The organism is Corynebacterium frankenforstense (assembly GCF_030211955.1).
In the GTDB taxonomy this organism is placed as follows: domain Bacteria; phylum Actinomycetota; class Actinomycetes; order Mycobacteriales; family Mycobacteriaceae; genus Corynebacterium; species Corynebacterium frankenforstense_A.
Window position 1 is genome coordinate 1 of record NZ_JASODI010000004.1, and the last position, 115,343, is coordinate 115,343.

The 115,343-nt window shown below is 71.8% G+C and carries 92 protein-coding genes, 1 tRNA gene, 1 rRNA gene and 3 pseudogenes (1 of these 97 running past the window's edge); 58 read left to right on the top strand and 39 right to left on the bottom strand.

Annotation, left to right across the window (positions count from 1 at the left end; all coding sequences use genetic code 11):
* The first annotated feature begins 174 nt into the window (after positions 1 to 174).
* Positions 175 to 291 (top strand): 5S ribosomal RNA (gene rrf, locus QP119_RS03045).
* 150 nt (positions 292 to 441) lie between these two features.
* Here the strand turns inward: rrf and QP119_RS03050 are convergent.
* Positions 442 to 1,434 carry a pseudouridine synthase gene (locus QP119_RS03050; RefSeq protein WP_284773613.1) on the bottom strand — a complete coding sequence of 331 codons (993 nt, stop codon included), beginning with the start codon at positions 1,432 to 1,434 and terminating at the stop codon, positions 442 to 444.
* A 139-nt stretch (positions 1,435 to 1,573) separates the two neighbouring features.
* Between QP119_RS03050 and QP119_RS03055 the strand changes: the two genes are divergently transcribed.
* The 4 genes from QP119_RS03055 to QP119_RS03070 all read left to right on the top strand — a co-directional run bounded on the left by QP119_RS03055 (position 1,574) and on the right by QP119_RS03070 (position 4,146).
* Entirely contained in the window at positions 1,574 to 1,720 is a 147-nt protein-coding gene (locus QP119_RS03055; RefSeq protein ID WP_284773614.1) for a hypothetical protein, read from the top strand.
* Positions 1,721 to 1,901: 181 nt separating this feature from the next.
* Positions 1,902 to 2,798 carry a universal stress protein gene (locus QP119_RS03060; protein WP_284773615.1) on the top strand — a complete coding sequence of 299 codons (897 nt, stop codon included), beginning with the start codon at positions 1,902 to 1,904 and terminating at the stop codon, positions 2,796 to 2,798.
* Positions 2,799 to 2,948: 150 nt separating this feature from the next.
* Positions 2,949 to 3,209, top strand: a complete 261-nt coding sequence (locus tag QP119_RS03065) for a GlsB/YeaQ/YmgE family stress response membrane protein (RefSeq protein WP_284773616.1) — start codon at positions 2,949 to 2,951, stop codon at positions 3,207 to 3,209.
* Positions 3,210 to 3,492: 283 nt separating this feature from the next.
* A complete protein-coding gene (locus tag QP119_RS03070; protein WP_284773617.1) occupies positions 3,493 to 4,146 on the top strand; it encodes a TetR/AcrR family transcriptional regulator in 654 nt (217 codons plus the stop codon).
* A gap of 45 nt (positions 4,147 to 4,191) precedes the next feature.
* On the opposite strand, the gene yidC is transcribed toward QP119_RS03070, so the two are convergent.
* Positions 4,192 to 5,619 carry a membrane protein insertase YidC gene (yidC, locus tag QP119_RS03075; protein WP_284773618.1) on the bottom strand — a complete coding sequence of 476 codons (1,428 nt, stop codon included), beginning with the start codon at positions 5,617 to 5,619 and terminating at the stop codon, positions 4,192 to 4,194.
* A 70-nt stretch (positions 5,620 to 5,689) separates the two neighbouring features.
* On the opposite strand from yidC, the pseudogene QP119_RS03080 reads away from it, so the two are divergent.
* Together QP119_RS03080 and QP119_RS03085 are read left to right on the top strand one after the other, a co-directional pair.
* Positions 5,690 to 6,595, top strand: a pseudogene (locus QP119_RS03080) (class E sortase).
* 4 nt (positions 6,596 to 6,599) lie between these two features.
* Complete coding sequence (locus QP119_RS03085) at positions 6,600 to 6,755, top strand: hypothetical protein (protein WP_284773619.1); 156 nt, start codon at positions 6,600 to 6,602, stop codon at positions 6,753 to 6,755.
* Positions 6,756 to 6,765: 10 nt separating this feature from the next.
* Here the strand turns inward: QP119_RS03085 and QP119_RS03090 are convergent, their stop codons facing one another.
* Positions 6,766 to 7,404: a DUF2020 domain-containing protein gene (locus tag QP119_RS03090; RefSeq protein ID WP_284773620.1), complete on the bottom strand. Its 639-nt coding sequence runs from the start codon at positions 7,402 to 7,404 to the stop codon at positions 6,766 to 6,768.
* Between QP119_RS03090 and QP119_RS03095 the strand changes: the two genes are divergently transcribed.
* A complete protein-coding gene (locus tag QP119_RS03095) occupies positions 7,403 to 8,689 on the top strand; it encodes a sensor histidine kinase (RefSeq protein WP_284773621.1) in 1,287 nt (428 codons plus the stop codon). The two genes, QP119_RS03090 and QP119_RS03095, sit on opposite strands and share 2 nt — an antisense overlap.
* 158 nt (positions 8,690 to 8,847) lie before the next feature.
* Positions 8,848 to 9,486 (top strand): LuxR C-terminal-related transcriptional regulator, encoded by a 639-nt coding sequence (locus QP119_RS03100; RefSeq protein ID WP_075664690.1) that lies wholly within the window; start codon positions 8,848 to 8,850, stop codon positions 9,484 to 9,486.
* Between the two features lie 195 nt (positions 9,487 to 9,681).
* Here the strand turns inward: QP119_RS03100 and QP119_RS03105 are convergent, their stop codons facing one another.
* The 3 genes from QP119_RS03105 to QP119_RS03115 all read right to left on the bottom strand — a co-directional run bounded on the left by QP119_RS03105 (position 9,682) and on the right by QP119_RS03115 (position 12,365).
* A complete protein-coding gene (locus QP119_RS03105) occupies positions 9,682 to 10,032 on the bottom strand; it encodes an Lsr2 family protein (protein ID WP_336620400.1) in 351 nt (116 codons plus the stop codon).
* 239 nt (positions 10,033 to 10,271) lie between these two features.
* The gene (locus QP119_RS03110) at positions 10,272 to 10,901 is read right to left on the bottom strand and encodes a DUF6474 family protein (RefSeq protein ID WP_284773623.1); all 630 of its coding nucleotides are present in this window, start codon (positions 10,899 to 10,901) and stop codon (positions 10,272 to 10,274) included.
* 171 nt (positions 10,902 to 11,072) lie between these two features.
* On the bottom strand, positions 11,073 to 12,365 hold the full coding sequence (locus QP119_RS03115) for an MFS transporter (protein WP_284773624.1): 1,293 nt from the start codon (positions 12,363 to 12,365) through the stop codon (positions 11,073 to 11,075).
* 75 nt (positions 12,366 to 12,440) lie between these two features.
* Between QP119_RS03115 and QP119_RS03120 the strand changes: the two genes are divergently transcribed.
* The gene (locus QP119_RS03120; RefSeq protein WP_284773625.1) at positions 12,441 to 13,379 is read left to right on the top strand and encodes a LysR family transcriptional regulator; all 939 of its coding nucleotides are present in this window, start codon (positions 12,441 to 12,443) and stop codon (positions 13,377 to 13,379) included.
* Between the two features lie 8 nt (positions 13,380 to 13,387).
* Positions 13,388 to 14,164 carry an LURP-one-related/scramblase family protein gene (locus QP119_RS03125; protein ID WP_284773626.1) on the top strand — a complete coding sequence of 259 codons (777 nt, stop codon included), beginning with the start codon at positions 13,388 to 13,390 and terminating at the stop codon, positions 14,162 to 14,164.
* 46 nt (positions 14,165 to 14,210) lie between these two features.
* On the opposite strand, the gene QP119_RS03130 is transcribed toward QP119_RS03125, so the two are convergent.
* Positions 14,211 to 15,980, bottom strand: a complete 1,770-nt coding sequence (locus QP119_RS03130) for a cupredoxin domain-containing protein (protein ID WP_284773627.1) — start codon at positions 15,978 to 15,980, stop codon at positions 14,211 to 14,213.
* A gap of 193 nt (positions 15,981 to 16,173) precedes the next feature.
* Positions 16,174 to 16,776, bottom strand: a complete 603-nt coding sequence (locus QP119_RS03135; protein WP_284773628.1) for a superoxide dismutase — start codon at positions 16,774 to 16,776, stop codon at positions 16,174 to 16,176.
* A 195-nt stretch (positions 16,777 to 16,971) separates the two neighbouring features.
* Here QP119_RS03135 and msrA point away from each other — a divergent pair, with 195 nt between their 5' ends.
* Positions 16,972 to 17,643, top strand: a complete 672-nt coding sequence (gene msrA / locus QP119_RS03140; protein WP_284773629.1) for a peptide-methionine (S)-S-oxide reductase MsrA — start codon at positions 16,972 to 16,974, stop codon at positions 17,641 to 17,643.
* On the opposite strand, the gene QP119_RS03145 is transcribed toward msrA, so the two are convergent.
* Positions 17,640 to 18,365: an HAD family hydrolase gene (locus tag QP119_RS03145; RefSeq protein ID WP_284773630.1), complete on the bottom strand. Its 726-nt coding sequence runs from the start codon at positions 18,363 to 18,365 to the stop codon at positions 17,640 to 17,642. The genes msrA and QP119_RS03145 overlap by 4 nt on opposite strands.
* A gap of 11 nt (positions 18,366 to 18,376) precedes the next feature.
* Positions 18,377 to 20,320: an alpha/beta-hydrolase family protein gene (locus QP119_RS03150; protein ID WP_284773631.1), complete on the bottom strand. Its 1,944-nt coding sequence runs from the start codon at positions 20,318 to 20,320 to the stop codon at positions 18,377 to 18,379.
* Positions 20,321 to 20,641: 321 nt separating this feature from the next.
* Between QP119_RS03150 and QP119_RS03155 the strand changes: the two genes are divergently transcribed.
* The 4 genes from QP119_RS03155 (at position 20,642) to QP119_RS03170 (ending at position 25,555) form a co-directional block, all read left to right on the top strand.
* On the top strand, positions 20,642 to 21,598 hold the full coding sequence (locus QP119_RS03155) for an L-lactate dehydrogenase (RefSeq protein ID WP_284773632.1): 957 nt from the start codon (positions 20,642 to 20,644) through the stop codon (positions 21,596 to 21,598).
* Between the two features lie 178 nt (positions 21,599 to 21,776).
* Positions 21,777 to 23,714: a pyruvate kinase gene (locus tag QP119_RS03160; RefSeq protein ID WP_284773633.1), complete on the top strand. Its 1,938-nt coding sequence runs from the start codon at positions 21,777 to 21,779 to the stop codon at positions 23,712 to 23,714.
* Between the two features lie 116 nt (positions 23,715 to 23,830).
* Positions 23,831 to 24,568: a glycerophosphodiester phosphodiesterase family protein gene (locus QP119_RS03165; protein ID WP_284773634.1), complete on the top strand. Its 738-nt coding sequence runs from the start codon at positions 23,831 to 23,833 to the stop codon at positions 24,566 to 24,568.
* Between the two features lie 63 nt (positions 24,569 to 24,631).
* Positions 24,632 to 25,555: a DUF5926 family protein gene (locus QP119_RS03170; protein WP_284773635.1), complete on the top strand. Its 924-nt coding sequence runs from the start codon at positions 24,632 to 24,634 to the stop codon at positions 25,553 to 25,555.
* A 106-nt stretch (positions 25,556 to 25,661) separates the two neighbouring features.
* On the opposite strand, the gene QP119_RS03175 is transcribed toward QP119_RS03170, so the two are convergent.
* The 7 genes from QP119_RS03175 to QP119_RS03205 form a co-directional block, all read right to left on the bottom strand.
* Positions 25,662 to 26,750 (bottom strand): J domain-containing protein, encoded by a 1,089-nt coding sequence (locus QP119_RS03175; RefSeq protein ID WP_284773636.1) that lies wholly within the window; start codon positions 26,748 to 26,750, stop codon positions 25,662 to 25,664.
* A 159-nt stretch (positions 26,751 to 26,909) separates the two neighbouring features.
* Positions 26,910 to 28,391 carry an LCP family protein gene (locus QP119_RS03180; protein WP_284773637.1) on the bottom strand — a complete coding sequence of 494 codons (1,482 nt, stop codon included), beginning with the start codon at positions 28,389 to 28,391 and terminating at the stop codon, positions 26,910 to 26,912.
* Positions 28,392 to 28,503: 112 nt separating this feature from the next.
* Positions 28,504 to 29,316, bottom strand: coding sequence for a CPBP family intramembrane glutamic endopeptidase (locus QP119_RS03185; RefSeq protein WP_284773724.1), 813 nt, complete (start codon positions 29,314 to 29,316; stop codon positions 28,504 to 28,506).
* Between the two features lie 56 nt (positions 29,317 to 29,372).
* The gene (locus QP119_RS03190; RefSeq protein WP_284773638.1) at positions 29,373 to 30,653 is read right to left on the bottom strand and encodes an amidase; all 1,281 of its coding nucleotides are present in this window, start codon (positions 30,651 to 30,653) and stop codon (positions 29,373 to 29,375) included.
* Positions 30,654 to 30,737: 84 nt separating this feature from the next.
* Complete coding sequence (locus QP119_RS03195; protein WP_284773639.1) at positions 30,738 to 32,381, bottom strand: hypothetical protein; 1,644 nt, start codon at positions 32,379 to 32,381, stop codon at positions 30,738 to 30,740.
* 17 nt (positions 32,382 to 32,398) lie between these two features.
* A complete protein-coding gene (locus QP119_RS03200; protein WP_284773640.1) occupies positions 32,399 to 32,767 on the bottom strand; it encodes a DsrE family protein in 369 nt (122 codons plus the stop codon).
* Positions 32,768 to 32,770: 3 nt separating this feature from the next.
* Complete coding sequence (locus tag QP119_RS03205; protein ID WP_284773641.1) at positions 32,771 to 33,013, bottom strand: sulfurtransferase TusA family protein; 243 nt, start codon at positions 33,011 to 33,013, stop codon at positions 32,771 to 32,773.
* A gap of 116 nt (positions 33,014 to 33,129) precedes the next feature.
* On the opposite strand from QP119_RS03205, the gene pheA reads away from it, so the two are divergent.
* A complete protein-coding gene (gene pheA, locus QP119_RS03210; RefSeq protein ID WP_284773642.1) occupies positions 33,130 to 34,197 on the top strand; it encodes a prephenate dehydratase in 1,068 nt (355 codons plus the stop codon).
* Positions 34,194 to 34,862, top strand: a complete 669-nt coding sequence (locus tag QP119_RS03215; RefSeq protein WP_284773643.1) for a histidine phosphatase family protein — start codon at positions 34,194 to 34,196, stop codon at positions 34,860 to 34,862. Before pheA ends, QP119_RS03215 begins: the two co-directional genes overlap by 4 nt.
* A gap of 75 nt (positions 34,863 to 34,937) precedes the next feature.
* On the opposite strand, the gene QP119_RS03220 is transcribed toward QP119_RS03215, so the two are convergent.
* Together QP119_RS03220 and QP119_RS03225 are read right to left on the bottom strand one after the other, a co-directional pair.
* Entirely contained in the window at positions 34,938 to 35,285 is a 348-nt protein-coding gene (locus QP119_RS03220; RefSeq protein ID WP_284773644.1) for a metallopeptidase family protein, read from the bottom strand.
* Positions 35,282 to 36,337, bottom strand: coding sequence for a septum formation family protein (locus tag QP119_RS03225; RefSeq protein WP_284773645.1), 1,056 nt, complete (start codon positions 36,335 to 36,337; stop codon positions 35,282 to 35,284). The genes QP119_RS03220 and QP119_RS03225 overlap by 4 nt, the downstream gene beginning before the upstream one ends.
* A 115-nt stretch (positions 36,338 to 36,452) precedes the next feature.
* Between QP119_RS03225 and serS the strand changes: the two genes are divergently transcribed.
* The 4 genes from serS to QP119_RS03245 are packed head-to-tail and all read left to right on the top strand — an operon-like array spanning position 36,453 to position 41,004.
* Positions 36,453 to 37,712: a serine--tRNA ligase gene (gene serS, locus QP119_RS03230; protein WP_284773646.1), complete on the top strand. Its 1,260-nt coding sequence runs from the start codon at positions 36,453 to 36,455 to the stop codon at positions 37,710 to 37,712.
* Positions 37,709 to 38,578: a lysophospholipid acyltransferase family protein gene (locus QP119_RS03235; RefSeq protein WP_284773647.1), complete on the top strand. Its 870-nt coding sequence runs from the start codon at positions 37,709 to 37,711 to the stop codon at positions 38,576 to 38,578. Before serS ends, QP119_RS03235 begins: the two co-directional genes overlap by 4 nt.
* Positions 38,579 to 38,583: 5 nt before the next feature.
* Positions 38,584 to 40,113, top strand: a complete 1,530-nt coding sequence (gene glpK / locus QP119_RS03240) for a glycerol kinase GlpK (protein WP_284773648.1) — start codon at positions 38,584 to 38,586, stop codon at positions 40,111 to 40,113.
* Between the two features lie 33 nt (positions 40,114 to 40,146).
* A complete protein-coding gene (locus QP119_RS03245) occupies positions 40,147 to 41,004 on the top strand; it encodes an HAD family hydrolase (protein ID WP_284773649.1) in 858 nt (285 codons plus the stop codon).
* Between the two features lie 495 nt (positions 41,005 to 41,499).
* Here the strand turns inward: QP119_RS03245 and QP119_RS03250 are convergent, their stop codons facing one another.
* On the bottom strand, positions 41,500 to 43,605 hold the full coding sequence (locus tag QP119_RS03250) for an N-acetylmuramoyl-L-alanine amidase (protein ID WP_284773650.1): 2,106 nt from the start codon (positions 43,603 to 43,605) through the stop codon (positions 41,500 to 41,502).
* Positions 43,606 to 43,840: 235 nt separating this feature from the next.
* Here QP119_RS03250 and glf point away from each other — a divergent pair, with 235 nt between their 5' ends.
* The 13 genes from glf to QP119_RS03315 all read left to right on the top strand — a co-directional run bounded on the left by glf (position 43,841) and on the right by QP119_RS03315 (position 65,370).
* Entirely contained in the window at positions 43,841 to 45,037 is a 1,197-nt protein-coding gene (glf, locus tag QP119_RS03255; protein ID WP_284773651.1) for a UDP-galactopyranose mutase, read from the top strand.
* A 438-nt stretch (positions 45,038 to 45,475) separates the two neighbouring features.
* On the top strand, positions 45,476 to 45,721 hold the full coding sequence (locus QP119_RS03260) for a three-helix bundle dimerization domain-containing protein (RefSeq protein WP_075664660.1): 246 nt from the start codon (positions 45,476 to 45,478) through the stop codon (positions 45,719 to 45,721).
* Positions 45,722 to 46,018: 297 nt separating this feature from the next.
* The gene (locus tag QP119_RS03265) at positions 46,019 to 47,950 is read left to right on the top strand and encodes a glycosyltransferase (protein WP_284773725.1); all 1,932 of its coding nucleotides are present in this window, start codon (positions 46,019 to 46,021) and stop codon (positions 47,948 to 47,950) included.
* Positions 47,947 to 48,495, top strand: a complete 549-nt coding sequence (locus tag QP119_RS03270; protein WP_423777748.1) for a phosphatase PAP2 family protein — start codon at positions 47,947 to 47,949, stop codon at positions 48,493 to 48,495. The genes QP119_RS03265 and QP119_RS03270 overlap by 4 nt, the downstream gene beginning before the upstream one ends.
* The gene (locus tag QP119_RS03275; RefSeq protein WP_284773652.1) at positions 48,492 to 49,475 is read left to right on the top strand and encodes a decaprenyl-phosphate phosphoribosyltransferase; all 984 of its coding nucleotides are present in this window, start codon (positions 48,492 to 48,494) and stop codon (positions 49,473 to 49,475) included. Before QP119_RS03270 ends, QP119_RS03275 begins: the two co-directional genes overlap by 4 nt.
* Positions 49,472 to 51,478, top strand: a complete 2,007-nt coding sequence (gene zomB, locus QP119_RS03280) for a flagellar motor control protein ZomB (RefSeq protein ID WP_284773653.1) — start codon at positions 49,472 to 49,474, stop codon at positions 51,476 to 51,478. Before QP119_RS03275 ends, zomB begins: the two co-directional genes overlap by 4 nt.
* A gap of 299 nt (positions 51,479 to 51,777) precedes the next feature.
* Positions 51,778 to 52,806: an alpha/beta hydrolase gene (locus QP119_RS03285; protein WP_284773654.1), complete on the top strand. Its 1,029-nt coding sequence runs from the start codon at positions 51,778 to 51,780 to the stop codon at positions 52,804 to 52,806.
* A gap of 348 nt (positions 52,807 to 53,154) precedes the next feature.
* Positions 53,155 to 55,074: an alpha/beta hydrolase-fold protein gene (locus QP119_RS03290; protein ID WP_284773655.1), complete on the top strand. Its 1,920-nt coding sequence runs from the start codon at positions 53,155 to 53,157 to the stop codon at positions 55,072 to 55,074.
* Between the two features lie 3 nt (positions 55,075 to 55,077).
* Positions 55,078 to 55,599 (top strand): DUF732 domain-containing protein, encoded by a 522-nt coding sequence (locus QP119_RS03295; RefSeq protein WP_284773656.1) that lies wholly within the window; start codon positions 55,078 to 55,080, stop codon positions 55,597 to 55,599.
* A gap of 3 nt (positions 55,600 to 55,602) precedes the next feature.
* Positions 55,603 to 56,532 carry a cutinase family protein gene (locus QP119_RS03300; protein ID WP_284773657.1) on the top strand — a complete coding sequence of 310 codons (930 nt, stop codon included), beginning with the start codon at positions 55,603 to 55,605 and terminating at the stop codon, positions 56,530 to 56,532.
* 187 nt (positions 56,533 to 56,719) lie between these two features.
* Entirely contained in the window at positions 56,720 to 58,573 is a 1,854-nt protein-coding gene (locus tag QP119_RS03305; RefSeq protein WP_284773658.1) for a FadD32-like long-chain-fatty-acid--AMP ligase, read from the top strand.
* Positions 58,574 to 58,762: 189 nt separating this feature from the next.
* Complete coding sequence (pks13, locus tag QP119_RS03310) at positions 58,763 to 63,769, top strand: polyketide synthase Pks13 (RefSeq protein WP_423777749.1); 5,007 nt, start codon at positions 58,763 to 58,765, stop codon at positions 63,767 to 63,769.
* A gap of 56 nt (positions 63,770 to 63,825) precedes the next feature.
* Entirely contained in the window at positions 63,826 to 65,370 is a 1,545-nt protein-coding gene (locus QP119_RS03315) for an acyl-CoA carboxylase subunit beta (protein WP_284773727.1), read from the top strand.
* A gap of 328 nt (positions 65,371 to 65,698) precedes the next feature.
* Here the strand turns inward: QP119_RS03315 and QP119_RS03320 are convergent, their stop codons facing one another.
* From QP119_RS03320 to trmB, 5 genes are read right to left on the bottom strand one after another with little or no spacing between them, the layout of a single operon-like run.
* The gene (locus tag QP119_RS03320; RefSeq protein WP_284773660.1) at positions 65,699 to 66,076 is read right to left on the bottom strand and encodes a DUF3054 domain-containing protein; all 378 of its coding nucleotides are present in this window, start codon (positions 66,074 to 66,076) and stop codon (positions 65,699 to 65,701) included.
* Between the two features lie 46 nt (positions 66,077 to 66,122).
* On the bottom strand, positions 66,123 to 67,139 hold the full coding sequence (locus tag QP119_RS03325; RefSeq protein WP_284773661.1) for a lysylphosphatidylglycerol synthase transmembrane domain-containing protein: 1,017 nt from the start codon (positions 67,137 to 67,139) through the stop codon (positions 66,123 to 66,125).
* A gap of 3 nt (positions 67,140 to 67,142) precedes the next feature.
* Entirely contained in the window at positions 67,143 to 69,509 is a 2,367-nt protein-coding gene (locus QP119_RS03330) for an MMPL family transporter (protein WP_284773662.1), read from the bottom strand.
* A gap of 15 nt (positions 69,510 to 69,524) precedes the next feature.
* Complete coding sequence (locus QP119_RS03335) at positions 69,525 to 70,199, bottom strand: NYN domain-containing protein (protein ID WP_284773663.1); 675 nt, start codon at positions 70,197 to 70,199, stop codon at positions 69,525 to 69,527.
* A gap of 8 nt (positions 70,200 to 70,207) precedes the next feature.
* Positions 70,208 to 71,035, bottom strand: coding sequence for a tRNA (guanosine(46)-N7)-methyltransferase TrmB (gene trmB / locus QP119_RS03340; RefSeq protein WP_284773664.1), 828 nt, complete (start codon positions 71,033 to 71,035; stop codon positions 70,208 to 70,210).
* Positions 71,036 to 71,192: 157 nt separating this feature from the next.
* Between trmB and QP119_RS03345 the strand changes: the two genes are divergently transcribed.
* The 5 genes from QP119_RS03345 to QP119_RS03365 all read left to right on the top strand — a co-directional run bounded on the left by QP119_RS03345 (position 71,193) and on the right by QP119_RS03365 (position 78,748).
* The gene (locus tag QP119_RS03345; protein ID WP_284773665.1) at positions 71,193 to 72,497 is read left to right on the top strand and encodes a hypothetical protein; all 1,305 of its coding nucleotides are present in this window, start codon (positions 71,193 to 71,195) and stop codon (positions 72,495 to 72,497) included.
* Complete coding sequence (locus tag QP119_RS03350; RefSeq protein ID WP_284773666.1) at positions 72,494 to 72,847, top strand: hypothetical protein; 354 nt, start codon at positions 72,494 to 72,496, stop codon at positions 72,845 to 72,847. Before QP119_RS03345 ends, QP119_RS03350 begins: the two co-directional genes overlap by 4 nt.
* Positions 72,848 to 72,973: 126 nt before the next feature.
* Positions 72,974 to 74,797: a phosphoenolpyruvate carboxykinase (GTP) gene (locus QP119_RS03355; RefSeq protein WP_284773667.1), complete on the top strand. Its 1,824-nt coding sequence runs from the start codon at positions 72,974 to 72,976 to the stop codon at positions 74,795 to 74,797.
* Between the two features lie 87 nt (positions 74,798 to 74,884).
* Positions 74,885 to 77,437: an excinuclease ABC subunit UvrA gene (locus tag QP119_RS03360; protein ID WP_284773668.1), complete on the top strand. Its 2,553-nt coding sequence runs from the start codon at positions 74,885 to 74,887 to the stop codon at positions 77,435 to 77,437.
* 870 nt (positions 77,438 to 78,307) lie between these two features.
* Positions 78,308 to 78,748, top strand: coding sequence for a hypothetical protein (locus QP119_RS03365; RefSeq protein ID WP_284773669.1), 441 nt, complete (start codon positions 78,308 to 78,310; stop codon positions 78,746 to 78,748).
* Positions 78,749 to 78,778: 30 nt separating this feature from the next.
* Here the strand turns inward: QP119_RS03365 and QP119_RS03370 are convergent.
* The 4 genes and pseudogenes from QP119_RS03370 to QP119_RS03385 all read right to left on the bottom strand — a co-directional run bounded on the left by QP119_RS03370 (position 78,779) and on the right by QP119_RS03385 (position 82,107).
* A pseudogene (locus QP119_RS03370) lies at positions 78,779 to 79,763 on the bottom strand (IS481 family transposase).
* A gap of 121 nt (positions 79,764 to 79,884) precedes the next feature.
* Complete coding sequence (locus QP119_RS03375) at positions 79,885 to 80,778, bottom strand: YwiC-like family protein (RefSeq protein ID WP_284773670.1); 894 nt, start codon at positions 80,776 to 80,778, stop codon at positions 79,885 to 79,887.
* Between the two features lie 114 nt (positions 80,779 to 80,892).
* On the bottom strand, positions 80,893 to 81,171 hold the full coding sequence (locus tag QP119_RS03380; protein ID WP_284773671.1) for a hypothetical protein: 279 nt from the start codon (positions 81,169 to 81,171) through the stop codon (positions 80,893 to 80,895).
* 147 nt (positions 81,172 to 81,318) lie between these two features.
* Positions 81,319 to 82,107 (bottom strand): class I SAM-dependent methyltransferase, encoded by a 789-nt coding sequence (locus tag QP119_RS03385; RefSeq protein ID WP_284773672.1) that lies wholly within the window; start codon positions 82,105 to 82,107, stop codon positions 81,319 to 81,321.
* Between the two features lie 48 nt (positions 82,108 to 82,155).
* On the opposite strand from QP119_RS03385, the gene QP119_RS03390 reads away from it, so the two are divergent.
* Both QP119_RS03390 and QP119_RS03395 read left to right on the top strand, forming a co-directional pair.
* Positions 82,156 to 83,274: a glycosyltransferase family 4 protein gene (locus QP119_RS03390; protein WP_284773673.1), complete on the top strand. Its 1,119-nt coding sequence runs from the start codon at positions 82,156 to 82,158 to the stop codon at positions 83,272 to 83,274.
* A 157-nt stretch (positions 83,275 to 83,431) separates the two neighbouring features.
* Entirely contained in the window at positions 83,432 to 85,522 is a 2,091-nt protein-coding gene (locus QP119_RS03395; protein ID WP_284773674.1) for a bifunctional metallophosphatase/5'-nucleotidase, read from the top strand.
* On the opposite strand, the gene QP119_RS03400 is transcribed toward QP119_RS03395, so the two are convergent.
* Together QP119_RS03400 and QP119_RS03405 are read right to left on the bottom strand one after the other, a co-directional pair.
* Positions 85,506 to 87,056, bottom strand: a complete 1,551-nt coding sequence (locus QP119_RS03400) for a hypothetical protein (RefSeq protein ID WP_284773675.1) — start codon at positions 87,054 to 87,056, stop codon at positions 85,506 to 85,508. The two genes, QP119_RS03395 and QP119_RS03400, sit on opposite strands and share 17 nt — an antisense overlap.
* The gene (locus tag QP119_RS03405) at positions 87,053 to 88,288 is read right to left on the bottom strand and encodes a porin PorA family protein (RefSeq protein ID WP_284773676.1); all 1,236 of its coding nucleotides are present in this window, start codon (positions 88,286 to 88,288) and stop codon (positions 87,053 to 87,055) included. The genes QP119_RS03400 and QP119_RS03405 overlap by 4 nt, the downstream gene beginning before the upstream one ends.
* A 29-nt stretch (positions 88,289 to 88,317) precedes the next feature.
* Here QP119_RS03405 and QP119_RS03410 point away from each other — a divergent pair, with 29 nt between their 5' ends.
* Positions 88,318 to 89,535, top strand: coding sequence for an acyltransferase family protein (locus tag QP119_RS03410; RefSeq protein WP_284773677.1), 1,218 nt, complete (start codon positions 88,318 to 88,320; stop codon positions 89,533 to 89,535).
* A 1,209-nt stretch (positions 89,536 to 90,744) separates the two neighbouring features.
* Here QP119_RS03410 and QP119_RS11840 read toward each other — a convergent pair.
* The 3 genes and pseudogenes from QP119_RS11840 to QP119_RS03425 all read right to left on the bottom strand — a co-directional run.
* A pseudogene (locus tag QP119_RS11840) lies at positions 90,745 to 92,607 on the bottom strand (alpha-(1->3)-arabinofuranosyltransferase domain-containing protein); the annotation flags it as partial.
* 4 nt (positions 92,608 to 92,611) lie between these two features.
* Complete coding sequence (locus QP119_RS03420; protein ID WP_075664637.1) at positions 92,612 to 92,809, bottom strand: DUF2613 domain-containing protein; 198 nt, start codon at positions 92,807 to 92,809, stop codon at positions 92,612 to 92,614.
* A gap of 46 nt (positions 92,810 to 92,855) precedes the next feature.
* Complete coding sequence (locus QP119_RS03425) at positions 92,856 to 93,368, bottom strand: universal stress protein (RefSeq protein WP_284863508.1); 513 nt, start codon at positions 93,366 to 93,368, stop codon at positions 92,856 to 92,858.
* A gap of 134 nt (positions 93,369 to 93,502) precedes the next feature.
* Between QP119_RS03425 and QP119_RS03430 the strand changes: the two genes are divergently transcribed.
* The 4 genes from QP119_RS03430 to QP119_RS03445 all read left to right on the top strand — a co-directional run bounded on the left by QP119_RS03430 (position 93,503) and on the right by QP119_RS03445 (position 99,126).
* Positions 93,503 to 94,633 (top strand): glycoside hydrolase family 3 N-terminal domain-containing protein, encoded by a 1,131-nt coding sequence (locus tag QP119_RS03430; protein ID WP_284773678.1) that lies wholly within the window; start codon positions 93,503 to 93,505, stop codon positions 94,631 to 94,633.
* A 125-nt stretch (positions 94,634 to 94,758) separates the two neighbouring features.
* On the top strand, positions 94,759 to 96,411 hold the full coding sequence (locus QP119_RS03435) for a VanW family protein (RefSeq protein WP_284773729.1): 1,653 nt from the start codon (positions 94,759 to 94,761) through the stop codon (positions 96,409 to 96,411).
* Between the two features lie 211 nt (positions 96,412 to 96,622).
* Positions 96,623 to 98,143 (top strand): hypothetical protein, encoded by a 1,521-nt coding sequence (locus QP119_RS03440; RefSeq protein ID WP_284773679.1) that lies wholly within the window; start codon positions 96,623 to 96,625, stop codon positions 98,141 to 98,143.
* A 176-nt stretch (positions 98,144 to 98,319) separates the two neighbouring features.
* The gene (locus QP119_RS03445; RefSeq protein WP_284773680.1) at positions 98,320 to 99,126 is read left to right on the top strand and encodes a DUF6544 family protein; all 807 of its coding nucleotides are present in this window, start codon (positions 98,320 to 98,322) and stop codon (positions 99,124 to 99,126) included.
* 71 nt (positions 99,127 to 99,197) lie between these two features.
* On the opposite strand, the gene QP119_RS03450 is transcribed toward QP119_RS03445, so the two are convergent.
* Positions 99,198 to 99,271 (bottom strand) — tRNA-Gly (locus tag QP119_RS03450).
* 63 nt (positions 99,272 to 99,334) lie between these two features.
* Here QP119_RS03450 and dcd point away from each other — a divergent pair.
* The 3 genes from dcd (at position 99,335) to QP119_RS03465 (ending at position 101,806) form a co-directional block, all read left to right on the top strand.
* Positions 99,335 to 99,898 carry a dCTP deaminase gene (gene dcd, locus QP119_RS03455; protein WP_284773681.1) on the top strand — a complete coding sequence of 188 codons (564 nt, stop codon included), beginning with the start codon at positions 99,335 to 99,337 and terminating at the stop codon, positions 99,896 to 99,898.
* Positions 99,899 to 99,980: 82 nt separating this feature from the next.
* Entirely contained in the window at positions 99,981 to 101,312 is a 1,332-nt protein-coding gene (locus QP119_RS03460) for a UDP-glucose dehydrogenase family protein (protein ID WP_284773730.1), read from the top strand.
* A gap of 26 nt (positions 101,313 to 101,338) precedes the next feature.
* On the top strand, positions 101,339 to 101,806 hold the full coding sequence (locus QP119_RS03465; protein WP_284773682.1) for a DUF1992 domain-containing protein: 468 nt from the start codon (positions 101,339 to 101,341) through the stop codon (positions 101,804 to 101,806).
* A 16-nt stretch (positions 101,807 to 101,822) separates the two neighbouring features.
* Here QP119_RS03465 and QP119_RS03470 read toward each other — a convergent pair whose 3' ends face one another.
* The 3 genes from QP119_RS03470 to QP119_RS03480 form a co-directional block, all read right to left on the bottom strand.
* Entirely contained in the window at positions 101,823 to 102,908 is a 1,086-nt protein-coding gene (locus QP119_RS03470; protein ID WP_284773683.1) for a glycerophosphodiester phosphodiesterase family protein, read from the bottom strand.
* Between the two features lie 126 nt (positions 102,909 to 103,034).
* Entirely contained in the window at positions 103,035 to 104,336 is a 1,302-nt protein-coding gene (locus QP119_RS03475; protein ID WP_284773684.1) for a pyridoxal phosphate-dependent aminotransferase, read from the bottom strand.
* A gap of 94 nt (positions 104,337 to 104,430) precedes the next feature.
* On the bottom strand, positions 104,431 to 105,042 hold the full coding sequence (locus QP119_RS03480) for a DUF1707 SHOCT-like domain-containing protein (protein ID WP_284773685.1): 612 nt from the start codon (positions 105,040 to 105,042) through the stop codon (positions 104,431 to 104,433).
* Positions 105,043 to 105,251: 209 nt separating this feature from the next.
* Between QP119_RS03480 and QP119_RS03485 the strand changes: the two genes are divergently transcribed.
* A complete protein-coding gene (locus tag QP119_RS03485) occupies positions 105,252 to 108,209 on the top strand; it encodes an FAD-binding and (Fe-S)-binding domain-containing protein (protein WP_284773686.1) in 2,958 nt (985 codons plus the stop codon).
* Positions 108,210 to 108,216: 7 nt separating this feature from the next.
* Here QP119_RS03485 and QP119_RS03490 read toward each other — a convergent pair whose 3' ends face one another.
* Positions 108,217 to 108,678, bottom strand: coding sequence for an NAD(P)-binding protein (locus QP119_RS03490; RefSeq protein WP_284773687.1), 462 nt, complete (start codon positions 108,676 to 108,678; stop codon positions 108,217 to 108,219).
* Between the two features lie 245 nt (positions 108,679 to 108,923).
* On the opposite strand from QP119_RS03490, the gene QP119_RS03495 reads away from it, so the two are divergent.
* The 7 genes in view from QP119_RS03495 to QP119_RS03525 are tightly spaced (at most 51 nt apart) and all read left to right on the top strand, a layout consistent with a single transcriptional unit that may run on beyond the window.
* Positions 108,924 to 110,612, top strand: coding sequence for a nitrite/sulfite reductase (locus QP119_RS03495; RefSeq protein WP_284773688.1), 1,689 nt, complete (start codon positions 108,924 to 108,926; stop codon positions 110,610 to 110,612).
* Complete coding sequence (locus QP119_RS03500) at positions 110,609 to 110,881, top strand: hypothetical protein (protein WP_284773689.1); 273 nt, start codon at positions 110,609 to 110,611, stop codon at positions 110,879 to 110,881. Before QP119_RS03495 ends, QP119_RS03500 begins: the two co-directional genes overlap by 4 nt.
* 51 nt (positions 110,882 to 110,932) lie before the next feature.
* Entirely contained in the window at positions 110,933 to 111,721 is a 789-nt protein-coding gene (locus QP119_RS03505; protein ID WP_284773690.1) for a phosphoadenylyl-sulfate reductase, read from the top strand.
* Entirely contained in the window at positions 111,718 to 112,635 is a 918-nt protein-coding gene (gene cysD / locus QP119_RS03510; RefSeq protein ID WP_284773691.1) for a sulfate adenylyltransferase subunit CysD, read from the top strand. The genes QP119_RS03505 and cysD overlap by 4 nt, the downstream gene beginning before the upstream one ends.
* Entirely contained in the window at positions 112,635 to 113,942 is a 1,308-nt protein-coding gene (locus tag QP119_RS03515; RefSeq protein WP_284773692.1) for a sulfate adenylyltransferase subunit 1, read from the top strand. Before cysD ends, QP119_RS03515 begins: the two co-directional genes overlap by 1 nt.
* 4 nt (positions 113,943 to 113,946) lie before the next feature.
* Positions 113,947 to 114,657, top strand: a complete 711-nt coding sequence (locus QP119_RS03520; RefSeq protein WP_284773693.1) for a sirohydrochlorin chelatase — start codon at positions 113,947 to 113,949, stop codon at positions 114,655 to 114,657.
* Positions 114,658 to 114,678: 21 nt separating this feature from the next.
* On the top strand, positions 114,679 to 115,343 hold the 5' portion of the coding sequence (locus QP119_RS03525; protein WP_284773694.1) for a sulfite exporter TauE/SafE family protein. It continues 271 nt past the right edge of the window; the window shows 665 of its 936 coding nt (coding positions 1-665); it begins with the start codon at positions 114,679 to 114,681; its stop codon lies off the right edge, out of view.

Here is a 115,343-nt window from a genome sequence, read left to right on the forward strand (position 1 = left end):
GGGGTTGATAGGCCGGATCTGGAAGCATCGTGAGGTGTGTAAGGTGACCGGTACTAATCCGCCGAACAAACACAAACACAACAACTGAAGGATTCGTTGTTGTTCGCGTCCCACTCTCCGGTATCTGACACGCCACACGGGTCACTGTTATTTTGGCCCGCCGGTTTTGGTCGTGTCGGTGGTTATAGTGGTGGGGAAACGCCCGGTCCCATTCCGAACCCGGAAGCTAAGCCCGCCTACGCTGATGGTACTGCACTCGGGAGGGTGTGGGAGAGTAAGTCACCGCCGACACCACAACTCAAAAACATATAAGGAAAGCACCCGTTGCCGGTTATCACCGGTGACGGGTGCTTTTCCGTATGCGCATATTTTCTCCGATTGGATTTCAATGGTGAACCGGGGTATTGCGCGCTATTTCGCATTCGTTTTTTGAGGCGGATTTTAATTCCAGCCTGCGGTGCGGAAAACCCGCGGCTTGCCGCTCAGGGGATCGGTGAACGACAACTCCACCGACTTCAGCATCAGCGGGCGGTCGAACTCGCCCCAGCCGTCGGGGCGGATCTCGGGGTAGAGCGGGTCGTTGCAGATCGGCACGCCGGCGGAGTTCATGTGCACCCGCAGCTGGTGCGTCTTTCCGGTCCTCGGATGGAGGCGGTAGACGCCCCAAGGAGGTCGGGTGGAGGTTTCGGGACGACAGGATCCGTCGACGATCGAGTGGTCTCCCGCGAAGGGGACAACCGACTCCAGTTCGGTCACGGCGTTGACCTCCCCGGGCACCTCACGGGCCTGCAGCACCCCACGGGTCTTCTCGATGCGGCTGGACAACACGATTCCACCGTCGGGGCCCTCGCGCGCGGCCGGCAGGCCGGCGCCCAGTCGTGCCGCAAGCCCCGCGTCAAAGCGCGCCACGGCCTCATAGGTCTTGGACACCTGTCCGGACTCGAAGAGCCCCTGGTAGGCGCCCCTGATCTCGCGGTGGTTGGTGCACAGCACCAGACCCGAGGTCGCCCGGTCCAGGCGGTGCGCCGGCGTGATCTCCTCGTTGCCGGTCGCCCGGCGGAGCCGCACGACCAGCGTCTCGGTCACGTACGCGCCGCGCGGCATCGTCGCCAGAAACGGCGGTTTGTCCACCACCGTGACGTCATCGTCGGCGTAGATGACCTTCAGCTTGCCCGGTACGGGTACCTCGGGCGCGGGCATGCGGTAGAACCACACGTCCGTGCCCGCGGTGAGTTCCTTGTCTGGGGCGAGCGGCGCGGCGTCGGCAAGCACCACCTCGCCGCGAGTGAAACGCGCCCGCACGGCCGTCTCGTCGTCATGGGGGTGGCGGTGGCGCTGCCCGCGCACCGCGGCACTCACCAGCTCGAAGGCGGTCACCGTGCGGCCCTCGGGCACGCGCAGCCGGCTCGCCGTCAGCCCGTCGCGCGGCGGCAACGGCGCCGATCTCCTTCGGCGACGGGGGAGGGAGGCGGGCGTCGATCCGGGGGTCGCACGCCCGTCCTTCCCCGGCGTCGCCGGATCCCGGGCCGTTGAGCCCGGATAAGGTTCGTCGCTGTGTAGTACCATTGTCGGCATGGATCTTAACGCAATTCTGACCCCCATCGTCGAGTTCTTCTCCACCGACCTCGGCCAGGTCATCGGCCGGTTCCTGACCGCCGTCTACGAGTTCCTCTACCCGGCGAACTCCGAGGCCCCGCACGAGGTCGTCATCCCGGAGTAGGACTCCGGCCGCATCCCCCGTGGTGACGGGGTTCCTTCGGGCTACCCCGTGTGGGCAATGCCATCGACAACATCCGTCACCCCCGGAATGTAGACTGAAAGTGTGAGACGCGGTCGTCTCCGTCGGATGAGCGACCGGGACAACACCGAGAACCATTCGACTCACAGAAAGGTCGATCAAGATGCCTCAGGAAGACATCATCGTCGTAGCCGTCGACGGCTCGAAGGCCTCGCACGTTGCGGTCCGCTGGGCGGCGAACACCGCCATGAAGCGCGGTGTGCCGCTGCGCCTCGCCTCGAGCTACACGATGCCGCAGTACCTCTACGCCGAGGGCATGGTCCCGCCGCAGGAGCTCTTCGACGACCTCCAGGCCGAGACCATGGAGAAGATCGACGAGGCCCGCGAGATCGCCCACCAGGCGGCCCCGGACATCAAGATCGGCCACACCGTCGCCGAGGGCTCCCCGATCGACATGCTGCTCGAGATGTCGAAGTCCGTGACCATGATCGTCATGGGTTCCCGCGGTCTCGGCGGCCTGTCCGGCATGGTGATGGGTTCGGTCTCCGCCGCTGTCGTCTCCCACGCCTCCTGCCCGGTCGTGGTCGTCCGTGAGGACAACAACGTCGACGAGACAACCAAGTACGGCCCCGTCGTCGTCGGCGTGGACGGCTCCGAGGTCTCCCAGAAGGCCACCGAATTCGCCTTCGCCGAGGCCGAGGCCCGCGGCGCCGAGCTCGTGGCCGTCCACACCTGGATGGACATGCAGGTCCAGGCCTCCCTGGCCGGCCTCTCGGCCGCCCAGCAGCAGTGGGAGGAGATCGAGGGCGAGCAGCAGCAGCTCCTCGACGAGCGCCTCGCCGACCTCGTGGCCAAGTACCCGAAGGTCGACGTCAAGAAGCTGATCACCCGCGACCGCCCGATCCGCGCGCTGGTCGACGCCGCCGAGGGCGCCCAGCTGCTCGTCGTCGGCTCCCACGGCCGCGGCGGCTTCAAGGGTATGCTGCTCGGCTCCACCTCGCGCGCCCTGCTGCAGTCCGCGCCCTGCCCGATGATGGTGGTCCGCCCGGACACCCACTAGGCGCTCAGCGTGCCGGTATAACGGTTCGATGAATTAATCGCGCCAAACGCCGTCGATCCTGGAAACGGGGATCGGCGGCGTTTACCATTGGGGCGGGCGGTCAATGTATCGCACACGTAATAAAACAATTCAGAGCAAAGGATACTCATCATGCTGGGTCTCGGAATTATCGGTTGGATCGTCATCGGTGGCCTCGCCGGCTGGATCGCCTCCAAGATCAAGGGCACCGACGCTCAGCAGGGCCTCCTGCTGAACATCGTCGTCGGCGTCGTCGGCGGCCTCATCGGCGGCTGGCTGCTCGGCTTCTTCTTCGACGTCGAGTCGGCGGGCTGGTTCTTCAGCTTCCTGACCTGCCTCCTGGGCGCGGTCATCCTGCTGTCGATCGTCCAGTTCTTCACCAAGAAGAAGTAGCACCGTCGGCGGAATTACATTCCGCCTCGGGACAGAAACCCGTCGGGCACCAGCCCGGCGGGTTTTTCGTGGCGCGGGGTCGGTGCGGACTGCGCGACGCCCGGGTCGTGCGCCCCGCGCGACTTCCACCCCCGCCGCACGGACGCGCCGGGGCCGCAGCCCGCGACGTCGTCAATCTCACGGGTGTGGACCGCCCCCACCAAATGAAGTGAACGTACCGGTTTGTCTAGTATGGTGGTGCACGGATTCGACGGAAACCACACCCGAAAGGACGAGCAGCCAGGTGGCCACCTCGAGCACCACGAAAAAGAAGAAGGCGACGGGAACGGGCCGTAAGACCGGCCGGCGCCGCTCGCGGCCGAGCCCACGCGAGCGCCTGTTGGCCTCCGCGACCAACCTGTTCACCACCGAGGGCATCCGCGTCATCGGCATCGACCGCATCCTGCGCGAGGCCGACGTGGCCAAGGCGTCGCTGTACTCGCTCTACGGTTCCAAGGACGCGCTGGTGGTGGCGTACCTGGAGAACCTCGACAAGAACTGGCGCGAGGCGTGGGCCGAGCGCACCAAGGAGATGACGGACCCGGAGGACAAGATCCTCGCGTTCTTCGACCAGTGCATCGACGACTGCGAGAAGGAGAACTTCCGCGGCTCGCACTTCCAGAACGCCGCCAACGAGTACCCGCGGCCCGACACGGACTCCGAGAAGCTCATCGTCGCCACCGTCATGGCGCACCGCCGCTGGTGTCAGGAGACGCTGACCGCGCTTCTCGACGAGAAGAACGGCTACCCCTCGGCCTCCCAGGCCAACCAGCTGCTCATCTTCCTCGACGGCGGCCTGGCCGGCGCCCGCCTGCTGCGCGACGTAGCACCCCTGCGCACTGCGCGCGACCTGGCCCGCCAGCTGCTCTCCGCGCCCCCGGCCGACTACTCGATCTAGCCGGAGCTCAATTTCCGACGCCGTCCTGGTCGGCGTCGGCGCGCCCTAGCCGCGCCTGCGATGGCGCCCGCGCTGCGCGCGGTCGGTGCGCCGGGCGCTCTTCTTCACGCGGTGCCGGCCGCCCTTCTGCGCGGGTGCCGCGGGTTCGGCGGGCGCTTCCGTTTCTCCGGTGGTCTTTGCGCCCTCTGCCTCGGCCTTGTCGTTCTCGGCCTTGGCCTGGGCCTCCTTCTCCTCGCGCTTCTTGCGCGCCGCCTCGAGCGCGGCCGCGTGCATGGCGAGGAACTTCTCGCTGTCGTAGGGGATCAGCGTGGCGTCCTTCTCGGGACCGGCCCACTGGCGGGCGGCCGTCAGCCCCTTCTTGGCCTGCAGCTTCTGCGCGCGCATGAAGCTGCGCTCGCGGCCCTTGGCCTGGGCGCGCGCCTTGGCCGCGACCTTCTTGAGGGCCTTCTGCTCGGCCTTCTCCTTCTTGTGCGCCTTCTTCTCCGCGCGCAGCTCCCGGTGCAGCGCCGGGGCCTTCCACGGCGCGACGAACATCAGTGCGCGCTTGCCGCGGCGGCGCCACTTGGTCCGCCGGCGCTCCGCGCTGCGCTCCTTGTGCGCGCCGCGGCGTTCCCTGCGGAAGGCGCGGAACTCGTCGGTGATCGGGTAGCGCGTCTGCAGGAAGAAGTACATGATCGCCTGCTGGCTGAGCGTCCAGAGGTTGTTGGCGAACCAGTACAGCACGATCGCCACGGGCAGCGGCCCGTTCCAGCCGGCGTTGAAGAGCATCAGCGGCATCAGGATGAGCATGCCGATGAAGAAGCGGTTCATCACGATCGCCGAGCGCGAGTCCCAGTTGAACTGCTCGAAGTTGCGGAAGATCGATAGCCCCATGTTCAACGTCGTGAACGAGACGGCCAGCACCAGGATCGGCAGCACGAAGTGGGCGACCGCCGAGCTGGTGGTGCCGAGCTCGGAGAGCAGCGCCGGGTCCATCGTGCGGTAGGCCGGCAGCGGCACGTCGCGCACCGTGGTCTCCAGGAAGGAGGCGACGTCGTCGGAGTTGAGGAACCCGATGCCGGAGTGCTCGGCGTCGATGCCCTCCTCCGGGCGGGCCATGCGCACGATGACGCGGTACAGGCCGAGGAACGCCGGGATCTGGATCAGCGGCGGCACGCAGCCGGCCAGCGGCTTGTAGTTGTAGCGGTCGTAGAGCTCCCGGGTGCGCCGCTGGTGCTCGGCCGCGCCGCTGCGGTCGGTGCGCTCGCCGAGGTCCTCGTTGATCTGCCGCAGCTCCGGCATCATCAGCGCCATCGTGCGGCCCGACTTGTACTGGAACCAGAAGAACGGCGTGATCAGCCCGCGCACCGTGATGACCAGGCCGACCAGGGAGAGTACCCAGGCGATCGAGCCGTCGAGCCCGAGGACCGAGTGCAGCAGCAGATGCCACAGCTTCATGATCCCGGAGACCGGGTACGCGAACGCGTCGAGCACGCGGGGGACCTCCCTTCAGGCCCGAGAGTCGGGGCGGTTGCCCTGAGCGGCGGTGGAGTACAATTCACCTATGATACGTGGCCGCCACAACTCCCCGGAGGCGACACGGGAGCGCCCCAGGTTGAGCGTGCGGCAGGTCCGCGGCGAGCTGCTCGTCATCGTCGGTGCGCTGTGTCTGCTCTTCGCCTTCTACGAGTCCTTCTGGACCAACCTCGAGTCCGGCCGCCTGCAGGACGACAAGGGCACCCACCTCGACGACGCCTGGGTGGCCGCCCGCGACAACCCGCGGCGGGTGATCCAGCCCGAGGCCGGCGACGCCTTCGCCTGACTGACCGTGCCCGCCTTCGGCTCCGACTTCCGCTTCGCCGTGGTCGAGGGCACCGACGACGCCGCGCTCAAGGCCGGCCCCGGCCGCTACCCGAGCACCCAGATGCCGGGCGAGCCGGGCAACTTCGCCGTCGCCGGACACCGGGTGGGCAAGGGCGCGCCCTTCAACGACCTGGGCCGCCTGGAGATCAGCGACGAGCTCGTCGTCGAGACCCGCGAGGCCGTCTTCACCTACCGGGTGCTGCCCATGGACGCCGACCCCGAGGGGCGCCGGGCCGCGGCGGAGGCGTGCCTGGCGCCCGGGCAGGTTGACCGGGTCGCCGCCGGCGACTACGCGGGGATCTTCGGCCGCCAGATCACCACGCCCTCCGACACCTCGGTGCTCGAGCCGCTGCCCGGCGTCGCGGGCGCCGTCGAGCGCGACGGCCTGGAGTCGCTGATCACGCTGACGACGTGCCACCCGCAGTTCTCCAACGCCGAGCGCATGATCATCCACGGGATGCTCACCGGTGTGGAGACCAAGCCGGGCGCCCCGCAGCCCGCGGCGGCCGAGGGGGACTCGGGCGCGGCGGCCGAGCCCGCACCGGAGGAGCCCGTCGAGCTGGCACCCGACGAGGCCGCCGAGACCGCACCCGAGGGAGGTGAGTGAACCGATGATCCTCTACCTGTGGCAGCGCATCCCCGGCCCGAGGGCGATCAAGGCGCTGGTGGCCCTGGCGATCCTGGTCGGCCTGTTCTTCCTGCTCATGGAGGTCGTCTTCCCGTGGGGCTCCACGCTGATGCCCTACCAGGACGTCGCGGTCTCCTGAACCGCGGAGGCTAGAGCCCGAGGTTGGCGATGACCTCGCGGGCGACCGCCTCGGCCTTGACCGACTGCGCCTGGTCGCTGAAGACGACCACGGCCGTCGGCCCCTTGGTCACCGCGTAGAGCGCACCCCACGGCGCCTCGACGAGCTCACCGCCGGTGCGCCCGCCCGACCAGCCGTCGATCTCCTCGGCCGGGTTCGTCTTCTCGATCGGCGCGGCGCGGTCGACCACGGCCGTCGCCTCCTCCGGCGAGGCCATGTGCCGCACGCTGACCTGCAGCTGCGGGTCCTCTCCGTAGGACCAGAACACGCAGGCCGGGGTGGTGGACCGCTCGTCGATGCCCTGCCCGGTGCCCTTTTGGCCGTTGGTGCGCGCCACCCACTCGGAGTCGAGGTAGGGGCACGCGGCACCGTTGTCGCGCCCGTCGGGCACCTCGGGGTCCGCCGCCACTGGCAGCCCGTCCGGCGCCGCTGCGCCGGCGGCGTCCGCGCCGCCCTCGGAGCCCACGGCGACGTCGGTCGCGGCGGTGGTGGGCGCGGCGTCGTCAATCTCTTGCCCGCCCTGCGCGGAGCAGGCGGTGAGGGCGACGACGGCGCCGAGTGCGACGCACGCGGAAAGGCGCGGCAGGCGCCTGGGTAGGCTACGGAGCATGAGCACCAGCTTAGAGCGGCGCGCTCCCGAGGCTGCCGGGGGCGAGGGGCTGCGCAACGGCCAGTACATCCTCACCTCGGTGGTGCTGATCCTCTCGGTGGTCGCCAGCATCGAGATGCCGGTCAACCTCGCGCTGCTCAACCTGCTGCTGTGCGGAGCGTTCACCTTCGTCTACTTCTCCGGCACCGTCGACTGGCCGCGTTGGCCGGCGCTCGCCCAGTGGGCCTGGGTGACCGCGCTGAGCGTGGTGTGGCTGCTGATGCTGCCGGTCAACGACGTCTCGATCTATTTGATCCTGAGCCTCTTCTTCGTCTACCTGGCCGTCTTCAACGACTGGCGCGGCGTGGCCGCCGTGGTCGCCGCGACCCTGATGTCGATCCTGATCCAGATCCCCGACGGGCTGACCCTCGGCGGCGTGGTGGGCCCGGCCATCTCGGCGCTGGTGGTCGTGGCCATCCACGTCGCCTACCGGAAGCTGTGGCAGGTTTCGCGGGAGCGCAGCGAGCTGATCGAGGAGCTGATGGCCACCCGCAACGAGCTCGCCGAGACCCAGCACGCCGCCGGCATCGTCGCCGAGCGCGAGCGCATCGCCCACGAGATCCACGACACCGTCGCCCAGGGCCTGTCCAGCATCCAGATGCTGCTGCACGCCGCCGAGCGCGACCTGGCGGCCACCGGGCTCGACGAGGAGGCCCAGGCGCCGGTGCGCATGCGCATCGACCAGGCGCGCCAGAGCGCCCAGGACAACCTCGCCGAGGCGCGCGCGATGATCGCCGCGCTGCAGCCGGCCAGCCTCTCGGAGGGCTCGCTCGAGGACGCGCTGCGCCGGGTGGCGCGCAGCTTCGGCGCCAGCGGCGAGATCGACATCGACGTCGACGTCGAGGGCGATCCGGCCGTGCTGCCGATGAAGGCCGAGGCGATGCTGCTGCGCGTCGCCCAGGGCGCGGTGGGCAACGTGGTCAAGCACTCCGGGGCCACGCGCGCGCGCATCACACTGAGCTTCCTTCCCGACGCGACGCGTCTCGACGTCGTGGACAACGGCCACGGCTTCGACCCCGAGGCGCTCGCCGAGCGCCCGGCCGGACTGGGGCATGTGGGCCTCGACGCCATGCGCCGGCGCGCCGCCGAGGTCGGCGGGACGCTGACCGTCGAGTCCAGCCCGGGCAGCGGCACCGCCATCTCGGTGTCCGTGCCCGTCGCCGAGGGGGAGGAGCCGGGCGCCGGCGACGGTGCCGCCGGTGGTGCGGCGGGCGGCGCGCCGGGCGGCGCCGGGGCGCGCGGCTGACGCCGGCTTCCCCCGGTCGGGGGTTGGCCTACTGAAGGTGGGTGTCTAAACTCAACCAAAGAAGTACCCCCGTGCCCGGAATGATCCCGGGCGCGGGGTGCGGCCTGGCCGGCCGCCCCAGACGATCACACAGGTGAGGAGATGCCGTGGCGCGAAGCGTGATCCGAGTGCTGTTGGCCGATGACCACGAGATCGTCCGGATGGGCCTGCGCGCCATCCTGGACGGAGCGGAGGACATCGAGGTCATCGGGGAGGTCGCCACCGCCGACGCGGCCATCTCCGCCGCCCAGGCCGGCGGCATCGACGTGATCCTGATGGACCTGCGCTTCGGCGCCGGCGTGGAGGGCACCAAGCTGACCACCGGCGCCGAGGCCACCCGCGAGATCAAGGCCCGGATGAGCCACCCGCCGAAGGTGCTCGTGGTGACCAACTACGACACCGACGCCGACATCCTCGGCGCTATCGAGGCCGGTGCCGTGGGCTACCTGCTCAAGGACGCCCCGCCCGCCGAGCTGATCGCCGCGGTGCGCTCTGCGGCCGACGGCGACTCCGCGCTCTCGCCGGTGGTCGCCGACCGCCTGATGACGCGTGTGCGCACCCCGCGCTCCTCGCTGACCCCGCGCGAGCTCGAGGTGCTCAAGCTGGTGGCCGCCGGCTACTCCAACCGCGAGATCGGCCAGGAGCTCATGCTCTCCGAGGCGACCGTGAAATCGCACCTGGTGCACATCTACGACAAACTCGGCGTGCGCTCGCGCACCTCGGCGGTGGCCGAGGCCCGCGAACAGGGTGTCATTTAAGTCCTGTCTTCGGTTATGCACCGCTGAGTTGGTGGCCTGAGTTCGTGGCGTGAGGGCCTGAGTTAGTGGCCCGGGTCAGAGGCCGCGGAAGCCCCGGTGCCGTTCTCTATTTTCGGGGAACGGCACCGGGGCTTTCACGTGGTTGTGGCGCTGGCCGGGTGGCGCGGCGCCGGGGTCTAACTAATGCGCGCGGTTTTAGTGCGCGGCGTTGTAGGCCTCGATGATCTCGGAGGGGATCTTGCCGCGGTCGGCGACGTTCTTGCCCTGCTCCTGGGCCCACTTGCGGATCTCGCGGGCCTTCGAGCCGCGGGCCGCACCGCTGCGGCGGCGGCTCGAGCTGTTGGAGCCGGCGCGCACCGGGGTGGCCTTCTCGATGTAGGGCTCGAGGACCTTGTGGAACTCCTCCGCGTGCTCAGGGGAGAGGTCCAGGGTGTAGTGATTGCCGTTGACGCTGAAACGGATCACTTTCATCGTGTTCTCGTCCAACGGAGTGTCATCGAGATCGTCAAAGTACTGGACGACTTCCTTGCGTGCCAATTGGTTCACCTCAATAAATCCATTGTCTTCGTGGATGTTCCGGAATCGGCCACGGGTAAGGACCGGAACGCCAATTCCGCTATCGTTTTTTATTTTGCACGTTTGGTGGGCATTCGGCAATACACCGGAATTTGAAATAGGCGGTATTGCATCACAAAAAGGCCGGGGCGGAAAATCCCGCCCCGGCCGTCACAGGGGACATTCTGCGTAACAGAACGCGGGCGCCGTCTTCGCGGTGCGGGCGTGAATCAGGCCAGCTTCGCGTGCACCTGGTCGGTCAGCGACTCGAGGTCGCGGCCGATGGCGTCGTGGGCGCGGCGGCGCTGCTCCGGCGTCATGTACTCGGCGTTGTCCACGGCGGTGGCCAGCTCGTCGAGGCGGTTGTTGACGTCCTCGCGGAAGCCGGACTTCAGCGGGGCGTCCTTGACGGAGTTGCGCACGCCCTGGATGCGCGCCTTCAGCGAGGCGCCGTAGCCGGAGAACTGCGCCAGCTGCTCGGAGGTGACGCCGTAGCGACGCGCCCGGCGGGCCTCGAGCTGCTCGCGGCCGGCGGTGACGGCGCGGTAGACGACCGGGATGAGCAGCGGGGTCAGCAGGCGGGCGGCGCCGGCCCAGCGCTTGACCTTGTCCTTGCTGAAGCGGCCGGCCTTAATCTGGGCCAGCTGGTTCTCCGCCATCTTCTTCTCGTGCTTGCGCCGGGCCTTGAGCCCCTTCTGCTCGGCCTTGATCAGCTGCTTCTCCTGGCGGGCCAGGAGCTTCTCCCGGCGCTCGGCGGCCTTGTGCCGGGCCTTGACCTCACTGGCCGCGCGCTTCTTGGCGGCCTTGATCTCGGCGGTGGCGCGCACGCGGCTCTTGTGCAGGGAGGAGAGAATGCCCATGGTGAACGAAGTCCTTCGGGTAGTCGGCGTCAATTTCCCGGGGTCAAAAAGGGGCCGGGGCGGTGTTTCCGTCCCAACCTTACCCGCCGTCTCCGACCGCGACCCGGGGATCCACGCGGTCCGGGGCATGACTCGCACGCTGCCGCGACCGCGGCGGGTGGGGGAGTACCGTCAGGCCGCCTCGGCGGGGTGCCGCCGCTGCCAGAGCAGCAGCACCACGGCCACGGTGGTGACCAGCAGCGAGCCCAGGGTCAGCCAGGCGATCAGGCCGGACCAGCCGAAGCTCAGGAAGATGAAGCCGCTGACCCAGCCGATCACCGAGGAGCCGACGTAGTAGCAGAACAGGTACATGCTCGAGGCCTCGGCGCGGTTCTCGGTGGCGATCGCTCCGACCCAGCTCGAGGCGATCGAGTGCATGGCGAAGAACCCGGCGGTGAACACGAAGAGGCCCGCGATCGTCGCCGCCAGCCACGGCAGCGCGCTGAGCAGGACGCCCGCGACCATGGAGGCCGCGCTGACGGCCATGACGGGGCCCTTGCCGAAGCGTGAGGCGTAGTTGCCGGCGCGCGCCGAGGACCAGGTGCCCGACAAATACATCAGGAACACCGCGCCGACGAGCGCCTCGGAGAGCCCGAAGCGGTCGATCATGCGGAACCCCATGAAGTTGTACAGGGAGACGAACGTGCCCATGCCCGTGAAGGCGGTCAGGAACAGCAGCGCCAGACGCGGGTTGGACCAGTGGCCGACCATCGCGCGCAGCTCGGAGCGCGCGTGGATCTCCTTGGGCCGGAAGAACCGCTGCTTGGGCAGCAGCGCCCACAGTGCCGCGGCCATGACCACGGCCCACAGCGCGGCGGTGAGCATCGCCCAGCGCCACGTGGAGAACTCCAGCACCCCGGCCGGGATCAGACGCCCCGTCAGCCCGCCGACCGTGTTGCCGGCGATGTACAGGCCCATCGCCCGCGGCAGGTCGCGGCCGTCGATCTCCTCGCTCAGCCAGGTCATCGCCACCGCGGGCACGCCGGCGATGACCGCCCCCTGCAGGCCGCGCAGCGCGATGAGCACCGCGGGGTCCGTGAAGGCGGGGATGAGCAGGCCGAGCAGCGAGGCCAGTACCGCCGAGGTGATCAGCACCGGCCCGCGCCCGAGGCGCTCGGAGAGGATCGAGGCCGGCACGATGCACACGGCGAGCATGCCCGTGGCCGCCGAGACCAGCAGCGCGGCGGTGGAGGCATCGATGCCCAGCTCGCTGACGAAGGTCGGCAGGATCGCCTGCGTGGAGTACAGCGCGTTGAAGGTCGCCAGCCCCGCGCACAGCATCGCCAGCGTCGCGCGCCGGTAGCCCGTCGTGCCGTGGCGCAGGCCACCGTCGCCGACGTCCGCGCCCGCCTCGGGCGTGGCCGGGGACGCCGCGTCGCGCGCGGCGTCGGAAATCGGTGCGTGCTCGTCCCTGGATGCGGCCATGGCAGCATCATGCCCGGCACGCGCCCATGAGTAAAATGTCAGAAACAGCGCTAACCCATGCAGGAAGTGAATGACATGTCCGAGGTGACGCTCACCGACCTCTCCGGGTTCCTCGCGCTTGCCGACGCCGCGGTGGCCGAGCGTGCGTCGCTGACGGACGTCGCCGCCCAGTTGGGCGTGTCCCAGCCGACGCTGTCGCGTCGGATCAGGCGCGTCGAGGAGCACGTCGGCGCCGAACTCTTCGACCGCGACGGCCGGCGCATCGCGCTCAACGCGCGCGGGCAGGCCTTCCTCGACCACGCGCGCCGGGCCGGCCACGAGATCGAGCGCGGCACCGCCCTGGTGCGCCGCCTGATGGACCCCGAGCGCGGCACCGTGCGCCTGGACTTCATGCACTCCCTGGGCACCTGGCTGGTGCCGCGGCTGCTGCGCAGCTACCGCCTGGCGCACCCGAACGTCGAGATCGCGCTGCACCAGGGCGCGGCGCGCCACCTGGTCGACCGGGTGCTCAGCGGGGCGGCCGACGTCGCGCTCGTGGGACCCGCACCCGCCCCCGAGCTGCGCGACCGGCTGCGCTGGCACCCGCTGCGCGCCCAGCGCCTGGCCCTCGCGCTGCCGCAGGAGCACCGGCTGGCCGTCGGTGCCGCGGGCCGCCCGCTGGCCCTGGGCGAGGTCGCCGAGGAGCCGTTCATCGGCATGCTGCCCGGCTACGGCACCCGCATCCTGCTCGACCGGCTGGCAGCCCAGGCGGGCTTCCGGCCGCGCTTCGTCTTCGAGTCGATGGAGCTGACCACGGTGACCGGGCTGGTCTCGGCGGGGCTCGGAGTGGCCCTTCTGCCCATGGATGACCCCTACCTCGCGCCGACCGGGCTGGTGCTGCGCCCGCTGGACCCGCCCGCCTACCGCGATCTGGGCGTGGTGTGGCGCCGCGAGACCCGGCCCGCCCCGCCGGTGGACCAGTTCCGCAGATTCGTCGTCGGCACCGCTGGCGACGACGCCCCGGGTGCGGGATGATCGGACGCATGACACAGGGCACACCGAACGGATCCGACGGCAACCGCTGGGAGGAGGGCAACCGGTGGGAGCAGGCCGACCAGGGTGATCCGGGGCAGTACGGTCCGGGCCGGCCTGGGCCGCAGGACCAGTACGGGCAGGAGCGGCACGGTGACCCCGGTCAGCCGGGCCAGTACGGCCAGGGGCAGTACAGCCCGCACGACCAGCCCGGGCTGCAGGGTCAGCCCGGGCCCGGCGGCGGCCTGCTCGAGCAGAACGCGCTGATGTTCCAGCAGGTCACCGGGTTCATGAGCAACAACTTCGAGGTCACGGACCTCGTGGGAACCCCGGTGGGCCAGATCATCACCGGCGGCTCCGGGCTGTCGCGCGCCTTCCTCGGCTCGCGCAAGCTGACCGTCTCCGAGCTGGACGGCACCCCGGTCGTGCTCGTCGACGACGTCATCTCGTTCGGCTTCGACCGCTTCACCCTCGCCGACCCCAACGGCAACGAGCTCGCCCAGCTCAAGACCAAGCTGAGCTTCCTGCGCACGCGCGTCGGCATGGAGCTGGCCGGCGGGCACAGCATGGAGCTGACCGGCAACGTGCTCGGCTTCGAGTTCAACTTCGAGATCGACGGGCGCCAGGCCGCGCGCGTGACCCGGGAGTGGGCGGGCGTGGGCCGCGCCTTCCTGGGCCACTCGCGCTACCGGCTCGACATCGACCCGGCGCTGCCGGCCTGGTTGCGCGCCGCGGTCATCGGCGGGGTCGTCGTGCTCGACCTCATCCGCGCCAAGGCCGACAACTGAACCGGCTGCCGGGCCGGCGCGCACCGGCCCACGGCTGAACGCCGGCTCAAACGGCGCGCACCGTCAGCGTCATGCCGCGGGTGCGGTGCCCGGCGATGGTGCACCAGCCCTCGAGCGTGCCCTCCACGACGCCGAGGTCGACCTCCGTCGACTCGCCCGGGGTCAGCCTGCCCGAGCGCGCCCCGTTGGCCATGGCCAGGTCGTGGGCGGTGGAGTCCTCGTTGACCAGCTCGAGGATCACGTGGGAGCCTGCGGGGACCTCCACGATGTCGGGGGAGAAGACCATGTCGCCGGCCGTGACCTCCACCCGCACCGCGTCCGCGTCACCGGCGGGCGCCGACGCCCCTCCCGAGCCGCCCGAGCCGCCCGGACCGGCGGCGCCCGCAGCCCCGCTCAGCCCGCCGAAGCAGGCGATGAGCAGCGCGATGAGCGCCACCGCCAGCCCGGCCTGGCCCGCGGCCCCGGACGTCCCGGAGTCGCCGTCGGCACGGTCGCCGGAACCTCCGGCCCCGTCCCCCGCGCCCTCCCCGGCGAGCTGCACGCGCGCCGCGCGCACCAGCAGCACCGGCACCGCGACCAGCACGCCGACGCAGATGAAGGAGGCGAGCACCTTCAGCCAGGAGTTCTCGGCGAGCTGCCACACCGCGAACGAGAGGTTGAACAACACGACGCGGAAAACCGCGCCGCCCGAGGCCACGGCCGTGCCCGCCGGGGCGCGGTGGCGAAGCCCCACGGGGACCAGGTGGCTGAGCGTGCCGAAGAGCAGCTGCGCGCCGAAGGCCACCAGCAGCGCGGTGGTCGGCGCGGCGGGCCCGGCCGCATCCCCGGCCCGGACCACCGCGACGGTGTACCAGGCCACGATGACCACCAGCCAGACCACCGCACAGGTCGCCGAGAGCGAGGGGTAGCTCGCCTTTCCCGCGCGCAGGGCGACCGGCAGCCAGCCGGAGAGCCCCGCCAGCCAGCCGGCGGCGTAGAGCACCAGGCCCGCGCACGCCACCGGCGCGAGATCGGCCGCGAACCCGACCGCGGCCAGCAGCGAGCCGGCGGTCACCCCGCCGAGCAGCAGGTACGGGCGACGCAGCAGCCTGTTGACCCGCCACAGCGCCGGGAAGAGCACGATCAGACTGGCCGCGGCGGCCAGCCCCACGAAGCCGAGGACCATCAGGCACACGTGCGCCGGGCGCAGCCGGTTGACCAGGCCGTCGGGTCCGGCGGACATGAACGCGCCCACCGCGGCCCCGCAGGCCATCAGCAGCCAGGAGGTCACGTAGCCTGCCACCGCCGGGGCGGTGCGCGGGGACCTGCCGCAGCGGCGGGCCTGCCGCAGGCGCCCGGCGATGACCAGGGCCTGGACCACGGCGGCCACGGCGATCAGCCCCGCCCCGCAGACGGTCAGCGACCAGGATTCCGCCCAGGCCTCGGCGGCGAGGTCGGCGGCGAGCATGGCCGCTGCACCGAGGTTGAACAGCGCGGCACGCCGCCGCGGGGTCGCCTCCGTGCGTGCCCGGGGCGCGCCGGGCTCCCGCCCGCCGGTGCGCTCGCCGCGGCGGGGCCGGGGCAGGAAGCGCACCGAGAGCCGCTCGCTCCACAGCAGCAGCGAGTTGCCCAGCACGCCGAGGGTGAAGGCGTGAATGAGCACCCACCGGTAGCCGGGTAGGAAGGGGTGGCCCAGTCCCGCGACCACCAGCACCGCCAGCCAGACGGCCGCGGGCCTGCCGACCTGGTCGAGCACCGCCCGACGCAGGCCGGGGCGGTCGATTCCGGGGGTGGGGGAGGTCTCGGCGGCGGCCTTCGGCGGGTGCGTGCTGTGCATGGTGTCCAGCCTAGACGCGGTTTAACACGTTTCCAACAGTGCTAAATATTCCCGGCGCCCCGGCCGCCGGCTCCCCGCCACCCGGCCAACCTCGCCACAAAAAGCGAGACCCCGCCGGCGCACCCGGTGGTGCGCGGCGGGGTCGTGTCCCGTTTCCGGGGCGGCCTGAAGAATCAGGCCCTAAATGCCTGCCTTACTTGGTGGCCGCGGCGTAGCGCTCGGCGACGTCGTCCCAGTTGAAGACGTTCCAGACGGCCTTGACGTAGTCGGCCTTGACGTTCTTGTACTGCAGGTAGAAGGCGTGCTCCCACATGTCGAGGAGGAGCAGCGGGGTGAGGTTGATCGACAGGTTGCCCTGCTGGTCGGTCATCTGCTCGATGACGAGACGCTCACCGATGTGGTCGTAGCCCAGGACGGCCCAGCCGGAGCCCTGCAGGGACAGCGCGGCGTTGGAGAAGTGGTCCTTGAACTTCTCGAAGGAGCCGAAGTCGCGGTTGATGGCCTCGGCCAGCTCGCCGGTCGGCTCGCCGCCGCCGTTCGGGGACAGGTTCTTCCAGAAGATGGAGTGGTTGGTGTGGCCGCCCAGGTTGAAGGCCAGGTTCTTGGACAGGGCGCGCACGGTGTTCTGGTCCGTGCCGTCCTCGCGGGCCTTCTCCAGGGCCTCGAGCGCAGCGTTGGCACCGTCGACGTAGGTCTTGTGGTGCTTGTCGTGGTGCAGCTGCATGATTTCGCCGGAGATGTGCGGCTCGAGGGCGTCGTAGTCGTAGGGGAGATCGGGGAGCTCGTAGACAGCCATGGGTTAACCGGTCCTTTCGTGGTTGCTTTTGTCTGGGGCGCGGCCGTGACGTCGGTGACGTCCGCCGCGCGCCGTGAGCCCCATGATAGGACTTTCCGTGGGCGGTGCAAGGGTTCAATAACTTGGATTAATTACTTCAAATATCGCTAACTTCGCCGCCTCCGCGCGCCCGTCCGCAGTGCTAGCCTGGCGCGCATGTCGTGGCTGTTTCCCCGTACCCCTGAGCTCGTCGACCCCGCCGACGCCCTGCGCGGCGGCGACGCCCCCGTCCTGCCCGAGCCCGCCCCGCACGCCGTGCTGGGCACGCCGATCACCGGTGTGTGGGAGCCCGGCCAGCGCAGCGTGATCGTCGGGCTCGGCTGCTTCTGGGGCGCCGAGAAACTCTACTGGCGGACCCCGGGGGTCGTCTCGACGTCGGTCGGCTACGCCGGCGGGGTGACCCGCAACCCCACCTACCGCGAGGTCTGCACCGGGCGCACCAACCACGCCGAGGCCGTGCGCGTCGTCTTCGACCCCGAGCGCATCACCCTCGAGCAGGTGCTCGCCACCGGGCTCGAGGCCCACGACCCCACCCAGGGCTTCCGCCAGGGCAACGACGTGGGCACCCAGTACCGTTCCGTCATCTACACCGAGGGTGAGAGCGCGATTGACGACGCCGCGCTCGCCCGCCGTCTGGTGGCCTCCTACGGCGAGCGCCTGGCGGACGCCGGCTTCGGCGCGGTGACCACGGAGATCATGCCGCTGGCCGAGACGCCGGCCGGCGAGTTCTTCCTCGCCGAGGACGAGCACCAGCAGTACCTGGAGAAGAACCCCGGCGGCTACTGCCCGGTGCACGCCACCGGCGTGGCCTGCGGCCCCGCGAACTAGGCCTTAGCGAAGGTCAGCTCGTCGAGGTCGCCGATGACGAAGGCCTCGGCGGGCAGGTCGTCGTGGCCGGTCTCGGCCGCACGCCCCGTGCGCCGGGCCCGGTCGCGGCCCGCGCCCGCGCAGCTGCGGTCGAGCAGCACCGCGCTCAGCCCCGCGTCGACGGCGGCGCGCACGTCGGTGACCGGGTTGTCGCCGATCATCACGCCCTCCTCGGGTCCCAGGCGCTCGAGCGCCCCGGTGAAGGCGCGCGGGTCCGGCTTGGGCACCCCGGCGTCCACCGTGGCCAGCAGCACCAGCCCGGGAAGCGCCAGCCCCGTCGCCTCGAGCTTGGCGGCCTGCATCTCGGAGCGGCCGTTGGTGAGCACGCCGACGGGTCTGCCCGAGTTCAGCGCGCGCACCAGGCAGGAGTGCGCGTCGGGGAAGGCCGTCCAGTTCTCCTGGTAGAGCTCCAGGTAGCGGGCGTAGAGTCCGAGCGCCTCGTCGCGGGTGAGCCCGGGGCGGCCGAGGAAGCCGCGGGCGCGCTCGACGCGCTGACCGAGGTGGTCGGTCTCGCCGCGCTCGTAGGCGGCGAACCAGCGCCGCTCGAGCACCGACCACCGCGAGATGACCTGCTCGTCGGTGCCGTCGAGGTCGTTCTCCCGGGCCCAAGCCACGCAGGCGGCCGCCGCGGCGGCGTCGTGGTCGAGCAGCGTGCCGTCGAGGTCGAAGAGGATCGCTCGCATGCCCCCGGATTCTAGCCGCGCCGCTGGTGGGCGGCCGTCCAGCGCGCCGCCCGGTCCTTCAGGGGGGCGGTCAGCTCCACGGTGGCCGCGTCGTCGAGCACCGCGGCCCAGTAGTCGAGGAACTCGGCGTGGTAGTTGTGCCCGTGGCCGCCGGGGGCGCGCAGACAGGTCAGCATGTCGACGGCGACCTGCCAGCCGGTGATCAACGGCACCCAGCGGGTGTGCACGGGCACGTCGAGGCGCTGGGCGGCGGGGGCCTCCTGCCCGCGCGCGCCGGGCTCGGCCAGCCAGTCCGGTCGGCGCAGGAAGAGCGCCGGGCCCCACCAGGAGATCGGGTCGGAGGCGTGCTGGGCCACCACGACCCTGGGGTGGGCCCACGGCTTGGGGTAGTCGTCGCCGCGCCAGTCGTGGTGCAGGTGGCTCGGGTCGGCGACGAAGCGCACGTGCTCACCGTCGCCGACCACGGGCAGGCGCCAGGGGGTGTCCCGGCGCCGGGCCTCCGTGAGCCGGCGCGTCAGACGGGTGAATGTGGGCGCACCGGTGAGCACCGCGCCGTCGGCAAGCTCGAGCAGCTCGTTGAGGTCGCGGAAGGCGTCGGCGGTGCCGTAGGCGCCCAGCGACTCGCCGGTGACGAAGACGCGCGGACGGTCCTCGGGGGCGCGCCCGGCCAGCGCGCGGCGCACCTCGGTGAAGAGTGCCCCCGCGGCCGCGCGGGGCAGCGCGCCGTCGTTGAGGTAGCTGAGCAGGCTGGGCAGGAAAGTGTACTGCATGGAGGCCATCGCGCAGTCACCGGCGGTGAGGAACTCCACGGCGTCGACCGACCAGTCCGGGATCCAGCCCGTGCCCGTCGAGCAGTGCAGCACCAGCACCCGCCGGTCGAGGCCGCCGGTGCGCTCGAGCTCGGCGACGGCGCGCCGGGCGGCGGCCTGCACGCCGCCGGGCGGCGGGGCGAGCGCGCGGCGCAGCTTCTCCTTCGAACCGGGCCCGCCGACGCTGCGGGAGGCGTCGTCGACGGCGGCCAGGCCGACGAAGACGCGCACGGGTTCCTTGGCCTCGACGCCGGTCACGGCGGTGATGTCGGCGGCGCGCGGGCCGTTGGACGTGTTGGCCCGCCCGGCCGCGCCCAGCGACTCCCAGCTCTCGGCGGACACGGGCGAGCCAGAGCGCTCGGCGCGCCAGGGGCGGGTGACCCCGCTGAAGGTCTGGCGGTCGAGGAACTCGGCGTGCTCCGCCATGCGGATGAGCACGCGGCGGGCGACCACGCGGTCGCCGACGAGCACCCAGGCCCCGGCGACGGCGGCGAGCGCGCCCAGTCCCGCGGCCCAGCGCGGGGCGACGGGCACGGCGCGGTGCAGACCGGCGCGGGTGCGGTCGAAGCCCTGCTGGGTCAGCTCGCCGATCAGGAGCAGCGCGGCGTAGCCGGCGGTGCCGGCGACGGTGCCCGCGGTCAGTTGCGCGAGCCCGCGCGGGGTGGGCATGCCCACCAGGCCGGCCTGCCTGCGCCCGCGGCGCAGGGCGGCTCCCAGCGCCACGAGCGTCGTGGCCGTCAGTCCGGTGTGCGCGGCGGCCAGCACCGTGGGGCGCACCCGCGACCAGCCGCGCGGGCGGGGCAGGCGCGCGCCGCCGTGGCGCAGCGCCCACCACACCAGTGAGGCGGTCAGGTGCCCCAGGCCTTGGGCGGCGGTGAGGTTGGTGGCCGTGGCCCACCAGGGTCGCGGCAGGAGCGAGGGGCTCAGGGCCAGCCAGGTGGCCACCTCTGCGCCGACGATGCCGGCCTCGGTGGGCCGACCCTCGGAGTCGGGGTCCTGGCCGGGCATCGAGCGCACCCCGGGCAAGAGCCCCGCGCCGAAGCCGAGGGCGCTGCGGGCGGCGGAGGCGACCGCGCGGGTCGCGGCGCTCAGGCGCTGCGCGGCCTCGGCGCGGCGGGAACGGGACGCGGCGGGGCGGTGCACCATGCCGTGAATCTTGGCAGAAGGTCCGTGTGCGCGCCGGGCATGCGTCGTCAAGCGTGAAAATAGTCACAAATCGTGCCCGTGCGGGATTTTTCCGGGCTCCAAACGGGCGCGAAACCACATGTTCGGGCATAATGGGTCTCGGTTGCCGGGGCCGCCGACCACGGGATCGGCGCCCGGGCCAGATGGACCGTCAGGGCCACCAAGACCCGAGAACCCATACGCACAACGAGCGGCCGCGACGCGGCCGCCCGCCGGGAGTCACCGCACTCCACCGAAACCGCGGTCGTCCCGGCGATAACCAAGCAACAGGGAGATGCCGCCATGAACAAGACCGTCGGAAACAAAGTCGTCCTCATCGGCTGCGGCGACGTCGGAGTCGCCTACGCCTACGCGCTGGTCAACCAGGGCACCGTTGACCACCTCGCGATGATCGACATCGACGAGAAGAAGCTCGAGGGCAACGTCATGGACCTCAACCACGGCGCCGTCTGGTCCGCCTCGCACACCCGCGTGACCAAGGGCACCTACGAGGACTGCCGCGACGCCGCCATGGTCGTGCTGTGCGCCGGCGCCGCCCAGAAGCCGGGCGAGACCCGCCTGCAGCTGGTGGACAAGAACGTCAAGATCACCACCGGCATCGTCAAGGACGTCATGGCCAACGGCTTCGACGGCATCTTCCTGGTCGCCGCCAACCCGGTCGACATCCTGACCTACACCACCTGGAAGGTCTCCGGCCTGCCGTGGCAGCGCGTCGTCGGCTCCGGCACCGTCCTGGACTCGGCCCGCTTCCGCTACATGCTCGGCGACCTCTACGAGACCGCCCCGAGCTCGATCCACGCCTACATCATCGGCGAGCACGGCGACACCGAGCTGCCGGTCCTGTCCTCCGCCACCATCGCCGGCGTGTCCATGCGCCGCATGCTGGAGAAGGACGCCGACCTGGAGCCGCGCCTCGAGAAGATCTTCGAGGACACCCGCGACGCCGCGTACCACATCATCGACGCCAAGGGCTCGACCTCCTACGGCATCGGCATGGGCCTGGCCCGCATCACCCGCGCCATCATCCAGAACCAGGGTGTGGCCCTGCCGGTCTCCGCGCTGCTGCACGGCGAGTACGGCCAGGAGGACATCTACATCGGCACCCCGGCCATCATCGACCGCGGCGGCATCCGTCGCGTCGTCGAGCTGGAGCTCTCCGAGCACGAGATGGAGCGCTTCACCCACTCGGCCAAGGTCCTGCGTGAGGTCATGGACGAGACCTTCGGCGAGGACAAGTAACCCGCCCGCGTCGCTTGACGACGCCCCGTCGGCCCCACGTCGTGCATCCGCGCGGCGTGGGGCCTTCGCCGCTGCGCGACGAAGGCCAAAAGATGCCGGGTGCGCGGAACGCATGCACAATGAGCCACGTCAGACCCCACTATGCCGCCCGGACCGGGCGGGGAAGGACCGCAGTCACGTGGACGCCCCGGAGAACCAGGAGTACCTGCGCTCGCTGACCGACCGCATCGACGACCTCATCGCGGCCGTCGAGCACGTCGGCGAGGACCACGCCGAGGCGCTGGCGAAGGTCCATCCCACCCACCGCGACGGCGCGCTCAACGTGCTGCGCTACGCGGAGCTGCGCACCCACGACCTGCGCCCGCTGCAGGCCGGGCTCGCCGACTTCGGCGCCACCCGCCTGTCGACCACCGAGCCGGCGGTGCTGGGCCGGCTGCGCGCCGCCCGCCAGGCGCTCGGCGCCTTCAACGACGAGCCGCGCAAGTACCGCTACTCCGAGATCGCCGACGCCTTCGCCCGCGCCGACGAGATCCTCGACGAACACGCCGACCGCCTGCTCGGCCCGGCGCTCGACGAGACGCACTCGCGCATCATGGTCACCCTGCCGACCGAGGCGGCCGACGACCCGGAGATCGTCAGCGGTTTCATCGCCACCGGTGCAGAACTGGTGCGCATCAACGCCGCCCACGACGACGAGTCGGTGTGGCTGCGGATGGTCGACAACGTCCACCGCGCCGCCGAGGAGGCCGGCCGCGAGGTGCGTATCGCCGTGGACCTGGCGGGCCCGAAGCTGCGCACCGGCGCGATCGTGCCCGGCCCGCAGGTCGGCCGCGCCCGCGTCAAGCGCCTGCCCACCGGCACGGTCATCGCGCCCTCGCGCATCTGGCTGAGCCCGGTCAACCGCCCGGCGCCCGCCACCCCGGAGCTCGACGGGCGCCCGGTGCTGCCCGTGCAGGTCGACGCCGAGTGGCTGGGGCGCATGGCCGTCGGCGACCGCATCACCCTGCACGACAACCGCGGCTCCAAGCGTCACTTCACCGTCTCCGAGGTGCACGCCGACGCCGACGGCGAGGGCACCCCGGCGGTGCTCGCCGAGGGCCGCCAGAACGCCTACATCGCCGAGGGCACCCTCCTCGAGCACGACTGGGTCAAGGCCCGCGCCCACGGCATCCCGGCCACCGAGCAGCGCCTGCGCCTCGAGACCGGCGACACCCTGATCCTCACCGACAACCCCGCCCCGGTCGACCCGGCCGAGCAGGACGTCCCGCGCATCGGCTGCACCCTCCCGGAGGCGGTGCGCGCCATCCGGCCCGGCGACCGCGTGCTCTTCGACGACGGTGTGATCGCGGGCGTGGCCCGCGAGACCAACGCCGGCACTGAGGGCGGGGACGGGGAGGCCGGGGGCTTCACCGAGGTCCGCCTCGAGATCACCCGCACCAAGATCGGCGGGGCGAACCTGGCCGCCTACAAGGGCATCAACCTGCCGGACACGGACCTGCCCGTGACCAGCTTGACCGACGAGGACAAGGCGGCGCTGCGCTTCACCGCCGCCCACGCCGACATCGCCGATGTCTCCTTCATCCGCGACCGCGCGGACGTCGACACCGTGCTCGCCGAGCTGCACGCGATCGTGCGCGAGGCCGAGGAGGCCGGCGACGAGGCCGCCGCCGAGCGCGCCCGCGAGCTGGGCGTGGTGCTCAAGATCGAGACCGTGCCCGCCTACGAGGGCCTGCCGGACATCATGCTGGCCGGCATGCAGCACGCGAACTTCGGCGTGATGATCGCCCGCGGCGACCTGGCCGTCGAGCTCGGCTTCGAGCGCCTGGCCGAGGTGCCGGGGCTGATCATGGCCATCGCCGAGGCTGCGCACGTGCCCACGATCATGGCCACCCAGGTCCTCGAGCACCTGGCCAGGGACGGGCTGCCCTCGCGCGCCGAGATCACCGACGCGGCCTTCGCGCTGCGCGCCGAGGCCGTCATGCTCAACAAAGGCCCGCACATCAACCAGGCCATCGAGGTGCTCTCGCGGATGTCCACGAAGCTGGGCCGCTCCCAGCGCAAGAACCGCATGCTCATGCGCCGCATCAACAGCTGGGTGCCCGAGCCGGAGCACTGACGGGCGGCATGGCTCCGCCACGCTCCCGGGGCCCGCGCTCGGCGATGCGCACGCACGCGTCGGCAAGTGCGCGGTGGCGGTCGGCGAAACCGGCCGTACGGTGCCATGATGGGGGTGTGAAGATCATCGCGCACCGTGGCTACGCCGGGAAGTACCCTCCACTGACGCGGCTGGCCTACGAGAAAGCCCTTGAGCTGCCCATTCACGGCGTCGAGACCGACATCCGCCTCAGCCGCGACGGCCACGCCGTGTGCTTCCACGACCCGGTGGTCAACTTCGGCACCGACGGCTCCGGACGCACCTCCGGCAAGACGCTCGCCGAGCTGCGCGGGCTCAACATGGGCGACGAGACGAACCCGCAGCGGATCCTCACCCTCGGCGAGCTGATCGAGATGGTCAAGGAGTACGAGGCCAAGCACCTCTACATCGAGCTCAAGCACCCGGTGCGCTACGGGCGGATGGTCGAGGAGACCGTGGCCAACGTGCTGCGCTACCACGGCGTCTCGGAGGACCCGCGGATGCACGTCATCTCCTTCTCGCCGATCGCCATCGGGCGCATGGCCAGGCTGCTGCCGAAGATCGGGCGCGTGGTGCTGCGCCGGCCGGTGCTGCGCTATCTCTACCCGATCGACCCGAAGATCGGCCGACCCGACGTGATGGGGCTCTCGCTGATCCGCGCCCACCAGCACCCGAAGCTGATCGGCGCGAAGCTGCTGCCGACCTACCTGTGGACGGTCAACGACGTCACGCAGATGAACTGGGCCGCCAACCACGGCGTGGACCTGCTGGTCACCGACGAGCCCGAGATGGCGATGTGGATGCTCGCCGGGATGGGCAGCATCGGCCGCGACTGACCCGGCGGCACTGAGCGGGGCGTCCGCCCTGCCTGCGCGGTGGCACACGGTATCTTGGTGCCCATGTCGAAGAAGTTGAAGAAGAACCGCGAGAACCTGCCCGAGGGCATGAGCCGCCGCCAGGCCAAGCTGGCCAAGCGCGCCGCCGAGCGCGAGGCGCTGGCCCGCGACCCCCGCCCGTTCGGCGGGCTGGCCTGCGAGGCCGACCTCGTCGCCCTGCAGATGTTCGTGCCCTCCGCCGTCGCCACCGTGGCGGTCGACGGTGCCGAGCGCCCCGTGCGCATCGTCACCGTGCTGCCCGGCGCCGGCGCGGCCGTGGTCCGCGGCGAGGGTGACGCCGAGGAGGCCCTGGTGGCCCTCCAGGTCCAGTCGCGCACCGACAACGCCGGCCGCGACCTGGCCTACGCCCTGAACTGGGCGCGCACCGCCGCCAGCGGCGAGGCCCTCGGCTCGACCGCCGCCGACGGCTCCCAGCCGCAGCTGACCGACCTGATCGCGCCGGACGCCGAGCTGGACATCACCGTCCACGACGACTTCTCCTGGTGGGTGCCCGAGGGCGTCACCCCGGACATGGCCGTCAACCAGGCCATCCAGCAGGCCAACTCCACGATCATGCCGTCTGAGCGCATCGACGCCGACGTGCCCGGCGCGGTGTGGTGGGTCAACCCCGGCTCCGGCAAGGCCCACATCCGCTGGATGCGCCCCGAGAAGGAGGAGGACAAGGTCCTCACCGCGCTGGCGCGCATCGCCGCCCGCGGCGAGCTCAAGCTCGGGGAGGAGACCAAGTTCGCCGGTGTCTTCCGCACCCACGGCCTGGTCGTGCCCGTCTGGGACCTCGACCCCGAGCGCGCCACCGACTCCTACGGCGAGGACCTCGCCCGCGTCCAGACCGCGATCGAGGCGGAGTACGACAACGACGCCCGGCTGACCGCCGACGAGCGCAAGCAGCTGCAGAACATCAAGTCCCGTCAGGTCACCATCGGCTAAGCACCCGGTAGACCGACCGCCGGCCCGGTCCGCGCATCCTGCGCGGGGCCGGGCCGGCGGCGTCTTCCGGTCGAGGGGCGTCGCCGGCGCCGTGCCGGGGCGTGTGTCACGGGGTGCCGAGGATCAGGAAGTACCACGAACCGCCGTGCTCGGCGAACAGGATTCCGGGCACCTCGCCGCCGGTGCCCTCGAACTCGATCAGGTAGGCGTCGGTGATGTCGGCACCGAACTCCTTCCTTACCGCTTCGAGCTCGGCGTCGCTGAGGGCGTTCTCGGAGAGGCGGTATTCCGCGGCGATGGTCGGGGTGCCGCCGGCGCTGTCGGCCAGTGCGGTGTACTCGTCGGCCTGGATCGAGGCGTAGGACCGGGCGGACATCGCGTCGGCGGAGGGGTCGCCGGCGAATTCGTGCACCAGGTCCATGTTCGTGTGCTCTTCGATCCAGGCGGTGCGGTCGTCGCGGTTGTCGAGTGCCATGAACTCGTCGGCCATCGCGCGCGGGTCCGACCCGCCCGCGGGGGCCTCGTCCGGGCCGTCGGCGGATGCGCCCCCGGAGGCCTCCGCGGAGTCGCTCTCGGGACCGGCCGCGCCGGAGTCGGTGGGGCTCTCCGCCGGGGCGCTGACCGAGGTGTCGCCTTCGTCCGCCGCCTCGTCGGACGCGCGGCCGACGACCAACACGAGGAGCGCGATGACCAGGCCGGCGATGATCACGAACGCGCCGATCACGGCGGTGATGATGATCCCGGTCTTCGATGAGCCCTGCGTCTGCACGCCCTGGACCTGAGGGCCGGTGTACTGGTTGGTCCAGCCTCCCTGTGACGCGCTTTCGCCGGCCCAGCCGCCCGGGGCACCCTGCTGGTTGTACCGGCCCTGGGGCTGTGGCTCGCCACCCACCGGTCCGAACCCGCTCTGTGCTTCGAACCGGTCCTGCTGCGGTTCCGGGCGGTCCGGCATGGACGCCAGTTCGTTGATGTCCCGGCGGGTCAGCGGGGCCGCGTCCGGGTCGTCGAGCACGGCGTCGTACCTGGCCCGTCGGCCCGGTGAGCCCAGGACGGCCAGCGCGACGCGCAGCTCGTCGGCGCCGCCCGGGTTGGTGGCCCGCCCGGTCTGCAGGCGGCGGGTGATCTCCGCGGCGAGCTCGTCGCAGGAGGACCCGCGGCTCACTCCGAGCACGGCGTAGAGGTCGTAGTGGGCCATGGCCGGGGTTCCTTTACTGGGTGCTGCCTGGGGCTGACGGGGAGCCCGTCTGTGGCTTTCATGGAAAGAAGCTAGAGGCCCGCACGCCGCCCCGGCCAACGGGGTGGGGAACAGTTCCCGCGGACCCGGCCCGACGGTCCCGCGGGCACCCCCGCCCGCCTAGCTGATCGAGTCGAACAGCGCGTTGGCGCCCGCCTCGTCCCAGAGCACCACGTTGCCCACGTCGTAGTCGGCGAAGCCGCCCACGGGCACGGTCTCGGTCTCCACGCCGCGCATCGCCAGCGCCACGCGCGCGAGGTGCCAGACGTGGTCGCCCTCGCCGACGGTGAAGGAGCCGGTGACCCGGTTGAGCATCGGGATCGAGCGTAGCGGGTTGATCAGCGTGGCCGGCGAGGTGACCTTGTCCAGCAGCGCGGCGAAGAACTCGCGCTGGCGGGCCACGCGGTCCAGGTCGCCATTGGCCGTGGCGCGGGTGCGCACGTAGCCCAGAGCGGTGGCGCCGTCGACCCTCTGGCAGCCGGCGGCGATGTCGAGGTTGGCCAGCGGGTCCGTGATCGGTTCCTCGGGGCAGACGGTCACCCCGCCGACGGCGTCGACGGTGTTGGCCAGGCCACCCATGCCGATCTCGGCGTAGTGGTCGATGCGCAGGCCCGTGGCCTGCTCGACGGTCTCGGTCAGCAGCTGCGGGCCGCCGTAGGTGAACGAGGCGTTGAGCTTGTCCATTCCGTAGCCGGGCACGGAGACGTACGAGTCGCGCGGCAGCGAGATCAGCTTCGCCTTGCCCGTGGTGGGGATGTGCAGCAGCATCACCGTGTCGGTGCGGCCCACGCCGACGTCGCCGCCGGTGCCCAGGCGCGCGATGTCCTCCTCGGAGAGCCCCTGGCGCGAGTCCGATCCGACGAGCAGCCAGTTCGTGCCCGCCGTGTTGGCCACGCGCTGCTCGGGCTTGGCCTCGACGCGGTTGAGACGCGTGTCGGCCCACAGTGTGGTGACCACGGCGAGGACGAGCACCACGGCCAGGATGCGGCCCAGGCAGCCGCCGCAGCCGACGCGCGGCATGCGGGGCATCCGGAATTGACGACGTCGCTTCGGTTGCGCGTCTGCGTACCCGGGACGTCGGCGCCGGGGGCGCGGCCGGTCGGGGCCCGGCTCGACCTCGCGGTAGGCGGCGCGCTCCCGCGCGCGGTAGGCGTCGGCCTGGCGGCGGGCGTAGCGGTCCTCCCGCTCGCGGCGGGCCTGTTCCTCGGGGGTGGGGATGTACTGGCGCGGCCGGTCCGGGTCGCGCGGGGTGCGCTCGTCGGGGCGGCGGTAGCCGCGGCTGCGCAGATTGACGTCGTCGCGGCGGCCGAAGGCGCGGGGCTGCTCGTGGCGTGCCCGGGCCTCGCGCTCGCGCAGCTCCCGCTCGCGGTCCTTGCGGGTGTCGCGGGAGCGATCGGGGCGCTCGGGGCGGTCACGGCGTTCGGCGGCGGGGCGGCGGCGCACGGGTCGGCCGAAGCGGTCGCGCAGCACGCGCCCGTCCTGGCCGTAGACGACGTCGCCCAGGTCGGCGTCCGGGTCGCTGTTGCTGCGGTGACGCCCGCCGTGGCGGCTCGGCTCCTCGCCGCGCCGCCAGCCGGAATCTCCTGTACCCCGTTGATCCATGGGGACACAATATCGCCCGGGGGAGGGCCGGCCCGCCACAACCGCGTCGCGGGCAGCGCTTTTCCTGCTGCCCCGCAGGCCGCTCGCAGCCTCGGGGGCCCCGCGGGCGGGGCTATCCGAGGCCTGAGGGAATACCCAGGAAGCCCAGCCAGCCGGCCCGGGCGAGCAGCGCGTAGCCGACGAAGGCCACCGCGTCGATGAGGAAGTGGGCGATGACCAGCGGCCACCGCCGGCCGGTGCGGTGGAAGTACCAGGCGAAGAGCACACCCATGACCAGGTTGCCGAGGCCCGCCGAAACCCCCTGGTAGAGGTGGTAGAGCCCGCGCAGCACCGCGGAGGCCGCGATCGCCCCGCCGGGGCGCAGACCCAGGTGGCGCAGCCGGGTGACCAGCCAGACGACCACCACGGCCTCTTCCCCGAAGGCGTTGGCCGCCGACCAGACCAGGAGTACAGGGGCCTCCAGCCACGGCACGTCCATGGCGGTGGGCACGACGACCTTAGACAGGCCGAGGTGGACCGCCGCGACGTAGAAGACCAGCCCCGGCAGCCCGATCAGCGCGGCCAGGCCCGCCCCGTGCAGCAGGTCACCGCGGGCGACGCCGCGGCGCACCGGCCCGGCGTCCGGCGCAGGTCCCGGCCCCGCCGGCCTTGCCTCACCGCCCGCGCGCGCCGGGCCCGGCACCACGGCCAGCAGGTGGAGCGCGAGCGCGCCCCAGGCCAGCAGCACCGTCGCCGAGGTCAGCTGCAGGCCGAGATCCAGCCAGGGGATACGCGCCTGCGGGGAGTAGAGCGTGGTGGACTGCTCGTTGAGCGCCTCCGGCTTGAGCAGGGCGTCGACCAGGCGCAGCACCGCGCGCACCGCCGAGGCGCCGAAGGTCACCGTCAGCACGATGAGCAGCTCGCGCACCAGCACCCGGCGCCCCACGGCGCCGGCGGCGGAGCCCGCCGCGCCCGCAGGCGGGCCCACGCCGCCCGCCGCGCTCACGGCGTCACCTGTGCGGCGAGGGCGAGCACCGCGGCGTCGGAAAGCGTGAACGAGCCGATCTGCACCGAGGCGGGCAGCGGCCGGGCGGCGTCGACGGGCACGGAGACGGCCGCCCCGCCGGTGAGGTTGAACAGTGAGCCCCACGGCGTCCAGGCGGTCTGGGCGTCGAAGTCGTCGGCCGGGGCGAGCCGGGAGAAGGCGCCGAGCGCCGGCGGGTCGTAGGCCAGCGTCGGGGTGAGCAGGGCGTCGACGCCCCAGGCGTGCCGGTAGAGCCCGGCGATGCGCGCGCGCCGGGCCACCGCGCCGGTGACCTGCGCGTCGGTCAGCGCGAGTCCGCGGTGGTGCAGGTCGGCGACCACGGGGCTGGCCGGGCCCGTCGCCTGCGCGGCCCCGGAGAGCAGCAGCACGCGGAAGACACCGAAGACCTCGTCGGTGTCCTCGGGGCGGGAGACCTCGACGACCTCGTGGCCGGCGTCGGCCAGCCGCTCGGCGGCCAGGCGCGTGCCGCGCTCCCAGCGGGTGTCCACGTCGGCGTGCGGCGCGAACAGCGGCTCGGTCAAAAGCCCCACGCGCACCCGGCCGACGGCGGGCTCCAGCCCGTGCAGCCGGGCGGTCAGCGCGAGGTCGCGGGTGAGAAAGCCGGTGGCGGCCAGCCCGTCGCGGCGGTCGTGGGCGGGCTTGAAGCCGACGAGCCCGCAGGCGGCGGCGGGAACGCGCAGGGAGCCGCCGCCGTCGGAACCCTGGGCGGCCTCAACGATCCCGCGGGCCACGGCCACCGCGGCCCCTCCCGAGGAGCCGCCGGGCGTGCAGCCGGGCAGCCGCGGGTTGTGCGGCGCGACGCCGCCGACGGGCTCGCAGTAGGCGGTCAGCCCCAGCTCGGAGGTGGTGGTCTTGCCCGGGATCACCGCGCCGCGGCGGCGCAGCATGCGCACCACCGGGTCGTCGGCCTCGGGGAGGTGGACACGCAGCGTCGAGCCCAGCCCGGTGGGCATGCCGGCGACGTTGTTGAGGTCCTTGACCGGCACCACCAGCCCGGCCAGGTCGCCGTGGGCCGACTCCGCCTGCGCGCGGGCGGCCGCGGCGTCGAGGTGGGTGAAGCCGGCCGCCGCCGGGTCCACGCCCTCGAGCGCGGAGAGGAAATTGTCGACGCCGCGCAGCGCCCGCTCGGCGTCCGCCGCGGCGTCGGCGCCGGGCACGGCGGCGCCGACCCCCGGGACGGTGGTCCCGGAGGTGAACAGGCCGTGGAAGCCGGGGTCGGCGAAGGGGCGGGCGGTCATGGGGGCAAGCATAGGTGTCCGCCCCGGACCGCCTCAGCCCCGCGCCGGGTCAGGTCTGCGCGGACCCGGCCGGCGCCGGGCCGGTCACCCGCGCAGCACGTCGCGGGCCCGGGCCATGGCGGCCAGCTGACCCTCGGCGATCTTCGCGCTGACGATCGGGTTGTCGGCGAAGGTGGCGAAGCCGCAGTCGGTGGTCAGCAGCACCCGGTCGCGGCCGAGCTCGTCGATCGCGGCCCTCGCCCGGGAGACGATCTCGTCGACCTCGGGGATCTCCGGGATCTTCTGGTTGACCACGCCGACGCCGACGCGCTGGTCGTCGCGGATGCCGCGCAGCGCGCTGAGCTCACCGGCGCGCGACGTGCACAGCTCCAGGATCAGGTTGCCCACGTTGACCTCGGCGAACAGCGGCACCAGCGGGGCGAAGTCGCCCGAGAGCGCCGCCGACTCGTCCGGCGTCCAGTTGCCGCGGCACACGTGCAGCGACAGCCGATGCGGGTCGAAGCCGGCGGTGGCCTCGCGCAGCAGGCCGCGGGCGAACTCGAGCTCCGGTCCGGAGTCCTTGCGTTCGCCGAGCGCGCCGCACATGAAGGTCCGCCCGCCGCCCCCGGCGGTGCCGTAGAGCACCTCGGTGAGCACCGGCTCGTCGAGCTGCACCAGCGCGGTGCCGCGGGCCATCAGGTCCGCGATCTCCTCGCGCAGCACGCGCACCACGTCGCGGGCCAGGGACTCGCGGTCGTCGTAGGCGCGGTCGGAGATGCACTCCATCCACATCGTGCGCGTGAGCAGGTACGGCCCCGGCAGGCACGCCTTGACCGGGGTGTCGGTCACCGACTGCACGAACTCGACCTCGTGGGCGGCCAGCGGGCGGTCGCGCCCCAGCGGCCCGAAGACCGCCGGGTGGCGAACCTCGTCGGCCGGCACGTCGAGCGCGCGCAGCTCCCGGCCGAACTCCTCCGGGTCGTCGACGTAGGGCAGCAGGTCCGTCACCGGGATCAGCTGCGTGTTCTGCAGCAGCCCGGCGACGAAGCTGGAGTAGTTGTCGCGGCGCTGCTCGCCGTCGGTGACCACGTCCACGCCCGCGCGCTCCTGCGCGGCGAGCACCAGGCGCACCGCGTCGTCGGCGGTCTCGGCGAACTCCTCGTCGGTCAGCCTGCCCTCGAGGTGCTGGTGCAGCGCGGAGAGCAGCCACCGCGGCCGCGGCCAGGAACCCTGCGTGACCACCGACAACGGCTCGACGGCCGGCGCCGGTGCGGGCTCGGGAAGCGTCTCCGGGATGAAGGGCTCGACCACCGGCTGGGTGATCTCCATCTGCACCTTCTTGCGCTTGCGCTTTCGCTTTCCGACGCCCGCGGTGGCCGACGCGTCCGGGAACGAGAACCCGGCTGCGCCGTCGGGCGCCGACGGCGCGGCGCCCTCCGACGCCGCGGCAGGCGCGGCGTCGGCAGTCTCGGGCGGGGTGAACGCGCCCTTGCAGACGAGGAAGCTCCAGCGCCTGCGCCCCTCTGAGTCGACGTCGGAGTGGACGTTGACCAGGTCGTTGTGGGTCAGGTTGCACCAGGAGGGTAGGTCGACCTCGACGGTGGACTCATACGAGACGATCTCGAGCAGCTGACCGGGTTCGAGCGGGTCGATGTGCTGACGGATCATCAGCAGCAGCCCGTTGCCGCAGTCGAGGTCGCCGCCGTTGAATCCGGCGTCGGGGGTGTAGGGGTGGACGGACTCGGCCATGGCGCGCCGTCCGCGGACTAGTAGCTGACCGACGGGGTGCCGTCGGCCAGGAACTCGACCAGCTTGGCGCCGCCGACCACGGTGGCGCCCTCGATCAGGTCGTCCTGGGTGAAGCCGCGCTTCTTGATGCAGGGCGCGCAGACGTAGAGCTTGCCGCCGGCGGCGACGAAGTTGTCGATGAGCTCCTTGATCGGGGCGAAGCCCTCCTCGTGGATGTCGTCGGCGTAGCCGGCGACGGCCAGGCGGGCGCCCTCGGTGGACAGGAAGACCATCGTGTCCTGGTCGGAGCCGACGGCGGCGTTGGCGACGACGAAGCCGACGGTGGCCTTGTCGGTGTCGTCCTTGGCGTGGGTGATCGAGACGCAGAACTTGCCGGTGGCGGTCATGGTTTAGTCCTCTTTCTTCCGGATGATGAAGGTCGGCGGGTCGGAGTACACCAGCGTGTTCCCCGTCAGCCCGCACCAGGCGGTCACGTCGATGAAGATGCCCTCGCCGGTGGCGGTCAGGTGCAGCACCTCACCGGGGGCGAACTCGTCGCGGAAGGCGAGCTTCAGTTTGACCAGCAGTTGGCCGCAGGAGAGGTCGCCGACGTCCCAGTAGACGTCCGGTTTCACCTCGGCATCGGGTTGCACGTGTCCTCCTCGTGGACGCGTCGCGGCGTCCGGTCCCCAGGCTACGGGCGTTTCCGCGGTTTCGCCCGGCGTGCAGGCTCCTTAACGGGGTGGCCCCGGGCGATATGCTGGCGTACATGCAGTCCACCGTCGCCTACCTCGGCCCGGCCGGCACGTTCACCGAGGCCGCCGTGCTGAAGTTCGCCGCCCGCGGGGCCTTCCCCGGCACCGCCGGGGCCGCGGACACCGCCCCCGAGACCCTGCCGCTGGGCTCGCCGACCGAGGTCCTCGACGCCGTGCGCGCCGGGCGGGCCGCCTTCGGCGTGATCGCCATCGAGAACTCCGTCGACGGGCCGGTCACCCAGGCCTTCGACGCCCTGGCCGCCGGCGAGGTCCAGATCTACGACGAGCTCGACCTCGACATCGCCTTCACCGTCATGGCCCGGCCCGGCACCGCGCTGGCCGACGTGCGCCGCCTGGCCAGCCACCCGGTCGGCTACCAGCAGGTGCGCGGCTGGCTGGCCGCCCACGCCCCCGGCGTGGAGTTCGTGCCCGGCGCCTCCAACGGGGCGGCCGCGCGCATGGTCGCCGAGGGCGAGGTCGACGCCGCCGCCGCGCCCGCCCGCGCCGCCGACCTCTTCGGCCTGGACCGCCTGGCCGAGGGCATCGCCGACGTCAAGGGAGCCAGCACCCGCTTCGTGCTCGTCGGCCCGCCCGGCCGCCCGCCGGCGCGCACCGGGCGCGACCGCACCTCGGTGGCCTTCCGACTGCCCAACACCCCGGGCACGCTCGTCGGCGCGCTCGGCGAGTTCGCCCAGCGCGGCGTGAACCTGACCCGCATCGCCTCGCGGCCCACCCGCGAGCTGATGGGCACCTACGTCTTTTACGCCGACATGGCCGGCCACATCGACGACGCCCCGGTCGGCGAGGCCCTGCGCGCGCTGTGGCTGCGCGCCGAGCACATCGCCTTCCTGGGCTCCTGGCCCGACCGCACCGACCCCGGCCGCGAGGCCGCCGCCGGCGGGCCCGACCTGGGGCGCATCGCCGCGGCCACCCGCTGGGTCGACGCGCTGCGCGCCGGCGAGGCGGTCACCGACACCACCGCCGGCGGCGCGCCCTCCGACGCTGCGACCGACGACGCTGCGACCGACGACGCCGCGACCGACGACGCCGCGACCGACGCCACCGACGAGGAGAAGAAATGACCGGACGCATCATCCTGGTCCGCCACGGCCAGACCGCCTCGAACATCCACCGCGTGATCGACACCCGGCCCCCGGGAGCCGAGCTCAGCGAACTGGGCCGCACCCAGGCCGCCGCCGCGGGCCGCGAACTGGCCGCCTTCTGCGGTGCGCGCCTGGCCCGCATGTACTGCTCGGTCGCGCTGCGCGCCCAGCAGACCGCGGTGCTCGCCGGCGCCGCCTTCGAAGAGGCCCGCGGGCTCGAGCCCGGCACGCTGCGCCTCGACGTGCGCCAGGGGGTCCAGGAGATCTACGCCGGCGACATGGAGCGCATCGCAGGCTCTGAGAACATCGCCTCCTACCTGGCCGTGCTGCACCGCATGCTCGCCGACGACGCCGCGGCCGCCTTCCCCAACGGCGAGGACACCGCCGCGGTGCTGGGGCGCGCCCGCCCGGTGCTCGAGTCCATCGCCGTCGAGCTGGAGGGCGCCGAGCGCGACATCGCGATGGTCTCCCACGGCGGGGCCAGCCGGGTGATGGCCGCCCACGCCGCCGGCGTCGACGCCGACTGGGCCTTCGAGTCGCGGCTGCCCAACACCGGCTTCATCGTCCTCGAGCCGGACGGCCGCCCCTTCGGGCAGTGGGACATGGTGCGCTGGGACGTCGCCGAGCGCGACGTCGGCGCTTAAGCGCCCGGAAGCCCGCCCGCAGCGGCGTCCGCGCAGCGGGCGCCGACGGCGACCACCGGGGCGTCGGAAATCGACTCAGCCCCAGCCCAGCTCGTGCAGCTGGTGCTCGCTCATGCCGAAGTGGTGGCCGACCTCGTGCAGGACGGTCACGCGCACCTCGTCGGCGAGCTCCTCCTCGTCGGCGCAGAAGTCCTCGAGGGCCTCCTTGTAGACGAAGATCGCGTCCGGCAGGTAGCCGGTGTGGTCGAAGGTGCGCTCGGTCAGCGCCACGCCGACGTACTGGCCCAGAAGCGTGGGCTCCTCCTCGTTGCGGTCGCGCACGAGCACCACGACGTTGACCATGCGGCGGGCGAACTCCTCGGGGATGGTGTCGAGCGCGTCGTCGATCATCTCCTCGAAGCGCTCCTCGGAGACGCGGATCATGGCGCCGGGGCGGGGGCGCTCTCCGACGCGGCGGGCGAGGCGGTGGGCGTCGCCGATGCCGAGGCCGACTCGGACTCGCTGCGCAGCGGGCGGCGCTCCGGCGGCGGGGGCGGGACCTCGCCGTTGACGGTGAACTCGCCCTTGGCGGAACCGGCCAGCGTGTTGAAGCCCCGTTCACCGGCGCTGACCAGCGCGCAGTTGACCGAGCGGGAACCGCCCTCCCAGGACTGCGCCGACAGTGAGGGCCAGAACGGCTGCAGCGTCGAGCGGTAGAGCTGCTCCTCGCCGCCGAGGTAGTCCATCGCCGCCTGGGTGCACACCTCCTTGAGGTGCTCGTCCTGCTCCTCGACGCTCGGGGTGCCCTGCGGGAAAACCGGCGCGAGGTCGACGATCAGGGTGGTCTCCAGCTGGTGGTCCGCCCCGCAGTCGACCTTGTGCAGCGCGTTGACCTCGTCGACGGCCACGCACTCGCCCGGCTGGGTCACCCGGGCCTGGTCGACCTTGGCGACGTTGCCGTGGGTGGCCACCGGGGTGCCCGAGTCGTCGGTGGACTGCAGGCCGCACAAGAGAGTGCGGTCCCCGGCCTCCCAGTCGGCTGCCGGCGGCAGGATCGAGGCCACCGAGTAGCGGCCCGAGGGGTCGAGGCGGCCGTCGAGGTAGCGCAGCGTGACCGCGCGGCACAGCTCCTCGCGCAGCTGCGCCTGGCGGGTGACGTCAGGGCGCTCGGCCTCGTCGCCGAACTCGGAGGACGGGTAGGTGCCCAGGTCCTCGCGCGCCGAGACCTCGAAGCGGTGCTCCTGGTCGCAGTCCGTCTGCTCGAAGCCGGTGGGCGTGCCGTCCGCCGCCGTCGACCAGTTCAGGCAGGACCCGGCGTCCGCGGTGGTGAAGGAGACCGCGTCCGTCGAGCCGCCGTGCGACTGCGCCGGGCCGGCCTGCGGGTCGGCGTCCTGGGACACCAGCGTGTAGGCGCCGACGAAGACCGTCGAGGCCAGAGCGGCCAGCAGGGCCGTGCGCACGGAGGTCGCCGAGCGCCACCTTGATCTCGAATTCATAACGCCCCCAGTGTGCCACCTGCGGCGGGGGAAGAACAGTCCACGCGCCGGGGCGCCGGCGGCCCGCGCGCCGGTCCCGGCCCTGCGCGCGGGCCCGCCCGGTAAGATCAGCGCCATGATTGATCTCAAGCTCCTCCGCGACAACCCCGACGTCGTGCGCGCCTCCCAGGTCACGCGCGGCGAGGACCCCCAGCTCGTCGACGCGCTTTTCGAGGCCGACGAGGCCCGCCGAGCGGCCATCCGCTCCGCCGACGAGCTGCGCCAGGAGCAGAAGGCCTTCGGCCGGAAGATCGGCCAGGCCGACCCGGCCGATCGCCCGAAGCTCCTCGAGGGCGCCGAAGACCTCAAGGCCCGCGTGCGCGCGGCCGAGGAGGAGCAGAAGACCGCCGAGGCACGCGTGGTCGAGCTGCAGATGAAGATCTCCAACGTCGTCGAGGGCGCGCCCGCCGGCGGCGAGGAGGACTTCGTGGTCCTCGAGCACGTGGGCACCCCCACCGAGTTCGACTTCGAGCCGAAGGACCACCTGGACCTCGGCGAGGGCCTGGGCATCATCGACATGAAGCGCGGCACCAAGGTCTCCGGCTCGCGCTTCTACTACCTCGTCGGCGACGGCGCCTTCCTCGAGCTGGGCCTGATGATGCTGGCCGCCGAGAAGGCCCGCGCCCGCGGCTTCGAGCTGGTCATCCCGCCGGTGCTGGTCAACCCCGAGATCATGAGCGGCACCGGCTTCCTCGGCGAGCACTCCGACGAGATCTACTACCTCGAGCGCGACGAGCAGTACCTGGTGGGCACCTCCGAGGTCGCCCTGGCCGGCTACCACTCCGACGAGATCATCGACCTCTCCGACGGCCCGCGCCGCTACGCCGGCTGGTCGACCTGCTTCCGCCGCGAGGCCGGCTCCTACGGCAAGGACACCCGCGGCATCCTGCGCGTGCACCAGTTCAACAAGCTGGAGATGTTCGTCTACTGCCGCCCGGAGGAGGCCGTCGAGCAGCACCAGGCGCTCTTGGACATGGAGCGCGAGATGCTCGCCGAGATCGAGGTGCCCTACCGCATCATCGACACCGCCGGCGGGGATCTGGGCCAGTCCGCGGCCCGCAAGTTCGACACCGAGGCCTGGGTGCCCACCCAGCAGACCTACCGCGAGCTGACCTCGACCTCGAACTGCACGACCTTCCAGGCCCGCCGCCTCGACATCCGCTACCGCGACGAGAACGGCAAGCCGCAGACCGCCGCCACCCTCAACGGCACCCTGGCCACCACCCGCTGGCTGGTCGCCCTGCTGGAGAACCACCAGTGCGCCGACGGTTCCGTGGTCGTGCCCGAGGCCCTGCGCCGCTTCGTGGGCAAGGACGTCCTGGAGCCGAAGGCATGAGCGCGCGCCGGGAGGGATTCGAGAACCGCGGGCCGTTCCTCGTGCCCGTGGGCACCGAGAAGGTGCCCGCGCACCCCGAGTCGCGCGAGCTGGTCTACAACCGGATCATCATCCGGATCATCAAGACGGTGCTGCGCGCGCAGGGCCTGCAGATCAGCGTGACCGGCTCGGAGAACGTGCCCGCCGAAGGCGGCGCCCTCCTGGCGTCCAACCACACCAACTACTACGACTTCATCCTCGGCCAGGTCCCGGCGCACCTGCGCGGCAAGCGCCTGACGCGCTTCATGGCCAAGAAGGAGATTTTCGACGTCCCGGTGGTCGGCGCGCTGATGCGCGCCATGCACCACGTCAGCGTCGACCGCTCCGCCGGCCACGGCTCCATCGAGGCAGCCGTCGAGCACCTCAAGGCCGGCGAGCTGGTGGGCATCTACCCGGAGGCGACGATCTCGCGCTCCTTCGAGCTCAAGGAGTTCAAGACCGGCGCGGTGCGCATCGCCGCCGCCGCCGGGGTGCCCGTGGTGCCGATGGTGACCTGGGGCGGCCAGCGCATCTGGACCAAGGACCTGCCGAAGAACCTGGGCCGCAGCCGCATCCCCGTGGTCATCCGCGTCGGCGAACCGATGGACCCCACCGGCGACCCCGAGGAGGCCACCGCCCGGCTGCGGCAGAAGATGAGTGAGCTTCTCGACGCCGCGCGCGCCGACTACGAGGCGGACTACGGCCCCTTCGAGGACGGCGCGCCGTGGCTGCCGGTCTCCCTCGGCGGCTCGGCGCCCACGCCGGAGCAGGCCCTCGAGATCGACCGGCGCGAGCGCGCCGAGCGCAAGGCCCGCAAGGAGGCCAAGGCGAAGAAGAAGGGGAACTAGCCGCCATGACCGGCCGCCGGCGCTACGTCGCCGCCCTCGACCAGGGCACCACCTCCACCCGCGCGGTGATCGTCGACGAGTCCGGCCGGGAGGTCGGCGTCGGCCAGTACGAGCACCGCCAGATCCTGCCGCGCCAGGGCTGGGTCGAGCACGACCCGATGGAGCTGTGGCGAAACACCCGCCGCGCGATGGCCAAGGCCCTGGCCGAGGCCGACGTCGCTCGCGAGGACGTCGTCGCCCTGGGCATCTCCAACCAGCGCGAGACCACCGTGGTCTGGGACCGGCGCACCGGCCGCCCCGTCTACAACGCGATCGTCTGGCAGGACACCCGCACCACCGACATCTGCCGCGAGCTGGCCGGCGAGGTCGGCCACGACCGCTGGCAGTCGCGCACCGGCCTGTTGATCAACTCCTACCCGGCCGGGCCCAAGATCGCCTGGATACTTGACCACGTCGAGGGCGCCCGCGAGCGCGCCATGCGCGGCGAGCTGGCCTTCGGCACGGTGGACACCTGGCTGCTGTGGAACATCACCGGCGGCGCGCGCGGCGACCAGGGCCGCCCCGCGGTGCACGCCACCGACGTGACCAACGCCTCGCGCACCCTGCTGATGGACATCCGGACCCTGAAGTGGGACGAGGAGCTGTGCGACGCCGTCGGCGTGCCGCCGGCGATGCTGCCGGAGATCCGTCCCTCGGTCGGCGACTTCGGCACCGTGCGCGCCCGCGGCTCGCTGGGCGGGGTGCCGCTGACCGCGATCCTGGGCGACCAGCAGTCCGCGATGGTCGGCCAGGGCTGCCTGGGCCCCGGCGAGGCGAAGACGACCTACGGCACCGGCCTGTTCCTGCTGCAGAACACCGGCGAGCGCCCCGAGTTCAGCGAACACGGGCTTCTGACCACCGTCGCCTACCAGGTCGACGGCCAGGCGCCGCACTACGCGCTCGAGGGCTCCGTGGCCGTCGGCGGCTCGCTGGTGCAGTGGCTGCGTGACCAGCTCGGCATGATCCGCACCGCCCCGCAGGTCGAGGAGCTCGCCCGCGGCTGCGAGGACAACGGCGGCGTCTACGTGGTGCCGGCCTTCTCCGGGCTCTTCGCCCCGCGCTGGCGTGCCGACGCCCGTGGGGTCATCGTCGGGCTGACCCGCTTCGCCGACCGCCACCACATCGCCCGCGCCGTGCTCGAGGCCACCGCCTACCAGGTCCGGGAGGTCATCGACGCGATGGCCGCCGACGGCGGGCGCGGCCTCGACGAGCTGCGCGTCGACGGCGGCATGACCGACAACGACCTGCTCATGCAGTTCCAGGCCGACCTCCTCGGCGTCGACGTGGTGCGCCCGCGCTTCACCGAGACCACGGCGGCCGGCGCCTGCTTCGCCGCGGGCCTGGGGGCGGGCCTGTGGTCCGACACCGAGGAGATCCGAAAGCTCGCCGGCGAGGGTCGCCGGTGGTCGCCCGCGACCGACCGGGGGCGCATGGAATCGCTCTACCGCGACTGGAACCGCGCGGTCGAGCGCTCCTACGGGTGGGTCGCCGACTAAGGGGCCCGCGGTCCACTAAGCTGAACTATTGACATGAACGATCCGATCCAGCTCAACCGCCCCGCCACGGCCCCCGAGAAGCGGCCGCGGCTCATCGCCTGCGACGTCGACGGCACCCTGTTGACCTCGGCAGAGCGGGTCTCCGCGCGCCTGCGCGCGGTGCTCACCCGGGCGCTGGAGACCGGCGCGGAGGTCGCGCTGGCCACCGGGCGCCCGCACCGGTGGATCTACCCTGTCCTCGAGCAGCTGCCGGTGATGCCGGTGTGCGTGACCGCCAACGGCGCGGTGCTCTACGACTCCGCCAGCGACACCATCCTGCGCCGGCACGAGCTCGCCCCGGAGGCGATGTCCGAGGTCGTCGGCATCGCCCGCCGCGAGCTCGGCGAGGTCGCCGTGGCGTGCGAGCGCTCCGGCGAGTCCGCCTTCGACCCCGAGGAGAGTCTCTTCGTGGTTGCGCCGAACTACATGCACACCTGGGAGGCCCAGGGCTACGCGGTGCTCTCCGAGGGCACCGTGCTCGCCGAGCCGGCCGTCAAGCTGCTGCTGCGCAACGAGTCGATGACCGCCCCGGAGATGTACGCCAGGCTGGCCGACAAGATCGACCCGCGCCTGGCGCAGCTGACCTTCTCGATGGAGGAGGGGCTCATCGAGGTCGGCGCGCCCGGGGTCACCAAGGCCCTCGGCGTGGCGGACCTCTCCGAGATGCACGGCGTGGCCCAGGAGCGCTGCATCGCCTTCGGCGACATGGCCAACGACGTCGAGATGCTGCGCTGGTGCGGCTTCGGCGTCGCGATGGGCAACGCCCGCCCGGAGGTCAAGGACGCCGGCGACTTCACCACCGTGACCAACGACGAGGACGGCGTCGCCCGCGTCCTCGAGTGGTGGTACTGAGCCGCTGAGCCGGTTATGCGCGCGGCCCCGCGCGCAGGCCACCTCCGGCACGCGTACCGGTTCCGGCGCGCCCCGGCTCCCGCCTCTGACCGGGAAATTAGCATCGGGCGAGAAAATTATTAGTGGGGGCGTAACAGTCTGGGGTTCCAGAACGTTATTGAGGGTGAACCTACCCGCGGGGTCGCGCGGGGAAAAGTCCCCACCGCGGCCCCACAGACTCCGAAGGAGCCTTCCCATGTTCGATTCCCTGCTCACCTTCTTCAACACCCTCGTCGACCTCTTCCAGGGCGGCGTCAACGGCATCTTCAACGCCGTGTCCACCCTGCTCAGCAGCTAGTCCCCGCCGCGACGGGACTGACGTCCCCGTCAGGGGACGACGACGGGACCCGCACCCTCCACCTGCCGGAGGATGCGGGGCCCGCTCGTATCTGGGCTCCGCCCGGAGCCGTGCGAGTCGCCACGCGCGAGCCGGCCGTGTGGCCAGCGTGGGTCGGCCTACCTGCCGCCCAGGTTGATGTCGACCGCGCCGGTGGCCGGGTCGTAGGTGATCAGGCCGTTCTGGAAGTCGACCTTCTGCACGTTGCCCTCGGTGCGCTGCTCACCGGTCGGCAGGCCCAGGGGACCGGAGTCGAAGCCCTGCTTGGCCCAGGCGTCGGCGATGACACCCCACAGCGCGTGGGTGCCGGCCTCCGAGGAGGAGGTGATGATGCCGTTGTCGAAGAGCGCGTAGCTGGTCTCGCCGCCGGTGGCCGAGGGCGTGGTGGTCACGCCCGAGCGCGCGGAGCCGAGCACCGGGCCGAAGACGGAGTTGATCTCGCGCCACTTGGCCTCGATCTCGGAGTTGCCGCTGAGGGAGACCATCTTGTCGATGATCGGCGGCACGTCGCGCAGCGTGATGTCGTTGAGGACCTTCACGTCGCCCAGCTGGCCGATCTCGGCGCGCACGTTCGGGTTGGCCAGCACGGCTGCGATGCCCAGGGCGGCCAGACCGCCCACGGCGGCGACCTGCTCGGCGCGGCTCTCGCTGGACAGACCCTTGAGGATCTCGGTGACCTCGCGGTCACCGCCGGCCAGCGGGCCGCGCTGGCCGCCCGTGTTCGACGCCTGGTTGTTGGTCGTCGTGGCCGGGGTGCTCGGCTGCGTGGTCGTCGACGTCGTGGTCGTCCCGTTCGACTGCGTCGAGGTCGACGGCGTGGAGGTCGACTCCGAGGTGCTCGGCGAGGTCGTCGCGGTGGACTGCTCCGAGCCGGTCACCCCGCCCTTGATGGCGTTGTACTGCGCCTTGGCCAGCTGACGGATGCGGTCCATCTGAGCGTAGCCGGCGTCGCCCGGGCAGGTGGTCCGGCCGACGTCGCGGTGGGCGAAGATGTTCGGCAGCGTGACCTGGGCGCCGTAGGGGTACTTCGTGTAGCTGGTGCCCTCGGAGTAGTGCGTGGAGCGGCCCATGGGGTCGAAGCCGGCCACGGCGGCGCGCCAGCCGGCCAGCTTGCCGACGGCCTGGAGGGTCGCCTCCGGCGGCGTGGTCGAGGTGTAGTCGCCGATCATCGAGATGCCCCAGGTGTTCTGGTTGAACCCGCCGGCGTGGGCGCCCTGGACGGCCTTGGTCAGTCCGCCGTAGCGGCCCTCGTAGATGGTGCCGTACTTGTCCACCAGCGCGTTGTATCCGATGTCGCACCAGCCCAGGGTGACCGCGTGGTAGTTGTAGATGCCGCGCACCTGGGCGGCGGCCTGGGCGCGCGAGTAGTTGTTGGAGCCCGCGGTGTGGTGGATGGTCAGCGCGGAGACGTGGTCGTCGATCTGCGGGCTCATGCAGCGCTTGCCCTCGTTGGCGCCCCAGCCGGCGCGCGAGACGATGCTCGGCATGCCGTCGGTCTCCGCGGTCGGGGCGATGCCCGCCTGCGCGTTGCCGTCGATGAAGACGGCCGAGAGGTCCTCGGCGTCGGTGGCCGAGGTGTCCTCGGTCTCGGCGACGGGGCGGATGCTGTCGTAGTTCACCGGCATCGGCGCCGCGCCGCCGGTGCTGTGGTTGCCCTCGTTGCTTTCCGACGTCGCGTCGTCCGGCGCGGGTGCGGCCGGCTCGGCGTCCTGCGCGGGCGCGGTCTGCTCCGGCTCAGCGTTCTCCTCACCCTCGGGAGCGGCGTCAGCCGCTCCGTCAGCCGCGCCGCCGAGGAGGTCGACGCCGGCGGTGGAGACCTGCACCTTGTGGGTCGGCTCGACGTAGATCAGCTCGGTGCCGTGCTTGTCGCCGGCGGTCTCTCCGATCGGCTCGAGGTTGTGCCAGGGGCCCCACTGACCGTCGACCTCGGCGCGCACGTAGGCGGCGACGTCGCGCGGACCCTCCCAGGTCAGCGCGAACATACTGAATTCCTCGTCGCGGGTGAACTCCTTGACGGTGCGCTCGCCCTCGCCGCCCTGGGCGGTGATGGCGGCGTCGTCGACGGTGACGTTGTCGCCGTCGGCGAAGGACTCGGAGACGTTGAGCACGTCGACGGGTCCGGAGCCGTCGGACTGGGTGTTGAGGACCTGGTTGCCGCCGAAGACGGCGGCGGCGAGCAGGGCGGCGGAAGAGACGACCGCGAGTGTCGGGCGGTGCCTCGTCATGGTGAGTCGGCGACGTTGATGCACGGAAGCTCCTGGTAGAGGGTCGGGTCTGGTGCTCCGGGCCCGCGCGGCGCCGCGGCCCGGTACAGCTGTGAAAGCTGAGGCTATATGAAACCGCTGACGATAGTAGTTGATAAGAGTGGTAATTGATACTCCTGTGAATGAATTTCCGTGAGAGGTCACGGAAACGTCGCCCCCGCGCGGTACGCGCGCGGCGTCGATAAGCTTGGGTGCCATGAGCAACTATGACCTGATCGTCGTGGGCTCCGGCCTCTTCGGACTCACCGTCGCCGAGCGCGCGGCCAGCCAGCTGGGCAAGCGCGTGCTCATCGTCGAGCGCAGGCCGCACCTCGGCGGCAACGCCTACTCCGAGGCGGAGCCCGAGACCGGCATCGAGATCCACCGGTACGGCGCGCACCTCTTCCACACCAGCAACGAGCGGGTCTGGGAGTACGTCAACCAGTTCACCGACTTCACCGGCTACCAGCACCGCGTCTTCGCGATGCACGACGGCACCGCCTACCAGTTCCCGATGGGCCTGGGGCTGATCAACCAGTTCTTCGGCCGCTACTACTCGCCGACCGAGGCCCGCGAGCTGATCAAGGAGCAGACCGAGGGGTTCGACCCCGAGGCCGCGAGGAACCTCGAGGAGCGTGGCATCGCCTTGATCGGCAAGCCGCTCTACGAGGCCTTCGTCAAGCACTACACCGCCAAGCAGTGGCAGACCGACCCGACCGAGCTGCCGGCCTCGATCATCTCGCGGCTGCCCGTGCGCTACACCTTCGACAACCGCTACTTCACGGACACCCACGAGGGCCTGCCCGTCGACGGCTACACCGCGTGGCTGGAGAAGATGGCCGACCACGAGCTCATCGAGGTCCGCCTCGACACCGACTTCTTCGAGATCGCGGAGAACCTGCGCGCGGAGAACCCGGACGCGCCGGTGGTCTACACCGGCCCGCTGGACCGCTACTTCGACTACGCGCACGGCCGGCTGGGCTGGCGCACCCTCGACTTCGAGACCTCGGTCGAGCCGGTGGGCGACTACCAGGGCACCCCGGTGATGAACTACAACGACGCCGACGTGCCCTTCACGCGCATCCACGAGTTCCGCCACTTCCACCCGGAGCGGGCGCGCAGCTACCCGAAGGACAAGACCGTCATCATGCGCGAGTACTCGCGCTTCGCGGAGGAGGGCGACGAGCCCTACTACCCGATCAACACGCCCGAGGACCGCGAGAAGCTCGAGGCCTACCGCGCCGACGCCGCGCGCGAGTCTGAGGAGAACAAGGTGCTCTTCGGCGGCCGCCTGGGCACCTACCAGTACCTCGACATGCACATGGCCATCGGCAGCGCGCTGACCATGTTCGACAACCTGCTGGTGCCCTTCTTCGAGGAGGGCAAGCCGCTCGCCCAGCCGCGCGGGCACTAGGGGAGGCCGCCTCCGGCGACCTCCCGGGGGACGGGGCGCCGTCGGCGCTGTCCCGGGGGACAAGGAAGGGGCGTGGGCCGCGGGCCCGCGCCCCTTTCGGCGTGTCAGGACGGCGCCGGGGGGCTGTCGGCGACCGCCATCGGGCGAAATCCGGGGTGCGCAGGGCCTATGTGACGCGAGCCATATGTCGCGGAAACGGGCGAACGCGCCTCGCCAGCGAAGTTAACCTTGCGTTAACCTAGCGCCCTGGGCTAAAGTGAACACCAGGTTAACGGAGAGGAAACGAAAAGTTCCCACCGGGTGACCGGCCGGGAGCGAAAGTTTTCCGGAGAAGTTCGACGGAAACGCTTGAACGGCTGGACTTCACCCGCTAGGTTAACGGTAAGTTAACAAAGCAACACCGCAGAATTAACCAAAACGAAAGGAGCGGTGACCAACATGTCCAACACTCTCATCAACAGCCTCCGAGAGGACCTGCACGCCCGCTTCGACGACGACCTCGGCGCGCAGCTCGTGGACCGCGTGCTGGATGAAACCGTCGAGGCCAAGAAGGACGCGGTGACGATGTTCCGGACCGTGCTCATCGAGCGCGAGGCCGTCGCCCGCCTGGCTGACCGTGCCGGCATGGCCGACGTCCACGTCCTGCACTCCGTCGAGAACGACTGCGCGGCCCTCGCGGCCTGATCCGCAGCACCCCGGCACCCGTCGGACAAGAGTCGAAGCCTTCGACCCCGACCCCCGGGCCGCTCACCGCGGCACCGGGGGTCGCGGCGTGTTTGATGACGGTCCGCGCCGCGCCAACGGCTACCCTTTAACGAGGTACACCGCGCGGAAGGGCCGCCCGTCCCGCCCGCGCCCGCCGATCCCCCGACCCGAAAGGCGAGACTGAGCACCGTGAGCGAATCCGCGTCCAGCACCCCGCAGCCGGCCGACCGCGCCACCGAGGCCGCGGCCCAGGCCGCCGGCCGCGCCGTCGAGAAGCTGCAGCGTCTCCTGCTGCCGCGCCTCGGCGAGCCCGGCGACGTGCGCACCCTCTACCTGATGGAGACCGACTCCTCGGGCGGACGCGTGCGCTTCCCCGACCGCCTCTCCGTGACCGTCCCGGCCGGCGACGAGCTCAGCTTCGAGACCTACTTCAACGCCTTCCCGGCCTCCTACTGGCGCCGCTACTCCCAGCTCGACAGTGTCATCCTCAAGGTCGAGGTCGCCGGCACCGCGCGCATCGACGTCTACCGCTCGCGTCCCGACGGCGGGCGCATCGCCGTCGACGCCGCCGTGGTCACCGACGGCACCGCCGCCTTCGAGCTCTCGCTCGCCCCCTTCGAGGACGGCGGCTGGTACTGGTTCGACGTCACCGCCGAGACGGAGGTCACCCTCTCCGACGGCGGCTGGTACGCCCCGGCCGCCCCCGGCCCGCAGACCATGCCCGACGGCACCCAGGTCGGCCCCTTCGAGTGCCGCGTGACCGTCGGCATCCCGACCTTCAACCGCCCGACCGACGCGGTGGCCGCCCTCGAGGCCCTGGCCGCCGACCCCGAGGTCGACGAGATCATCGACGCGGTGCTCATGCCCGACCAGGGCGACCGCCACCCGGCCGACGAGCCCGGCTACGCCGAGATCACCGCCCGCTTCGGCGAGCGCTTCCACGAGTTCCGCCAGGGCAACCTCGGCGGCTCCGGCGGCTACTCGCGCATCATGTTCGAGGCCCTCGGCGGCGTCGACGGTGAGGGCGAGGCTGACCATGGCAGCCCCTACATCCTCTACATGGACGACGACATCGCCATCGAGCCGGACTCGATCCTGCGCGCCGTCCAGGTCGCCCGCTACTCCGCGCGCCCGACCATCATCGGCGGGCAGATGCTCAACCTGCTCAACCGCGCCGAGCTGCGCACCATGGGCGAGGTGGTCAACCGCGGCGACTTCATGTGGGGCCCGGCCCCGCACGTCCACTACGACCACGACTTCTCGCGCAACCCGATGAACGACCTCGGTGAGCCGGGCGACCGCCCCGAGGTGCCCAACTCGCGCGACCTGCACCGCCGCATCGAGGTCGACTACAACGGCTGGTGGATGTGCCTGTTCCCGCGCGTCGTCGCGGAGACCACCGGCCAGCCGCTGCCGCTGTTCATCAAGTGGGACGACACCGAGTACTCCCTGCGCGCCGCCCAGCGCGGCTTCGAGACCGCCACCTGGCCCGGCGTGGCCATCTGGCACATGTCCTGGGCCGACAAGGACGACGCGATCGACTGGCAGGCCTACTTCCACCTGCGCAACCGCCTGATCGTCGCCGCCCTGCACCACGACGGTCCTGTCGACGGCATCATCCGCTCGCTGCGCAAGACCACCTTCAAGCACGCGATGTGCCTGGAGTACTCGACGCTGGCCGTCCAGCTGGAGGCCATGCGCGACTTCCTCGCCGGCCCGGACCGGCTCTTCGACATCCTCGAGTCCTCCCTGCCGCGGATCAACAAGATCCGCTCGGAGTACCCGGACGCCCAGAAGCTGCCCGGTGCGGCGGCCCTGCCGCGCGCCACCGGCGCGCCCGGCGTGCCCACGCAGAACATCGGCGGGCGCCTGGCCAAGATCAAGAAGATCCCGTGGCTGATCAAGGGCGTGGCCCACTCGCTCAAGCGGGCCGACCCGGCCGCCCACGAGGTGCCCCAGCTCAACCTCGCCAAGGACGAGGCCCGCTGGTTCTCCCTCTCGCGCATCGACGGCGCCACCGTGACCACCGCCGACGGTAAGAACGTCGTCTTTCGCAAGCGCGACCGCGACCTGGCCAAGAAGCTGGTCAAGGAGACCTTCGCGCTGCACAAGGAGCTGCGCGAGAACTTCGACCGCCTGCGCGCCGAGTACCGCGCCGCCGCGCCCGAGCTGACCAGCCGCACCGCCTGGGGGAGGATCTTCCGGTGAGCCTGATCGACCTGAAGAAGCTGCGCGCCCGCGAGAGCGACGTCCTGGTCGCCCTCCAGGGCGCCGTGGCCGACGTCCCCGGTGTGCTGCCCGCCGCCCGCGGGCTCTCCCACTTCGGCGAGCACGCCCTGGGCTGGATGGGGCTGTCCGCCGCTGGCGCCGCCCTGGACGGGCTGCGCCGCCGCGCCTGGGTGCGCGTCGGGGTCTCGGCCTTCCTCGCGCACGCCGCCAGCGTGGTGCTCAAGCGCGTCGTGCGCCGGCCGCGTCCGGACGACCCGCGGATTTCCGTTGGCGTGGGCACCCCCTCTAAACTGTCGTTCCCCTCCTCGCACGCCACCTCGACCACCGCGGCACTCGTCTCCGTGGCCGAGCTGACCGGCAACCGGTTGCCGCTTCTCGGCGTGCCCGTGATGATGGTCTCGCGCATGGTGCTCGGCGTGCACTTCCTCGTCGACACGGCCGTCGGGGCCGCGATCGGGGCGGCGACCGCCAAGGCGGTCAGCGCCGTCGACGCACAAGCCGACAGGAAGGCACGGACAAGGTGACACATCAGCCAGAGCAGCGGATCTTCGACTCCGAGCCCCACACCGAGGGCGTCGACACCAAGAAGAAGCGCCGGCCCCCGCGCAACCTCGCCGAGGGCATGGTCAAGGCGCTGCGCCCGAAGCAGTGGGTCAAGAACGTCCTCGTCGTCGCCGCCCCCGCGGCCGCCGGCGCGGACGCCCTGACCGACCCGCGCACCATCGCGGACGTCGCCCTGGCCTTCGTCGTCTTCTGCCTGGCGGCCTCGTCCATCTACCTGATCAACGACGCCCGCGACGTCGAGGCTGACCGGGCGCACCCGACCAAGCGCTTCCGCCCGATCGCCGCCGGCGTGCTGCCGGTCGGCTTGGCCTACGCCATGGCCGTCACGCTGATCGTCGGCGCGGTGGGCTTGTCCTTCCTCGCCACCGCGGGCGCGCAGCTGGCACTGGTCGTGGCCGTCTACATCGGCCTGCAGCTGGGCTACTGCTTCGGCTGGAAGCACCAGCCCGTCATCGACATCGCACTGGTCTCCTCCGGGTTCATGCTGCGCGCGATGGCCGGTGGCGTGGCCGCCGGGATCTCGCTGTCGCAGTGGTTCCTGCTGGTCATGGCTTTCGGTTCGCTGTTCATGGCCTCGGGCAAGCGCTACTCCGAGCTTCTGCTCTCCGAGCACACCGGCGCCAAGATTCGCAAGGCCCTGCAGGGCTACACCCCAACCTACCTGCGTTTCGTGTGGACGCTGGCCGCCACCGCGGTGGTCATCGCCTACTCGCTGTGGGGCTTCGAGATGGCCGAGCAGGCCTCCGGGGCCGCCGCCATCTGGTACCAGGTCTCGATGGTGCCGTTCACCATCGCGATCCTGCGTTACGCCGCGGACGTCGACCGCGGCGACGGCGGCGCGCCCGACGAGCTGGCGCTGACCGACCGCGTGCTGCAGATCCTGGCCCTGGCCTGGATCGCGTGCATGGCCGTTGCCGTCTACCTCGTGCCGGCGCTGTGACGCACCGCCAGGCCCGGAACACCGCGGTCTCCCTGACCGCCGCGACGGCGACCGCCTCCGGCGTGCTCGCCGCCGTGCTGATGTTCTGGGGCGGGTACGCCCGGCGCTGGATGAGCGACGACGGCCTCATCGTCCTGCGCACCGTGCGCAACCTCATGGCCGGCAACGGCCCGGTCTTCAACGCCGGCGAGCGGGTGGAGACCAACACCTCGGCGCTGTGGCAGTACCTCATCTGGGCCGGCGCCGAGCTCACCGACTGGCGCCTCGAGCGCGTCGCCACCGTCCTCGCGCTGGCGCTGACGGTCCTCGGCGTCCTCGCCGCCGCCCTGGGCGCCGCCCGGATGCACCGCGGCCCCGGCACGGGCCGGGTGAACCTCGTGCTTGTGCCCGCGGGTCTGGTGGTCTACCTCGCGCTGCCGCCGGCGCGTGACTTCGCCACCTCCGGGCTCGAGTGGGGCCTCTCGCTGGCCTGGCTCGGCGTGCTGTGGTGGCTGCTGGCGCGCTGGGCCACCCGCGCGACCGCCTCGGCGGGCCTGGTCGGGGTCCTCGCCTGCTGGGCGGGGCTGAGCTGGCTGGTGCGCCCCGAGCTCGCCCTCTACGGCGGCGTGGTCGGCCTGATGCTCCTGGTCACCGCCGGCACCTGGCGCCGCGCGCTGCCCGTGCTGGCCTGCGGGCTGCCGCTGCCGGCGGCCTACCAGATCTTCCGCATGGGCTACTACGGCCTGCTCACCCCGCACACGGCCGTGGCAAAGAGCGCCTCGGGCTCCGACTGGGCCTCCGGTCTCAACTACGCCCGCGACTTCATCGCCGCCTACCAGACGTGGCTGCCGACGCTGGTGCTCGTCGCCCTCGGTGCCTGGCTCGCGGTGCGTGCGCGCAGCCGGCGTGAGATTGACGACGCCGCGTCGGTCCCCGTGCGCGGCATCCGCGCGGCGTGGGCGCGGCGCGCGGGGGCGCGCCGCCCGGCTGTGGCCGTCGGCGTGGTGCTGGCGTGTGCGGCGCTGCACAGTGTCTACGTGTTGCGCGTCGGCGGCGACTTCATGCACGGCAGGATGTGGCTGCTGCCGCTCTTCGCCGCGCTGCTGCCCGTGGCCGTCGTGCCCGTCTTCGACCGCGACCGCCCGGACCGCACCGGTGCGCTGGTGGCCGGGCTGGCCTGCGCGGCTCTCGCCGTCTGGGCGCTGGTCGTCGTGCTCGTCGGCCACCGCTGGGAGGCCCCGGGCGACCACGAGGACCTGGGCATCGTCGACGAGCGCGCCTTTTGGGCCGTCGTCGTCGGCGGCGAGCCGGGCGACCCGCCGCGCAAGGCCGAGGACTTCCTGGCCATCGGCTCGCTGCGCAACTTCCCGGAGGCCGTCGAGGAGGCCCGTCGCGACCGGGACGCGCAGGCCATGCAGATCTCGCTGGAGAAGACCACCGGCGGCTACTCCTGGATCACCGTCCCGCGCACCGACGGCTCCGACGGCACGCCGGCCGACCTGGCGGGCACCCCGCCCACCGTCTACCTGATCAACCTGGGCATGACGAGCATGAACGCGCCGCTGGACGTGCGCGTGCTCGACACGGTGGGCCTGGCCACCCCGCTGGCCGCGCGCCAGCCCGAGATCCCCGACGGGCGCGTCGGCCACGACAAGAACCTCCCGCTGGAGTGGCAGCTGGCCGAGGGCGCGGCGGACCTGGACCGCCTACCCGAGTTCGTCGACGCCGACGAGATCCGCGCCGCCCGCGCCGCCCGCGGCGCGCTGCGCGACCCGCGGATCGCCGAGCTGCTGGCCTCCTACCGCGAGCCGATGAGCTGGCAGCGCTTCCGGGCCAACATCCGCTTTGCGCTCACCGACGGGCGCACGCTGCAGCTCGACTCCGACCCGCGGGCCTACCTCGACGGCTCCGGTTCCGACGCCGACTCCGCTGACGCCGACGCCGCGGGGGAGCGGCCGCAGGTCGCCTGGCCGGTCGAGGCGCACACCGACGGTGACCCCATGGCCGCGCGCTGGGGGCGCTGAAGCGCACCCCGCGCGGCGTCGGAAAGCGTCATCCGGCGACGGATAAGCGCCTGGTTACGTCACGAAAAGGTCACGGGAAGATAAAATTCAACTTTTCTCGTGCTGGGAGCTGTCCTATACTGCCAACCAAACAATCCCCCGGCCGTCGCCGGCTCTCCGGCACGCCCGACTGTCGGGGGGGGCTTCACGCCACGTGTAACACCGCACCGAGTTCCGCCGATGGAGCGGGGGACGCCCGACACCCGTCGGGTCCCCGCCGCCGACCGAGGGCGGATCGCCGAACCAAGGAGAATCCCAGAATGTCTGTACTGAGCACTCTGCGCCACGCCGGTCGCAAGACCGTCGCCGGCGTCGCCGCGCTCGCCACGGCGGCCGGTCTCATGGTCGCCGGGGGCGGCGTCGCCCAGGCCCAGGGCAACCGCGACTGGCTGCGCCCGGACGCCACCGGCACCTGCGAGTGGGACGGCGTGGGCTACTGGGTCCAGCGCTGCGACGTCTGGTCGCCGGCCATGGGCCGCAACATCACCGTCCAGATCCAGCCCTCCGGCCGCGGCGGCAACGCCGGCCTCTACATGCTCGACGGCCTGCGTGCCACCGACGTCTCCAACGCCTGGCTGGTGGACACCAACGCCGCCGCCACCTACACGGACAGCAACATCACCCTCGTGATGCCGGTCGGCGGCGCGGCCTCCTTCTACGCGGACTGGAACGGCCCGGCCACCTACGACCTGGAGAACCCGGTCAACTACCAGTGGGAGACCTTCCTGACCTCCGAGCTGCCGGCCTACCTCGAGGGCAACTTCGGCGTGGCCCGCGACAACAACTCGGTCCTGGGTCTGTCGATGGGCGGCACCGCCGCGCTGACCACCGCCGCCAAGCACCCGCAGCAGTTCCGTCAGGCCATGTCCTTCTCCGGCTACCTGACCACCACGATGCCGGGCTGGCAGACCATGATGCGCGCCGCGCTGCTCGACGCCGGCCTGTACAACCTGAACAACATGTACGGCTCCGTGCTCAGCCCCCGCCGCTTCGAGAACGACCCGTTCCTGAACATGGAGGGCCTGCGCGGCAAGGACGTCTACATCTCCGCCGCTAGCGGCGTCGCCGGCCCGCAGGACGCCGGCTACCTGCCGGAGCACCAGGCCGCCGGTGCCGCCCTCGAGGGTGCCTCCCGCGTGTCCACCCAGGCGTGGGACGCCAAGGCCCGCGCCCAGGGCATCAACTTCACCGCGGACTACCCGGCGACCGGCCTGCACAACTGGACCAACTTCGCCGACCAGATGCACAAGACGAAGGGCCGCGTGCTCGACGTCATGAACGCGCACTGATTGACTCTCTGATGTGAGGGCCGACGGAGTCGGTCCCCGCCGGAGCATCACGGCGCCGTCGCCCCTCGGGGCGGCGGCGCCTTTCGTATGCCTGCCCTTCTTGTCTTTCGTGCGCGGAAGTTCTTAGCGTCTACTCCGCGTGTCACTTTCCAAACTCTCAAGTTGTACTTAAACTTGATGGCGACCTAGCGGACCGGGCGTTCCCGGATCCGGGCAGGCGACGTCCCGGAGGAGGGGAACCTCCGGGGCCGCACCGCCAACACGGGTCGCGAGTCGACGTGCGCGCACGCCGTGCACGGGGCAGACCATCCAAGCGGACACCAGCGAAAGACACTTTAAGGACAGCTCATGCGTGACATGCTCCACCGCGCCTCCCGGCGACGTTCCCTCTTCCTCGCCGCCACCGCCATCCCGGTGAGCCTGGCTACCGCGGCCGCTCTCGCCCCCGCGGCGGGCGCCCAGTCGGCGCTGCCCGGCTCCAGCGGCAGCAGCCTGACCGACTCCATCGCCCCGAGCGGCGGCGAGCCGGAGCGCTCGCCCGTGCGCACGGAGTACCCGCAGATCGACGGCCTGCCCGAGGGCGTCTCCATCGACCACGTCGACTGGCTGACCAACCGCCGCATCGCGATCTACATCAAGTCCGCCGCCATGCCGGACAAGCCGATCCAGGTCCAGATGCTGCTGGCCCGCGACTGGCACACCGACCCCGAGGCCACCTTCCCGGAGGTCTGGGCCCTGGACGGGCTGCGCGCCCGCGAGGACCACAGCGGCTGGACCATCGACACCAACATCGAGCAGTTCTACGCGGACAAGAACGTCAACGTCATCCTGCCCGTCGGCGGCGAGTCCTCCTTCTACTCCGACTGGCTGGAGCCGGACAACGGCAAGCACTACATGTGGGAGACCTTCCTCATGGACGAGCTGATCCCGGTGTTGCGCAACGGCTACCGCTCCAACGGCGAGCGCGCCGTGGTCGGCATCTCCATGGGCGGCACCGCGGCGGTCAACCTCGCCGAGCGCAACCCGGAGATGTTCAAGTTCGTCGGCTCCTTCTCCGGCTACCTGGACACCACCAGCCCGGGCATGCCCACGGCCATCCGCGCGGCCCAGACCGACGCCGGCGGCTACAACACCACCGCCATGTGGGGCCCGGACGGCTCCCAGGCCTGGATCGACCACGACCCGAAGCTGGGCGTCGAGGCCCTGAAGGGCAAGACCGTCTACGTCTCCGCCGGCAGCGGCAAGGAGGACCAGCTCGGCCGCGCCCAGGGCAACCTGGCCGGCATGGGCCTCGAGGTCATCTCGCGCATGACCAGCGAGACCTTCGTCAACCGCGTCAAGGCCGCCGGCGTGGAGCCGGTCGTGCACTTCCGCCCCTCGGGCGTGCACTCCTGGGAGTACTGGCAGTTCGAGATGACCCAGGCCTGGCCCTACATCGCCGAGACTCTCGGCGTGCCGAAGGAGGGCCGCGGCGCGGACTGCGCCCCCATCGGCGCCATCGCCGCGGCCACCAGCAACGGCGTCATCGGCTCCTGCGTCAACAACGAGTACGACACCGGTGGGAACGGCAAGGCCCAGGACTTCCGCGGCGGCACCGCCTACTGGTCCCCGGACACCGGCGCCCACGCCCTCTTCGGCGCGATCAACGCCCGCTACGCCGAGCTCGGCGGCGCGAACTCCTGGCTGGGCTTCCCCAAGACCGGCGAGCTCAAGACCCCGGACGGGGTCGGCCGCTTCGTCCACTTCGAGCACGGCTCGATCTACTGGACCCCGGAGACCGGCGCCCACGCCATCCCGGGCGACATGTTCCGCCACTGGGGCTCCACCGGCTACGAGAAGGGCGACCTGCGCTACCCGACCGGCGAGCCGCTCGAGCGCGACGGCGGCATCATCCAGGCCTTCCAGGGCGGCTGGCTCGTGCGCGACAAGGCCGGCGAGAACCACTGGGTGCGCGGCGCGATCGCCGAGAAGTACGGCGAGATGGACGGCCCGGGCAGCGAGCTGGGCTTCCCCACCAGCGACGAGAAGCTCATCCAGGGCGGCGCCTTCCAGGAGTTCGAGAACGGCAACATCTACTGGTCGCCGAACACCGGCGCCCACTTCATCCGCTACGGCGGCATCTTCGACGCCTGGGGCAAGCACCGCTGGGAGCAGGGCAAGTACGGCTACCCGACCGAGGACCACCAGAACCTGCCGGGCGGCGGCGAGTCCGTCACCTTCGAGCACGGCCGGATCTCGCAGTCCAACGGCGTGGTCAAGGAGGACTGACCCGTGTCCCTTCGATTGACGACGCCCGCGCGGCGCACGTTTGCGGCACTGTGCGCCGTCGGCTGCCTGACGCTCGCCGCCTGCGGCGGCGAGGCCACCGTCGAGCACTCCGACGCCACCGGTGCCCCGGAGGCCTCGACCTCCGCGGCCGACAAGCATGACAAGGACAAGGAGAGCACGTCGGAGACGACGTCGCAGAAGGCCGACTCCCACCGCACCGCCGACGAGTCCGAGGGTGACCTCGGCGCCCGCGAGGTCGACGAGGTGCCCAGCGGGGCACCGGCCGCCGACCCCGCCGAGGCCGACTACCTGAAGGTCCTCGACGAGAAGGGCATCCGCACCGCCGACGACGCCGACCAGCTCGTCGGGCTGGCGCGCACCGTCTGCGCCGAGGACAACGAGGACGGCGGCCGGGTGACGGCCGAGGCCGTGGCCGGCCAGCTCGTCGAGCAGCGCAAGACCGCTCTGAGCCAGCAGGACGCCGCTCAGTTACTGGTTGACACCGCGCGTGCGGAATACTGCTGACCCATGAGAAAGACTCTGACGGTCATCGCCGTCATCGCCGTGGTGCTGCTCATCGGCGCCGGGGTGGTGCGGTGGCAGAACACCCGTGAGACAGAGGGGCCGGGACCCGGCCCCCAGCCCACGGACACGCTCGGCGGCGGCGAGACGACCCCCGGCCAGCCCGACTGGTGCCCGGAGGTGGAGTTCATCTCCGCGCCCGGCACCTGGGAGTCGGCCGCGGACGACGACCCGATCCACCCGCAGGCCAACCCGGAGTCCTTCATGCTCAAGGTCTCCGCGCCCCTGCAGGAGCGCTACCCCGAGGACCAGGTCAAGGTGTGGACGCTGCCGTACACCGCGCAGTTCCGCAACATCAACGCCGACCACGAGATGAGCTACGACCAGTCCCGTCAGGAGGGCACGGCCAAGCTCAAGGGCGAGCTCAAGCTCACCCACGACCAGTGCCCGCAGACCGACTTCGTGCTCGCCGGCTTCTCACAGGGCGCGGTGATCGTCGGCGACGTCATCGCCGAGATCGGCACCGGCCAGGGCATCATCCCCGCCGAGCGGGTGCGCGGCGCGGCCGTCGTCGCCGACGGCCGGCGCGTGCCCGGCGTGGGCGTGGTCCCCGGAACCCAGGTCTCCGGCGTGGGTGCCGAGGTGGCGCTCGCGCCGCTGAGCAAGCTGGTCCAGCCGATCGTGCCGGGGGCGACGATGCGCGGCGAGCGTGTCGGCGGCTTCGGCGAGCTCAACGACCGCACCATGGACATCTGCGCGCCGGACGACAGCATCTGCGACGCCCCGCGCGACGTCGGCAACGCCCTCGGGCGCGCCCGCGAGCTCGTGGAGGCCAACGGTGTGCACGCGCTCTACGCCTACAACGAGCACGTGGTGCCCGGCACCACCACCGACCAGTGGCTCATCGGTTGGGCGCAGGGCCTCATCGACCAGTGACCCGGCCCCGCTGAAGCACTGACCCGGGCCCGGCGCGGAACGTGCCGGGTGTCCCGGTTCCCGGACGCGGTGGTGGGCCTCATGCTATTTTCTTCGTCAAAGTAATAAATCGGCCGAGGGGCACGATGTGCCCCGTGGACCCCGACAACGACCGAGGGGCTCGGCGACGCGCCCAAAAGGAGAAGCGATGGATCTGACCGCGGCCATGGGCCGGTTCTTCAACGAGAAGGGCGAGATCACCCTCGTCCCCCAGCTGACGCTGGCCGGGCTCGGCGAGCTGCTCTACCAGGCCGACGTCGCGGCCGGGGGAGGGGACCGCGTGGTCCTGCGCGCCTGGGACTTCTCCGAGAGCCTCGAGGGCACCGCCACCGAATACACCCGCACCCACGTCAACACCCGCATCAAGGCCGTGGCCGGGCGCCTCCAGCAGGTCGGCCGCCCCGGCGAACGCGTGGCCATCCTGGCCGGCAACTCCCCGGAGTACATCTTCTCCTTCATGGGCGCCCTCTACGCGGGCCTGATCCCCGTGCCGCTCTACGACCCCAACGAGCCGGGCCACGCCGAGCACCTGCGCGCCGTCTTCGACGACTCGAAGCCCTCGGTCGTGCTGACCAACTCGGCCTCCGCGCGCGCCGTGCGCGCCTACTTCGCCGACCGCCCCGGCCCCGAGCGCCCGCGCATCATCGCCGTCGACGCCCTGCCGGACTCGCTCGCCGAGGCCTGGAAGAACCCCGCTGAGCTCGTCGCCGCGGCGGGCATCGAGCCGCCGGCCGCCCCGGTCGACCTGCCCGCCTTCCTGCAGTACACCTCCGGCTCGACGCGCACCCCGGCCGGCGTGCAGCTGACCAACCGCTCGATCTTGACCAACGTGCTGCAGATCTTCCGCGCCGCCCAGCTGAAGACCCCGCTGCGCCTGGTCGCCTGGATCCCGCTGCACCACGACATGGGCATCATCCTGGCCGCGTTCGTGACCATCCTCGGTCTGCAGAACGAGATCATGGCCCCGCGCGACTTCATCCAGCGCCCCGCCCGCTGGATCCGCCAGCTCGACCGCACCGAGGGCGAGGACGGCGACGTCAACGTCTACACCGTGGTCCCGAACTTCGCCCTGGAGCTGGCCGTGCGCTACGGCATGCCCGCCGAGGGCGAGTCGCTCGATCTGAGCGCGCTCGACGGCATCATCGTCGGCTCCGAGCCGGTCACCGAGCGCTCCATCGAGTCCTTCATCGAGGCCTTCACCCCCTACGGCCTGGAGCGCAGCGTGCTGCGTCCCTCCTACGGCCTGGCCGAGGCCTCGCTGCTGGTGACCACCCCGCAGAACCCGGAGCGCCCCGTGATCTCCCGCTTCGACCGCGACGCCCTGGGCGAGGGCCGCGTCGAGTTCGTCGACCGTGACGCGGAGAACGGTGTGACCTTCATCTCCAACGGCCAGGTCGTCGAGCCGCAGCGCCTGGTCATCGTGGACCCGGAGACGCGCACCGAGGTCGTCGACGGCACCATCGGCGAGCTGTGGACCCACGGCGAGAACGCCGCCGCCGGTTACCTCGACCGCCCCGAGGACACCGCCGCGACCTTCAACAACACCCTGGCCGGCCGCATCGACGAGGGCGGCCACGCCGCCGACGCCCCCGACGAGGGCTGGATGGCCACCGGCGACCTCGGCGCCATCGTCGACGGCGAGGTCTACATCACCGGCCGCCTGAAGGACCTCATCGTCGTCGCCGGCCGCAACCACTACCCGCAGGACATCGAGTACACCGTCGGCGCGGCCACCGACCAGGTCAACTCCGACGCCGTGGCGGCCTTCTCGGTGCCCGGCGACGACGTCGAGGAGCTCATCGTGCTCGCCGAGCGCGCCGACGACGCCGACCCGGCCGGTGACGCCGCCGCCGTCGACGCCATCCGCGCCGCGGTCAGCCACACCCACGGCGTGGCCCCCACCGAGGTGCGCGTCCAGGACCCGGGCACCATCGCCCGCAGCTCCTCGGCCAAGATCGCCCGCCGCGTGGCGGCCAAGCGCTATCTCGCGGAGCGCGGCTGAGCAGATTCCCCACCGCGACCGCACCGGCGCCCGGCCCCGTGACCTCCAAAATGTCACGGCCGCCGGGCGCCCGCGCGATAACGGGGGTTAGTACCATCAACATCAGGACGTGGCCCACGGGCCACCCCGCAACACACGACGGACACGGAGGACACCCGCTCAATGGATGACGCCCGAGGCGGAGCCGCAATGACGGTCGAGGAGATGCAGGACTGGCTGCGCGGCTGGGTCGCCGATCAGACCGGCCTGGCACCCGAGGAGATCGGCGACGACAAGCCCCTGGAGAACCTCGGGCTGTCCTCCCGAGACGTCGTCGTCCTGTCCGGACAGCTGGAGAAACTCACCGGCACCCGGCTGGACGCGACCGTCGCCTACGAGTTCCCCACCATCGCGGCCCTGACCCGCCACGTCGTCAACGGCGGCTCCGCCGCCCCGCGCCCCACGGTGCCGGGCGCGCCCGCGCCGGGCACCACGGCGTCGGCAAGCTCCCTTCCGGAGCACCACGACATCGCCGTCGTCGGCATGGCCGCCCGATTCCCGGGCGCCAACGACACAGACGAGATGTGGGACCTGCTGGTCTCCGGGCGCTCCGGCACCTCCACCGAGCCGCCCGCCGGGCGCTGGTCGGAGTACGCCGGCGACGAGACCGTCAGCCGCAAGCTCGCCGAGCTGAACATGGCCGGCGGCTACTTCGACGACATCGCGTCCTTCGACGCCGAGTTCTTCGGCCTCTCCCCGCTCGAGGCGACGAACATGGACCCGCAGCAGCGCATCATGCTCGAGCTGACGTGGCGCGCCCTCGAGGACGCCCACCTGCCGGCCAACGAGCTGCGCGGCAAGCCCGTCGGCGTCTTCTACGGCTCGTCGAACAACGACTACGGCATGCTCATCACCGCCGACCCGGCCGAGGCCCACCCCTACGCGCTCACGGGCACCTCCAGCTCCGTGATCCCGAACCGCGTCTCCTACGCCTTCGACTTCCGCGGGCCCTCGGTCAGCGTCGACACCGCCTGCTCGTCCTCCCTGGTCGCCGTGCACGACGCCGTCAAGGCGCTGCGCTCCGGCGAGGCCGACGTGGCACTGGGCGGCGGCGTGAACATCATGGCCGCCCCGTTCGTGTCCACCGCCTTCGCCGAGCTCGGCGTGATCAGCCCGACCGGCGGCATCCACGCCTTCTCCGACGACGCCGACGGCTTCGTGCGCGGCGACGGCGCCGGCGTGCTCGTGCTCAAGCGCGTGGCCGACGCCGTGGCCGACGGCGACGAGATCCTCGCCGTGATCAAGGGCTCGGCCGTCAACTCCGACGGCCACTCCAACGGGCTGACCGCCCCGAACCCGGACGCGCAGGTCGACGTGCTGCGCCGCGCCTACGCCGACGCCGGGGTGGACCCGGCCACCGTCGACTACGTCGAGGCCCACGGCACCGGCACCATCCTCGGAGACCCGATCGAGGCCACCGCCCTGGGTGCGGTCCTCGGCGCCGGCCGTGAGCCCTTCGACCCGCTGCTGCTCGGCTCGGCGAAGACCAACTTCGGCCACACCGAGTCCGCCGCGGGCTCGGCCGGGCTGATCAAGGTCGTGCTGGCCATGCAGAACCGCACCCTGCCACCCTCGCTGAACTTCTCCGCGCCGAACCACTTCATCGACTTCGACGCCGAGCACCTCGAGGTCGTCGAGGACCCGCGCGAGTGGCCCGCCTACTCCGGGCACATGCTCGCCGGCGTCTCCGGCTTCGGCTTCGGCGGCACCAACGCCCACGTCGTCGTCGCCGAGTGGGACCCGGCCGACTACCCGAGCCTTCAGGCCGGCGGGCACACCGCCCAGTTGGCGGACCCGGAGGACCCCACCGTCCTGCTGCCGGTCTCCGGCCTGGTGCCCTCGCGCCGCAAGGCCGCCGCGGCCGCCCTGGCCGACCACCTCGAGGCGAACCCGGGCACCGACCTGGTCGCCCTCGAGCGCGCCCTGGCCGGCCACAACCACGGCCGCTCGCGCGCGATCGTGGCCGCCGATGACGTCGAGACCGCCGTCAACCGCCTGCGCAAGGTCGCCGACGGCGTGGTCTCCGTGGGCATCCGCGCCGCCGACGCCCCGGCGAGCACCGGCCCCGTCTTCGTCTATTCCGGCTTCGGTTCCCAGCACCGCAAGATGGCCAAGGAACTGTGCGCCCTCTCGCCGCTGTTCGCCGACCGCATCGACGAGCTCGACGAGACCGTGCGCTTCGAGTCCGGCTGGTCCATGTGCGAGATCATCGAGGACGACGGGCGGACCTACGACCTCGAGACCGCCCAGGTGACCATCACCGCCATCCAGATCGCGCTGACCGACCTGCTCGTCGAGCTCGGCGTGCGCCCGGCCGCCGTGATGGGCATGTCGATGGGCGAGTTCGCCGCGGCTTACGCCTGCGGCGGCGTCGACGCCCACGACGCGATGCTCATGGCCTGCCACCGCGCCCGCCTGATGGGCGAGGGCGAGCGCACGCTCAGCGAGGACCAGCTGGGCGCGATGGCCGTCGTGGAGCTGTCCGCCGAGCAGCTTGAGGAGCGCCAGGCCGCCGACGAGCGCCTCGCCGGCGTGGAGCCGGCCGTCTACACCGCCCCGGGCATGCTCACCGTCGGCGGGCCGCGCCAGGCCGTGCTCGACCTGGTCGCCGTCCTCGAGGAGGAGGGCAAGTTCGCCCGCGCGCTGAAGGTCAAGGGTGCGGGCCACACCAGCATGCTCGAGCCGATCATGGGCGAGCTCGAGGCCGAGATCCTGGGCGTCACCGGCCGCCCGATCACCGTGCCGCTGTTCTCCTCGGTGGACCGCGGCCGCGTCTACGAGCCCGGCGAGGCCCCGCACGACGCCGAGTACTTCCTGCGCTGCACCCGCCACTCCGTCTGGTTCGAGGACGCCACCCGCCTCGCCTTCGAGCGCGGCCACTCCACCATGGTGGAGATCGCCCCGAACCCGGTGGCGATCATGGGCCTGATGAAGACGGCCTTCTCCGTGGGCCGCGGCGACGCCAAGCTGCTCTTCGCGCTCAAGCGCAAGGTGCCCACCGCCCATTCGATGCGCGACCTGCTCGCCGAGATGTACGTCGCCGGCGCCCCGGTCGACCTGCTGGGCCTGCACGGCTCCGGCGAGATCGCCGCGGCACCGGGCACCCCCTTCAAGCCGCAGCACTTCTGGACGGCCGCGCGCCCCTCGGCCGGCTCGCGCGCCGGACTGCCCGGCAACCGCGTGACCCTGCCCGGTGGCACGGTGGCCTTCGCCGCCGACGCCGCCGAGGTGCCCAGCACCGTCGCGCTGCTGGAGTCCGCGGCTGCCGCCGTCGACCCCGAGGCGCGCCTGGTCGCCAGCGAGGAGCCCGGCTCCCTGCCCGCGGCCGGCGAGGTGACCACCGTGGTCACCCGATCGCTCGGCGGGCTCAACGTCGAGGTGCACGCCGTCTCCGAGGCGGGTGTCACGCACCGTGTGGCGGAGGGCTTCGCCCTGGCTGCCGGGCTGGGCGGGATTTCCGACGTCGCGCAGTCCAACCTGGGCGTCGCACCCGTCGCCGCCCCGGCCGCCGACGAGCCCGTCGTGGACCCGACCGCGGCACCGGCGGCCGCGCGCTGGGACCCCGAGAGCGGCGAGACCGTCGAGCAGCGCCTGCGCGCCATCGTCTCCGAGTCGATGGGCTACGACGTCGACGACCTGCCCGTCGAGCTGCCGCTGATCGACCTCGGCCTCGACTCCCTGATGGGCATGCGCATCAAGAATCGCGTGGAGAACGACTTCCAGATCCCGCCGCTGCAGGTCCAGGCGCTGCGCGACGCCTCCGTCGCCGACGTGATCACGATGGTCGAGGACCTCGTCGCGCAGGGCACAGCGGCTGGCGCCGCTGCGCCTGAGGACGGGAACGCCGCCGAACCGGAGGCAGCTGCGTCCGACGCCGACGCTGAATCGCAGGACTCCGAGGGCTCTGACGCCGAGGAGACCGCCGACGCCGCGGCCGCCGACGCGGACACCGCCGGGGCCGGCACCAAGGCCGAGGCGATCGCCGCCGTCGCCCCGCGCGACGCTGCCGAGCGCATGGCCTTCGGCACCTGGGCCGGCATGACCGGCGCCGCCGTTGCCGGCGTGACCCACCCGCTGCCCGCGATCGACGCGGACACCGCGGCCAAGATCGCCGAGCGACTCACCGAGCGCTCCGGCATCGAGGTCTCGGCGGCGGACGTCACCGCCGCCGAGAGCGTGGCCGGGTTGGCCGACCTCGTGCGCGCCGGGCTGGAGAGCCCGGTCGACGGCAACGTCCGCGTGCTGCGCGAGCGCCCTGAGGGCTCCGAGGCACCCGCGGTGGTCATGTTCCACCCGGCCGGCGGCAACTCGGCGGTCTACCAGCCGCTGACCCGCCGCCTGCCCGAGGACGTGCCCGTCTACGGCATCGAGCGCCTCGAGGGCCCGCTCGCCGAGCGCGCGACGGCCTACCTCGACGACATCCGCCGCATCGCCGACGGCCGCCCGATCGTCCTCGGCGGCTGGTCCTTCGGCGGGGCGCTGGCCTACGAGGTCGCCCACCAGCTCAAGGACTCCGACGTCGAGGTCGCGCTCATTGCGCTGCTCGACACCGTGCAGCCCGCCGAGCCGGCCCCGGACACCCTCGAGGAGACCAAGGCCCGCTGGGGCCGCTACGCCGCCTTCGCCAAGAAGACCTACGGCCTGGACTTCCCGGTGCCCACCGAGCTGCTCGAGACCGCCGGCGAGGACGCCGTGTTGGGCATGCTCGGCCAGTACCTCGCCCAGGCCGACCCGGCCGAGCACAGCCTGGCCGCCGGTGTGCTCGAGCACCAGCGCGCCAGCTTCGCGGACAACCGCATCCTCGACCGCCTCGACCTGAGCGTGTGGGCGGACGTCACGGTGCCCGTGGTGCTCTACCGCGCCGAGCGCATGCACGACGGCGCCATCGAGCTCGAGCCGGCCTACGCCCGCATCAACCCGGACGGCGGCTGGGCCGCCATCGTCGACGACCTCGCGATCGTCCAGCTGCACGGCGACCACCTCGGCGTGGTCGACGAGCCGGAGATCGCCACCGTGGGTGCCGACCTGACCGGGCGCGTGCGCCGCGTCGAGCAGGGCGCGGCCCCGAACCTGCCGACGGAGGCGGAGGCCGCGAAGGCCGCCGCGGCCGCCGCGAAGAACGACAACGACACGACGGAATCGAGTGATCGCGCGTGACAGAGTCCGCAGAGTCCACCGCGAAGGCGGGGGCCGCCGAGGCCCCGGAACCCGACCTGAGCACCACGGCCGGCAAGATCGCCGACCTGGAGGCCCGCCTGGCCCGGGCGCAGGACCCGGGCAGCGAGCGTTCCCGCAAGAAGCGTGACGACGCCGGGCGCACCACCCCGCGCCAGCGCATCGCCGCGCTCGTCGACGAGGGCTCCTTCACCGAGATCGGTGCCCTGGCCAAGACCCCGGGCGTGGCGGACGCCTACTACTCCGACGGCGTGGTCACCGGCTTCGCCCGCGTCGACGGGCGCCCCGTGGTCGTCTACGCCCACGACAAGACCGTCTACGGCGGCTCGGTGGGTGTGACCTTCGGCCGCAAGGTCGTCGAGGTCATGGACATGGCCATCAAGATCGGCTGCCCGGTCATCGGCATCCAGGACTCCGGCGGCGCGCGCATCCAGGACGCGGTGACCTCGCTGGCGATGTACTCGGAGATCGCGCGGCGTCAGCTGCCGCTGTCCGGGCGCAGCCCGCAGATCTCCGTGATGCTGGGCAAGTGCGCCGGCGGCGCCGTCTACGCCCCGGTGACCACCGACTTCGTCATCGCCGTCGACGGCGAGACCGAGATGTACGTCACCGGCCCGGCCGTCATCAAGGAGGTCACCGGCGAGTCGATCTCCTCGGCCGAGCTCGGCGGCGCGCGGCGCCAGGAGCAGAACGGCAACGTCTCGCTCGTCGCCGAGAGCGAGGAGGACGCCCTCGAGATGGTCCGCGACCTGCTCGCGCACCTGCCCTCGACCTGCTTCGACGACCCGCCCGTGCTGCCGGCGTCCTCCGACGAGGAGATCGCCGACGCCGTGGAGCTCGACTCGTTCATGCCGGACGACACGAACGCCGGCTACGACATGATGGAGCTGCTCGCCCAGCTCGGCGACGACGACGAGCTGATCGAGATCCAGGAGGGCTACGCCCAGAACCTGATCTGCGCGCTGGGGCGCGTCGACGGCCGCACCGTCGGCTTCGTTGCCAACCAGCCGCTGCAGTACGCCGGCTGCATCGACGCCGACGCCGCGGACAAGGGCGCGCGCTTCATCCGCATCTGCGACGCCTACAACATCCCGCTGATCTTCGTCGTGGACACCCCCGGCTACCTGCCGGGCGTGGCCCAGGAGGAAGCCGGCCTGATCCACCGCGGCGCGAAGCTCGCCTTCGCCGTCGTCGAGGCGACCGTGCCCAAGGTCGCGCTGATCGTGCGCAAGGCCTACGGCGGCGCGTACGCGGTGATGGGCTCGAAGAACCTCACCGGCGACATCAACCTGGCCTGGCCGACCGCGCAGATCGCCGTGATGGGCTCGGCGGCCGCCGCCGTGATGATCCAGGGCAAGCGCATCGCCGCGGCCCCGCCGGAGCAGCGCGAGGCGATGAAGAAGATGTTCATGGACTTCTACGACCAGAACATGACCAGCCCCTACGTCGCCGCCGAGCGCGGCTTCCTCGACGCGATGATCCAGCCGCACGAGACCCGCATCGCCCTGCGCCGGGCGCTGCGCCAGCTCGCGGACAAGGACACCCGCGACCTGCCGAAGAAGCACACGATCTCGCCGCTGTGACCGTCCGGCGGCCCAGGCGGTCACCCCGGCGGCCGCCCGCCGCGCCGCTTGGGTAACGCCGCACGTAACGGATACGATTGACCATCTGTGGCGCGGGTCCGCGCCGCTCCGGAGGGCGGGGCTCGCGAGAGCCCGGCCCGGTCCCGCCAACCAAGCAACACCCCGTTTACCCGAGGAGGCTCCCCGTGATCAGCAGCGCCATCGACATCGTCGGCGATCTCGTCAACTACGTCGTCATGATCTTCAACCAGCTCATCCACCTGGTCAGCTGAGCTTGAACCCCCGATGACCCGGTCCGCGCCCCCGCGCGGGCCGGGTTTTTCCGTGCCTAGCGGCGCGACTCGACCACGGAGGCGACCCCGCGCCAGCCGAGCATGAGCAGCGCGGACATGGTGCCCGCGACGATCATGAAGGACCAGTGCGGCACCGCGCCGTGCTTCACACCCCAGATGGTCAGGCCGCACACCACGGTGATCAGCCAGACCATCAGGCCGCCGGAGCGCACGCGCCGGCCGTCGCGGCCGGTCAGGGCGGCCACGCCCCAGCCGAGCACGACGCCGAGGGCGAAGGGCCACAGGGTGGACAGCCAGCCGGCGAAGTTCAGCGGCATGTCCTCTGACTGGTGGGCGATGCGCGCCAGGAGCGCGAAGACCCCGATCGCGACGATGTCCCCGGCCATGGCGGGGAGGTTCAGCTTCTTCTGCATGCCTTCCATTGTGGCCCACCGCGGCGCGCGCGGGAAGTCCGGGAGCTCAGTCGCGGCGGCCCAGCAGCCACTGGACGAAGAAGACGAGCCAGCCCACGGCGGCCAGGCCGACGAAGCTGACCGCGCGGAAGACGAAGACACCGCCGACCGCCGCGGCCGAGGGGATCTGGGCCAGCGGGACGAGCAGCGAGACCATCGCCACGTCGACCGGCCCCAGCCCGCCCGGGGTGATCTGCGCCTGGCCGACGAGCTTGGCCAACAGGAAGGCCAGCACCGTGCCGGAGAGCGTCGGCTCGACGCCCACCGAGATCAGGCAGGCGTAGAGGCAGGCGATCTCGAGGCACCAGTTCGCGATCGCCCAGAACAGCGCCAGCCCCAGCGTGCGCGGCGGCACGTCGACCGCACCGAGCTCGTCGACGAGCTCGCGGAACTTGTCCACCCAGCGGTCCTCGGGCGCGCGGGTGAGCCGGTTGAAGCGGCGCAGCACCGCCTCGACCCAGCGCTGCACGGTCTGCGGGTTGCGGCCGAGCCACCGGAAGGCGGCGACCAGCGCCACGAGCACCAGAATCGAGCTGATCAGCGTCAGCGGGTTGATCGAGGCGTCGAGGAAGAGCACCGCGCACAGGCCGAGCACGGCCATGCCCGCACCGGCGAGCACCCCGGAGATGACCAGGTACCAGGCGGCGACCACGGAACCGGCACCCCAGGCCTTCTGACGCAGGAAGATCATCGTCGCCGAGACGGCCGGCCCGCCCGGCAGGGAGGCCGACCACGCGTTGGCCGCCAGGCCCAGCATGTTCGCCGCCCACCGGCCCACGCGCACCCCGGCGCCGCGCAGCAGGACGACCATCATCTCCGCCTGCGCGAACATGGCGCCGGCCAGGGCGAGCACGCCGAGGGCGATCCAGCGACCGTCGGCCTCGCGCACGTGGTGCACGCCCTTGTCGATCACGTCGGTGTTCTCGTGCAGCACCCACGCCAGGGCGGCCAGCAGCACCGCGACGACGCCCACGCGCACCCACGGGTTGCGCCACAGCCGCAGCGGATTGCGCTCCGAGGTCACGCCCTAGTCCCGGTCCTCTTTGCCGAGGCGGCGCATCAGCTCGTCGAAGGGCACCAGGCTCGAGTCCTGGTCGGTCGTGCGCCCGCCGCGGGCGGCCTCGTGGGAGTCGCGCGGCACGGCAGCGGAGACGGCGAGCTCACCGCCGGCGGCGACGGGCGCGGCGTCGTCAAGCACCGCGGCGTCGTCAATCTCACCGTCACTGTCACGCGCCACGTCAGTCTCACGCGCGACGGCGCGCTCGGAGGCGACGGCCTCGCCGTGGCCCATGCGGCGGTAGACGGCGCGCACCCACCCGGGCGCCCACCAGTTGTCCTCGCGCAGCAGGTGCATCACGGCGGGCACGAGCATCATGCGGATGACGGTGGCGTCGAGCAGCAGCGCGGCGATCATGCCGAAGGCGATGTACTTCATCATCACGATCTCGGAGAAGCCGAAGGCGCCGGCGACGACAATCATGATCAGCGCGGCGGCGGTGATGATGGAGCCGGTGTGGGCGGTGCCGAACTTGATCGAGGTGTCGGTCGTCTCGCCGCGGTGTCTGGCCTCGACCATGCGGGAGACGAGGAAGACCTCGTAGTCGGTGGACAGGCCGTAGACGATGGCGATGATCAGCACCAGTACCGGGCTCATCAGCGGGCCCGGGGTGAAGTTGAACAGCCCGCCGCCGAGGCCGTCAACGAACATCAGCGTCAGCACGCCGAGGGTCGCGCCCAGGCCCAGCAGAGTCATGATCACGGCCTTCGCCGGCAGGATCAGCGAGCCGAAGACCAGCGCCATGAGCAGGAAGGTCGCCGCGACGATGTAGAGCGCCATCCAGGGCAGTTTGTCGAAGAGCGCCTCGATGGACTCGATCTCCATCGCCGGGGTGCCGGCGACGTAGACGTCCACGCCCTCGGGCGCCTCGATGGCGCGCAGGTCGTCGACCACCTGCTCGTTGTGGGCGCGGTCGGTCACGCCGGCGGAGAGCACGGTGGTGCCGTCCTCGGTCGGCGAGGCGGAGAAGCGCCCGGTCAGGTTCGGCACGGCCGCCGCCTGGCGGTAGACCTCGGCGAGCTGCCGGTTGTCCGCGCCGGTGACCACGAGCTTGACCGGCTCGGTGCGGAACTGCGGGAACTCCTCGTCGAAGGCGGCCTGCGCGGTGCGCGTGTCGTTGTCCGGCGGCAGGTAGGTCTCGTTGATGCCGCCGAAGGTGATGCCCACGACCGGGATCGCCAGCGCGACGAGCACGCCCGCGACGCCGACGGTGACGGCCTTGGCGTGGCGCATCGCCCAGGCGGGCAGGCGCCACCAGATCGTGTCCTCGAGGCGGCGGGCCGTGCGCGCGGTGCGCCGCACCGACCAGCGGTCGATGTTGGTGCCGATCATGCCGAAGATCGCCGGCAGCACGGTCACCGAGAGCAGGGCGGCCAGGCCGACCGCGGAGATCGCGCCGTAGGCCACGGACTTCAGGAACGCCTGCGGGAAGACCATCAGGCCGGACAGGGCCACGGCGACCATGCCCGCGGAGAAGACCACGGTCTGCCCGGCGGTGGCGGTGGTGGTGGCCACCGCCTGCGGCACCGGCCGGCCCTTGTCCAGCTCCTCGCGGAAGCGGGAGACCATGAACAGCCCGTAGTCGATGGCGAGTCCCAGGCCCAGCAGGGTGACCACGGACTGGGCGAAGACGTTGACCTGGGCGACCCCGGCGAGCGCGGAGAGCACGCCGAGCGAGCCGAGGATGGAGAGCACGCCGACGATCAGCGGCATCGCGGCGGCGACCACGGAGCCGAAGACGAGGATGAGCAGGATGCCCACCACCGGCAGGGCGACCAGCTCGGCGCGCTGGACGTCGGCGGCCATGCCCTCGTCCAGCGAGTCGGCCACGGCGGTGGCACCCGCGACCTGCAGCTCGACGCCCTCAGGCAGGTCCTGGCCGCGCAGGTCGTCCTCGACCGCGCGGAAGTCCTTGAGCGTCTGCTCGCCGTCGCCGCGCAGCGAGACCGCGGCGAAGGCGGCGGTGCCGTCCTCGTCGATCAGCTGCCGGTTGTGGCCGTCGAAGTAGCTGGTCACCGACTCGATCTGGTCAGGGTGCTCGGACTTGAGCCGCTCGATCTGCCCCGCGATCTCGGAGCTGGTGTCCTCGCGGGAGAGCACGCCCGGGTCCGCCGAGTAGAGCAGGATGACGTCGCCGCTGTTGTCGCGGCCGAAGGTCTCCTGCTCGATCTGCGCGCCGACGGTCGAGTCGGCGCCCGGGTCCTCCCAGCCCTCCTGGCTGAGCCGGTCGTCCAGGCGCATGCCGAAGGTCAGGTAGAGCAGCGCGATGAGCGCGACGACGACCACCGGGACGAGGCGACGGTGGCGGTAGGCGAAACGCCCCCAGGTGTGGAACATGGTGTCCTCCCGGGTCTAGTCGGTGAGAGCGGTGAGCGGACGGAACGGCTGCAGCCAGGCGCCGCCCTCGGGCAGGTTGTCCAGGTTGACGCGTGGCAGCGGCTCGCGGAAGACGCCGTCGATGTCCTCGAGGTCGACGAAGTCGAAGTTCTCCGCGTGCACGGCCCAGGAGGCGTGCTCGTGGAAGCCGAGGACGGTGACGGGCAGGCCCTCGTCGGTCAGCTCGTCGATGAGCCCGCGGAAGTTCTGCCCGTCGGCGGAGGCGACGACGAGCCCGCGCAGCGTGCCCTCGGCGTGGCGGCGCCGAATGTGGGCGAGCATGTCGGGGTCGACGTCGGAGTCGTCGGTGGTCTTCGGCTTGGCGAAGACGGCGAAGCCGATGTTGCGCAGCGCCTCGACCCAGGGGCGGACGTTCTCCGCCGCGCCCGGGGTGACGTTGGTGAACACGGTGGCCTCCGGCAGGACCTGCCCGCCGGTCTCCTCGCCGAGGCGCGCCGCACGCGCGACGAGCCAGCGGCCGACGGCGTCGAAGCGCGGCCGGTGCACCGAGGTGGGCCGCCCGCCCAGGATCGCGCCGAGGCCCATGTCGAGGTTCGGCGCGTCCCAGACCAGCAGCAGCCCGTCCGGTCCGGGCTCGGCGCCCTCACGGTAGGGGTGGACGGTGGCGTGCTCGTGGGTGCCTGCGTTCATGTGCGTCATTATCGCGCATCGCCGCCTTCGCGGTCGCTTGCCGACGCCGCGTCGGTCGCCGCGGGCGCGTCCGTGCGGCGCCACAGGAACTCGGTGATCTCGTGCTCGAGACGGTGGCCGCGGCCCTCGAACTTGGTGATGACCTGCCGGTCGGTCAGGATCGGGCACTCCGGCCAGGGCCAGCCCTTGTACTCCAGCAGCGGCTCGACGTCGACGAGCTCGGAGATCCACTCCGCGTAGTCGGCGTGGTCGGTGGCCACGTGCAGCACGCCGCCGGGCTTCAGCCGGGTGGCGATCAGGTGCAGCGGGCCGGACTGGATGATGCGGCGTTTGTGGTGGCGGGCCTTGGGCCAGGGGTCCGGGAAGAAGACGCGCACGCCGGAAAGGGACGCCGGCGGGATCATGCGGGCGAGCACCTCGATGCCGTCGCCGCGGACCATGCGGATGTTCTCCACGCCGTTACGCGTCAGGTTGCCGAGCATCTTGGCCAGACCGGGCTTGTAGAGCTCGGCGGCGATGACGTTGGTGCCCGGCTCCTTGAGCGCCATGGCGATAGTCGAGGTGCCGGTGCCGGAACCGATCTCGAGGACGGTCGGCGCGCCGGTGCAGCCGAACCAGGCGTCGAAGTCGATGGGACCGGAGTCCTCGGTGAGCACGGTGCCCAGCTCGGGGAAGCGCTCCTGCCAGAGGGCCTGCTGGTTGTCGGTCAGCGTGCCGCGGCGGAAGGAGACGGTGCCCAGGCGCGGGTAGTCCAGACCGTCGTGGAACTCGGTCTGCGGGGGCCGCCCGGCGGGCAGCTCGCCGACGCCGCGGCCGGTCGTGTCGGGGGTGGTCATTGGCCTCATTGTTCCCGTAGGTCCCGTGAACTTCAATTCATCTCTCCCGTGAAGTCGGTCGCGTGACGTCGGTGGCGGCGCCCGCAGCGGTTGCGCGCCGGGCGGGCACGGGGGACGATGCGGGCAACACACGGGGTGTGAGGGGAGGGGGAGCGCCGTGGCCGAGACGCCGCCGATCTTCGCGGCGGTCGCCGACTGGGTGGCCGCCCGCCCGCTGGGCTGCCCGGCCGCCGCGGCGCTGACCGACGTGCTCCACGCGCTGACCGGCCCGCCGCGCACGGCGCTCACGACGCTCGCGGCGCCCGACCCCGCCGACCCGGACGAACTGGCCGCGGTGGCCGCCGAGTTCGGCTGCGCCCGCCCCGCCTGGCCCGTCGTCGGCGCGGGCGTCGACGCCGTCGTGCTCGTCCACCCAGGTCCGCTGCCGCCCGGGCCCGCCGCGCGCCTGGCCTGCGGGCCGCAGCTCTTCTGCGTGGTCGACTGCGCGGCCGAGGCCCGCGCCGCGCTCACCGCCGGCGTCGACCCCGCCGCGCTGCTGGCCACCCGGGCGCGCATCCTCGCCGGCGAGCTACGGGCCCTGGCTCACCGCCTGCCCCGCCTGGCCACCCCGCTGCGCGAGTTGGCCGCGCTGTCTCTGGGAGAGATTGACGACGCCCCGGGCCCCGACGTCGCCGGTTCCCTCCCCGCCGGCGCGGCGGTCGCCGTGGCCGGACCCGACGCGCAGGCCTGCCGCCGGGTCGCCGCCCGCCTGCGGGAGGCGGGCGTGACGGTCACGGGTCCCGACGCCGCGGTGCTCGTCGCCGTCGCCCCGCCCGGCGGGTGGACGCCGGCCGACCACGCGGGGCTTGCCGCGGCGGGAGAGGGTCGCGCGGTCTTCTCCACCGCGCAGCTTCCGGCGGGGATCGGCGGCGAGCACGTCGCCGAGGCCGATCTTCCCGCCCGCCTGGCCGCTCCTCTTCCTCCCGCACCCGACGGGCGGGCCTGGCGAGCCGCGGCCGGGGTGGTCACCCGGCGCCGTCTGGCCGGGTTCGACCGGGAGCTCGCCCGCGCGCTGGCCGCCGGCGACCCGGAGTCCGGTCACCGCATCCTCGCCGGCGTCACTCCCGATGCGCGGCCAGGCGCCCCGGCGCGGCGCGAGGCCGAGCTGCGCGGGGCCCTCGGCGAGGCACTGCTGGTCGCCCTGCCCGCCGCTCTCGGGGCGGGCCTGGCCGTCGGGCGCACGCTCGGGGTGGGCGCGGGCGTGCTGGCCGCCGTGCTCGCAGGGCTTCTCATCGGCGCCGTACGCGGGCTGACGTCCCACCGCCGCCGCGGCCGGGCCGGGCTGGTGCGCGCCGTTGAGGACCTGCGCACCCGCGCCCGCGGCGGGGGAGGAGTGCCCGCCGGGCCCGGCGGCCCAGCCGGCGCCGGGGTGCGCTGGCTGCGCCGCCGCGGCACCGGGGTCACGGGCGGAGGTGCCAGGTGACGCAGTGGTGGGAGTTCCTCCTCGGTGGGCCGGGCGAGGCGGAGCCCGCCGGCGAGCCGGGCGGCTCGGTGGTCGCCGGGCTGCCCGGGGCGGAGGACGCACTCGCCGTCGTCTCCGACCTCGACGGAGACGGCGTGGCCGACCACGCCACCGTCGTCGATGTGCAGGGCCGGCCCTTCGTCTTCGTCGCCGGGCCCGCCGACGGCGCGGTGCCCGCCGACGGTGAGTGGCAGGACGTCGGAAATCTCATGTCCGACGAAGTGGGACCACCGGATACCCCCGAAAGTGGTACGCCGCCGGTTTCGGGTCCCGTACGAAACCGCCGTTGGTTCTGGGTTTCCGGGCCATGACAGACGTCCAATAGTGATATTTGTCGTGGCCGCGGCCGCCGGGCGGCGCGATCACACACGGATCATTACTCTTGTGTATGTACGTGCAGATCCGAAAAGACGTGACCCTGAACCAGGAGTTTAAGTATGGCCACTGAGATCAAGGGCCTGGTCGGCCCGGCTCCCACCGAGAACGAGAAGCTGCTCGAATGGATCGCTGACGCGGTCGAGCTCTTCGAGCCGGAGAAGGTCGTCTTCGCCGACGGTTCCCGTGAGGAATGGGATCGACTGACCACCGAGCTCGTCGAGGCCGGCACCCTCATCCGGCTGAACGAGGAGAAGCGCCCCAACAGCTTCCTCGCCCGCTCGAACCCGTCCGACGTCGCCCGCGTCGAGTCTCGCACCTTCATCTGCACCGAGACCGAGGACCAGGCCGGCCCGACCAACAACTGGGCCCCGCCGCAGGCGATGAAGGAGGAGATGCTCGACAAGTACAAGGGCTCCATGCACGGACGCACCATGTACGTCGTGCCCTTCTGCATGGGCCCGATCAGCGACCCGGAGCCCAAGCTCGGCGTCCAGCTGACCGACTCCGCCTACGTCGTGCTCTCGATGTCCATCATGACCCGCATGGGTTCTGAGGCCCTGGACAAGATCGGCAAGGACGGCGAGTTCGTCCCCTGCTACCACTCCGTGGGCGCCCCGCTCGAGCCCGGCGAGGAGGACGTCGCCTGGCCGTGCAACGACACCAAGTACATCACCCAGTTCCCCGAGACCAAGGAGATCTGGTCCTACGGCTCCGGCTACGGCGGCAACGCCATCCTGGCCAAGAAGTGCTACGCGCTGCGTATCGCCTCCGTGATGGCCAAGGAGGAAGGCTGGATGGCCGAGCACATGCTCATCCTGAAGCTCACCAGCCCGGAGGGCAAGGTCTACCACGTCACCGGCGCCTTCCCGTCGGCCTGCGGCAAGACCAACCTGGCCATGATCACCCCGACCATCGAGGGCTGGAGCGCCGAGGTCGTCGGCGACGACATCGCCTGGCTGCACCTGCGTGAGGACGGCCTCTACGCCGTCAACCCGGAGAACGGCTTCTTCGGCGTCGCCCCGGGCACCGACTACAACTCCAACCCGATCGCCATGAAGACCATGGAGCCGGGCAACACCCTGTTCACCAACGTCGCGCTCACCGACGAAGGCGACGTCTGGTGGGAGGGCATGGGCGAGGCCCCCGACCACCTCATCGACTGGAAGGGCAACGACTGGACCCCGGACTCCAGCGAGAAGGCCGCCCACCCGAACTCCCGCTACTGCGTGCCGATCAAGCAGTGCCCGACGGCCGCCCCGGAGTACGACGACTGGAAGGGCGTCAAGATCGACGCCATCCTCTTCGGCGGCCGTCGCCCCGACACCGTCCCGCTGGTCACCCAGGCCCACAGCTGGCAGCACGGCACCATGATCGGTGCGCTGCTGTCCTCCGGCCAGACCGCCGCCGCCGAGGGTGCGGTGGGCACCCTGCGCCACGACCCGATGGCCATGCTGCCGTTCATGGGCTACAACGCTGGTGAGTACCTGCAGAACTGGATCGACATGGGTAAGCGCGGCGGCGACAGGCTGCCGGCGATCTTCCTGGTCAACTGGTTCCGCAAGGACGACGACGGCAAGATCATCTGGCCCGGCTTCGGCGACAACTCCCGCGTGCTCAAGTGGATCGTCGACCGCATCGAGGGTCGCGTCGGCGCCGACGAGACCGTGGTGGGCCACACCGCCCGCGCCGAGGACCTCGACCTCGAGGGCCTGGACACCACCGTCGAGGAGGTCAAGTCCTGCCTGACCGCCCCGGCCGAGAAGTGGGAGGCCGACCTCGAGGACAACCAGGAGTACCTGAACTTCCTGGGCACGCACGTCCCGCAGGAGGTCTGGGACGAGTTCGACAAGCTCAAGGAGCGCATCTCGGCCGCCCAGAAGTAGGCCGCGCACCCACCCGTAGCGCCTGACCCCGCCCGGCCGCACCGGTTTCGCACCGGCGTGGCCGGGTTTTCGGGTAGACCGGGGGACATGGGCGCAACGGACACGACGGACGACGGGGCGGGCCGGGGGAAGGGCCCGGAGAACACGGGCCGGGCCATCGAGGTCCGCGGCGCGCGGGTGCACAACCTGCGCGGCATCGACGTCGACGTGCCGCTGGATCAGTGGGTCGCCGTCGCCGGGGTCTCCGGCTCCGGGAAGTCCTCGCTGGCGATGGGGGTGCTCTACGCGGAAGGCTCGCGGCGCTACCTGGAGGCGCTCACGACCTACACCCGCCGGCGCATGGGCCAGGCGGCCTGCGCGGAGGTCGACTCGGTGCGCCACGTGCCGGCCGCGCTCGCGCTGCGCCAGCGCCCCGGGGTACCCGGGGTGCGCTCGACCTTCGGCACGGCCACCGAGCTGCTCAACGTGCTGCGCCTGATCTTCTCCCGGCTGGGCGCGCACGTGTGCCCGAAGGGCCACCGGCTGAAGCCCACGCTGGCGGTGGCCGCCGAGGAGGAGATCGCCTGCCCGGTCTGCGGGGCGCAGGTGCACGCGCCGGGGGCGGAGGAGCTGGCCTTCAACTCGGCGGGTGCCTGCCCGACCTGCGAGGGCACCGGCACCGTGCGCGAGGTCGACGACGCGGCACTCATCCGCGACCCGGACGCCTCCATCGACGCCGGCACGGTCATTCCCTGGCAGACCTTCGGCTTCAACGTCCAGCCGCAGATCGCCCGCGAGTTCGGCGTGCGCACCGACGTGCCGTGGCGGGAGCTGAGCGACCGGGAGCGCGAGATCGTGCTCGACGGGCCCGAGGAGAAGAAGCACATCGTGGTCACCACCAAGAAGGGCGTGCACGACCTCGACTTCACCTTCCGCAACGCCCGCCTGACCGTGACCTATGAGCTCCAGCGCGCCGACAGCGAGAAGCGCCTGGCGCGGGTCTCCCGCTTCCTCACCGAGCGTCGCTGCCCGGACTGCGCCGGCACCCGGCTCTCGCAGGCGGCGCGCACCCCGCTGGTCGCGGGGCTGAACCTCGCCGAGGCCACCGCCATGACCCTCGAGGACGTCGACGCGTGGGTCGCCGCGCTGCCGGGAAAGGCCCCGGAGCCGCTGCGCCCGATGGCCGCGGCACTCGCGGAGACCTTCGCCCACATGACCCGCCGACTGCTCGACCTGGGCCTGGGCTACCTGACGCTCGATCGGGCGGCGGCCAGCCTGTCGACCGGCGAGCGCCAGCGCGTGCAGCTGGCCCGCGCGGTGCGCAACGAGACCACCGGGGTGCTCTACGTCCTCGACGAGCCCTCGATCGGCCTGCACCCGGACAACGTGCGCGGGCTGGTCGGCGTGATCCGGGATCTCATCGCCGAGGGCAACTCGGTGGTCATGGTCGATCACGACCCGCAGGTGCTGCGCGAGGCCGACCACGTCATCGAGATCGGCCCCGGCGCCGGCGCGGCCGGGGGCGAGGTCGTCGCCGCCGGTACACCCCTCTCGCTTGCCGACGCCGCGGGCTCGCGCATCGGCGCGTACCTGACCGGTGCGCGCCGGGTCGCCGTGCGGGAGGCGGCCGACGACGTCTTCGCCCGCGGCGCGATTGAGCTGGCCACCGGCGCGGTGCACACCGTGCATCCGCTGGAGGTTTCGGTGCCGCGGGGGCGGCTGAGCGTGGTCACCGGCGTCTCCGGCTCGGGCAAGTCCACCCTGGTGCTCGACAGCCTGGTGCCCGCGCTCGAGGCGCAGTTGGACGGTTCCGCGCCGCCGGAGCACGTGCGCCGCCTTGCCGCCGAGGGTATCGGGCGGGTCAACGTCGTCGACGCCACGCCGATCGGGGTCAACGTGCGCTCGACGGTGGCGACCTACTCCGGGGTGTTCGACGAGGTCCGCCGCGCCTTCGCCCGGCTCCCCGAGGCTCGCCAGGCCGGGCTGAAGGCCGGCGACTTCTCCTACAACACCGGCTCGCTGCGCTGCCCGCGCTGCGAGGGCACCGGCCGGATCACCCTGGACGTGCAGTTCCTGCCGGACGTGGAGATCGCCTGCCCGCAGTGTTCCGGGGGGCGCTTTGCGGCGCGCGCCGGCGAGTTCACGCGGGCGTCGGCACGCGGTGAGGGGGCGGTGAGCCTGCCGAAGCTGATGGCGATGAGCGTCGATGAGGCGCGCGGGCACCTGGCGGACATGCCGAAGGTCTCCCGCCGGCTCGACGCGCTGGCCGAGGTGGGGCTGGGGTACCTGACCCTCGGCGAGGCCACACCCGGGCTTTCCGGCGGGGAGGCGCAGCGGCTCAAGCTCGCCGGCGAGCTGGGCAAATCACAGAAGAGGTCGCTCTTTATCTTCGACGAGCCGACGGTGGGCCTGCACCCGGACGACGTCGCTGTGTTGATCGGGGTGCTCGACCGGCTGCTCGAGAAGGGTGCGACGGTGCTGGTCATCGAGCACGACCTGGACATGATCGCCAACGCGGACTTCCTGGTGGACATGGGCCCGGGCGGCGGCGCCTCCGGCGGGCGCATCGTGGCGTGCGGCACCCCGCGCCAGCTCGCCGCGCGCCACGGCGAGACCGGCTCGGTGACGGGGCGCTACCTGGCCGAGCACCTGGGGGTCTAGCGGCTTTCCGGCCGGGCCTCTCGTGTGGCGCCATCCCCAGTCCCGGTTACGCACTGCGTGGAGCGAGGAGCCGTGTTATGTACAAGATGGACCGAGACGACGGGTTGATCAACCCAACGTACGGCAAGGAGAAAGGTATATGAGGAAAGCTGTAACGGTCTTAGCTGCGAGTGCTGTACTGCTCGCTGGAAACTTCCTGGCGCCGGTTGCTTCGGCGACCCCAGTTGAAGATGCAGAGCGCGTTGAATTACTTCACCAGGGCGAGTCTATCAGGGTGTCTGACCAAGATTGGCTGTCTGTGTCTGCTGAGGATGCGAGCGTTAGTCCCGAAAGTACTACGTGGCGGGCGCTGGCAACGCGGGCCACGAGGCAAGCAACTCCCGCGCCACCGTGTGTAAATGCGGTGGGCGAAAAGGGATTTATTCAAGTCTATAATAACTGCGGGTTTGATGTCCGTGTCAAGGTGGTAATGGCATTTGGTCCAGATTCGGCGTGTCATGTCGTCATGGATGGGACAAGGCATAATATTGCACCCGGCGTCGGGCGAATCGATCGCGTCGAGCTCTGCTAATCTAACTTCTAGAGTGATGGTGAATGCATCTCGTACAACTGATTCTGAGGTGGGTAAATTTTGCGTAAGTTGACGGTCAAACTAATTTCCGCGGTTGTTCTCTGCGGATTGGCTGCGACCCCTGTTCCCGCAGGTGCGGTACAGAGGTATTTATTTGAAGATAAAGGGAATTGTGAAAGAACTTTGGGCGAATATCGGCTTGAACCAAAGTTGAAGGTATGGGCCGACAATGTTAGGTGCAACTGGCACCCAGAATTGGGTGATCACGGCCTATGGTATATTCACTAGAGGTGTTTTAAGTGGTTCCTGATAATGGAATAGGTGACTATACGGCCAGGCTGCAGGAAATAGAGGCGCGGGCCCGCGCGTGCATCGGGCGGTACCAGGAGGGTCCGGAACCGCTGGTCGATCCGGAGTTGACGGTTTCAAACCTGCGGGGAGCCGGCTTTCCGCGCGCGTCCGTAGAGCGGCTCCGGGATGCTGATCTGCCGGCTGAAGAGCGGGCTCAGGCAATCGCCTATCTGGTGGCGACGTGGTACCGGGACAGTTCCGGGGGCCAGTGGGTGTACGTCCCCATGGAAGTCGACGCACCTTACCTGTTTCTCAAATTCGGCGTCGGAATCGCCGCAAGCGGCATACTGTGGAACGCGGCGGATTCCGCGCGGGAAATCCTCGCCGGCGAGGATCTGGACATGGTCGAAGCTGCGTTGAATGTCAACATCAGGCTGGCGCGGTCGTAGCTCGGCCTGACGTCGCTTCGTCTGTTTTGCCTAGATGTACTGATCGGGGAGGTTGGTTAACCGACTCACCGGCGGCAGGCCTCCACATGCGGAATGGGGTCGGTGGTGATTGTAATCGTGCAACCACCGCCCCAGCTTGCCCCGACGCTCCTCTTCCGATAGGTAGCACTCTGCGTAGGCCCACCCATTTGCCATCGTGGGGTGAAACCGCTCTATCTTCCCGTTTGTCTGCGGCCGGTACGGCCGGGTCCGCTTCGGTGTAATCCCCAGCTGGGCACACGTGACAGCCCACAAGCGCGAGCGGTAGGCAGACCCGTTGTCGCTCAAGACCCGCCTGGTGACAACCCCACGGGCGTCGAACCAGTCAACGGCACGGCGCAGCACGCCGGCAGCCGTGACGGCCTTCTCGTCGTCGTGGATCTCCGCGTAAGCGACCCGGGAGTGATCGTCAATGACGGTGTGCACGTAGCAGTAGCGTCGTTTGCCCTGGCCGTGCGTCTTCTTCGACTCGTTGATCTGCCGGGCGCGGTTGCGGTCGCCTTGCGACCTGCCCACGAAGCGCCACCCGCCGTCGGGGATCTCGCCGAACTTGGTGACATCGACATGCAGCAGGTCACCGGGGTTGTCGTGCTCATAACGGCGCACCGGCTCGCCGGTGGCCCGGTCGGTGTAGGCCAAGCGGTTCAGCCCACAGGAGACAAGGATTCTTATGGACTGTGGAGGCGGCGATACCGCATAACGCGGCCAGCTGCAGCGGGCCGAGGCGCTTTCGTCTGCGCAGGGAGATCACCCAGGCAGCGACTTTGGCAGGAGTCTTTTTCGGGCTGGTGTGCGGGCGTGAGGAGCGGTCTGTCATCGGTTCGCCGGCGCGGTAGCGCTTCGCCCACCGGTTAGCGGTGGCCCAGGAACACTGGAATCGGGCGGCGACTTCGGAGACCGGGTGGCCTTCGTCGACGATGCGTTGGGCGACGCGTAGACGAGCTTTCGGGGTCAGTGCTGCGTTAGCATGACACATCAGAGGGCCTCCTGTTGGTGGTGGTAGTTTCGACGCTTCCTATTCCACACCAGGAGGCTCTCGCCGTGTCAGATCACACGCTCGGGTCGCACAGGCTCGACCAGGTCTCCGGTCAGTACACCTAGATGGCGGCGAAGAGCGCGCCGAAGCAGGCCAGAAGCAGCGGCGGGTTCTCCTTCATGCCGACCTGCTTGGGCGTGAACTTCTCGCCGGCGGCCGCCCGGTGCGGGTAGTACCAGGAGCGCACCAGCGCCCAGGCCATCGCGGCGACCAGCAGCACGCCGCCGAGCCAGCCGGCGCGAGCTGCAGCGACGAGGATGACGGTCGCGATGAGCGCGACGGCGTGGTAGGCCACGGAACCTGCCAGGTAGCGGCGGTTGCCCTTCTGACGGATCATCGACTTCACGTAGGTCACGGCCCCGGAGAAGAACATCGCGAGCACGGCGACGGCTACCCAGGCGGCGGCCGGGATCTGGGCGATCCGGCCGTGCTCGCCGACCTGGACGAGCACGGCGACCAGCAGCGCGGAGGCAATCGTGGTGGAAACCCCAGAGAGCGTGGAGCGGGCGCGCCCGCGCAGCGTCTCGACGCAGGCGACGGCGATCAGGGGGCCGAAGAAGACCGCCCACCAGGCCAGCTGCGGGTGCAGCGCGAGGGCGAGCACCGCGGCGACGGCCGCGACGGCGCCGTAGACGTAGACCGGGGTGACGTACTGGCGGCGGCGCTCGGGTGTGCGTGCCTTGGCGACCATGCCGAAGGCGAAGAAGGCGCCGTAGCCGAAGAACCAGGCGACAAGCACAGCGAGCAGTACTAGCAGGCTGCGCGCCGGGGCCGCGGAGCCGGCGAAGCGCATGACCGCCACGATCGTGCCCACCACGGCCGGGGCGATGAGCATCGCCCACGCGCCGTGCTGGTTGGGAACCCACGGCGAGATCCCGCGGCGTCGCTTGCGGGCGGGACGCTCGGCGCGCTTCCCCGTGGTCCCGGTGCTCTCGGTGGACTTCGCTGCCCTCACGTGCTGCCTCCCTCTCGGCTCAGCCTCAGACTAGCACCCACCGAAGGTTTGAAACCATTCGGGCCGTGTTAAATCGGCGCCGGCCCGGGGATCGTGGTTCGGGGTCGAAGACCGTCAGTTGATCCTTCCGAAGGCGAAGGCCACCATGAGCAGGATGGGCCACGCGAAAGCGGTGAGGATCGAGAGGATCAACAGGATCCAGGCTCGCGACCGGATCGCCACCGCCGCGCCGAAGACGACGGCCACGACGGTCAGGGTGGTGTATCCCCACTCGAGGGCTGTAGGGACGCGGTCGTTGATGAAGGGCGTGCAGATCCATACCGCGACTATCAGGCCCCAGGCGACGATTCGGTACGGGAAGGAGCCCAAAGCCCCCGCGGTTGTTCTCGGCATGTTCGGCAGTGGACTCGGCGGGCATCGCGCACCTCCGGCGGTCGTGGTCGGTTCCGTATGCGTGCACGTATCATGCTTGCATACCGTCCGTCCGTGTCTACGGTCTCAGAAAAATCAACCGCATGTTCACGTCACACTCCCAGGATTTCACCGCTTGCGCAGCGCGATGACCAGGTTGCTCACCGCGAACTCCCGCAGGCCCGGCACGCGCGTGACCCACCACGCCCAGGACGGGTGGTACCGCGGGAAGAGCCCCACCACCTCCGCCGCGCCCCGCCCGGCCAATTCCCGCGCCCAGCGCACCCCCTCCGCACAGGAGACCGCGAAGAGCGAGGACCCGAAGACGTTCTTCGGCAGGTGCCCGTGCCGGCGGGCGTAGCGGTCCCGGGCGAAGCCGCCGCCGACGTAGTGCTCCCACAGCCCCGTCTCGTGCCCGCCGAAGGGGCCGAGCCACACCGTGTAGCTGAGCACCGCCAGTCCGCTCGGGCGGGTGACCCGCAGCATCTCCGCGCCCATCGCCCACGGGTCCGGCACGTGCTCGGCCACGTTCGAGGAGTAGACCACGTCGAAGGCCCCGTCGCGGAAGGGCAGCGCCTCGCCCGAGCCGCGCACCGAGGCCGCCACCCGGATGCCCGCCGCCGCCATCTCCCCGGCGTCCGGCTCCAGGCCGACGTAGTGCGCCCCGTACCGGGCGAAGGCCTCGGCGAAGTAGCCCGGGCCTCCGCCCACGTCGAGCACGCGCGCCCCACGCAGGGCAGGCGCGGCGTCGTCAATCGAACCGGAGCAGTCGGCGACGAGGCAGCCGACAAGGCCCGCGGTGTCCTCGGCGAGGTGGCCGTAGAAGCGCGCGGGGTCGGTCTGCTCGACGCGGACGTCGCGCAGCAGGGCGAGCGCGCGCGGCAGCGTGGCCCGCGCGCGGGTGCGGGGCAGGTCCATGCCCGCCAGGCTAGTGCGCCACCCGCGCCGGTTAGGCTGGGAGGCCACATGAAGATCCTGCTGTTGTGCTGGCGCGACACCGCCCACCCCCAGGGCGGCGGCTCCGAGCGCTACCTCGAACGCGTCGGGGCGTATCTCGCACGCCACGGCCACGAGGTCGTCTACCGCACCGCCGCCTACCCGGGCGCGGCCCGCCGCGAGGCCCGCGACGGCATGACCTTCTCGCGCGCCGGCGGGCGCTACACCGTCTACGTCCGCGCCGCGGCCGCGATGCTCGCCGGGCGCCTCGGTATCGGGCCGCTGAAAGGCGTCGACGCCGTGGTGGACACGCAGAACGGCATCCCGTTCTTCGCCCGCGTCTTCGCCGGCCGGCCCACCGTGCTGCTGACCCACCACTGCCACCGTGCGCAGTGGCCGGTCGCCGGGCCCGTCATCGGCCGGCTCGGCTGGTGGCTCGAGTCCAGGCTGGCCCCGCGCGTCTACCGCGGCGCGCCGTACGTGACCGTCTCGGCCTCCAGCCGCGGCCAACTCGTCGAGCTCGGCGTGGACCCGGGGCGCATCAGCATCGTCGCCAACGGGATCGACCCGCTCGAGATTTCCGACGCCGCGCCCGCCCCCGCCCCGGCGCCGGGTGCGCCCGTGCGCGTGGTGACGCTGTCGCGCCTGGTGCCGCACAAGCGCATCGAGCACGCCATGGCCGCGGTCGCGGCGCTGCCCGGGGTGGTCCTCGACGTCATCGGCTCCGGGTGGTGGGGCCCGCGCCTGCGCGAGCACGCCCGCGACCTCGGCGTGGAGGACCGCGTGGTCTTCCACGGCCAGGTCGACGAGGCGATCAAGCACCGCATCCTCGCCGGCGCCGCGCTGCACCTGATGCCCTCGGCCGCCGAGGGCTGGGGCCTGGCCGTCGTCGAGGCCGCCCAGCACGGCGTGCCCACCGTCGGCTACGCCGCCTCCGGGGGCCTGCGCGACTCCGTCGCCGACGGCCGCACCGGCGTGCTCGTCGGGCGCGAGGACCCGCGCGCGTTCACCGCCGCGGTGCGCGCGTTACTTGACGACGCCGCGGGACGCGCCGCCATGGGCGAGCGCGCCCGGGCGTGGGCGGACGGCTTCAGCTGGGCGGACACCGGCGCGGCCTTCGCGGAGCTGCTCGCCGGGATCGCGCGGTGAGCGCTGCGTCGACTTCGGCGCGGTGACCGGCGGGTTTCGCGCGCGTGACGCGGCGGTGAATTCCCTCGTCCCGCGCTGCGAGGGCCCTGAAGTGCGGCTATGAAAAGCATGAGGGCGCCCCCTCACCGGGTGCCGCCGCAGACACTAAGGAGCCTTCATGTCCCACCGCATTCCGCGCCGTGGCCTGGCCGTGCTGACCGCGCTCTCCGTGAGCACGCTCGGGCTGGTCGTCCCCGCCGGCGCCCAGGAGGAGGAGAACGGGTCCGCCCGCTTCCACATCTCCAACATCACCGACTTCCACGGTCACTTCGCCGCCAACAAGTCCGACCCCGGCGCCGCGATGCTCAAGTGCGCCGTCGACAAGGAGGCCGGCGACCTGCCCTCTTCTTTCGTCGCCTCCGGCGACCTGGTGGGCGGCTCGCCCTACGCCTCCGCGCTGCTCGAGGACGAGCCTGCCATCGAGACCCTCAACCAGATGGGCCTCGAGGTCTCCGCGGTGGGCAACCACGAGTTCGACAAGGGCTACGCGGACCTGAAGGACCGCATCGAGCCGGCCGCCGACTGGGACTACCTGGGCGCCAACGCCGAGGGCACCGAGCTGGCCCCCTACAAGATCGTCGAGCTCGACGGCGTGAAGGTCGCCTACGTGGGCACCGTCACCGACGACATGCCGAACCTGGTCTCGCCCAGCGGCATCGAGGGCATCGAGTTCACCGACCCGATCGCCGCGACCAACAAGGTCGCCGACGAGCTGACCGAGTCCGGCGAGGCCGACGTCGTCGTCGGCCTCTTCCACGAGGGCGTGACCGACCCGGCCGAGTTCTCCGAGAACGTCGACGTCGTCTTCGCCGGCCACACCCACCAGCCGGTCGAGCCGAACCTCGACCGCGCCGAGGGCGTGCCGCTGCTCATGCAGGCCGGCAGCTACTCGCAGTACCTCAACTCCGTCGACTTCAGCTACGACCGCGAGTCCGACACCCTGACCGTCGACTCCGCCGAGCTGCTCGACGCCGAGGCCATCAACGCCTGCGGCAACCCCGACCCGGAGATCGAGGCCACCGTCAAGGCCGCCGAGGAGGCCGCCGAGGAGGAGGGCGCCAAGGTCGTCGCCGAGATCGACGCCCCGCTGACCCGCGGCGTCAACGCCGGCGGCGACCCGGGCTCCAACCGTGGCGTGGAGTCCACCGCCAACAACTTCCTGGCCGACGCCGCGCGCTGGGCCATCTCCAACAAGACCTCGGTGACCGCCGACATCGGCGTGATGAATGCCGGCGGCGTGCGCGACGACCTGGACTCCGGCGAGGTCACCTACGCCGAGGCCTTCGCCGTGCAGCCCTTCGGCAACGAGATCACCTACACCCGCCTGACCGGTGAGCAGTTCAAGAAGGCCCTGGAGCAGCAGTGGAAGGACGGCGGCGAGCGCCCCGTGCTCTCCCTGGGCGTCTCCGACAACGTCTCCTACGTCTACGACGTCGAGGCCCCGGCCGGCGAGCGCATCAAGTCCGTGACCGTCGACGGCGAGCCGCTCGACCCCGGGCGCGAGTACGTCGTCGCCGGCTCCACCTTCCTGCTCGAGGGCGGCGACTCCTTCTCCGCGCTGGCCGAGGGCTCCGAGCTGGCCGCCACCGGCCTGATGGACATCGAGGCCTTCGTCTCCTACCTGCGTGACAACGAGGACGCCGCCCCGCGCGCCGGCCAGTCCAACGTCTCCGTGCACCTGCCGGAGAAGGTCGCCGCCGGCGAGGAGATCACCGTCGAGCTGTCCAGCCTGATCTACTCCGTCGACGACCCGGTCAAGAAGGTCACCGTCCGCGTCGGCGACACCGAGGTCGAGGCCGACATCGACCCGGACCTGGGTGAGCCCGGCCACGGTGAGGCCGGCAAGGCCTCCGTCACCCTGACCCTGCCCGAGGACGCCACCGCTGAGACCGAGCTGACCGTCACCACCGACGCCGGCACCGAGGTCTCCGCCCCGCTGGGTGCGCTCACCGAGGTCGCCGGCTCCGGCGACGACGATCCCGATGAGCCCGGCAAGCCCGGCGCCGACGGCTCCTCCGGCTCCTCTGAGACCGGCAAGATCGTCGGCGGCGTGCTCGGCGGCCTGCTGGGCCTGGGCGCCCTGGTCACCGCCGTGCTGGCCTTCCTGATGCCGGCCGTCCCGGGTGTCCTGCCGGGTGCGCTCGACCGCCTGGCCGAGCAGTTCCCGCAGGCCGCCCCCTTCATCGAGCAGCTCAAGAACGCCCTGTGACCCGCGGGCGCCGGGCGGCTAACGCCGCCGGCGCCGCCGCGGCCCACAGCACAAGCAGCACGACGCCCGCCACCTTCGGCCACGCCGGGGCGGCGGGCGCCGTAGTCTGTGCCAGCACCTCGCCGTCTGAGTCGATGACCCAGCCGACGCCGAGGTCCGCCAGCGCGTCGAGATCCCCGGCCCGCCACGCCTGATCGGCCGCCGACCAGCGCGCCGAGGGCGCGTCGACTACCACCCCGTCGACCACCAGCTGCCCGGAGGCGACCGTGGGCAGGGCCTTGTCGAGGTGGTCGACAGTGGGCACGCCGTCCACCTCGACCAGGCCGGTGGAACCGGCCACCAGCACGTCGCGACCGTCGGAAATCTCTTTTACCGCCGCCGGCGTCGGGTCCGGCACGGGGGCCAGCCTGCGCAGCGCGGCGGGGAAGTCGAGGGCCTGGACGACGGCGAGCACCAGTGCCAGCCACGCCCAGCGCTCCTTCGTGCCCAGGCGGCTGAGCCCGCCGAGGGCGGCGACGAGCGCGGGCACGGCCAGCAGCACGAACTTGTGGGCGTCGCGCACCAGTCCCGCCCCGGGCACGGTGGCCACCGCCCAGGCGAACCAGCCGGGCACCAGCCACGCGGCCAGCGGAATGACAAGGCCCACCGCCGCGGCCGCCCACAGGGGGCGGGCCACCGCGCGCCGGCCGAGCAGGCAGAGCAGCGTCAGCGCCAGGCCGAAGAGCCCGAAGCCCGCGGCGCGCGAGTCTGGGGCGGCCCCGGCGTTCCAGATCCCGCCGAGGCTCAAGAGCGTGCCGCCGGTGCCCAGGTGCGCCTCGGCGCGCGGGGCGAAGGCGGCGGCCGAGGCCGCCGTGGCCGTGCCCGTACCCGCCCCGCTCAGCGCGGCCCAGGCGGCCGGCACCAGCCACGGCAGGCACAGCGCGCCCGCCAGCGCCCAGGTCAGCGGTGCGTCGCCGGACGTCTTCGCGCCGGCTGCCTTAGCGCCGCCGCGGCGCACGGTCAGCCCGCCGACCAGCCCGCCGAGCACCGCGCCCGTCGGGGTCAGCGCGGCCGGCACCATGCCCGCCCACGCGAGCCCCGTGCGCCCGGAGAGCCCCGCCCAGGCGATCGCGGGCAAGAGCCACCCGGCGACCGCCAGCGACCACTGTCCCTGCAGCAGGCGCTCGACCATCGCCGGGTTCAGCAGCGTCAGCGTGGCACCGGCCGCCGCGGCCACCGGCCCGCCGCCGACGTGGCGCACCAGCGCCACCGCCCCGCCGGCCCCGGCCACGGCCCCGAGAGCGAGGATGCCGCGGGCCAGCCAGGACGCCGGCAGCACGAGCCCGGCCAGGGCGAGCAGCCCGTCCTGGGGCGCGTTGCGCGCCGGGAGATCCCCGAAGCCGAAGGCGCCGGCCGTCAGCGCCGGCGAGTCGAGCACCAGCATGTCGCGGTGGGCGAGCACCCCGGGGGCGGCAAAGGGCAGCAGCACGGCCCCGACCAGCAGCGTGCACCAGGCGGCCACGGCCGCCACGGCGAGCGCGTCGCGCCGGCTCATCGCCGCGCCGGATCCGCCGCCCGCCCGCGCCGGGTGAACGCGGCCACGCCCAGGCCGACCACCACGAGGGTGAGCACGCGGCACACCCAGGCCAGCGCTGCGAGTGCGCGGCGGGTGTCGATGGTGCGCCGCGCCTCGTCGCGGGCGGTGGCACGTGAGTCGTCGTCCCAGCGGGTCTCGGCGGCCACCAGGGTGCGGGCGTCGACGGTGCGCTCGGCGGAGTCGCCGATCTGCTCGACCGCCCCCGGCCCGCCCGGGGCGCGCACGGCGGCGCCGGAGCCCTCCGGGGCCGCGCCGGCGTCGGTGGCGTCGGCGTACTCGGCGGGGTCCTCGGCGGCGGCGAGGTAGATGCGCACGCGCTCGGCGACGTCGACGACGCGCCCGGACTGCGGCTCGACCTTCACCTCGCGGTCGACGGCGTAGTAGGGCTCGAGGGTGACCTCGGCGTCCGGGGCCAGCCCGCGGGCGCCGAGCTGCCCGGCGTCGTAGAAGCGCCGCGCCGGCCCGCGCACCGCGAGCTTGTCGGCGGCCTCGGCGCGGTCCTCGCCGAGGGCGGCCAGGGTGTCGGCGAGCCGGTGGCCGGCCACGCGCTGGCCGTAGACGTGGGTGAGCATCGTCTCCTCGGCCGGGTCGGCCGGGGCCTTGCCGCGGTAGTCGAGGTAGGTCGTCTCCATCAGCCACGGGTCGAAGTACTGGTAGGAGCGCTTCTCGGTCTCCACGGGGAAGCGGTGAGTCAGCCCCTCGCGCACGAAGCCGTCCGTTTCCTGGTCCACCCCCGCCGCCGGCAGCTCGACGCCGACGCGGCTGGTCGGGTAGGCCGAGGGAAAGGTCGAGTCGCGCTCGAGCACCGCCCGGTCGTGCACGCGGGCGATGGGCTCGCCGCCGGCGATGACCTCGCTGCGCGCGTCGGCCAGCGCGCCGTCGTCCTCCGTCTCCTCGTCGTCGGGGTCGGTGCGCGCGGCGGTGTAGTCCACGGTCTGGTCCACGGCCAGCTCCACGGCGCGCGCGAGCTTCCCGGGCGCCTCGTCCGAGTCGGCGAGTCTGCCTGCGTCGACGACCCGGGCGTCCGGGTCCACCGAGCGCACGCTGCGGGTCACCCCGACCTCGAGGTCGTACATCAGGTAGAGCACCACGCGCGGGGCGACGTCGCCGACCAGCAGCAGCACGAGCACGGCCGCCAGGGTCGCCATGGCGGCGCGCCGCCTGGTCCCCGGCTGTCCCACGAGTCCCACGGACGCCTCCTTCCAGTACCCTGGCGCAGGTGAGCGAGGTTATCTCGGGCCAATCCTACGCACGCCGCTTCGTCGAGTCCCTCGAGGGCCTGCGCGCCGTGGCCGCCGCGGGGGTGGTGGTCACCCACGTCGCCTTCCAGACCGGCGTGGACCCTAAGAGCCACTTCGGCGCGCTGACCGCCCGCTTCGACTTCTTCGTCGCCGTCTTCTACGCCCTGTCGGCCTTCCTCTTGTGGCGCCGCCACCGCACCGACCGCCGCTTCGGCCGCTACTACCGCCGGCGTATCGCCCGCATCGCCCCGGCCTACCTCGTCTGCGCGGTGGTGGTGCTGCTCTGGCTGCCCGAGGCCTTCGGCGCCTCCCCGCTGCAGGTCCTCGCCCAGCTGACACTGACCCAGATCTACGTGCCCGATGGCCTGATCGGCGGGCTGACCCACATGTGGTCGCTGTGCGTGGAGGTCGCCTTCTACCTGGTCCTGCCGCTCATCGCGCTCACGATCGGGCGCCTGACGAGCCGCCGGGCGCGCGTGGCGGGGATCCTCGCGCTCACCGCGGCGCTCTCGGCGTGGCCCTGGCTGCCGTTTGTCGCCGCCGCCGAAGGCGCCGTCAACCTGCAGATCTGGCCGCCCAGCTACGCCCCCTGGTTCGCCGTGGGGCTCCTCGCCGCCGAGGCCGAGGGCCACCTCGCCGGGCGCCCCGCCGCCCGCGCCCGCGTCGCGCGCCTCTCCGCCCCGCGGTGGCTCTACTGGGCCGCGGCGATGGCGGTGGCCTGGGCCGCCGGGCGCGAGTGGTTCGGCCCGCTGGGCCTCGAGCACCCCTCCCCGGGCCAGTTCAGCGCGCGCATCGCCGCTGGCGCCGTCTTAGCCGCGCTGATCGTCGTGCCCTACGCGCTGGCCCCGCGGCGCAGCGACCTCATCGCCACCGCCCCGCTGCGCCTGGCCGGCCGGTGGAGCTACTCACTGTTCCTCTGGCACGTCGCGGTGCTCGGCGCCGTCTTCCCGCTGACCGGCATCGGCACCTTCACCGGCGGCTTCTGGCCCGTGCTGGCCGTCACGCTCGTCGTCTCGTTGGGCGTCGCCGGCGTCTCGCACACGCTCATCGAGCAGCCCGTCCTCGATCGGCAGCGCCGCCGCGAGCACCGCCACAAGGACCGCCCCGGCCAGCAGCGCCGAGTCGCCGGCGTAGAGCCCGTGCACGCCGGGCGGCCAGGGCGCACGCCCGAGCCACGCCGCGCCCGCCCCCAGTGAGCCCGCGACCAGCCACGTCGGCCGGATCCGCGTGAAGCGCTGCACCACCCACGCGACCACGGCCGCGACCGCGCCGGCGACACCTGCCACGAGCACCGCCGCGAGCGCCACGACCCCGAAGCCGGTCCAGCGCCGCCCGATTGACGACGTCCCGGTGGTCACCGTCGTGCGCACGGCTGGCGCGGTGCGAGGGACTCCCGCCCCTCGCACCAGGATGAGGACGAGCCCCAGCAGAGTGAGCACCGCGACCGCGCCGCCGCCGAGGAGCCCGGCGCGGTAGGCCGGCTGCCCGGCGAAGGAGAACTCGACGCTCCCGCCCACGCCCGCCGGCACCCGGAAGGCCTGCATGCCCGCGTCGAGCACCGCAGGCTCCAGCTCCCGGCCGGCCACGCTCGCGCGCAGGCCCGGATTCGCCGAGCGCCCGGTCATCAGCCACCGGTCCCGGTCGGCTGCCGTGACCTCCACCGGGCCGCCGGCCCCGCCGCCGAGCGCCTCGACGTGCTGCTCGGGCGAGGCGGTGAAGCCCGGTTCGGCCAGCTCCACCCAGTCCGCGTCGGTCTCCACGCGGTGGGTTCCCTCCTCGAGGTCCACCGTCGCGTCGCGGGGGACCGCCCGGCCGTCGAGAAGCACCTCGGCGCCACCGGCGGCGCGGACGGTCACCGTCATCTGCCGCGGGGCGGTGAAGACCCGCCGCACGGCGCCGGGGTCGGGGGTAAGGCGCTGGAAGAAGAAGGCCCGCACGCCCGGCGAGGTGTCCGGCACCTCGATCTCGCGGCTCACCCCGGCGGTGAGTTCGCTGATGCCGACGCGCTCGGTCAACTCCACGCGCACGGGCACCCCGGCGCCGACGCGCACCGTGCGCGGCACGCCTTCGCGCAGCGTGACGTCCAGGCGCCGGTCACCCGCGGTGACCTCGACGGTGGTGTCCCCGGTGGTAGTCACCGTCAGCTGGCCTTCCGGGTTCTCCGGGGTGACCTCGAGGAACTCGCCGGCCCCGCGGCCGGGGGCCGGCCACCAGGCGGTCTGCGGGTCGCCGTCGACGGCCGCGGTCGCCGAGCGCGCCGGGTCCGCCCCGCCGAAGCTCGTCGCGTCCGCCGCAGACGAGGAGGCGGCCACGTGCCCGCCGTGCTCGACCACGCGGGTGCGCGGGCCGGCCGAGGGGTAGTCGGACACCGGGTTGCGTACGTCCGAACCCTCGGCGGGCTCGGCGAGCGCGGCGGAGGTCGCGTCGCGGACCTCGCCGTAGTTGCGCGCGACCAGCTGCGGGGTGTCGGTGACCACCTCGGCGTCACCGGGCACCAGCCGGCGCACCGCCGGCCCGGCGGCGGCGTCGAGAAGCGGCAGGACCTCCCCGCCGCCGGCGACGCGCACCGGCTCGCCGTCGACCAGCCGCATGCCGGCGCCCGCGTCGAGGACGTGCACCTCGACCTCACCGAAGGTGTGCACCTCGCCGGGCAGGAGGTCGGCGACGGCGGCGGCGTCGTCGCGGGCGCGCGGGTCGTCGAGGTCGTGGCGCACCAGCACCGCACCGACCCCGAAGGACTCCAGCGCCCGTGCGGCGGCCCCGGGGTCGGCACGCAGCGCGGCGTCAAGCCCGTCGAGGCCGCGGATGGCCTCCGGGTCGACCAGCGGGACCGCGTCGCGCACCGCCCAGGGGTTCTCGGCCAGCGGCTGGACGGGCTCGTCGCGCGTCCAGCCCCACTCCTGGCGGGCGAAGGGGCTGGGCGGGTAGATCAGCGTGCGCGTCTCCAGGGTGTCCAGGAAGGCGGCGGCCTGCGGCCAGTAGTCGGGCACCTCTTCGTAGGCGCCGCGCGGCAGGAGCCGCCCGGACAGCGCCGGCGCGGCCGAGGCGGCCAGCAGCCCGGCGATGAGCACCAGTGCGGCGACGCGCTGCGGAGCGAGCCCCCGCAGACTGCGCAGCCCCCGCCCGGCGGCGAGCCGCTCGACCAGGAAAGCCACGCCCACGGCCAGCGGCAGGCGCACCAGGGGGTCGAACTTGTGCAGGTTGCGCAACGGGGCCAGCGCCCCGTCGAGGAGCCCGACCCACCAGTCACCCAGCGGCCCGTGGCCGAGTCCCAGCATCACCAGCCCGCAGGCGAGCATCACCAGCCACGGGGCGCGCACCTTCCCGCGCGCGCAGCGCAGCCCGATCAGCCCCGCGGCGGCCACCGCGAGGGTGACCACCACGAAGACGGGCTCGCTGACCAGCGCGAAGCCGGCGCGGCGTTCGGTGTCGACGAAGGGGGTCCAGCTGGTGGTCCCGCGCAGGATCTCCGCCGGGTTGAGCCAGCGGGTGGTCACCCCGGCCGACTCGATGAAGTCGGTGAACGGCGGCGCGTAGCGCCCGAGCACCAGCAGCGGAACCAGCCACCAGAGGCTCACCAGCACCGAACCCGCCGCCCACGTCGCCGCGGTGGCGCCCAGACGGCGACGCGACGCGGCGTCGTCAATAGGGCGCCACAACAGCACCACCGCGCCGGGCACGCAGGCGGCCAGTGTCGCGGTGGCGTTGACCGCGCCCATCAGCGCGACCGGCACGGCGGCGGCAGCGCCCGCGCGCCAACCGGGCCGGCCGAGCAGCGCGAAGACGACCCAGGGGGCGAGCATGACCGGCCAGGTCTCCGAGGAGATCGCGGTCAGCGTGGTCAGCACGCGCGGGGCGGCGATGAAGGCCACGGCGCCGGCGACCTGGGCGGGTGTGCCGCGCACGCCGATGCGGCGCAGCAGGGCGAGCATGCCGGAGTAGCCGACGGCGAGCACGAGCAGCCACCAGGCGCGCTGGGCGAGCCACGCGGGAAACGGGTCGGTCAGCCAGAAGAAGAGGCCCTGCGGGAAGAGGTAGCCGTAGGCCTGGTTCTGCAGCTGGCCGAGGGTGAAGGTGTCCGTCCACGCGGTCAGCGCGCGGGCGAGGAAGCCGCCGGGGTCGACGGTGAGGTCGTGTTTGGTGTCGGCGGCGGTCAGCCCGGGCTGCTGGAGCGCCACGAGCACGGCGAGGACCAGCCAGCCGATCACATGCGCGCGCCAGGGGCCGGGCAGGGCGTGCCGCGGGCGCGTCAGGGCCTGTGAGGCCATCGCGTCAGTCGCGCGAGCCGTACTCCGGTCCGCCGAGCAGCGCGTTGTCCGCGGTCACGGCCTCGCCCTGGGGGACCGAGTCGGCGCCGGTGAACATGGCGACGCCCATCACGGCGACCACCCCGAGGGCGACGCCGACGACCGCGCTCGCCAGCGCGGGACCGACGGAGCGGCGGTTGAGGGAGTCGGATTCGAGGGCCATGCCCGCAACCTTAGCAGCGCGGGCGGGCCACCCCGGCGTACTCGGCCTACTCGGCCTGGTCGTCGTCCGCGTCGTCCTCCTCGGGCGGGACGACAAACAGCGGCACCTCGGAGTTCTTCAGCAGCGCGTCGGTCACGGAGGTCTGCCACAGCGCGCGCAGCCCGCTGATCCCGCGCGCGCCAGCGACGATGACGTCGGGGCGCAGCTCAGCGGCGGCGTCCAGGATCGCCGACCACGTCGAGGTCGCCGACTCGACGAGGTGGGCCCGGGCGTGCAGGCCGAGCTCCTCGGCGAGCGCCACCCCGGCGCGGCAGGTGTCGCGGGCGTGGCCGTAGGCGGGGTCGTCGGCCTCGGCGGTGTCCGGCCAGTCGCCCTGGTGGTTGCCGGTCATCGAGCTGGCGCGGGCGGCCTGGCGGTACATCGGCTCCCAGGCGGTGATGATCTCCACGTGCCGCGGCGCGAGCAGTCGCGCGGCGTAGGTCAGCGCCCGGCGCGACTCGTCCGAGCCGTCGAAGGCGATGAGCATGGTGGTTTCTGCGGGGCCGGGGTTCACGGTCATCCTCCCGAGGTCGGATAGCTTTCCGGGGTCCGCCCGTGTGCGTGCACGGACGCTTGTGCCGCCAGTCTACGTCCCGGCGGGGTAGGTTCGGGACCGTTCCGCCACCCGTCCCCGCCCCGCCGAGAGGAGCCGCCGTGCCCGGCCGCCGCGTGCCCGCCGTCGTCGCCGCCCTGGCGTGCACGCTGCTCACCGCGTGTTCCTCCGCCCCGATTTCCGACGTCCCGTCCGCCCCCTCGTCTGCCACTTCTACGACGTCGGCGCCTGCGTCGACGGCCTCCGCTGACGCGGAGGCCGCGGAGGTCGACGCCGAGGCGCGCCGGCTGGCGGCCTCGTTGATGGTCGTCGGGGTGACCGACTACGAGTCGGCGCGGGCCGCGCTTTCGGCCGGGGCCGGCGGCATCTTCGTGGTCAACTGGTCGGACCCGGGGCTCTTGACCGAACCGGGCCGCGACATCCACGCCCTGCGCGCCGAGTTCGGCGGGGACTTCGAGGTCTCCATCGACTTCGAGGGCGGGCGCGTGCAGCGCCACTCCGACGTCCTCGGCGGCATCCCCGCCCCGCGCGAGCTGGCCGCCGCCGGGCCGGCCGAGGTCCGCCGTGTCGCCTTCGAGCTGGGCACCCGGCTGCGCGCCCGCGGCATCGACACCGACTACGCCCCGCTCGTCGACGTCGACACCGCCGGGCTGGACATCATCGGCGACCGCTCCTTCGGCACCGACCCCGCCGCGGCCGCCGCCGGTGCGCAGGCGTTCGCCGCGGGGCTGACCGACGCCGGGGTGCGCCCCGTCTACAAGCACTTCCCCGGCCACGGCGCGGCCAGCGGCGACACCCACGAGGGACCCGCGGTCACCCCGCCGCTGGACGAGCTGGCGCACCTGGACCTGGCCGCCTTCGGCCCGGCCGTGGCCGCCGCCCCGCCCGGCACCGGGGTCATGGTCGGGCACCTCAGCGTGCCGGGGCTGACCTCGGGGGAGACCCCCGCCAGCCTCGACCCGGCGGCCTACCGGCTGCTGCGCTCGGGCGCCTACCCGGGCGGGGTGCCCTTCGAGGGCCCGATCTACACCGACGACCTGTCCGGCATGGCGGCCGTCTCCGAGCGCGCCACCCCGCCGCAGGCGGCCGCCCGCGCCCTGGCCGCCGGCGCGGACCGGGTGCTGTGGTCCTCCGGGGAGGGCCTCGACGAGGCGGTCGATCTGGTCGCCGCGGCCGTCGCCGACGGCGAGATCCCGCTCGAGCAGCTGCGCGCGGCGGCGGCCCGCGGCTGAAGATCCGCGGGTGCACGGTGTGACCTCCGGGTACGCGGGTCGCTAGGGTTGAGCGCGTGGCAGACTCGTATTCCCCGGACGATCATGTGCGCGACGACCGCGACGACTCCGGTTCCGGCCGCTGGATGAAGGTCAGCGCCGGCGTGCTCGTCGGTCTCTTCCTCATCGCCGCGATCGTCTACGTCGCCGACTACCTGGCGAACCGCGACAACGTGCCCCGCGGCGCGACCGTCGGTGGGGTGGCCATCGGCGGCATGAGCCAGGACGAGGCGCGCCGCACGCTCGAGAGCGAGCTCGGCGGGCTGGCCGTGCGCCCGGTGACGGTGCACGCCGGGGAGATGAAGGAGCGCTTCACCCCCGCCGAGGCCGGCGTGGGCCCCGACTGGGCCGCCACCGTCGCCGCCGCCGGCGAGCAGTCCGCCAACCCGCTGACCCGCCTGCGCGGGCTGTTCACCTCCTACGAGGTCGACATCGTCAGCGAGGTCGACGACGCGAAGTTCCAGCCCGCGCTGCGCCGCGCGGTCACCGGACTGACCCGCGAGCCGGTCGACGGCCGGGTCAACGTGGACAAGGGCCGGGTCAACGTCGACGAGCCGGTCAACGGCCAGGAGGTCGACCGCGAGCAGCTGCGCGAGGCCATGGTCACCGGCTGGGCCGACCCCGAGGGCGTCGAGGTGCCCGCGGAGGTGCACGGTCCGGCCATCGGCGAGGACGCCGTGCGCGCCGCCGCCGACGGCCCGGCGGCCAAGGCCGTCTCGGCGCCGGTGACCGCCCACGGGCGCGAGGAGATCGACGGCGTGCTGCCCGTCGAGCGCATGGGCGAGGTGGTCACTTTCCGCCCCGAGGGCGACCGCCTGGTCGAGGACGTCAACGTCGAGGCCGCCCGCGGCATCCTCGCCGAGGGCCTGGCCGAGAGCGAGCAACCGCAGCGCAACGCGCAGATCCGCTTCGTCGGCGACAGTCGTGACATCACCCCGCACTCGGACGGCGTCTCGGTGGACTGGGACGCCACCCTCGAGGGGCTGCCCGGGCGCATCACCGGCGACGAGGACCGCGAGTTCGACGCGGTCTACAAGGACGAGCCGGCCACCTTCACCACCGAGATGGCGGAGAAGGCGACCTTCGACGACGTCGTCGGCGAGTTCACCACCGGCGGCTTCTCCGACACCTCCGGGCAGAACATCCGCCGGGTCGCCGCCCAGGTCGACGGCGCGATCGTCGCCCCGGGCGACACCTTCTCGCTCAACGGCTACACCGGCCCGCGCGGCACCGCGCAGGGCTACGTCGAGGGCGGCATCATCATCGACGGCCGCGCCGGCAAGGCCGTCGGCGGCGGCATCTCCCAGTTCGCCACCACCCTCTACAACGCCGCCTACTTCGCCGGCATGGAGGACGTGGCGCACACCCCGCACAGCTACTACATCTCCCGCTACCCGGCCGGCCGCGAGGCCACCGTCTACGAGGGCGCGATCGACCTGGTCTTCCGCAACACCAGCCAGTACCCGGTGCGCATCGAGACCTCCGTCGGCGGCGACAGCGTGACCGTGCGGCTCAAGGGCGTCAAGCAGGTCGACGTCGAGTCGGTCAACGGCGGCCGGTGGGCGCAGACCAGTCCGCACGAGCAGCAGGTCTCCGGCTCGGACTGCTCGCCGTCCTCGGGCGCGCCGGGCTTCACCACCTCGGACACCCGCATCATCCGCGACCTGTTCGGCAACGAGATCTCGCGCGAGACCCAGACGACGGTCTACGACCCGCAGCCGATCGTTCGCTGCAGCTAGCGTAAGGGGCGCACACAGGACCCCGACGCCGGGGAGCGTCGGGGAGACAAACGGGGAGCACCGGGGAGATAAACGGGGAGCACCGGGGAGTGCTCCCCGTTTAGTTGGGTGGGGGAGACCTGCGTCGGTGCATGGTGGTCGGTATCGTTACCGCACAGCGCCGCCTCACGGGGCGGGCCTTAACTGACGTAGGAATCAACGAGGAACCAACATGTCTCAGCACTACGACCTCTACGCCTCTCTCGGGCTGAACCGGGAGGCCAGCTGCGAGGAGCTCGGCGCCCAGCTCAGCGCGCGCCTGGAGACCCTCCGCCAGGAGGGTGCCGGGCCGGACTCGCCGCAGGTCGACGAGGTCTCCACGGCCCGCGCCATTTTCTCCGACCCGCAGCTGCGTCACATCCACGACGCCCGCCTGGACGACCCGGAGGCCACGCCCATCGACATCCCGGCGCTGCACGAGCTCGCCGCCTCGGGCGTCGGCTCCCAGGACGAGTCGGACGAGTCCGCCGGTTCCACGGCCGTCCCGGTCTCCGAGGCGGAGACCACGAAGGTGCGCGTCGACGAGGCCCCCGCGGACAAGCCGGGTGCACACGCCGAGCCGGAGGTCAAGGACCACGAGGCCCCGCGCCTGGGCGAGCAGCCCGAGGGTGCGGCCCACAAGGCCGATGAGGACAAGGCTCACGAGGGCCACCAGAACCACGAGGTCCCGCAGTTCGCGCAGCCGGGTCAGCCTGGTCAGGCCGGCCCGCAGGGCCCGCAGAACCAGCAGGCCCCGAACTTCCAGCAGCCCGGTCAGCCGGGCCAGCAGGGCCCGCAGCCCCAGCAGCAGAACCAGCAGCCGCAGCAGCCCCCGAAGCCGCCGAAGCAGTACAAGGTCCGCGACGCCGACGAGCCCGCCTCCACCTTCAAGGCGCGGCTGGCCCAGCTGCCCACGCTGCCGAAGGCCCTCGTCTTCACGGCGCTGGGCGGATTCGTGGTCTTCCTGCTCGGTATCTTTATCCTGCCGGTCATCGTTTACGCCGCCTTTGACTCCGGTGAGTCGGACGCCCTCGGTATCTCGGACGCGTTCACCGGGGGTGCTGTTCTGGCTGCGATTCCCGTTTCCTTTGCCCTCTGCTTCGGGCTCTGCCTCCACGCGCTGGCGCTGATCCTGATGGTGATGCGTGGACGCAGTGAACTGAACAACTGGGCGCTCATCGCGTCGACGGCCCCCATCGTCCTCGGTTCCCTGATGGCGATCTTCTCGATCAACCTTGAGATGTCGTGGACGGCCATCTTCGCGCTCCTCTACGCGATTGCGCTGATCGTCATGCTGGCCATGCCCGATACCCGCGCCTGGTTCCAGGGCAAGATCCGCGAGGAGATCCCGCAGCCGCAGTTCCAGCAGCCGCAGAACCAGTTCCAGGCTCCGCAGGGTCAGTTCGGCCCGCAGCAGCCGCAGCCGAACCAGTTCCAGCAGCCGCAGCCGGGCCAGTTCCCGCAGTCGGGTCCGTTCCAGCAGCCTCAGCAGGGTCAGTTCCCGCAGGGCCCGCAGGGGCCGCAGTTCGGTCAGCCGGGCCCGTTCGGTCAGCCGCAGCAGCCGCAGCCGGGCCAGTTCCCGCAGTCGGGTCCGTTCCAGCAGCCCCAGCAGGGCCAGTTCCCGCAGGGCCCGCAATTCGGCCAGCCGCAGCCGGGTCAGTTCCCGCAGGGGCCGCAGGGCCAGCAGAACCCGGGCTCCGCTGAGAACCGCTGACTGAATCCCATGAATGAAGGCCGGACCACGATCACGTGGTCCGGCCTTTCCGCTTACGAGCACCAGGATTACCCGTGACTGGATACAGAAGGACCGGACACAGAAGGACCGGACGCGGTAGGACCGCACGCAGCAGATGGAAGGCGTACGCCGCCGCGGCGGGCCTCGGACTCGCGTTGGGGGTCCCGGTCTGGTTCCGGGTGCCCTGGTCGCCGTTGCGGGCGCGGTTCTCCCGCGACGTCGCGGCGATGCAGGTGCGCGCCGCCGCGGCCGGACCGGGAGGCACCTTCACCGAGGCCGACTTCGCCGGTCTGCCGCCGGCCGTCCGGGAGTTCGTGGCCCGCGCCGGTTTCCCCGGTACCCCGAGGATGAACCACATGCGGATCCGCTTCACGGACGTGGCGTTCTCCCGGGGACCCGCCACGTCGCCGATGCGGATCGACTACACCCAGTACAACAGCGCCCTGGAGCCCGAGCGGCTGGCGCTGATCGAGTCCGGCATGTTCTCGGTCCCGTTCGAGGGCTACGACTACTACGCGGCGGGCACGGGCGGCATGCACGGCGTGCTGGGCAAGGCGGTCACGCTCTTCGACCAGCGCGGCTCCGAGATGGACCAGGCCTGCCTGGCGACCTACCTCGCCGAGAGCCTCTTCCTGCCCGCCTCCCTGCTGACCGGGAAGATCACCTTCGAGCACGTCGACGCCCACCGCGTCGCCGCCTCCGTCAGCCACGGCGGCGCGCACGTCTCGGGCGAGTTCAGGTTCACCGGGGACTTCGAGATGGCCGAGTTCACCACGCGGGACCGCGCCGTCGCCAGGCCCGACGGCACCATGGAGTACGTCCCCTGGACGGCCCGCGCTTCCGGCTACGCCGTCCGCGCGGACGGGCTGCGGCTGCCCACGCGCCTGCAGGCGGTGTGGGAGTACCCGGACGCCCCGCTGGTCTACTTCGACGGCGCGATCGGCGAGATAGCCTACGGGTGAGCAGACCCGCGGCGCCCACCCCCGAACCACACGAAACCCCTGAACCGGAGGCCCGGTCCAGCGGTTTCTCTTGGAGCCGATGACGGGAATCGAACCCGCGTATTCAGCTTGGGAAGCTGATGTTCTGCCATTGAACTACATCGGCACTGGCGTACACCTTAACACCGTGGCGACCCCTCGGGGAAACCCGGTCGCTACCATGAGGGACGTGCTTCTCTCCGACCATGACATCCGCTCCGCGATCGAGTCCGGGGACCTGGGCATCGAGCCCTTCGACCCGGAGCTGATCCAGCCGTCCAGCGTTGACGTGCGTCTCGACAGGTTCTTCCGGGTATTCAACAACTCCCGCTACACCCACATCGACCCCAAGCGGAGGATGTCGGAGCTGACCACCCCGGTCGAGGTGGCCGAGGGCGACTCCTTCGTGCTCCACCCCGGCGAGTTCGTGCTCGCCTCCACCCTCGAGTGCTTCACGCTGCCGCCGTACCTGGCCGGCCGCCTCGAGGGCAAGTCCTCGCTGGGCCGCCTCGGCCTGCTGACCCACTCCACGGCCGGCTTCATCGACCCGGGCTTCTCCGGCTTCATCACCCTGGAGCTGTCCAACGTGGCCAACCTGCCGATCGTGCTCTACCCGGGCATGAAGGTCGGCCAGCTGGCGATCTTCAAGATGTCCTCGCCGGCCGAGGTGCCCTACGGCTCCGCCGAGCTGGGCTCGAAGTACCAGAACCAGCGCGGCCCGACGCCCTCGAAGTACTACCTCAACTTCGACTGACCCCGGCCCCACCCGCGCCCCACCCGCGCCCCGCTCGCGCTGCGGCCCGGCGGGGGAGGGGGTAGACATGACTGTCATGAAGATGACTGTCATCGGTACCGGTTATCTCGGGGCGACCCACGCGGCGTGCATGGCCGAGCTCGGCCACGACGTCCTCGGCGTCGACGTCGACCCCGCCAAGATTGAGGCGCTCAGCGCCGGGCGCGTCCCCTTCTTCGAGCCTGGCCTGCCCGAGGTCCTCGAGCGCACCATGGCGGCCGGTCGGCTGCGCTTCACCACGGACTACGCCGAGGCCGCCGAGCACGCCACCGTGCACTTCCTGGCGGTGGGCACCCCGCAGCAGCGCGGCAGCTACGCCGCGGACCTGACCTACGTCCACGCGGTGCTCGACGGCCTGGTGCCGCGCCTGGAGGGCCGCCACCTGGTGCTCGGCAAGTCGACCGTGCCCGTGGGCACCGCCGTCGAGCTGCAGGAGCGCGTCGACGCCCTGGCCGCCGAGTCCGGCAGGGGCGCCGAGGTCGAGATCGCCTGGAACCCGGAGTTCCTCCGCGAGGGCTACGCCGTCAAGGACACCATCACCCCGGACCGCATCGTCGTCGGCCACCGCACCGACCGCCCGAGCACCGCCGTGGAGACCGCCCGCGAGATCTACGCCCGCCCGCTGGACGCCGGCACCCCGTTCTTCGAGATGAACCTGCCGACCGCCGAGCTGGTCAAGGTCTCCGCGAACGCCTTTCTGGCCACCAAGATCAGCTTCATCAACGCCGTCTCGGAGATCTGCGAGGCCACCGGCGCCGACGTGACCCGCCTGGCCGACGCCATCGGCGTCGACGACCGCATCGGCCGGAAGTTCCTCGGCGCGGGTCTCGGCTTCGGCGGCGGCTGCCTGCCCAAGGACATCCGCGCCTTCATGGCCCGCGCCGGCGAGCTCGGCGTGGACCAGGCCCTGACCTTCCTGCGCGAGGTCGACGCGATCAACCAGCGCCGCCGCGAGCGCGTCGTCGAGCTGACCCGCGAGCTGACCGGCGGGCGGCTCATCGGCCGCCGCGTGTGCGTGCTGGGCGCGGCCTTCAAGCCGAACTCCGACGACGTGCGCGACTCCCCGGCGCTCAACGTCGCCGGTTCCCTCTCCCTGGCCGGCGCCTCCGTGAGCGTCTACGACCCGCAGGCCATGGCGAACGCCGCCCGCGTCTTCCCCACACTCGGCTACGCCGGCAGCGTCGAGGAAGCCCTGCAGGGCGCCGAGGTCGTCGTGCTGGCCACCGAGTGGCGCCAGTTCCGCGACCTCGACCCCGCGACCACCGGCGAGCTCGTCGACGAGCGCGTGATCATCGACGCCCGCAACGTGCTCGACGCCGACGCGTGGCGTGCCGAGGGCTGGACCGTCGCCGCCCTGGGTCGTGCGTTGAATTGACGACGCCCCCGCGCAAGCCGGCCGGGATGAGCTTCGAGACGTTCGTGGAGCGACGCATCCGGGAGGCGCAGGAGCGCGGTGACTTCGACGACCTGCCCGGCGCGGGCAAGCCGTTGCCCGTGCGCCGCGGGCCGGACACCTGGCTGAGCCGGCGCCTGGCCGCCGAGGACGTCGACCGCGAGGCGCTGCTGCCGCCGGCGCTGCGGCTGCGCAAGGAGCGCGAGCGCCTGGCGGGCAAGGCCCGCTCCTGTGCCACCGAGGCCGAGGTCCGCGAGCTGGCCTCCGGCTTCAACCGTCAGGTCGCCGAGGTGATCCGGCAGGGCATCGGCGACGGGCCCAACCTGCCCGTGCACACGGTCGACGTCGACGAACTGCTCGCCGAGTGGCGCTCGGCGCACCCGCCCGCGCCGCGGGTGCGCGCCGACGGCGAGGGGCGCGACGTCGTCAATCGAAGCCGACGCAGGCGCCGGTGGTGGCTGTGGTGGCGGCGCTGAGCTGCTGGACCGCCGGCTACTGCCGGGCCTCGCCCGGCAGGTAGGTGATGCCGCGCTCGTCGAGGATGCCCTTCAGGCGCGTCGGGTAGTCGGTGATGATGCCGTCGACGCCGAGGTCGATCATCTTCTGCATGTCGGAGGCCTCGTTGACCGTCCAGGGGATTACCGGCAGGCCGGAGGCGTGGGCGCGGGCGATGAGGTCCTCGTCGACGAGCTCGTAGTCAGGGGAGAGAACCCCGGCGTTGAGCTGGGCGGCGGCCTGGGTGATGTCGCCGTCGACGGCGTCGTAGTCGACGTCGCCGGTCCACACGGAGTCCGGCTTCCAGGTGGTGTCGTCCCAGAGCACGACGGTCATCAGCTTCGGCTCGGCCTCGTGGACCAGCGGCAGGGAGCGCCAGTCGAAGGACTGGATGGTCGCGCGGTCGACCACGTCACGCTCCTGGAGCACCGGCACGATCGCGTCGACGAACTCCTGCGGGCTGGCGGACTTCTCCGGCTCCTCGGCCTCGATCTTGGTCTCGATGTTGAAGCGGACCTCGGGCTCGCCGGCGGCGACGTCGAAGACGTCCTCGAGGCGGATCAGGGAGTTGGCGTGCGGGTGCTCGGCGTCGGGGAAGTCCTCGAGCTGCTTGTTGCAGTTGAGGGTCTGCAGCTGCTCGTAGGTCAGCTCGTGGACGAGCTTGCCCACGTAGGGGAACTGCTCGTCGCCCTCGGTGACCGGCTGGGTGTCCTCGCACTTCTCGGGGTCGATCTCCGGGTCGTGCCAGACGACGGGCACCCCGTCGGCGGAGACGACCACGTCGAGCTCCAGGGTGGTCACCCCGGCCATGAGCGCCTCGGAGAAGGCGCCTGAGGAGTTCTCCGTCCACTCGCCGCGCCCGCCGCGGTGGGCCTGCAGGTCGAAGGTGTCGCCGAGCATCTCGCCGGCGCCGACCAGGCTCGCCTCCTGCGAGCCGGTGGTCGACTCGGCGTCCTCGCCGTCGCCCGAGCAGCCGGACAGGGCCAAGGAGCAGGCCGCCAGGACGGCGGCGGTGGTACGCACGGCGCGGGTGGTGCTCGTGGTGCTCGTGGCGCGGGTGACGCGGGGCAGGAAGCGGGACATTCTCTGGCCTTTCGGGGGTGCGGGGTGGCCGCGCTCGGCGACGGGAGGTTCCGCGGTCACGATAACCCCGCCCGCGCCGCCGCGCAGCCGTCGCGGGCCGGGCGGCGGGCCCGGGCCGCCCCGCGGCTACTGTTTGTAGCTCGCCAGGAAGTTGCCCAGCCGCTCGATGGCGGCGTCGAGCTCGGAGACCCACGGCAGCATGACCACGCGGAAGTGGTCCGGGGTCGGCCAGTTGAAGCCGGTGCCCTGGACCAGCAGGATCTTCTCGCGGCGCAGCAGGTCCAGCATCAGCTGGGTGTCATCGTGGATGTCGTAGACCTCGAGGTCCAGCTTCGGGAAGGCGTAGAGCGCGCCGCGCGGCTTGACGCAGCTGACGCCCGGGATCGCGTTGAGCTTCTCGTAGGTCACGTCGCGCTGGCGGGTCAGCCGGCCCATCTCGCTGGTCAGGTCGTAGATGGACTGGCGCCCGCCGAGGGCGACCTGGATGGCGTGCTGGGCCGGCACGTTCGGGCACAGGCGGGTGCCGGCGAGCAGCTCGAGGCCCTCGATGAAGCCGGCCGCGTGGTCCTTCGGGCCGGTGAGCACCATCCAGCCGGAGCGGTAGCCGGCCACGCGGTAGGCCTTGGACAGGCCGTTGAAGGTGATGGTCAGAAGGTCCGGGGCCAGCGTGGCGATCGAGATGTGCTGCGCGTCGTCGTAGAGGATGCGGTCGTAGATCTCGTCGGCGAGGATGAGCAGGTCGTACTCGCGGGCGACCTGGACGATCTTCTCCAGGATCTCCTTCGAGTAGACCGCGCCGGTCGGGTTGTTCGGGTTGATCACCACGATGGCCTTGGTCTTCTCGTTGACCTTGGCGCGGATGTCCTCGATGGAGGGGTTCCAGTCGTCCTCCTCGTCGCAGAGGTAGTGGACGGCCTTGCCGCCGGCCAGCGTGGTCGCCGCGGTCCACAGCGGGTAGTCCGGCATCGGGATCAGTACCTCGTCGCCGTCGTTGAGCAGCGCCTGGGTGACCATGGTGATCAGCTCGGAGACGCCGTTGCCCAGGAAGACGTCGTCGACGTCGAAGTGCGGGAAGCCGTCGATGACCTCGTAGCGGGTCACGATGGCGCGGCGCGCCGGGATGATGCCCTTGGAGTTGGAGTAGCCCTGGGAGGTCGGCAGCGCGGCGATCATGTCGCGCACGATGACGTCCGGGGCCTCGAAGCCGAAGAGCGCCGGGTTGCCGGTGTTGAGCTTGAGGATGCGGTGGCCCTCCTGCTCGAGCCGCTCGGCCTCGGCGGCGATCGGCCCGCGGATCTCGTAGAGGACGTCCTTGAGCTTCTCCGACTGGTCGAACTCGCGCCGCGGCCGACGCCGCCGGGTGGGCTTCGCGGCCTGGGTGGGCTGCGTGCTCTCGGCGGTCGTGTTCTTCTGCTTCTTGTTAGTCACGGAACCTATCGTGCCACGTGACGACGCCCGCGCGGGAGCCGGTCGCGGCATTTCTTGCGGTTCGCGTCACTTCCCCCTCAGCAGCCTTCCCCGGCTACCGCTTCCCCCGGTCGCCGAGGAAGTTCTGGGCGATCCCCATCGCTTGGTCCGTCAGCTCCTCGCGCCGGCGGCGCTGCTCGGCACGCTTCTCCGCGACCCGCAACCGTTCGGCGGAGTAGATCTCCCGCAGACGCGCCCGCTCCAGCTGCGCCGGGGAGGGGGCGTACCAGGAGTCCGGGCCGACCTTGGCCACGTAGAGCAGGATGAAGACCACGGGCACCAGCGCGAGCGCGACCGTGAGGATCGTCGCGCCGGCCACGCCCGGGACGGTGGCGCCGACGACCGTGCCGGCGATCCCCGCGACGGCGCTGAGCAGCAGTGCCGCGGCCCGGGGGTGCTGGCCGCGCTTGCGGGCCGCGGCGATCTCGCTGGCCGAGTAGACCGCCTCGCCGGCCTCGCCGGCGCGGAAGACGCTGCGCGGCAGGTCGGTGAAGAGCACGTCGAGCTCGCGGCGTACCTGCGCGGCGGCGGCCGCCTGGCAGCGGGAGTCGTACTCGGTCAGGTCCAGACGCCCCTCGGCCATCGCGCGGCCGAGCGCGGACATGGCGGCTGAGCGGTCGGCGTCGGAGAGCCGGACCTCCGGGGTCCTGGGGTTCTGAGGGGTCACGTCAGCGAGTCTACCGGGTCCCGCGCCACCGGTCATCGGGGAAAACCCTGATCCGGCGACCCACCGCGCCACCTCTTCCGCGCCGTCACCGGCGCCCCGCCCGCACCCCCGCGCCGCCCCGCCCACACCCTCCGCACCACCCCCGTCTTACGGAGAGGCGAGCCTCAGCACACTACACGTGGCCACCCCCGCGATTCTACCCTCGGTATATGAGCCCCATCGCCGCGAAGAACCCCCGCAGGATCGCGCGCCCCGACGTCCGGCAGCTGGACGGCAGGACCGAGTTCCCCGACCGCGTGCCCGACCACATGGCCGCAGGCACGCCTGAGCCCCTCAAGAGCGACCTGATCCGCCTGCTCGGCGAGGACAAGGTCCTCCACCGGGCCATCGACCTGGTCCGCTACGCCACCGACGCCTCGCCCTACCGCATCCTGCCCCAGGTGGTGGTCACCCCGGAGACCACCGACGACCTGGTCAAGCTGATCAACTACACGCGCGGCACCGGCCGCCACCTCACCTTCCGCGGCGGCGGCTCCTCGCTCAACGGCCAGGTGCAGACCGACGAGATCCTCGTCGACATGCGCCACCACTTCCGCGGCATGGTCCTCGAGGGCACCGTGCTGCGCGTGCGCCCCGGCGAGGTCCTGCGCAACGTGCAGGCCGTCCTCGCCCGCTCCGGGCGCCGCTTCGCCCCCGACCCGGCCAGCGAGTCCGTGGCCACCATCGGCGGCATCCTCTCCAACAACTCCGGCGGCATGCGCTGCCCGCCGGAGCAGGACAGCTACCACAGCCTCGAGTCCGTGCGCCTCGTGCTCGCCTCCGGCACCGTCGTCGACACCGGCGCGCCGGACGCGGACGCGAAGCTGGCCGCCGCGGAGCCGGAGATCCACGCCGGCCTGGCCGCCCTGCGCGACGAGATCCGCGCCGACGAGAAGCTGGTGGCCCGCCTGCGCCGCAAGTTCACCATCCGCAACACCAACGGCCTGCGCCTGGACGCCTTCCTCGACGAGGACCAGCCGGTCAAGATCCTCGGCCGCCTCATGGTCGGCTCCGAGGGCATCCTCGGCTGCATCGACGAGGCCCGCCTGCGCACCCTCGAGCTGCCCACCAAACGCGCCGTGACCTGGGTGATGCTGCCGCGCCTCGACCTGGCCGCCGGCTACGTCGCCGACATCGTCGCCGCCGGCGCCGCCGCCTGCGAGCTGCTCGTCTCCCCGGTGCTGCGCGAGTCCGTGGGCAACTTCGCCGGCGCCGAGGAGTCCTGGGCCGACCTCTCCGACGACGACTCCGCGCTGCTCGTCGAGGTCGCCGGCCGCGACGAGCGGGAGCTCGAGGAGAAGATCGCCGCGGTGCGCGAGGTGCTCGCCGAGGCGGAACTAACCAGCCCCCTGGAGTTCATGTACGACAAGGTCTCCATGGACCAGGCCTGGGAGATCCGCGGCGGGCTCATGCCGCTCTTCTCCACGACCCGCCCCGACGGCTCCGCCCTGCTCACCGAGGACGCCTGCTGCCCGCCGGCCGAGGTCGGCGCCGCCTCGAAGGACCTGATGGACCTTTTGACCTCCTTCGGCTACCCGCCGATGGTCATGGGCCACGCCGCCTACGGCAACCTGCACTTCTTCCTGACCCCCAACTTCGAGGACGAGAACGCCCGCGACGAGTACGCCCGCTTCATGCAGGCCTTCGCCGAGCTGATCCTGGACAAGTACGACGGCTCGATGAAGGCCGAGCACGGCACCGGCCGCAACATGGCCCCCTTCGTGCGCCGCGAGTGGGGCGACCACATCTACGAGCTGTTCTGGCGCGTCAAGAAGCTGCTCGACCCGCAAGGCGTGCTCAACCCGGGCACCAAGCTCAGCCTCGACGACGAGATCGCCATGCGCGACTTCAAGAGCTACCCGCGCATCGAGGAGGTGGCCAACGCCTGCATCGAGTGCGGCTTCTGCGAGTCCGTCTGCCCCTCGCGCCACGTCACCGTCACCCCGCGCCAGCGCATCGCCCTGCGCCGCGAGATGGCCCGCCAGCCCGAGGGCTCCCCGGTCCTCGACGCGCTGCACGCCGACTACGGCTACGACGCGGTGGACATGTGCGCCGCCGACGGCACCTGCGCGATCGCCTGCCCGATCTCCATCGACACCGGCGCGATGATGAAGCAGTTCCGCGCCCTCGAGGCCACCGAGACCGCCGACCGCATCGCCCTGGCGCTGGCCAAGCGCTGGGAGACCGTCGAGGCCGCCGCGCGCACCGGGCTCGGCACCGCCGACATCGTCACCCGGGTGCTCGGCAAGCCCGCCGGCACCGCGCTCGTCTCCGGGATCACCTCGCTGGCCCGCAAGGTCGTGGCCACCGACCTGATGCCCTCGGCGGAGAACGGCCTGCCGCCCGCCGCGAACGCGACACTGCCCGAGACGACCGCCCAAGGCGCGGCCGCCGTCTACTTCCCGGCCTGCATCAACCGCATGTTCGGCCGCTCGATCGGGGAGAAGTCACTGGCCCAGACGCTCGTGGACCTCTCCGCGCGCGCCGGGCGCCCCGTCGTCATCCCCGACGACGTCGCCGGCTCCTGCTGCGCGACCCCGTTCTCGTCGAAGGGCTACAAGCCCGCGAAGAAGTACATGTCCGAGCAGCTCGCCCGCGACCTGATCCGCTGGTCGGACCACGGCCGCCTGCCCGTCGTCGTCGACGCCGCCAGCTGCACACACAACATCCTCGACGAGATCCCCGGCCAGCTCGACGGCGAACTCGCCGAGCAGTTCGGCAAGGTCCGCGTCCTCGACGCCGTCGAGTGGGCCCACGACGAGCTCGTGCCCGCCCTCGAGGTCACCCACCGCGCCGGGCGCGTGGCCGTGCACCCGAACTGCTCGCTGCAGCACATGGGGTTGGCCGACGAGCTTGTCGACGTCGCGCGCTTCGCGGCCACGGATGCGTTCGTCCCGCACGGCGCGGCGTGCTGCGGCGCGGCCGGCGACCGCGGCCTGCTGCACCCTGAGCTGCTCGAGGCGGCCACCCGCGACGAGCGCGCCGGCCTGAAGACCGCGGAGGCTGACATGGCCGTCGACGCCTACGTCTCGGCCAACCGCACCTGCGAGGTGGGTATGGAGCAGGTCACCGGCCGCGACTTCGAGCACGTGCTCTACCTGCTCGACGAGGCCACCCGCCCGGACTAGGCCCGCCCTAGACGCAGACGGGCACGCCGGTGGCGCGGCGCGTCAGCTCGCGCCACTCCTCGAGCCCGCCGACGGCCTCGCCGGGCCCGGCGGTCCAGGTGGTGTGGGCCAGCCCGCGCTCGTCGAGCAGGGCGGCCAGGTCGCCGGCGCCCGCCGGTTCCACGCGCCCGAGCGAGTCCAGGAGGGCGGCGGTGTCGGCGTGGGTGCCGGAGATGCCCGGGACGGTGCTCAGCACGGCGTCGTAAATCGAGGCCAACTCGGCGGCGGTGACGTCGCGGCCCACGGTGACGTTGCCCAGCAGGCGCACGCGGTCGGTGCGGAACCAGCGCAGCAGGCCGGCGGGGGCGGGGCGGGCGTCGATGAGGTCCACACACAGCGGCGGCAGGGCTCGGGCGATCCTGTCCGCGGCGACGATGCCGGCCGGTCCGGCACCGACGACCGCGACGCGGGGTACTGCGACGTCGGTCATCGTGGGGTCCTTTCCTAGACTGGGTTGTCTGTTAATTTAGCACCGCGGACGCAAAAACCGCGCGTTTTCATTCAGGATGCTACTGTGGGATGTTTCATTCACTCTGTTAGCGTCACCTAAAAGGCCAGCGCAACGTCTGTAACCGACTATAGACCATGTGGTCCACGGTTGAATAGACCGAGCGGTATTCCTAGGGTGTGTCGCATCCCACTGAACACGTCTCCGCACCCTGAGGAGCGGCACCCATGGCACCCACCACCACCAAGGTCCGAGAGCGCACGCGCACCCCGCGCAAGAAGAAGCCCGAGGGCCAGTGGAAGATCGACGGCCGCGAGCCGCTCAACGACGACGAGCGGATCAAGCAGGCCGACCCGGCCTTCGCCGTGCGGCAGCGCGTCATCGACGTCTACTCCAAACAGGGCTTCGACTCCATTGACCCGGAGGACATCGCCCCACGCTTCAAGTGGCTCGGCATCTACACCCAGCGCCGCCAGGACCTCGGCGGCGAGTACACCAGCCAGCTGGAGAACTCCGAGCTGCAGGACCGCTACTTCATGATGCGCGTGCGCTTCGACGGCGGCCTGGCCAGCCCGGAGAAGCTGCGCGCCGTGGGCGAGATCTCGCGCGACTACGCCCGCTCGACCGCCGACTTCACCGACCGGCAGAACATCCAGCTGCACTGGATCGAGATCGAGAACGTCCCCGCGATCTGGGAGAAGCTCGAGAGCGTCGGCCTGTCGACGATGATGGGCTGCGGCGACGTCCCGCGCGTCATCCTCGGCTCGCCCGTGGCCGGAGTGGCCGCCGAGGAAATCATCGACGCCACCCCCGCCATCCGCGAGATCCAGGAGAAGTACCTGCACAGCGGCGAGTTCGACAACCTGCCGCGCAAGTTTAAGACCGCCATCTCCGGCCACGCCCGCCAGGACGTCACCCACGAGATCCAGGACATCTCCTTCGTCGCCTCCGTGCATCCCGAGCACGGCCCCGGCTTCGCCTGCTTCGTCGGTGGGGGGCTGTCCACCAACCCGATGCTCTCGAAGTCGCTCGGCGTCTGGGTCCCGCTCGAGGAGGTCGCCGAGGTCTGGGCCGGCGTGGCCGGTCTCTTCCGCGACTACGGCTTCCGCCGCCTGCGCAACCGCGCGCGCCTGAAGTTCCTCGTCGCCCAGTGGGGAATCGAGAAGTTCCGCCGGGTCCTCGAGGACGAGTACCTGCACCGCCGGCTCATCGACGGCCCCGAGGTGGGCACCCACCCCGGCTACCGCGACCACATCGGCGCCTACCCGCAGAAGGACGGCAGGTTCTACCTGGGGACCAAGCCCACCGTCGGCCACACCAGCGGCGAGCAGCTCATCCAGATCGCGGACGTCGCCGAGCGCTTCGGCGTCACCCGCATTCGTACCACCCCGGAAAAGGAGCTGCTCTTCCTCGACGTCGAGCGCGAGGACCTGGCGGAGCTCTCCGCGGCCCTCGACGAGGTGGGCCTCTACGCCCACCCCTCCGAGTTCCGCCGCGGCATCATCTCCTGCACCGGCCTGGAGTTCTGCAAGCTCGCCCACGTGACCACCAAGGCCCGCGCCATCGAGCTCGTCGACGAGCTCGAGGAGCGCCTCGGCGACCTCGACGTCCCGTTGAAGATCTCGCTCAACGGCTGCCCGAACTCCTGCGCCCGCACGCAGGTCTCCGACATCGGGCTCAAGGGCCAGACCGTCACCGACGCCGACGGCAACCGCGTCGAGGGCTTCCAGGTCCACCTCGGTGGCTCGATGAACCTCGACCCGAACTTCGGCCGCAAGCTCAAGGGCCACAAGGTCATCGCCGACGAGCTCGCCGACTACGTCACCCGCGTCGTCGGCCACTTCAAGGAGCAGCGCCACGAGGGCGAGCAGTTCCGCGAGTGGGTCGTGCGCGCCGACGAGGAGGACCTCAAGTGAGCCTGCGCCGCACGCCGAACCCGAACCGCAACCACCCGCTGTACTGCCCGTGGTGCGCCGGCGAGCAGCTCTTCCCGGCCGAGGAGAGCGAGTTCGCCTGGAAGTGCTCCGACTGCACCCGCGTCTTCGAGGTCCGCTACTTCGGCCAGGACGACCCGCCGCACCGGCCGGCTCCGGCGCGCTCCACCTCCGCCGCCCTGGTGGACTCCTTGCGTCGGCACGCGGGGAACTCCGTTCTCGGTGGCGCTGCGGGTACCCCCGAACGCTGACACACTGACCGACGCACCCCGACCCGAGAGAAGAAGAGAAAGGAGGCCACCGTGACGAGCGTGAACCTGCTGGGCAACAGCTCCCGCGGCGCGCACTACCGCGACCCCGAGGTCTCGCCCGAGGGACCCCGCGAGACCGAGCCGCTGAGCCCCGAGACGGCCGCCGCCAACGAGCGGCTCGTCGACGAGTGGGCCGACCGCCTCCACGACGCCCCCGCCGACAAGATCATGGAGTGGACCCACGAGCACGCCCCGGGCGCGATCGCGGTGACGATGTCCATGGAGAACACGGTGCTCGCGGAGCTCGCCGCTCGGCACCTGCCCGAGGCGGACCTGCTCTTCCTGGACACCGGCTACCACTTCGAAGAGACCCTCGCCACCGCCCGCGCCGTCGACGAGCGCTACGAGCTGCCCCTGGTCACCGCCCGGCCGATCCTCACCCGCGCCGAGCAGGACGCCACCTACGGCCCGGACCTCTACCGCTCGAACCCGACGGCCTGCTGCCGCATGCGCAAGGTCGAGCCGCTGGCCCGCCAGCTCTCCGGCTACGTCGGCTGGGTCACCGGCCTGCGCCGCGCCGACGGCCCGACCCGCGCGCACGCCCCGGCCCTCTCGCTCGACCACACCGGCCGGCTGAAGATCTCCCCGATCATCACCTGGACCCTCGAGGAGACCCAGAAGTTCATCGACGCCAACCACCTCGTGGAGAACCCGCTGACGCACCAGGGCTACCCGTCCATCGGCTGCGCCACCTGCACCCTGCCCGTCGCCGAGGGCAAGGACCCGCGCGCCGGGCGCTGGGCCAACTCCACCAAGACAGAATGCGGACTGCACTCATGACCACCACCACGACGATTACCCCGCTCTCCCCGCACCTGAAGGAACTCGAGGACGAGTCGATCCACATCCTGCGCGAGGTCGCCGGACAGTTCGACCGCACCGCGCTGCTGTTCTCCGGCGGCAAGGACTCCGTGACCGTCTTCGAGCTGGCCCGCCGCGCCTTCGCCCCGGCGGCCGTGCCCTTCGAACTGTTGCACGTCGACACCGGCCACAACTTCCCGGAGGTCCTGCGCTTCCGCGACGAGCTCGTCGAGCGCACCGGCGTGCGCCTGCGCGTCGCCCGCGTCCAGGACTGGATCGACCGCGGCGACCTCGTCGAGCGCCCCGACGGCACCCGCAACCCCCTGCAGACGGTCCCGCTCGTCGAGACGATCGAGGAGCAGGGTTACGACGCCGTGCTGGGCGGCGCCCGGCGCGACGAGGAGCGGGCGCGCGCCAAGGAGCGCGTCTTCTCCGTGCGCGACTCCTTCGGTGGCTGGGACCCGCGCCGCCAGCGCCCCGAGCTGTGGGACCTCTACAACGGCGGGCACCTGCCGGGCGAGAACATCCGTGTCTTCCCGATCTCCAACTGGACCGAGTCGGACGTCTGGGAGTACCTGGGCGCCCGGAACATCGACCTGCCGGAGATCTACTTCGCCCACGACCGCGAGGTCTTCGAGCGCGACGGCATGTGGCTGACCCCCGGCGAGTGGGGCGGGCCGCGCGAGGGCGAGGAGCTGGTCACCCGCCGGGTGCGCTACCGCACCGTCGGCGACATGTCCTGCACCGGCGCGGTGCTCTCCGAGGCGTCCAGCGTCGACGAGATCCTCGCCGAGATCGCCACCTCCACCCTCACCGAGCGCGGCGCGACCCGCGCGGACGACCGGCTCAGCGAGTCGGCCATGGAAGACCGCAAGAAGGAAGGCTACTTCTGATGACGACCGCCACCGCCCCCGCGCACGCCAGCGACGCCCTCGCGGACCGCGAGACCCTGCGCCTGTGCACCGCCGGCTCCGTCGACGACGGCAAGTCGACCTTCGTCGGCCGCCTCCTGCACGACACCCGCTCCGTGCTCGCCGACCAGCTCGCCAGCGTCGAGCGCACCAGCGCCGACCGCGGCTTCGACGGCCTCGACCTCTCGCTGCTCGTCGACGGCCTGCGCGCCGAGCGCGAGCAGGGCATCACCATCGACGTCGCCTACCGCTACTTCGCCACCGACCGGCGCACCTTCATCCTCGCCGACACCCCGGGGCATGTGCAGTACACCCGCAACACGGTCACCGGCGTGTCCACCAGCCAGGTCGTCGTGCTGCTCATCGACGCCCGCCACGGCGAGGTCGAACAGACCCGCCGCCACCTGACCGTCGCCGCGCTGCTCGGCGTGCGCACCGTCGTGCTCGCCGTCAACAAGATCGACCTCGTCGACTTCGACGAGCAGGTCTTCCGCGACATCGAGTCCGACGCCCGCGCCGTCGCCGACGACCTCGGCATCGACGACCTCAAGGTCGTGCCCATCTCCGCCCTGCTCGGCGACAACGTCGTCGAGCGCGGGGAGAACATGGACTGGTACACCGGCCCGACCGTCCTCGAGATCCTCGAGGGCGTCGAGGTCGCCCGCGGCCGCGCCAACGACCTGGACTTCCGCTTCCCGGTCCAGTACGTCATCCGCGAGCACGCCTCCGACTACCGCGGCTACGCCGGCCGCGTGAAGGCCGGCACCGTGCATGTCGGCGACACCGTCACGCTGCCCGAGGGCCGCGAGGCCGTGGTCGCCCACATCGACACCCCCGACGGCGAGGTCGACTCCGCCACCGCCGGCGATTCCGTCGTGCTGCGCCTCGACCGCGAGATCGACATCGTGCGCGGCGACCTCATCGCCGGCCCCGGGCGCCCAGCGGACACCCGCCGCTTCGCCGCGACCGTCGTGGGCTTGAGCGACAAGGAGCTCACCCGCGGCAAGCGCGTGAAGATCCGCTACGGCACCAAGCTCACCCGTGGGCGCGTCACCTCCGTCGACACCTCCGTCGACAGCCTCGTCTCCATTGACGACGCCGCGCCCGTCGCCGAGGGCGCCGACCTCACCGTCGGGCTCAACGACATCGCGCACGTCACCGTCGACGTCGCCGAGGCGTTGCCCGTCGAGGACTACGCCGCCCGCGGCGCGGTCGGCTCCTTCCTCGTCGTCGACCAGGCCGACGGTGACACGCTGGCCGCCGGACTCGTCGGGACCAGGCTGGGGTGAGACCGTGGAACCGCTGCTGATCACACTCTCGCACGGCTCGCGCCGCCCCGGCGCCGACCGGGGCAGCCGCGCGCTGACCTCCGCGGCCGCCGCGCGCTGCGCCACCACCGGGGTCTCCGCCTTCCTCGAGCTGGCCACCCCCTCGCTGCCCGAGGTCGCCCGGGTCCTGCCCGCCGGCACCCCGGCCGTCGTCGTGCCCCTGCTGTTCAGCGCGGCCCACCACGCCAACGTCGACGTCCCCGCCGCCGTCGCCGCAGCCCGCGACGCGGGCCTTAAGGCCCGCGCCACCCACGGCCTCGGGTTCGGTTCCGAGACCGCGGGGGTGCTGCGCGACGTCGTCAATTCCGAGGCGCCGGCAGGCGCCGACCTGGCCCTCTACTCGGTCGGGTCCTCGCACGCCGACGCCAACGCCGAAGCCCGGGGACTCGCCGCCGAGCTCGGGGAGCTGACCGGGCGCACCGCGTCGTTGGTCACCGCCACCAACGGCCCCGACCCCGCCGGGCGGCTGGCCGAGCTGGCCGCCGCGGCCGGCCCGCGCGGGCTGCACCTCGTGCCGCTCTTCGTCACCTCGGGCCTGCTGCTCGACCGGCTCGTGCGCGCGCTGCCGCGCGTGCAGGACGCCACCGGGGTGACCGTCACCCGATCCGGCCCGCTGGCCACCCGGCTCGCCGACGTCGTCGCCGACCGCTTCCGCTCGGCGCTCATCTACGCATGACTCCCTGAAGGAGACCCGACCATGACCACCCTCATCCTCATCGCCCTCGCCGGGCTGGCGGCGCAACTCGTCGACGGGGGCCTGGGCATGGGCTTCGGCGCCACCTCGACGACGATCCTCATCGCCCTCGCCGGCCTCGGCCCGGCCCAGGCCAGCGCCGTGGTGCACACCGCGGAGATGGGCACCACCCTGGTCAGCGGCGTGAGCCACTGGCGCTTCGGCAACGTCGACTGGCGCGTCGTGCTGCGCCTCGCGGTGCCCGGGGCCGTCGGCGCCTTCCTCGGCGCGACGGTGCTGTCCAACCTGCACGCCGACGCCGCCCGGCCGATCACCGCGACCGTGCTCACGGCCATCGGCGTCAACCTCGTCTGGCGCTTCTCGCGCGGGCGCGTGCGGCGCACCTACTCCGGGCGCGGGCACTCCACGGGCTTCCTCGGCACCCTCGGTGCCTTCGGCGGCTTCATCGACGCCACCGGCGGCGGGGGCTGGGGCCCGGTGACCACCTCGACGCTGCTCACACTCGGCAAGACCGAGCCGCGGCGCGTGGTGGGCACCGTCAACACCGCCGAGTTCCTCGTGACCACCGCCGCCGTCGCCGGCTTCGTCGTCGGCCTGTGGGAGGACCTGGTGGCCAACCTTGCAGCCGTGCTCGCGCTGCTGGTCGGCGGCTGCATCGCCGCGCCGGT

Bases quoted from the DNA above. Each gene is read 5' to 3' on its own strand.
- QP119_RS03055 (WP_284773614.1), top strand. From the start codon at position 1,574: ATGGATCTTAACGCAATTCTGACCCCCATCGTCGAGTTCTTCTCCACC.
- QP119_RS03060 (WP_284773615.1), top strand. From the start codon at position 1,902: ATGCCTCAGGAAGACATCATCGTCGTAGCCGTCGACGGCTCGAAGGCC.
- QP119_RS03065 (WP_284773616.1), top strand. From the start codon at position 2,949: ATGCTGGGTCTCGGAATTATCGGTTGGATCGTCATCGGTGGCCTCGCC.
- QP119_RS03085 (WP_284773619.1), top strand. From the start codon at position 6,600: ATGATCCTCTACCTGTGGCAGCGCATCCCCGGCCCGAGGGCGATCAAG.
- QP119_RS03095 (WP_284773621.1), top strand. From the start codon at position 7,403: ATGAGCACCAGCTTAGAGCGGCGCGCTCCCGAGGCTGCCGGGGGCGAG.
- QP119_RS03090 (WP_284773620.1), bottom strand. From the start codon at position 7,404: ATGCTCCGTAGCCTACCCAGGCGCCTGCCGCGCCTTTCCGCGTGCGTC.
- QP119_RS03110 (WP_284773623.1), bottom strand. From the start codon at position 10,901: ATGGGCATTCTCTCCTCCCTGCACAAGAGCCGCGTGCGCGCCACCGCC.
- QP119_RS03115 (WP_284773624.1), bottom strand. From the start codon at position 12,365: ATGGCCGCATCCAGGGACGAGCACGCACCGATTTCCGACGCCGCGCGC.
- QP119_RS03120 (WP_284773625.1), top strand. From the start codon at position 12,441: ATGTCCGAGGTGACGCTCACCGACCTCTCCGGGTTCCTCGCGCTTGCC.
- QP119_RS03125 (WP_284773626.1), top strand. From the start codon at position 13,388: ATGACACAGGGCACACCGAACGGATCCGACGGCAACCGCTGGGAGGAG.
- QP119_RS03130 (WP_284773627.1), bottom strand. From the start codon at position 15,980: ATGCACAGCACGCACCCGCCGAAGGCCGCCGCCGAGACCTCCCCCACC.
- QP119_RS03135 (WP_284773628.1), bottom strand. From the start codon at position 16,776: ATGGCTGTCTACGAGCTCCCCGATCTCCCCTACGACTACGACGCCCTC.
- msrA (WP_284773629.1), top strand. From the start codon at position 16,972: ATGTCGTGGCTGTTTCCCCGTACCCCTGAGCTCGTCGACCCCGCCGAC.
- QP119_RS03145 (WP_284773630.1), bottom strand. From the start codon at position 18,365: ATGCGAGCGATCCTCTTCGACCTCGACGGCACGCTGCTCGACCACGAC.
- QP119_RS03150 (WP_284773631.1), bottom strand. From the start codon at position 20,320: ATGGTGCACCGCCCCGCCGCGTCCCGTTCCCGCCGCGCCGAGGCCGCG.
- QP119_RS03155 (WP_284773632.1), top strand. From the start codon at position 20,642: ATGAACAAGACCGTCGGAAACAAAGTCGTCCTCATCGGCTGCGGCGAC.
- QP119_RS03170 (WP_284773635.1), top strand. From the start codon at position 24,632: ATGTCGAAGAAGTTGAAGAAGAACCGCGAGAACCTGCCCGAGGGCATG.
- QP119_RS03175 (WP_284773636.1), bottom strand. From the start codon at position 26,750: ATGGCCCACTACGACCTCTACGCCGTGCTCGGAGTGAGCCGCGGGTCC.
- QP119_RS03180 (WP_284773637.1), bottom strand. From the start codon at position 28,391: ATGGATCAACGGGGTACAGGAGATTCCGGCTGGCGGCGCGGCGAGGAG.
- QP119_RS03190 (WP_284773638.1), bottom strand. From the start codon at position 30,653: ATGACCGCCCGCCCCTTCGCCGACCCCGGCTTCCACGGCCTGTTCACC.
- QP119_RS03195 (WP_284773639.1), bottom strand. From the start codon at position 32,381: ATGGCCGAGTCCGTCCACCCCTACACCCCCGACGCCGGATTCAACGGC.
- QP119_RS03200 (WP_284773640.1), bottom strand. From the start codon at position 32,767: ATGACCGCCACCGGCAAGTTCTGCGTCTCGATCACCCACGCCAAGGAC.
- pheA (WP_284773642.1), top strand. From the start codon at position 33,130: ATGCAGTCCACCGTCGCCTACCTCGGCCCGGCCGGCACGTTCACCGAG.
- QP119_RS03215 (WP_284773643.1), top strand. From the start codon at position 34,194: ATGACCGGACGCATCATCCTGGTCCGCCACGGCCAGACCGCCTCGAAC.
- QP119_RS03220 (WP_284773644.1), bottom strand. From the start codon at position 35,285: ATGATCCGCGTCTCCGAGGAGCGCTTCGAGGAGATGATCGACGACGCG.
- QP119_RS03225 (WP_284773645.1), bottom strand. From the start codon at position 36,337: ATGAATTCGAGATCAAGGTGGCGCTCGGCGACCTCCGTGCGCACGGCC.
- serS (WP_284773646.1), top strand. From the start codon at position 36,453: ATGATTGATCTCAAGCTCCTCCGCGACAACCCCGACGTCGTGCGCGCC.
- QP119_RS03235 (WP_284773647.1), top strand. From the start codon at position 37,709: ATGAGCGCGCGCCGGGAGGGATTCGAGAACCGCGGGCCGTTCCTCGTG.
- glpK (WP_284773648.1), top strand. From the start codon at position 38,584: ATGACCGGCCGCCGGCGCTACGTCGCCGCCCTCGACCAGGGCACCACC.
- QP119_RS03245 (WP_284773649.1), top strand. From the start codon at position 40,147: ATGAACGATCCGATCCAGCTCAACCGCCCCGCCACGGCCCCCGAGAAG.
- QP119_RS03250 (WP_284773650.1), bottom strand. From the start codon at position 43,605: ATGACGAGGCACCGCCCGACACTCGCGGTCGTCTCTTCCGCCGCCCTG.
- glf (WP_284773651.1), top strand. From the start codon at position 43,841: ATGAGCAACTATGACCTGATCGTCGTGGGCTCCGGCCTCTTCGGACTC.
- QP119_RS03260 (WP_075664660.1), top strand. From the start codon at position 45,476: ATGTCCAACACTCTCATCAACAGCCTCCGAGAGGACCTGCACGCCCGC.
- QP119_RS03285 (WP_284773654.1), top strand. From the start codon at position 51,778: ATGTCTGTACTGAGCACTCTGCGCCACGCCGGTCGCAAGACCGTCGCC.
- QP119_RS03290 (WP_284773655.1), top strand. From the start codon at position 53,155: ATGCGTGACATGCTCCACCGCGCCTCCCGGCGACGTTCCCTCTTCCTC.
- QP119_RS03300 (WP_284773657.1), top strand. From the start codon at position 55,603: ATGAGAAAGACTCTGACGGTCATCGCCGTCATCGCCGTGGTGCTGCTC.
- QP119_RS03305 (WP_284773658.1), top strand. From the start codon at position 56,720: ATGGATCTGACCGCGGCCATGGGCCGGTTCTTCAACGAGAAGGGCGAG.
- pks13 (WP_423777749.1), top strand. From the start codon at position 58,763: ATGACGGTCGAGGAGATGCAGGACTGGCTGCGCGGCTGGGTCGCCGAT.
- QP119_RS03320 (WP_284773660.1), bottom strand. From the start codon at position 66,076: ATGCAGAAGAAGCTGAACCTCCCCGCCATGGCCGGGGACATCGTCGCG.
- QP119_RS03330 (WP_284773662.1), bottom strand. From the start codon at position 69,509: ATGTTCCACACCTGGGGGCGTTTCGCCTACCGCCACCGTCGCCTCGTC.
- QP119_RS03335 (WP_284773663.1), bottom strand. From the start codon at position 70,199: ATGAACGCAGGCACCCACGAGCACGCCACCGTCCACCCCTACCGTGAG.
- trmB (WP_284773664.1), bottom strand. From the start codon at position 71,035: ATGACCACCCCCGACACGACCGGCCGCGGCGTCGGCGAGCTGCCCGCC.
- QP119_RS03355 (WP_284773667.1), top strand. From the start codon at position 72,974: ATGGCCACTGAGATCAAGGGCCTGGTCGGCCCGGCTCCCACCGAGAAC.
- QP119_RS03360 (WP_284773668.1), top strand. From the start codon at position 74,885: ATGGGCGCAACGGACACGACGGACGACGGGGCGGGCCGGGGGAAGGGC.
- QP119_RS03380 (WP_284773671.1), bottom strand. From the start codon at position 81,171: ATGCCGAGAACAACCGCGGGGGCTTTGGGCTCCTTCCCGTACCGAATC.
- QP119_RS03385 (WP_284773672.1), bottom strand. From the start codon at position 82,107: ATGGACCTGCCCCGCACCCGCGCGCGGGCCACGCTGCCGCGCGCGCTC.
- QP119_RS03390 (WP_284773673.1), top strand. From the start codon at position 82,156: ATGAAGATCCTGCTGTTGTGCTGGCGCGACACCGCCCACCCCCAGGGC.
- QP119_RS03395 (WP_284773674.1), top strand. From the start codon at position 83,432: ATGTCCCACCGCATTCCGCGCCGTGGCCTGGCCGTGCTGACCGCGCTC.
- QP119_RS03400 (WP_284773675.1), bottom strand. From the start codon at position 87,056: ATGAGCCGGCGCGACGCGCTCGCCGTGGCGGCCGTGGCCGCCTGGTGC.
- QP119_RS03420 (WP_075664637.1), bottom strand. From the start codon at position 92,809: ATGGCCCTCGAATCCGACTCCCTCAACCGCCGCTCCGTCGGTCCCGCG.
- QP119_RS03425 (WP_284863508.1), bottom strand. From the start codon at position 93,368: ATGACCGTGAACCCCGGCCCCGCAGAAACCACCATGCTCATCGCCTTC.
- QP119_RS03435 (WP_284773729.1), top strand. From the start codon at position 94,759: ATGAAGGTCAGCGCCGGCGTGCTCGTCGGTCTCTTCCTCATCGCCGCG.
- QP119_RS03440 (WP_284773679.1), top strand. From the start codon at position 96,623: ATGTCTCAGCACTACGACCTCTACGCCTCTCTCGGGCTGAACCGGGAG.
- QP119_RS03460 (WP_284773730.1), top strand. From the start codon at position 99,981: ATGACTGTCATCGGTACCGGTTATCTCGGGGCGACCCACGCGGCGTGC.
- QP119_RS03465 (WP_284773682.1), top strand. From the start codon at position 101,339: ATGAGCTTCGAGACGTTCGTGGAGCGACGCATCCGGGAGGCGCAGGAG.
- QP119_RS03470 (WP_284773683.1), bottom strand. From the start codon at position 102,908: ATGTCCCGCTTCCTGCCCCGCGTCACCCGCGCCACGAGCACCACGAGC.
- QP119_RS03485 (WP_284773686.1), top strand. From the start codon at position 105,252: ATGAGCCCCATCGCCGCGAAGAACCCCCGCAGGATCGCGCGCCCCGAC.
- QP119_RS03490 (WP_284773687.1), bottom strand. From the start codon at position 108,678: ATGACCGACGTCGCAGTACCCCGCGTCGCGGTCGTCGGTGCCGGACCG.
- QP119_RS03495 (WP_284773688.1), top strand. From the start codon at position 108,924: ATGGCACCCACCACCACCAAGGTCCGAGAGCGCACGCGCACCCCGCGC.
- cysD (WP_284773691.1), top strand. From the start codon at position 111,718: ATGACCACCACCACGACGATTACCCCGCTCTCCCCGCACCTGAAGGAA.
- QP119_RS03515 (WP_284773692.1), top strand. From the start codon at position 112,635: ATGACGACCGCCACCGCCCCCGCGCACGCCAGCGACGCCCTCGCGGAC.